A 98,218-nucleotide genomic window follows, 5' to 3' on the forward strand; every position below is an offset into this window, starting at 1 on the left:
GGTCCTGGATGCGGATACCGATGCGGTTCATCTTGTCCGCGTAGGTCGGGCCAATGCCGCGTCCGGTCGTGCCGATCTGGTTATTGCCGCGGGCGCGCTCGTTGGCTTGATCCATGAGGCGGTTGTAGGCGGGGATGATGTGCGCGTTTGCCGAGATCAGCAGGCGCGAGCAGTCCACGCCTCGTGCCGTGATGGTCTCGATTTCATCGAAAAGAACATCGAGGTCAACGACGACGCCGTTACCGATGATCGGGGTGACGCCTTCGGAGAGGATTCCCGCGGGCAGGAGGTGGAGGGCGTACTTCTCGCCATCGATGACGACCGTGTGTCCCGCGTTGTTGCCGCCGTTGAATTTAACGACGTAGTCAGTGTGTTGTCCCAGCTGGTCGGTAGCTTTTCCCTTGCCTTCGTCGCCCCATTGGGCGCCGAGAACGATGACGGCGGGCATGTTTTCTCCGTTATTCAATGCGTTGAGCGGGTATATGAAGTGATCGCGTCAGCGAAGGCGCAACAGGCATAGTTTAGCCGAGGATTGCCGAGGCCGGGTTGAGCGGGCTATCTTGTCGCCAAGCAGGTGCTACCGACCTTGTCGCCGCGTTGTGGACCGTTAACGGTCGGGAGGCAGTATTCCGCATGTCCGCTGATTCCACAATAAAAAGGCCTGCGCGCAGGAAGGACACCCACGCGCAGGCACAAGATCAGTGGCGATATTTCACTTGGCTCCGACGATGACAATGGCGAGCCACGCCGTTGCAGAAGAGAGCGCTGCGAAGAGTTCAATGGCAACAGACCACCCGAACGCTTTCAGAACTTGGAGTGTCGAGGCCGTCGCTGTCTGTTTGTCCGTGGCACGAAGGTATTCAGCAATGTAGGTAGCCGCGACCATTCCGATGAGCAATCCGAAGGGGAAAGCCGCCACAAGTCCCGTCAGCGCAGAGAGGAACCATCCCACGAGGCCACCGAAACCACCCCAGACCAGTGTCGATTTGGGGATTCCTGCTTTGGCGATCTGCCGCGCGGGAATCACATATTTAAGAATCGCAGCAATTCCCAGAAGGACCGCAGCGATCGCGAAAACAGTCCAGGCGATTCCCGTTCCCGTCATCCACGCCCAGACAAAGATTGCTCCGCCAATGAAAGGCGAAGATGGCCAAACTTGAACGACTGCACCGATGATGCCGACGAGAATGACCAAGCCGATGATGATTAGACCGATTAAACTCATGATCGGATCATAACATCCTTGAATCTGAAATTTTTCAGTGAGTAATTATGACGCTACTCAGTCCTGATTTCGGCCTTATTCGGCTTTGATTTGCACCCACAATAAAAGACAAAATAAGGTGCCAGAGCACATCCCTGCAGCAAAGGAGTGAACGATGGGTTTCATTAAACACCGAGATCCCAATAAACATCCCGGTATCCTTACAACGTCGGTCGCTCGCTATTCAGCGATGTACCCGGTCAATGAATCGCCCGAGCACGCTGTGGGACGCTGCCTTGATTTTTGGAATCGTTTCGGCGCACGCGGCGAGACTCCCGGATACAGGGAGGAGCTTGCCCTTCACGGGTGGACGGGCACCGAGATCATTATCGGCTCGGACCTCAAAGAGTTGCTATGGTCTGGAGTTACTGATGATTGGGTGAACTTCATGCCGCGTTTGTTCCCACAAAAGCTCAAGCGCTCGATGCTCGGGATGAACCGAGTGCTGGTTGCCGCGCGACGCGCGTCCGCAGAGGGCGAGTTCTTTACTGAGCTTTACTGCACCCCAAGCGACATCATCGCGCAAAATAGTTCGATTCTGAACGATGTTTTGTATGTAACCCTGCACCAATTCGAAGAGGAATACAGAAACACTGGTTTCTTGCGCGGGGGCGCAACGTATTTCTACGCCGATGACCTTCCGAAAGAGCACTTCTTAGAGACGCAAAACATCTACTGCATCCGCAGGGACGTCAAGCGTCGCCGGAAGGGCAAAATTTAAGAAAACACCCCCAGCCTCAGGCAGGGGGTGTTGTTCCCATTGAGCGCTACTCTCGCTACTTTTCTGCGCGGGCACGACGAAGCGAATCGACCTCATAGAGGGCAATTCCTGTGGCAACTGCCGCGTTGAGCGATTCCACCGCCGAGGCGATCGGGATCGACACGATCTGATCACAGGTCTGACGGACCAAACGAGACAGGCCGCTTCCTTCAGCGCCGGTGACAACAACCAACGGGCCATCGGCAAGCTTGAGATCGCGCAATTCGGTGTCGCCGCCCCCATCGAGGCCGACGACAAAGAAACCGGCACTCTTACAGTCTTCCAGTGCGCGCACAAGGTTCGTCGCGCGTGCAACCGGCACGCGAGCAGCTGCGCCTGCCGACACCTTCCACGCGGTGGTGTTGACGCCTGCACTGCGACGTTCGGGGATAATCACCCCGTCCGCGCCAAAAGCACCAGAACTACGCAAGACAGCGCCCAGGTTATGCGGGTCAGTGACCTGATCAAGGGCTACCAAGAGCGGGATATCCAGCTGTTGCAAAGAGTCCGCAATAAGATCCTCAACGTCGCGGTATTCGTATCCGCGCACTTCAATGGCAACGCCCTGGTGGACCGCACCGTCAGTTGCGACATCTAGGTCGCGGCGCGTGACCTCGTAAACCGGCGCCCCCATTCCCGAGGCCAGGCGGACAACTTCTTCAACGCGGTCGTCCTTCACGTTGTCAAGGACAAAGACACGTTCGATGGGCACTCCCGCGCGCGCGGCCTCGGCAACGGGATTGCGGCCGGCGATCAGCTCGTGGCCCTCGGCGATCTTGATCGAGGACTTGGCTCGAGCACGCGCGATGGCGGCCTCCTGGGCCTCGCGGGCTTCGCGGGCCTTCTTGCGCTTAAAAGCGGGATGGTAGGTGCGGTCCTCGGCCTTGGGCGTCGGGCCTTTACCTTCGAGGCGACGGCGCGAGTGACCGCCAGTGCCGACCTTTGGGCCTTTCTTCGAGCCCGGTTTTCTTACGGCACCGCGACGTCCATCATTTCCAGCCATCGTGTCTCCTTGTTTCGTCGTGAACTGACACAAGCATACGGTGTTCAAGTCACGTAGGGGCCTCAAGGGCGCGTGTGGGCAAATATCACACTAGAGGGATCAGTCCCGCGAGAGCATTGCAGCGATCCGTTCAACCGTCGCACCGCTGCGGATTGTCACCTGGCGATAAAAGTCCTCGCGCATCAGGTACTTGTGGTAGGCGGTCTTGAGGAACGAGGCCTCGTCGAATTTTGCCCAGAACACGGCATGCTTGCCAAAGTGGACGGATTCATCTCCCAGCACCATTGCTTCGATGCGCTCGCGTACGTGGTCCTGCTCTAACCCGCGTGTGTAGAAAAGAACGTCGCGTCGAGCGGCGTCCCCATGCCACCAGTGGGGTAGATCAGACAATTCCATAAGGTATTCCTGCCCAGACAGGAGAGCCAAGCGAATCGGGAAGGAATAGTATCGATCTAGGACAGACTCGACGCTACGAGCCACTTCTTCATGCGTAGCGTCGGCTATAAAAACAAGGTTCCCGCTGTTGATGTATGAGCGTACTTCCACAAAGCCTTCACACGCGATTTGCTCACGCAGTTCGCTCATGACGACCTTGTTCTTACCACCGACGTTGATGCCGCGCAGTAACGCTACATACTCCATCATTCCTACCCGTCTGCACACTACCTGGTCTATCCGATGCTCCAGGTTGCTCCCTCTTTCCCGTCGGCGACCTGAACTCCCGCCTCTGCGAGGCGATCACGAATCTGGTCAGCTGTTGCCCAATCCTTGTCGGCGCGCGCCTGGGCACGTTGCTCGAGGAGAGCGCCAACCAGCACGTCAAGTGCATGCTTTTGCGGGTCATCCCCGGTATTTCCCGAGGCCGACGCACCCGTACCTGCATTTGCCCACTGCGGCGAGGCTGGGTCCAAACCGAGCACATCAAGCATGGAGCGAACCAGGATTTGCTGGCGTTTAATGGCCTGAACATCACCGTCAGCCAGGGCAATATTGCCCAGCTTGAGTTGTTCGTGGATTGCGGCAAGCGCGCCGGCAACATTGAGATCGTCGTTCATTGCCTGAGTGAAGGCTTCGGGGAGTTCTTCGGGACTCAAGAACAGTTCCTCCGGGCTTGCTTCACCTACGGCCTCGATCGAGCGAGTGACAAAAGTGGAGAACTTTTCCCATGCTGCGTTCGCATCCGGGAGGGTATCCGGCCCCCACTCGATGGCACTGCGGTAGTGCACGGTTGAGAGTGCCCAACGCACCGCAGCTGCTGGGAAATCCTCCGTGAGAGTGTCGATCGAGAGCACATTTCCCAAGGACTTCGACATTTTTTCACCCTTGGTGGTGACCCATGCGTTGTGGACCCACAGGCGCGCGAAGTCCCATCCGGCTCCGTGAGACTGAGCCTGCTCGTTTTCGTGGTGAGGGAAGCGCAGATCGATTCCGCCGCCGTGGATATCAAACGCCTCACCCAAGTAGCGGTACGACATTGCCGAGCACTCGAGGTGCCAGCCCGGGCGCCCCTTCCCCCAAGGGGAATCCCACGAGGCCGTGGCTGGTTCTTCGGGCTTTGCGGCCTTCCAGAGCGCGAAGTCGCGCGGATCCTTCTTCCCCGCCTCGGTTGCCGAATCGATCTGCGATTCGTCTTCCGTTGTTCGCATATCTTCAAGGCGCTGGTGAGTGAGCGAACCGTAGTCTTCTTGAGAACTCACACTGAAGTACACGTTTCCCGCGCCATCGCTGTATGCGTGGCCGCGGTCAATGAGCCGCTGAACGAGTGCGATTTGCTCGGGAATATGACCCGTTGCGCGAGGCTCATAAGTAGGTTCCAGAACGCCAAGCTTCTGGTACGCGGCGGTGAACTCGCGTTCGAAACGCTGTGCCCACGCCCACCACGGAACCCCGGCCTGAGCAGACTTATTCAGGATTTTGTCGTCGATATCAGTGACATTGCGAATGTAGGTCACTTCCAGACCTGCGCGCTTGAGCCAGCGAATCAGTGAATCGAAAGCAACGGCCGAGCGCAAGTGGCCGACGTGGGGTGACCCCTGAACAGTCGCACCACACAGGTAGATTCCCACGTGTCCGGGAATCACCGGTTCCAGCGGCTGGAGGCGTGCAGTTTTCGAATCGTACAGATGAAGGCTCATGCTCTCATGGTAAACGGTGCCACCTGCATCTGGAGACCAGTTCAGTTCCCGGGACCGTGTAAACGCAGAGAAATTACCTTCCTGGCTGCACCCGCGTGCGGATCAGTTCCTTGAGAGCATCAACATCGCGAGGCAATGCAACGACCTTCTGTTCGTGCCCCTCAATATCCGCAAAACGCAGCGGAACCGGAGGAACAAAGCCCACGGCCTCGGCAATCGTTTCTTCAAACTTCACAGGAAGCGCGGTCTCCATCACGACGACGGGGCCGTCCAGCTGCCCTGCGACCTGGCGGGCAACCTGCACGCCGTCAGCGGTGTGGGGATCGAGGAGGTAGTGCGATTCCTCCCAGGTGCGGCGGATTTGGGCGAGTCGATCACTATGCGTTGACGAGGCCGCGCAGAAGCCGAAGCGCTCGCGAAGTCCTGCAAATTCTTCGGTTTGCGAGAGATCAAAGTATCCCTGGGTCGCGACCTGGGTGAAGAGCTCACGCGTGCGCGTGGCATCTCGGCCCACGAGGTCGAAGATGAATCGTTCAAAATTCGAGGCCTTTGAAATATCCATCGAGGGTGATGAGGTTGCCAGCGTATCTTCACTTCCGCGGACTCGGTACACGCCAGTCCTGAAGAACTCTTCAAGGACATTATTTTCATTGGTCGCGACCACCAAGGCGCCCAAGGGAAGTCCCATTTGGCGGGCAATATGCGCAGCGCAGATATTGCCGAAGTTGCCGGAGGGAACGCACACGTTCACTCGCGCGTCTTCACCAAGGCCTTCACTCAGGCGCAACCATGTCGCGATGTAGTAGACAACTTGGGCCAACAGGCGTGCCCAGTTGATGGAGTTGACGGCTCCGACATGCCACTGCTGCTTGAATTGCGCGTCGATGTTGACGGCTTTGACGAGGTCTTGACAGTCATCGAAAACGCCGTCAACAGCCACGTTAACGATGTTCTCATCGAGGAGAGAGAACATTTGTGCGCGTTGGAAAGGCGTCATACGACCGGCGGGCGTCAGCATGACAACGCTCAGGCCCTTGCGTCCACGGAGGGCGTACTCGGCGGCGCTTCCCGTATCACCCGAGGTGGCACCGACGATGGTGAGCCAATCTCCGCGACGCTCAAGTTCATACTCGAAAAGCTCGCCGAGCAGCTGCATGGCCATGTCCTTGAATGCGGCTGTGGGGCCGTTGGACAGGTGTGCGAGCCAGAGGTTTTCTTCCTTGCTCAGGCAAGTCACGGGGACAATCTCAGGGTCGGAAAAGACCGGGGTGCGGTAGCCGCGAGCGCAGATGGCTTCAATATCTGGACGGGGAATATCGTCGATAAACAGCTCAAGAACTCGCGCTGCAAGGGCCGCATAACCGCGTTCCTTAAGTACGCTCGCCCATTCACTCAGCTGATCGTTGCTGAGCGAGGGGTAGCTTTCGGGCAGGTACAGGCCACCATCAGGCGCAAGTCCTGCGAGCAGAATGTCGCAGAAGGACGCGGAAGTGGCCTGGGTGTCTCTGGTCGAAATGTAACGCACGGTCTCACCCTACCGTGAGCACAAGCCGGCAGCGGGGTGAATCGATTCATCTGAGACGCTTTGCCTGAGATAAGAAAAACTGTACGCAAATGCCGGCGAGGGCATTTAGGCTACTGGCATGAGTGAAATGCCTTCCCCTTTTCGTGTCGGACACGCAATCGACGTCCATGCCTTTGCTACATCCGTTTCGCCCCATGACGGGAAAACGCTGATGCTTGCCTGCCTGGAATGGCCGGGGGAAACACCTCTTGAAGGACACTCTGATGGGGATGCCGCTGCCCACGCGGCCTGCGACGCGCTTCTCGCTGCAGCTGGCCTCGGAGATCTGGGAACGAACTTCGGAACGGATCGCCCAGAATGGTCGGGTGCCTCTGGGCAAGCGTTCCTCACGGAAGTACGACGCATGCTCTCCGACGCCGGATGGGCGATTGGAAACGTGACCGTCCAAGTAATCGCAAAACGGCCGCGAATGATGAAGCGACTACCCGAAGCCTCAGAAAAGATGAGCCAGATTCTGGGAGCTCCCGTCTCTGTCTCAGCTACAACGACTGACGGCCTCGGTTTCACCGGAAGGGGGGAAGGAATCGCAGCAAGCGCAACAGCGTTGATTTTCCGCGCGTAAGGGCTAGGCTACTGCAGGCTATCGAGCCGTGCCTTCGCCGGGTGAACGAAGAGCGTCAAGATCAAGCCCAAAGCCAAGATCAAAATGATGCCCAGAATTCCCCAGTAGGTGTAGTCGTGGCCAGCCGGCGTCCACCTGCGACCAAGGTTCAAGAACACCGCGTACATCGCGGGGGCCAAGAAGGACACTGCTCGTCCTGTCGTCGCGTAGAGTCCGAAGACCTCGCCTTCACGACCTTCGGGAATCATGCGCCCCAAGAAAGACCGAGATGCAGACTGAGTCGGCCCGACGAAAACGCACAGCACCAAACCAAAAGTCCAGAAGATAATCTTTCCACCGTTGTGGAGGAAGAAGACGCTCATTCCCGCAACCACCATGCAGCTCAGCGACAGCACAATGAGCTGCTTCGGGCCAATGACATCATCCAAGGTGCCCATCGCAATTGTGGCAATTCCTGCAACGATATTTGCAGCGATCGCAAAGATAATCACTTCACCCGAGGTGAAGCCGAAAGCAGTACCCGCCAAGATCGCGCCGAAGGTGAAAACACCAGCGAGCCCGTCACGGAAGACCGCCGAAGCAATCAGGAAGAACAGGGTGTGCGGAGTGTCTTTAGCCAGGGACTTCACCGTGCTTCCCAGCTTGCGGTAGGAATCCCACAGGGTCTCGTGCTCGCCGTGCTTTTCGTCAATGTGCTTGGGCTTAACCGGGTGGAGCATCAAGGGCAAAGAGGACAACAGCATCCACAATGCGGCAATGACCATCGAGACTCGAATATTCAGCCCATTCTCGTGGGTGATCCCAAACCAACCGACCTCGGGGTTAATGAGGCCGACGTACAGAATAAGGAGCAGAACAATTCCACCAACGTAGCCCGAACCCCATCCAAGGCCAGAAATACGGCCCATATTGTCCTTCGTTGACAGATGGTTCAACATCGCGTTGTAGTTCACCGAGGCGAACTCGAAGAAAATATTTCCCACACCGAGCAAACCGATACCTAAGAGCAATCCCCCACGCGGTCCCAAGGGTCCCTGCGGCGCAACGAAGAACATCAGCGCCAGGCAGATCACCACAAGAACCGTGAAGACTGAAAGCGCGACGCCACCTTTCCCACGGCGGTCTGCCCTCTGCCCGGTGATAGGAGCCAGGAGTGCGATGACGATTCCCGCAGCGAAAAGACCCCACGAGAGGTAATCACTTGCAGTTCCCTTGTCGGTGAATGTGCCATCGTGTGTCAGGTACACCGAAAAGACGAAAGTCGTTGCAACCGCGTTGAACGCTGCCGATCCCCAGTCCCACATTGCCCACTCAATGACGGGCTTCGTCAGGATCGATGATTTCTTCTTCGACGAAGTATTCACCGACTGGGGGGTCGTCGTTTCACTCATATTCACTCCTTATGCGCCTACGACCTTAGGCCTACATGTGAACCTAGCACGGCACAGTTCAGAAAAAGAAAAAATAGATGTGATGGTCGTCAAGCTTGAGCGCCCTCAGCCAAGATCGCGCGAGCAAAAACCAGATCAATCGGGGTCGTGATCTTAAGCGCGCGCCCCTCCCCCTGGACGATCCGAACGGGAATCCCCGCGCTCTGAGCTAACCCGGCATCGTCAGTAAGCGCTGTTTCCTCACTGTTTCCCGAGGATGCGGCCTTCCTGTGCAGTTCCCGAATCACCGACCACGGGAATCCCTGAGGAGTTTGGACCGCAACCAATCCACTGCGATCAACGGTCGCATCGACATAGCGCGCACTTGAGGATTCCCCAGCCGAGGCCTCGTCAATGAGGTGGAAACTCTTCAAGGTATCGGCAACTGGAAGTCCGGGAATTACAGCCTTCTCACCGGATTGGAGCGCCTCGATGACTCGCCGAACCAGCTGCGCGGACACCAGGGGGCGCGCAGCATCGTGAATCAGCACCGGCGTATTCTCCCCCACTGCCGAGGCCGTGGTTTCCGATGCAGAAAGGGCACCCTTTCGGGCAGTGGCCTCTTCCCCCAAGATTTCTGCAAGTGCATCCAAACCTGCCGCAACAGAGGCTTGACGCGATAGAGGAGAACCTGGGACAACGCGCGAAATTGCACGTAATTCTGGCGAGGAAAGCGCCTCGTTGAATTCATCAAGGTGATCGGGAGGTGCGGTTATGATCGAAAAATCAACGCCACCCGCGTGGAGATTACGCAGAGCACGCTCAACAAGAGACATACCCTCAAGATCAACTAAGGCTTTAGGGCGATCCGAACCTAGCCGAGTACCCGATCCTGCAGCAGTAATTACCGCAAAAACTCGATCGGAATGAGTCTGTGTCACTCTTCCGAGTCGTCTTCCGGGAGGTCGTCCGCGATAGCAAGGGAGGAGTCATATCCCTCGGCAAGGACCTCATCGAGTCGAGCAGCCGCTGCGGACTTATCGATGCCGCGGGCAAGAGCAAGTTCTGAACTGAGGATCTGGCGCGCCTTCGTCAGCATGCGCTTCTCACCCGTTGAGAGCTTCTTCTGATCATCGCGGCGAGTGAGATCACGAACAACCTCGGCGACCTTCACAATGTCGCCGGTCGCAATTTTCTCTTGGTTCGCCTTGAAACGACGAGACCAGTTCGTCGGTTCCTCGATATAGGGAGCGCGAAGGACCGAGAGAACAGTTTCAAGCCCGTCTTCGTCGACAACGTCACGAACCCCAACAAGGTCAACGTTTTCAGCGGGAACTTGGATGGTGAGATCTCCTTGGCTTACGCGAAGAGTCAGGTAGGTCTTCTCTTCTCCGCGAATCATGCGGGTGGAGATTTCCTCGATCTTGGCGGCGCCGTGGTGAGGGTAAACAACGGTCTGACCGATCTCAAATGACATAGAAGAAACTCCTGCACTCCAGCTGAACTGCGGTTTATATTCTATCAGTTTGTGCCCTTTGTGTGCCCGGGACGAGAACTCGCTTTTTCCTGACGATTCACAGAGCTTTGCAGCCTGATGTCTTCACACGGGAAGGTGGTAGTTTCCACTCCCGCAAGCTGCAATTCCCGCAGCTTCGAATCTAGCTGCAGCCTCAGGCAGCGATTCTCTCAGTTCCCGGTGGTCTTCCCGTTCGCAGATGATATCCGGCCAAGGCACACTGTTTTTGGCTGGCCTGATATGGGTTCCCGTTCACAGCTGGTCCTTGGCCTTGGCGTGCTGTATTTTGCCTGGCCTCGTATGGGTCTTCCCGTTCGCAGCTGCTCCTTGCCCTTTACCTTCAGTCCTTTTTTCGTTTCCTTTGTTTCGCTGTCCACAGAAGATTTTGGGAAAGCTGTCTCAGAACGAGGGACGGGTCGGCCAGCGCACTCCACCGCAGACGAACGATTCTCCAGCCCTCGGCCTCGAGACGACGCTGGCGATCTTGTTCATCTTCAATCACAGAATGAACCTGATCGACGGTATCCCCATATTTCTGGCGGCCATCAAATTCGTACGCAATTTTGTGGCTCGGAAACGCAATATCGACGAAACACTGCCGACCGACAGCAATGACTTCATATTGGGTCTGCATTTGGGGAGCCCTGGCAGATTGAAGAATAAACAGGAGACGCGATTCGCCTGGGGTCTCGCACCCCGCATCGAGCCGAGGAAGCAGCGCCCGAAGCTTGGCGCTGTTGCGAATATTGCGGGCAAGGCGCGCGTGAGTGAGTTGAAGATTCTCTCGAGCTGAACGTTCCCGGGCGCGAGAAACACCTTGCCTGAAACGATTGAAGTTCACGATGGCGGCAAAAATCATGTTGATTTGAGGGAAGAGATCAGCCAACTGCATGCGGCGAGGGGCACGAGTGACGCAACGAATGAGGAGAGACTCTTCATCCAAGAAACGCAGTCCTTCAACGCGCTTAAGACCCGCACGGCCATCGCAATGACGCGGACCGACACTGATCGCAGCCGCGACTACGCGCTGATCGAGAACTACTGCTGGGAAATGCAGAGGGCGAAGGCTCCGATCTTTGCCGTGACACAAATCCGGAGCGAGGTCAAAGTCGTGCGTGTAGCCGTAGATAAAGAGTGACAGACGAGAATCAACCACGAGATAGGGGCGTCGGTGGATTGCCGCCAGAGCTCGTGCGATCAGGACCATGAATTGCGCATTCACCAAGCCTTGATGACAAGCTGATCGAAGGGCAGATGAGGGAAGATAACTTCCTCTGATGATCCGAACAATTTCACCGGATCGGCAGCGATTGGCGAGAACTCGTCGGTTACTTGTAGACGAGTAGAGCATCGCTTGGGACACACTCCGAATAATCGAGGAGATGAGACGTGGCTCAATAACGATTTTCACCGCGCCCTCCTCTTTCGGATCCACACTCGATGAACACTGACCGTCTATAAGTAAGGATGCGTGCTGCGACTTCAACTGGCAGAACAGTTATGCAATCTGTGGATAACTCGGCTCAAACACAACACTGTGGATAAGCGGTTGCACTACTTGAGGCTGGAAACCAAACCAAAGTCCTCGCATCGCAGCTACTCAAATACCCACCCTTAGCTACTCAAATGCCCCCCTTGCGATCGCTACCCTAGCGAGCCCAAATCTCCATTCACCCGGACAAAGTGCGTCTGAATGCAGAGGCAAAGGTACAAATACTGTGAATCGGTGGAGGCTATGACGCACTTTGTCCGGACTGAAGCGTCGTAACAGCATCGGCGCAGGAACTACAAGTATCTTCCGCTTGGCGTCAACAAACAGACCCCCGCAGATATAGCGAAGCCCCGGCGTCGCCTGAAAAGGCAACGCCGGGACTCCGTTCAGATCACTTGCCCTGGTTAGCGACCGCGGCGATCTTCGCCTCGGCCTCAGGATCCAGGTAGGTGCCGCCCTTCTTAACCGGCTTGAGGGTCTCTTCATCAAGCTCGTACACCAGCGGAATACCGGTGGGGATGTTCACGCCGGCGATATCCTCGTCGGAGATCTCATCCAGGTGCTTGACGATGGCGCGCAGGGAGTTGCCGTGCGCTGCAATCATGACGGTCTTGCCGGTCTTGATCGCGGGAACGATGGTCTCATCCCAGTAGGGCAGCAGACGTGCGATGACGTCCTTGAGGCATTCGCTCATGGGAACGGGCTCGCCAGCGTAGCGGGGATCCTGATCCTGCGAGAACTCAGAACCTGCCTCGATGGCGGGCGGAGCCACGTCGAAGGAACGGCGCCACAGCATGAACTGCTCTTCACCGTATTCGTCGCGGATTTCCTTCTTGTTCTTACCCTGGAGCGCACCGTAGTGACGCTCGTTGAGGCGCCAGTTGCGCTCAACGGGGATCCAGTGACGGTCAGCTGCGTCGAGAGCCAGGTTCGCGGTCATGATCGCGCGACGCAGCATCGACGTGAACAGGAGATCCGGAAGAACACCAGACTCCTTGAGGAGCTCACCACCGTGGGTTGCTTCCGCGCGGCCCTTGTCCGACAGCGGAACATCCACCCAACCGGTGAAGAGGTTCTTTGCATTCCATTCGCTCTCGCCGTGGCGGAGCAGCACCAGTTTGTAGGTCATGCTCCTATTCTTTCACCCTTTTTCCATATGTGTCAGGACGTGTGTCATGCATCATCTATTTCACATGCACTCGCAACCAAATCAACCATGATCAGTCCATATCGAGTGCCCGCCCAGCAACCATTCAGCGGCATTCCTTTAAACTTTCCGCATGAGTGACACAACTTCAAAGCGCCACTTTTTCCATACGGCGACCGCATTGACCGCAATGGCCGCACTCTTTTCTCTGAGTGCATGCTCCCAGAGCACGCCTTCCACTTCAACGACGACCGCGGCGACGCAGGCTCCCGAGGCCTCCGCCACGACGGCCACTGCAGTACCGGCTGTCGCAGGTTACAAGCCCGGCGAGATCCCGCCGATTCCTCTCTTCAAGGTTCCCCCGATCGGTGTCTTCGCTTCCAACGCGGACAAGGCCGTTATCGACGCGACCTCAAAGATTTCCTCTGTTCCCGGCGTGACAGTTGCTCCCGCCGTGTGTGACGGCTCCGGCCTCGTTACCAACGGTGGAAACACCGTCCTTGGCGGCGACGGCTCCGGCGTCTCAAACAACGGCGACAAGCAGGTTGTGAACAACGGCGACGGCTCCGGCGTCATCAACGAGGGCCCCGTGAGCATCGTCGTCGACGGTACGGGCGGCGGTGTCTACAACGATTCATCCACCGGTCTGAACATCGTCATAAGCGCCGACGGCTCGGGCACCTACAACTCCAACACCCTGAACATTGTCATCAGCCCCGATGGCTCTGGCACCTACAACAACTCCGAGACGGGCGAAAGCATCGTCATTAGCGCCGACGGCTCGGGCACCTACAGCAACACCAAGACCTCCGTGAACTACAACCTTGATGGCAAGGGGGCCGGCGTCTACACCGACCCGAACCTCAACATCATCAACAATGGCGATGGCACCGCGCAGGTCAACGGACAGCAAGTCAAGGCCGACAAGGCCCCGACTGCCGGCAAGGTCGGCAAGTTCCCCAAGGTCGACAGCCTCAAGCCCGTCGAGAGCTGCGGTACCACCATCACCCTTGAGGACGGTGTCCTCTTCGATTTCGGCAAGTCCGATATTCGTCCCGAGGCAGCCGCAACCCTGAAGAATCTTGCTGAGGTTCTGACCAATGCGAAGGTTCCGCTTGCACACATCTATGGCCACACCGATTCAATCGGTGATGACGCATCGAACCAGACCCTCTCCGAGGAGCGCGCAGCCGCTGTCGTGAGCGAGCTGAAGAAGGATGGCGTCACAGCAACCCTGGATTCTCAGGGCTTCGGCGAGAGCAAGCCTGTTGCTCCGAACACGAACGCCGATGGCTCCGACAACCCGGCAGGCCGCCAGGCAAACCGCCGAGTTGAGATCTTCATTCCCGCTTTCTGATCATTTTCAAGGATTCACGATGACTATTCGTTCACCTCGTTCTCTGGCCGCTTTCGCGGTCACCACGACCGTTGCCCTCGCTATGGGAATCAGCGCTTGCAGCCAGACCAACAATCAGGGCGCCGAGCAGCTGGCCTCCGCGAAGGCAACTCTCCAGAGCGCCGCTGCCGAGGCCTCGACCGCAGCATCGGCCGGCCTGGCCAGCGCGTCTGCGACCGTCTCCGCAGCGCAGGCAACCGCTTCGTCTGCTGCCAATAGCGCAAAGGAAACGGCACAGGGCGTCACCGGAAACACTCAGACGATTGCAGATTCTGACGTTGTTGTCACCGTTCCCGAGGGCGTCGCCCACGTGGTGATTTTGGGTTCGGACGTCAAGCTGACCTCGACCCACGCGATCGAGTCCATCACCATCGGCGGCAGTGACAACACTGTCACCCTCGCTTCCGTGAACCGCGTGAGCATCAGCGGCTCGAGCAACACGGTCACCTACTCCTCGGGCAACCCGAATGTTGCCGATACGGGTGCCGACAACTCGGTCTCCAAGGGCTGACTTTCTTTCGCTCGCTGAGGGGCTGGGATGCGTCTAGCGTCCTGGCCCCTCTCCGTTTGCGCCGGAGTCGGCGTCTTGAAGAAAATCCCCGGGGTGATGGCGTGCATGGAGCTGTCCATTCGCGATAGATTTTCTTCGATTGCCGAGGCCGCGCCGACCATCCGCTTGCGCCCAGAATCTCGCTTCACTTCCAATCGTCCGCGTGACAGAAGAGGACCATCATGAGGATCCACGTAACCTACGCCGGAGGCACCATCGGAATGGTTGATTCTCCCGACGGCTTGCGTCCGGGCGCGGACCTGGCCTCATGGCTCGATGCGCAATTGGACGGTATTGAGCTCTCTGGGCAGGTTTCTCTTTCTCAGCTCTCCCCTTTGGTTGATTCTTCTGAGACGACGCCTATCCATTGGCAGATCATCATCGACGATGTTCGTTCTCACGCCGATAGTGCGGATGCTTTTATCGTTTTGCATGGCACAGACACGATGGCTTACACCTCAGCAGCGCTGTCCTATGCGCTGGCCGATTTTGAGAAGCCGATTGTTTTCACGGGCTCGCAGTATCCACTGGGGGTAGTCGGTACGGATGCATCGGCGAATGTTACCGGTGCTTTGCGCGCTGCTGGAAGTCCGCAGGTTCGAGGTGTCACCCTGTTCTTTGGCCACACGCTCTTGGCAGGCAATCGCGCGACAAAAACTTCGTCATGGGCTTTTGCCGGCTTTGATTCCCCTTCGACTTTGCCGGTAGCGCGAACCGGCGCCCCGTGGCAGTGGTACCACGGCATCGAGGCGGGTGAGGGCTGGGCGAAGCCCGCTCCCTATACTCGTCACGACGTAGCGGTCATCGATATTGTTCCCGGGCTGTCTGCCGAGCGTCTGCGCGCAATGTTGACTCCCGCACCCGAGGCCGTCATTATTCGCGCGTATGGCGTCGGCAATATCCCGGCTTCCGACCCGGGAATTGTCGATGTTCTTGCAGGGCTTCGTGCGCAGGATGTTCCGCTGATCGTGGCTTCCCAGTGTTATCAATCCGAAGTGGTTCTGGGTCATTACGAGGCTGGTAGCGCCTTGGCACGTTTAGGGGCCATCAGTGCTCATGACATGACCTTGGAAGCTCTGTACTCGAAGACAATCTTCTTGCTTTCGCAGGAAATTCGTGGTGATCAGTTCGCGCAGTGGATGAACCGGTCTATTGCCGGAGAGGTCAATCTCCCAACTATTGCCTAGCTGACCTGCACATTTGCGCAATCGATAGACGCTCCGTAAGCAGCTTCAAAAACTGACCACTCAATACAAAACGTATTGGATACACAAGTAAATGCGGGGTGTTTTGTTTTAAAACACCCCGCATAAAGAGCAATTTTCCTCAGGAATACTCAGCGATTCTCTTTTTCGAATTGCTCAATAATTGCCGTCGGAATACGTCCGCGTTCACTCAAAGAAATACCTTTTTCACGAGCCCAGCGCCGCACCTGTGAACTCTTTGATTCAGGGGCAGCAGACTGACCTGCTCGGCGACTATTCAATCGTCCACCAACCCTACGCGCTGCTGAGATCCAAGGGGAGATCACTCGCTCAAACTCTTCGGCATTCTCCTTCGAAAGATCGATCTCGTACGATACACCTTTGAAGGCAAAAGAAATGGTTTGTTCGGCAACTGACCCATCACGGTCGTCGACTAATACAACAACTTTTTTCTGCACAGTTTTCACCTTTCGAAAACTCATTCGCTTGGGAGAGAAATAGCCCCTCTTCAATCAAGCAATGCACATTTAATCAAAAGTTATCACATTCTATGTGGGGACTAATAATCCGCTGAGGGGTCAATTTTGCTGTCTCAATTTCGCTTTTGAGCGTTGAACGGCCTGACCAAAGTCTATAAACTGTCCTTTTGTTAGAGAATCCTCGGTGCTGAACGCAAAACGGAGAAGGGACATGAACCAAGAAAAGCGTGCTCGCGAGATCGAACAGTTTTTCATTACTATTACTAGGGCTTCCGCGGCTCTTGAGGTTGCACTCAAGCGCGATTTCGGACTGTCGCTCGGCGAGTACCGCGTCCTTGATGAGGTCGCATCAACCGGTGAAATCGGAATCCGGATGGGAGAACTTGCCCAATCGGTCATTTTTAGTCCCTCGCGATTGACCCACACCTATCGTCGCCTTGCCAGCCGCAACCTCGTTGTGCGCACGCCCTACGAGTTCGACCGTCGCGGCGGAACAATCACGATTACAGACTCAGGTAAGGAACTCATCGCCAAGGCGCAGCGCGTTGAACGAGCTCTTCTTCGTGACATCATCAGCGATGACATTTCCGACGAAGACCTCAGCGTGATCATTCGCGTGGGTTCAGATGTGAATACACGTTTGGACGAAGTAGAGAAACGTCACTAGTCTCAAGAAATGTGAGTACACCCGGTTTCCCAATCTCTGCACAATCTCCCCGCCTTCGAATGGGGCTCGCGGTTGCGATTACCGCAGTTGCTGCAGGGCTTGTGGGCGCCGGGTGTTCGCATCTTCTCCACATCATTGAGCACTTTGTTTTTGGTCACTTCGATGGCACGCTTCTTCAGGCGATCTCTTCAGTTCCCTGGTGGCACCGCGTCCTTGCTTTAAGCGGAGCGGGCATCCTCGGCGCATTGTCCTGGTACCTCTACGCCCGCATGGGCGGGAAGCCTGTCTCTCTTCCACAAGCAGTCGATGGCCAAAAGATGCCTTTTTGGCTCACACTCTGGCATTCGCTTAATCAGATCCTCATTGTGGGAATGGGGGCCTCCATTGGACGAGAAGTTGCTCCCCGCGAGATTAGCGCGTCCCTTGGTGGGAAGATTTCGGATCTCCTCGGACTAACTCCCCCGCAACGCCGGATCATTGTCGGCTGCGCAGCCGGCGCAGGCCTCGCCGCTGTCTATTCGCTCCCCCTTTCTGGTGCCGTGTTTGCGCTTGAGATTCTTCTTCTCGAAGTCAGCGCAAGCACCATCTGGCCCGCCTTAGTCATTAGCGGCGGTGCGGTTTTGGTCGCACACGGCTGGGTGCGCACCGAGCCTTTCTATTCCCTTCCCGAGGCCGCGCAGCTTGTCCCAACCGCTTCCCTCACCCTGTGGGCCGTTATCGTCGGTCCCCTACTTGGCGTTCTGGGCACCCTTTTCAAGGGCGCGGTGAAGTCCTGTTCTGCCGCGCGACCTACCGGGTGGAAATTGCTCGCATGGATGATCCCCACCTTCACACTGATCGGGGTCATTACCATCTGGGTCCCATCGATTGCCGGGAATGGCCAGTCCACCGCGCAGTTAGCTTTTGACGGCGCGATTCTGGGTGAAGGAGCACGCGCGGCATCTGGCATCGGCCTGGCGCTTCTCGTTTCTTTGTTTATCGATGGGGTGACGAAGCTCGTCGGAACGCTCGCCACGATTCGCTCGGGCGCATGGGGTGGCACGCTAACGCCAGGCCTTGCACTTGGCGGCTCCTGCGGGGCGATCTTCGGCGTCATCTGGTCACACATCTACCCCGGCGACACGACAGCCATTGTGTGTTTCGCATTCATTGGCGCTGTTGTTTTCCTCGGCACATCAATGAGTGCCCCTCTAACCGCGCTCTGCTTGGTGGTTGAATTTACACACCGAGGCGCGACACTCTTGGTTCCAACCACGATCGCGCTCGGACTAGGTGTCGGCGCCTCGCGCCTCTGGACGCAACTTCGCACGCGCCGAGCCGAAGCCTAGGGGATTTCTTGGCGCCGCCTCGTCGGTGAGCACCAAGGCGCGGGGCGCTACCTAACTCCCCCACGGCCTCGTCAATCAATCCAACCCGCAAGCCCGCGCCGGGCGAGGGCCTCCAAAGTTTCGATGGCACCGCGAGAGGCATTTCCCCACGGGATGTAGTTGAACTCTGAGCCGCCTGCCTCCAGGAAAGTTTCCCGGTTGAGTTGGGCAATTTCGTCAACAGTCTCGAGGCAGTCCGCCATAAAACCGGGACAAATGACGTCGAGGCGGTCACTCCCCTGGCGCGCCAAATTCTCGACCGTGTCGATCGTCGCCGGGCCAAGCCACTCGGCATGGCCAAAGACGGATTGGAAAGTCACAAGGAGTTCATCGTTGGACAGATCGAGGCGGGCCCGCAACGCCTCCACGGTTGCCACGCATTCGCTGCGGTAGGGGTCGCCCTGGTCATGCATCTTCTGTGGGATCGAATGGAAGGAGGCAATGAGCCTGTCGCCCGCGGCGAAGTTCGGACGCCCACGCTCGGCCCAGGTGTCTTCGATGGAGCGCGCGAGGGCCTCGATATAGGCGGGTTCGGTTGGGAAAGAACGAATGGTCCGCACTTCAAACTGGTCGCGACGGCTCAGCAGATAGTGAGAAAGAGCATCGGTGACAGTTGCCGTTGTCGAGGCCGCGTACTGGGGATAGGTCGGAATGAGGAGCACGCGGCGGTGTCCCTGCGAGTAGAGCTCGTCGAGGACGGATTCGAGCGAGGGCTGACCGTAACGCATTGCGAGCGCAACGCGAGCCTTGGATGAGAGCGAAGTTGTCAGAGCCTTGGTTTGCGCGATGGATTGCGCCATGAGGGGGGAGCCCTCGGGGGTCCAGATCGACCGGTAATTGGCGGCAATGCGGTGGGGCCGCAGGGGAAGGATCATGCATTCGAGGATCGGCTTCCACATGAGGGGATGCATTTCGATCACTCGGCGATCGCTCAAGAACTCTCGGAGAAAGCGGCGGATATCGCGAGGATGGGGCGAATCGGGCGTTCCTAGATTCACAAGGACGACGACGGGAATCTCCGCTGGGTTTTCTGACGTTTCGTCATGTTCTGTCAACACAATTTAGGGTAACACCCGAGGAACGCGCAGGTAGGGGCGGGCATGAGCGAGAGTACGTGCGGGTAATCACACACCATCGCAGCAGCACAACGTTTGCTTCTCCGAAGCGGATACCGCTAAAGTACTTCCGGTAGCTTTTCTCCACTTCTGTTTGGGAGTGAGGAATGGCCCGGCCGCCTTAGCTCAGTCGGCAGAGCGATTCACTCGTAATGAATAGGTCGTGGGTTCGATTCCCACAGGCGGCTCAGAAAGACCCGAAATGCCAGCGAAATCTCGCTGGCATTTCGGGTCTTCGCATTGAAACTGGACACGTGGCCACGTGGCGGGGCCACGGATCGGCCAGGTAGCGGGGCCACGCTCGGCCAGTCGGCTGAGTGGCGCGGCTACCCGGCGGGGCGTTGCTCGTCACCTCGGTACATCGGACAAAGTGCGTCATTGCTCTCAGACTTTCGGGGCAGGAGTCCAAATCCTTCCCCGTTCTGACGCACTTTGTCCGGGGAGGCCAAACGGAGATGAAGTGGCGATATAAAACTCGGGGACACCAGACACAGAAATGCCCGCGAGCGCGGGGCTCGCGGGCATTGAGCGTCCAAAGATCAGGACAGACGCGTCACGCGGTAGCGCCAGTCGACCGGACCGGTCTCGATTGTCTCGACACGGTAGTGCGATTCGCTTTCCTGCAGGTAGTTGAAGAGAGGAGCCGGCTGGTGCGGCGCCACAACAATCAGCGATGCCCCAAGCGGCAGGTTGTCCATCGCAGCAAACAGCAGTGCGTGGCGAACAACCTTGGGCAGGGAGTGAATAATAAGCTCGTCCTCGCGAACGGCGGGATCTTGCGAAACGACGTGCGCGGTTCCCTGACCGTGATCACCGCAGCCGCAACCACCGTGAGCAGATGCCTCAGCCTTCGGAGCTTCCTGGGCAGCGTGTCCGTGGCCGCCACAACCGCAACCACCGTGTGACTCGGGTGCGGGCGCGGCCTCAGCCTTATGCCCGTGCCCACCGCAGCCGCAGCCTCCGTGCGACTCAGTTGCAGGTGCTGCAGGAGCAGCCTGTTCCTTCTTTCCGTGGCCGCCACAACCGCAACCGCAGCCGCCCTCAGAGGGGGTGGTCGATACGTCAACCAGCTTGAATTGCTGTCCAGTTCCCGGCGCTGCTGCCTCGGGCAAAGTCTCTGCCATTTTGTCCTCTTCCTTGGAATAAAGCTGTAAACCAGCGGGTACTCACGGGAACGCCCGCACACAGACCTTTATTTCAGTTTAAATCCTTGCTAAATAGAGCGCTGAGCGATCCCGTTCACTCGGAACGGAGTGCAAACTCCACCTCGACCTCGACCGAGGCATTCAGCGGCAAGGCTGCAACACCCACAGCCGAACGCGCGTGCTGCGAGCCAAAAACCTCGCCCAGCAGTTCAGACGCGCCATTGACCACAGCAGCTTGCCCATAGAAATTCGGCAAGGAAGCAACAAAGGCAGTCACCTTAACTACCGAAGCCAGACGATCCACACCGCCCGCAACTGCAGCCGCAGCCGCCATCGCGTTCAACGCGCAAATCCGCGCGGCCTCGTAGGCGTCTTCGGGATCCGCACCATCTTCACCAACCGCGCCAATGCAGGCCAACTCGCCGTTTTCCAAGGGAAGCTGGCCGGAGGTGCGCACAACACCGCGATCCTCAATGGCTGGGACGTAGGCGGCAACAGGCTTGGCAACCTCTGGCAGTTCAAGGCCGAGCTCAGCAAGTTTTTCCGAAGGCAGTGTCATTTTTTCCTCACGATTTCATCAGAACTGGGGGGCGTGGAATCTCCACACCCCCCAGCGTAGTCCCGCGCAGCACCTCTGGGTCATCACGCACACTTCGCGGGACAGCTTGTGTACGGGATCAACCCCGCGGTCTGCTCATGCGGCAAGCGCCTGCTGAACCGTCGGCCTCATCGTGAAGAAACGATCAATGACCCGAGTCCATCGGTTTGTCTGCAAGTCCGGAGTCAGCAGAGCCATCGCAGTCGCGTACTTCGAAATACGCGACGGCCGGATCCTATTCGCCCACAGCAGTCGGTCCAGCTCAGACGGAGCAGCGCCAGACTTCGTTTCAATAATGGCGATGTGGGGAGCCTGAAGCTCATGACCCCACGAGTCCCAGTGCAGCTCGGTATCAATCGTCGCGCGCCCCTGACCATCTGCCATGAGAAGCGTCGAACGCGTATAGGTTCCAGAGAGCACGGGGACCAGGGAATGAACCCGACCAACGCCGTCAAAGCACTGAGCGGCCTCGAGCCTTTCGGCCACCCAAAGCCGGCCCTCGCGGCTGAGTTCCATCCGCGCTGCTTGAGCGAAGTCGTAGGCCATGCGCTTCTTGACGGTGTGCCCTCGCGGCCCTCGGGTCTTGACCTCAAGGAAGGCCAGCTCCGAATCGAGGTAGGAGCGCGTGCGGACCTTGTAGCGGCGGCGGCGCTTGTGCGCGGTGTCCATGAAGGAGTGCAGCTCGGGAGTATCGAAGTAGCACGAGGCATAGCGCTGCTCAATCTTCCCCCCGATTTCCAGTACCTGCGTTGCGGGGTTCATGAGCGCGATGAGTTCATCCAAGCGATCCGTCGGCACGACGTACTTGCGATCGACTCGCGTGAGCAGTGCGGCGCGCGCGTTCATGTCATCGAGGCTGATTCGTTCCAGATTCGTCAGGTTATGTAGTTCGTGCGTCATGGTGTCCTCCAGTTCTTTCACGAGGCCGAGGCTGGGGTGGTCGTTTGCGTGGGCTCAGCGCCTGGCCGGGACCCGGTAGCGGACGTCAACCAAGGTGAGATCGTTGACCATGTCGAGTTTGATGACCTTGACTCCGGTCACCTTGACACCCATGCGAGCCTCAAGCGCTTGGCGAAGTTCTTGCTCGTCCGCGATTGCGCGGTCGAATTGGACTTGCTGCGAGCCCGAACGGCCAAGAATCAGCGTCGAATCGCCAACGGCCAAAGTGGCAAGGACCAATGCGACCATTGCATAGGAGTAGATCGCGGTGCTCATGCCAAGGAGCAGGCCAATGGCAAGGGAAGCAAAGTAATAGGCGATTTCGCGCTGGCTGATTTCGTCGGAGCGCAGTCGGATAATCGACAAGACACCGAAGAGGCCAAGTCCTAGGCCTGCGGAAATCGTCGAGTTTGCCATGACGCTAGCGACCGCAAGGACGCCGATGTTGACAACAAAGAATGCGACGACAAGATCGGCGCGTCGGTGGCGGGGGTAGTAGAGGGCTCCAACCAGGATCAACATTGCGAAGAGGTCGATGATGATCGGGAGAACCATCGCTGTGGTGAGTGCGCTCATTTGATGCTCCTCAAGCTTGTTTCGTGCGTGACGTAACTATTGAGCCAGTGGAGTCTATGAATGAGCTATGTGCGAAACTTGACCCAGGCATGCGTTGTTTGGAGGTGTCATGCTCACGGCGTTCTATACGGTGACAACTATTTCTCTTGTTATCGCCTGCGGCTTTGCTGTGTACGGTCGTAACCGTCGCGGACTGGTCTTCGCGCGTGCAGTTGGCTACCTCGCACTGAGTGCCCTGATCAACATGGTGCTGATTGCCGCGCTCCTCTCAATATTCGTCACGGGTTTCGTCATCGTTTCACGCTTTGCGGAAGGACAACCTGCTCTTTCCGCCGCTGCAGAGGGAACAATTTCCACTGCCGGAGGTAAGTTCCGTGGAGGAACTTTCCTACTCATGACCCTGACTTTTATCTTGGCTGCTGCGCTCATTCAGTCGTACATTCACCGCGCAGCGATTAGACGTTTCCCACGTCTTGAAGTGAGTGAAGAAACCTTCCAAGTCGCCGAGTACGTCATCCAATGGATGACACTATTTCTGGCGATTTACCAGTTCTTCTTTAACGGCCTGAGTGATTTGATTGCATCTGAATCCGGTAATGCGAACGCGAGTTATATGTTTACGATCTTGCTCTCTCCGGACAATATCAACCTGATTTTGCAGCCGGTGCTGTTCTCAACATGGGTCATGGTTGTCATCGAGCGCCTACATTTTAGTCACCGTCAAAACCAAAAAGCGCTAGCTCAAAGCCCTACAGAATCGGCTTGACCCGACTGAATCAAAACTTATGCCGCTGCAGGGTTTACGCCCTGTCGACAGAGTTCGTTAGCCCTCCGACTCAACTGCGTTCAAGCTGACCGCCTCGGCTACATTCAAGCGAGCCCTCGGCTGCGTTCAAAGGCCGCGTCAGGTTCTAGCTGGGCACCCTGCGCATACGTGCGCGTGGACAAAGTGCGTCATTGCTCGACCGATTCCGACCATATACGCTCACGAGCCTCTCGTTCAGACACACTTTGTCCGCGGGGTGGGGTGGATCTGCGGGGTGGGTCCACTGGTTTGGGTGGGTCCACGGGAGCGACGCACAAGACGGGAAAACCCGCAGACAAACGAGCAGTGGGGGGATGCGACCGAAGTCGCATCCCCCCACTCTTTCACTCAGCGGCCGCCCTGACGGTTTCCGCCTTGTCCACCAGGAGCACCGCCTTGCCCACCGGGCGCTCCCCCACCGGGACCGCCCTGACTGCCGGTCGATTGACCCGCAGTGACAGAGGTCGAATTGGAATCCACACTCACCGTGTAGCTCTGACCATTCGACACATCCGCAGAGGAGAAGACCACATTCTGGAAGGTCTTTGCTGCCTTGATGTTGGCCAAGACCTTTCCGCTGGAGTCCTTAATGGTCACGGTCGAGTTCGCGTTACCGGAAGCTGAAGCCTGCAGCCATCCCTGTGAAGAGCTGGTCGAAGGCGATTCAGCCATTCCGGAAGAACCGATGGCAAGAAGCGTTCCACCGCTGACCAAGAATTCACCATTCGAATCCAGTGCTCCGTTCCCGCCATCCGTGGGACCGTAAACGATCGTGTTACCGCCGCTAATCTCCACCGAGCCATTGGAGTCGATGCCGTCACCGCCGGCGTTCACCGTGATAGTGCCGCCCGAGATCAGGATCTTCTCACCGGTGTCCTGCATGGAACCACCGCCACCTGGTCCGTTGTTGGTCGTGGTCGTCTTGGTCGCGGTCTTTGCCGCTTCAACTGCTGCAACAGTGGTCGAGCCGGAGCCATTGATACCGTCGTCACTGGAGGTCAGATTGACCTCGCCATTGGAGATGGTGATCAAACCACCTTCAAGGGCTTCGCTGGACTGCTCAACAGTGACCTTCGCACCGTCAAGAACTGCCGCACCCTCAGCGTGGATACCATCATCAGCAGTCGAAGCAACAATCGTTCCCGAGGTCAGTCGGATTGCACCATCGGAGTGCAAACCATCGTCACCGGAGTCAATCGTGACTTCGCCACCGTCTTCAATGAGGAAGACACCGGCCTTAATTCCCTTGGTGGAATTGTTGGAGTCCTTTCCAGATGAAGCGCCGCCACCGGCAATGATCGTCGTATCACCGCCGGTGATGATGACGTCAGTTTCACCCTGGATGCCGTCACCCGTAGAGGTGATTTCGATGGTGCCGCCGGTGATATTGACGTAGCCCTTAGTGGTGTCGCTATCTTGGTCAGACTTCAGGCCGTCCCCTCCTGAAGTAACCTTGATAGTTCCGCCGGCAACGGTCAGCGAGTCCTTGCCACGAAGTGCATCGTCCTTCGAGGTAACCGTGATGTTACCCGACAGAATGTAGAGGTCATCCTTGCTGGTAATGCCGTCGTTGTAGTTGGCATTAACCGTCAGTGAACCGCTACCCGTAATGGTGAGATCTGCATCGGAGTAAATCGCCGCATTGTCTTCAGCGTTTGTATCCGAAGGCGTGCCGTCAGTGACGGTGTTTGAACCATTCAATGACAGAACAACATCATCCGCAGAGACCACATTAATGGCGCTACCCGAAGAGTTCGTGATTGTCGCACCGTCAAGGATCAAGACGACCTGGGCATCGGTCCCGGCCTCGACCTTAACCTGGCCATTGAGCGTTCCAGAAAGCTTGTATACGCCAGCTTGGGTGATCGTCACCGTGGAGCCCTCGATCTTCACTCCTGATGCCGAGGTACTCGCGCTGCTTCCGTTCAAAGTAATGGCCTGAGCCGAAGAAGCATCCCACGCGCTGTCCTCAACGTGGGAGGCTTTCGCGTTCGCAGCTAAGGCCTCGGCAGCGTTCGGGGGAGCAATAACAGTTCCGGATTCCGCGGAAACCGATGAGCTTGAGGCGGCCTTCGCAGTGACGGCCGACGAGGCCGACGCGGTGCCGGAAGTCGAGGAGCAAGCGCTCAGCGCGAGCGCACCGACCGCGGCGACTGCCGACAAACGGGCAAGAGTCGAAGCTGGCGTTTTCATGTGAGGTCCTTTCGTGGATCGTGATGATCCAATTGAGCCAGCCGACTCTATGAATGAGCTGTGCCTAGCTCAGGCCTCACATAAGAAAGAAAACTGCGCCTTTACAGTGCCGAAGAATCAATGAAAGAAGGTTGATTTTCCAGGAAATCCTCGAGGATTCGATTGAGCTGGTCGTACTCGATGAGGAAGCCGTCATGGCCGTGAGGAGAAGACAGGCACGCGTATTGCGCACCGGGAATTCCCTCAGCGACCTTGAGTCCTTCCTTCGCGAAGAACAACCGGTCCGAGTCCACCGAAATCACCAGGGTTCGCGCGGTGATCTGTCGCAGCGCCTCGGTGATCCCCCCGCGATCGCGACCGATGTCGTAGCTCAGCATCGTGCGACACAAGGAGACGTAGGAGCCCGCATCGAAACGACGCACGAGCTTTGCCCCGTGGTAGTCCAAGTAGGACTGGACAGCCAGACGCCCGCCGCTCAACACGTCCTCGCGGTCCTGGGGTGCGCGCCCGAAGCGTGCGTCCAGTTCTTCGGGGGAGCGGTAGGTGGCGTGTGCGATTTGTCGCGCGAGGTTTAGTCCCGCGTGGGGCCCCTCTTCCTGGTCGTAGTAGTCTCCGCCTCGCCAGTTGGGATCCAGTTCAATGGCGCGGATTTGCGTGTGCGCCCAAGCCGCGCGTTCTGCGTTCGTACACGCCGCCGAGGCGACAACAACCAAGCGCTCGCAGCGCAGCGGGAAGCTCACTCCCCACTCGAGCGCGCGGTGTCCACCCAGGGAAGCGCCGATGACCGTGTTCCACGTGGGGATCCCGAGGTAATCCGCCAGCCGCGCCTCGGCCTGAACCTGGTCGCGCGTTGAGATGACGGGGAAACGCGAGCCCCACGGCTGCCCGTCAGGCGCTGCCGAGGCCGGGCCCGTGCTTCCCTGACAACCACCGAGAACGTTGGGAACGACAAGGAAGTAGCGCTCGGGGTCCAGGGGCTTGCCCGGTCCGACGGCCTCTTCCCACCAGCCCGCGGTGAGCTGGCCGGGAGCCGCCGGCCCCGAGATGTGGGCGTCACCCGTGAGTGCGTGCAGCACGAGGATCGCATTCGATCGGTCCTCGTTGAGCGTGCCCAAAGTCTCGTAGGCCAGCGTCACTTCCGGCAGGAATGAACCATTTTCGAGGCGAAGGGGCCCCAAGTGCGCAAACTGACGGAATGCGACGGGGTCATTAGGCGTCCACGCACCGCTGACGGGGATCGGTCCAAGTTCACGTCGGCTCATGGTTTCTTCCTTACTTACCTCGAGATTGCGCGGGCTGGCCAGTGTCAGGCCAGGTGGGCGACGGCCTCGAATCCTTGGACTAGGTCGGCAATGATGTCGTTGACGTTCTCAATGCCAATGGACAGGCGGACGGTTCCGGGTTCAATTCCCGCAGCGCGCAGCTGGGACTCGCTGAGTTGGGAATGCGTGGTGGATGCGGGGTGAATGACTAGGGACTTCGCGTCACCGATATTGGCGACGGTCGGGAGAAGCTTGAGCGAGGTCGCAAATGAGGTTCCAGCCTCCAGGCCTCCCTTGATGACGAAGGAGAGCAGGCCGCCGGCACCGCGAGGGTTGTACTTCTGGTGGAGCTCGTAATAGGGCGAGGACTCGAGGCCCGCGTAGTTCACGGACTCGACCTGCGGGTGCGATTCGAGGAACTTCGCAACTTTCAGCGCGTTGTCAACGTGGCGCTCGACGCGAAGCGAGAGCGTTTGGATGCCCTGCTCGATAAGGAAGGAGTTGAAGGGCGAGGGCGCACAGCCGACATCTCGCAGGCCGATTGCACGTGCGCGAATGATGTAGGAGAGGTTTGCTCCGAGTTTTTCGGCGCCCAAGTCGTGTCCGAAAACGAGGCCCGCGTAGGAGGATTCGGGTTCGTTAAAACCGGGGAAACGCTTGGGGTCCTTCGTGTAGTCGAAGTTACCGGCATCGACGATCACTCCCGAGATCGCGGTGCCATGGCCGCCCAAGTACTTGGTTGCTGAGTGGATGACGATATCGGCACCCCACTCGATGGGCCTGGTCAGGTAGGGGGTCGCGACAGTGTTGTCGACGATCAGGGGAACACCGACAGAGTGTGCGGCCTGCGCAATTTTCTCGATATCGAAGATATCGCCCTTGGGGTTGGGGATGGTTTCACCGTAGAAGGCAACGGTGTTTTCGTCGGCCAGAGACAGCCATTCCTCGACATCGTAGGGATCGCTCACGAAGCGGGCATCGATTCCGAGGCGACGCAGGGTGTTGTTGAGCAGCGATGTTGAACCGCCGTAAAGGGAAGGCGAAGCAACAATGTTATTTCCGGCAGATGCCAGGTTGAGAACCGCAAGGGTAATTGCGGACTGGCCTGAGGATGTCAGGAGCGCGCCAACGCCGCCTTCGAGGGCAGCGATTCGGGCCTCGACGTAATCATTGGTCGGGTTGCCCAGGCGAGTGTAGATGGGGCCAAGCTCTTGCAGGGCGAAACGGGCTGCGGCTCGTTCCGCGGAGTCAAAGGCGAATGAGGTTGTTTGAAGAATCGGGATGGAAGTTGCACCGGTTTGGGGATCGCGGTCCCAACCTGCGTGAATTTGCTTGGTTTCGAATGCCCAAGAGTTCTGGTATTCAGTGTCTGTTGCTTCAATTGCGCCCATTGTTTCTCTCCTTGTGTTCACGTTTTTGATTCTTGTGACGTGAGGAGAGGCGATGGCTGAGGGGGTCGAGCCGCTGCGCTCACGATTCGGCGATTGCGGCAGTTTCCAACGCAAAGACGTACGACCCGGGCGAGTAATCTCTAGCCATCAGTAGGTCTGGTCAAAAGCTGACGCGTGGGTCAGCTACGCATTCGTTGGAACATAGCTTCATTCTATGGCCCAGGCGCGGGCCACGCGCGGCATGTTCATATCGTGGGCGAATGTAACAGGCCGCGCGGCGGTCCTTCTTGTTCACGAATAATTATTTTTAGCTCGCAAACCACCAACACTAAAGTGGGGACTCCCCTTCGGGAGCCCCCACTAATTTTCTGAATGCTCAGCCCTCTGCTTCGAGCGCCTTCTGTTCTTCCGGTGTCAGCTTGGCAATACCAATGCCCGTTGCCGCCCACAGAAGAGCGAAGAAGATGGCGATCCAGTTTGAAATCGCCCACGGCATGTAGGACAGAGTGGCGACGCCCAGTGTTCCAGCCATATAGGCGCCCGCAGACGTCCAGGGCAAGATCGGCTCCCACACGGTCGCAGCATCCTCAATGGTTCGTGACAGGTTCTTCGGGTGCAGGCCACGCTTAATGTACTCGCCACGCAGCATTTCACCCGGGATCAGTAGAGATACCTGACCATTTGAGGTAATGCCGATAACCGCCAAGCCCGTGACGATCGTCGATGCGATCAGTGCAAATGTTGACTTCACGGGAGCCAGCAGTCTCGAAATCAGTACATCCAGTGATCCAGACACAGACACAGTGCCAGCGAAGGCAATCGCACAGAAACAGATCAGAAGGACGCTCATCATCGAGTTCATACCGCCGCGCTCCAACAGGCGCGTCACATCTTTGATGACGGAATCAGCTTGAAAACCAGCTTTACCAACCATATCGACGGTGAAGCCATCCACGGATGCCACAACCGAGTTAGCGAAGGAGACACCCTGGAAGACGACCGCATTGAAGATGGCGGTTGCGCAAGACACCAGCATGACTGGCACGGTTGGGAACTTCATTACCGAGCCAACCAGGACGACTAAGACCGGTACCAGCAGAAACAGGTTCCAATTAAACGCAGAATCGAGGGTCGCCAGGATTGTGTTCACTTTCTCGGGCACAGTGCCACCGGAAGACTGAAGGCCGAAAATCAGGTATACAACTGCGGAGGTGAGGAAGGCCGGAACTGTTGTCCACATGAGGTGACGAATGTGAGTAAACAGGTTGACACCCGTCGCCAGCGAGGCAATGTTGGTCGTATCCGACAGCGGAGAGAGCTTGTCACCAAAGTAAGCACCCGCCACAATCGCGCCAGCCACCATCGGCAGATTCGCGTCCATTCCGACTGCAACGCCCATGAAAGCGACACCAACCGTTCCCGCAGAACCCCAGGACGTACCGGTACACAAAGACACAATGGCCGTGACGACCAGCGCAATAAGAGCCAGGAACTTCGGGTTAATGATCTTTAGGCCGTAGTAGATGAGCATCGGGATCGTACCGCCCGCCATCCAGGTACCGATCAAGGCACCAACAACAATCAGAATGAGAACGGCTGGCATAGTCTTCGCGATCTTTTCGGCGATCGCGCCGATGATCTCATCCCACGTGTAGCCCAAGGCAATGGCAACAATGCCAGCAACCACGGACGATGCGATAAGCAGCGGCTCCACCGGGAGGCTCGCCGCAATGTAGCCGCCGCCCAGAAGGACGATCAGCGTGACCGCGGGAATTGCCGCGACCAGGAGAGATGGAGTGCGGTGAGCCCGCTTCTCCGATGTGGTGATTGACATCGTCAATCCTTTCTTGTTGTTGCGACCACGCGACTGTGCGCGTCTGCTGAGTCCGGTGCAAGTGCCGTAATTGCCTTGCATAAACGCTCAATAGCCCGCATCAGGTCACGCTCAGGAAGCGCGACGTTGATACGGAAAAACCCTTCGTAAGATGCCCCGAAGTCCTCACCAGGGGACACCGCGACCCGGGAGGCGGCCACGGCCTCGTTAAGGGAAGAAGCTGAGGCCAGGTACGCGCGGGCATCTACCCACACCAGGTACGTGCCGTCGGGATCAACGACGCGGGCCTGGGGCAGCGCTCGGCGCAGGTAGTCCACGGCCACGCGCAGGTTCGAGTCGATCCGAGCACGCAGCTCATCCACCCACGCCTCGCCCAGGTTCCACGCGGCAATAGTCGCGGGAATCGCGAAGAAATTCGGATTGTGCAGTCCCATGAGGCGTTTGGCTTCTTCGAGGCGCTCACCGAGTTCACCGCGCACCGCAATCGCCGATGCCTCCAAACCTGCTGTATTGAAGGTTTTTCCGGGGGACATGCACTGAATGAGGCGCCCCGATTCCCACAGGCGAGGCGCGATGGCCGCAAGTGGCTGGTATCGGTTCTTACCCGGTCGCTGGAAATCCGCGTGAATATCGTCGGAGAGCACCAGCACGTCTCCCTCAAGTGCAAGGGAGGCGACCATATCCATTTCACCTTCGCTCCACACGCGCCCCGTTGGGTTGTGCGGGCTGCACCAGAGCAGTAGGTCGGCATTTTGCATCGCGCGGGCGAACAATTCCTCGGGAATCTGCGGCGTCTCGCCCGACAGGTCGAGGGGCACCCGGCGCAGCTCGCATCCGGCGCGCTCCACAACCTCGTTGATCGGCCCGTACGCCGGATCCAGGGTCACCACGCGAGGTGGACGTCCAAGAGACCTCGGCAGGACGATCGAGCACAGGGCGGACACGCATTGGACGATACGCGGGAAGAAGTGCACATCCCTTGGATTGAGTGCCCACCCGTGGCGACGCTCCTGCCAGCGGGCTGCTGCCTCGCGGAAATCATCGAAGACCTCCGTGTAACCGAAAATCCCCTCCGCACACGCATCCTCAATCGCGCGCGACACTTCCGGGCAGGTCGCGAACTCCATGTCCGCAACCGACAGCGATAGCGCATCGTCACCAAGGTGTGCCGCCAGCAAATCCCACTTCGCGCTATGTGTCCCCCAGCGGTTGATCGTTGTGTCAAACATCTAAACCGTCCGTCTGATTCGCACAGTGGTCCAGCGCACCCGCCTGCCTTGCGGCCCCCAGGGCGACGTATTCTGCCGCCTCGGGAAATTCAACGGGCACCTCCAAGAATTCGGGCGCCAAGCTCTGCACTGCCCGCGAGCGCGCTCCCCCACCGACAACGAGCACTTTCTCGATCGGAACACCCAGCTCACGCACGCATTCGAGCGCGAAACGCATGTGGGTCAGCAGGCCCTCGACACCGGCGCGAGCAAGGTGAGCGCGCGTCGAGTTCTTGAGCGTCATTCCTTCCAATCGGGCGGTGGCATCAGGCAGGTTCGGCGTACGTTCGCCTTCGAAATACGGCACGAGGCGCAGCCCTCCCGCGTCGGGAACCGATAGTGCCGCCTCGTCCAGCTCCTCATAGCCGAGGCCACTCATCGCCCCGACCGCATCGAGGATTCGCGAAGCGTTGAGCGTGCACGCGAGGGGAAGCCAGTGCCCACTGGCGTCAGCAAAGCCGGCGACTTGACCGCTGGGGTCTTCGACGGGAGTTTCGCTAACAACGGCAACAACGCCAGAAGTTCCAAGTGAGAGCAGAGCCTGGCCAACACCGAGGCCGACACCGAGCGCAGCCCCAGCATTGTCCCCACACCCTGGGCCGATTGCGATTTCGCCCCATCCTTGCGCTGGATCTCCAAATCCCATGGCCTCAAGGGGCTTGCAGATTTTCGGCAGGATGATTTCCTCTGCTTCTTCCACAGAGATTCGCAGGGCCTGGGCCAAGATTTCGCGTCTGTAGGCCGCGTCAGCCCGGTCCATGTAGCCCGTTCCCGAGGCGTCGGAGCGGTCGGTGCACAATCCTTCCAATCCGACAGCGTCAAAACCGCCGCGGATTTTCCAACTCAGCCAGTCGTGAGGCAGGCAGATTGCCGCAATCTTTCGCGCATTTTCCGGCTCATTGTCTGCGACCCAGCGCAGTTTCGTGACCGTAAAAGAGGCGACGGGAACGAGGCCCGTGGCGCGGGCCCACCAGCGAGCACCGCGCTCACGGTCGCCATCGCCTCGTTCGCAGGTGAGGTCCTCGGCCGCACCGGCGCTTCGGGTATCGTTCCACAAAAGCGCCGGGCGGATGACCTCGCCACGCTCGTCCAAGCAGACCATTCCGTGTTGTTGCCCACCCACGCTGAGCGCACGCACGTCGTCCAAGCCGCCAGCCGCGCGCACGGCCTCGAGGAAAGCATCCCACCACGCCTGGGGGTCAACTTCGCTTCCCTCGGGGTGCGAGGCGCGACCTTCGCGGACGATCCTGCCGGTGACCGGATCGCAGATGACAACTTTGCACGATTGAGTGGAGGAGTCGACTCCAGCGACGAATGGCCTGCTCTCACTCATGGTCTCAGCCGATCAGGTGGCGCATGGCCTGCTGGTAGAGCTCAACGTAGTGGTACTCGCGAGCGCCCTTTGCTTCGGCGTCGAAATCCTCGAAGGCACTGCGGTCAGCAAGGAAGTCGTCAATGCTTTCACCGGGTGCGAGCGTGGGAGTTGCCAGCTCGGCGACAGAGGCTGCTTCCATGAGTTCTTGGGTGAGCGGATCGGCGCGGAATTCGCGTGCCTTCTCCGCTAAACGAAGGTACATCTCCATATTTGCACGCGCGGATTCCCACACGCCTTCCATGCCCTCGGTTCGGCTGGGCTTGTAGTCGAAGTGACGAGGCCCTTCGTAGCGAGGTCCTCCCCCGGGGAAGCCGTTCTCAAGCAGATCGACGGTGAAGAAAGCGCTGGCAAGGTCGCCGTGTCCGAATGCCTTGTCTTGGTCGTACTTCAGACCGGATTGTCCGTTGAGGTCGATGTGGAAGAGTTTTCCGGCGTTGAGCGCCTGAGCCAAGGCGTGCGTGTAGTTCAGGCCGGCCATTTGTTCGTGTCCGGTTTCGGGGTTCAATCCGACGACGTCACCGTTGTCAAGCTGAGCGATCAGGGCCAAAGCGTGACCGACGGTGGGAAGGAAGATATCGCCTCGGGGTTCATTGGGCTTGGGTTCCAGGCCGATGCGGAGGTTGTAGCCGCGGGACTTGATGTAGGCGGCGACGGTATCGAGGCCTTCGCGGTAGCGGTCGAATGCGGCGTTGAGATCCTTGGAAGAGTCGTATTCTGCGCCTTCGCGTCCGCCCCACATGACGAAGGTTGTTGCGCCGAGTTCTGCTGCGAGGTCGACGTTACGCAAGATCTTTCGCAGGCCAAAGCGGCGGATCTCACGGTCATTATTCGTCAATCCGCCATCTTTAAACACCGGGTGGGTGAAGGTATTGGTTGTCACCATTTCGATGACGAGTCCGGCTGCGTCGGCAACTTCCTTGACGTGCATGACTCGCTCATGGCGCTCCGAGTCCGAGGCATCGAAGTCGAAGACATCATTGTCATGGAATGTAATGCCCCAGGCGCCGATTTCTGCGAGTTTTGCCGTGTATTCCCACGGATCGAGGACGGCTCGGGTGCCGGTTCCAAAGGGATCAACCGCGTTCCATCCCACGGTCCACAGGCCGAAAGAGAAGCGATCTTCGGGTCGAGGTGTATGCGCCATAGCATGACCTTCCAGGTTTTAAGCTGTGCAAAAATATGCACGTTTTTGTTATGCCTCATAACATAATCCATAAGATGCGATAGAGTCAAGACATGGCCAACACAGTTCGCACGCAAAGCCCACATTCTGGCGCCACAAACCAAAATCTGCGTGCACACAATCTTTCACTGGCATTGCGCCACATTCTGGCCAATCCCGGCGCAATCAACCGTGCAGGGATCGCTGCTCAAACCGGAATTTCACGCGCAACGATGTCACGTCTGGTCGATGAACTCATCGCCACCGGCCTCGTCGAAGAAAGCGACGATAAACTCTCCACCGGCGGACGAGGCCGACCCACAAGCGTCCTCTCCCCCGCCTCGGGAACCGTCATCGCCCTGGGACTGCAGGTGAATATCTCGGTTCTTGGCGCATACCTTGTCGACCTCAGCGGCAACGTCCTTGCTCGAGAGACACTTGAGGGCGATTTTTCGGGTTCCGATCCGCAGGCAACCCTGCGCAAACTGGCCCGCATGGGCAGACGCGTCCTACGCGAGGGACGTGAAGAAGGCACGACATTCCTGGGCAGCGCGCTTGCTCTCCCCGGCCTCGTCTCTGGCGACACCCTAGTCACCGCGCCAAACCTCGGCTGGAAGAACATCCCCTTCGACGAGCTCACCCACCCCCTCCACGACCTCCACGTCACCCTCATTGCGAACGAGGCCGATTTGGCGGCCTTCGCGGTCGCTCACCCCCGCCCTGGCGTCCCCGAGGGACCCGCATCTTTCATCTATGTCTCCGGAGAAGTTGGCATCGGTGGTGGCCTCGTCATCAACCATCAGCCACTGAGCGGAGCTCACGGCTGGTCTGGCGAAATCGGGCACATTTGCGTTGAACCCCAAGGAAACGTCTGCTCCTGCGGAGCGCGCGGATGCCTGGAAACCATTGCTGGTCTCAAGGCACTGTGCCGGGCAGCAGGTTTGGAAGACGAATCAAGCGCCCGCGAGCTCACCCAGCTTGCCGGACACAGCGCGAAGGCCCAAGATGCTCTTGCCAATGCCGGTCATGCTCTGGGGCAGGCTATAGCCGGCGTCGTCAACACCGTCGATATTTCTCAGGTCTATTTGGGCGGCCTCGTCGCCGAGACTGCCCTCTACTTACTGCCAACGCTGCACGAGGAACTGGAAACTCGCGTCCTCCAAGCTCCCTGGTATGCACCCGCTATCGACATCCTTCCCTCGTCCGAGGACCTTTCCCTGCGCGGCGGGGCGTTCCAGATTCTCGAGAGAATTTTGGACGATCCGATTCACTGGAAAGACGGTGCATTCTAGGTAGGATTCACAGGCGCTACATAGCTGCCCACGAAGCGGCGACAAGACTCCTGTGCTGCAATGAAACTATGTGTGGAATTGTTGGACACGTCGCATGTCAAGCCTCTCAGCGAAGCCGTCAGGTCGTCCTCGATGGCCTCTCACGCCTGGAATACCGCGGATATGACTCTGCAGGAATCGCCTTGGCGCGTCCGGGAGAACTGGACGTTATTAAGGCCGTCGGCAAGCTGGTCAACCTGCGCGAGGCCGTGGATGAGGATTCGCCAGCCGATGCTTACGCCGGGATCGGGCACACCCGTTGGGCGACTCACGGGCGCCCAACGGTTACAAACGCTCACCCCCACGTCAGCCCCGACGGACGCTTCGCGCTTGTCCACAATGGAATCATCGAAAACGCGGACAAACTGCGCACCCGGCTGCGCGCACAAGGCGCGGTTTTTGCCTCGGAAACCGATACGGAAGTGGTCGTGCACCTGCTTGCGCGCGCCTACGATCAGGCAGATGCGGCCTCGTACACGGAAGAAATTGCGGGGCTGAGTGGCACTGACGAGGCCGTCGCGCGACGCTTGGTCGTTGCCATGCGGGAAGTAACCGCCGAGCTCGAGGGAACTTTTACTCTGCTCGCGCTGTCCACCGAATCTCCCAATGTCATCGTTGCAGCGCGCAGGTCTTCGCCGCTGGTTATTGGCCTGGGTGAGGGAGAGAACTTCCTCGGCTCGGATGTCCTTGCTTTTATCGAGCACACGAATCGCGCGGTGGAAATCGGCCAAGATCAACTCGTTGTCGTGAGCGCTTCCGCTGTAACGGTCGTCGGCGCGGATGGGCACCCGGTTCCTCTGAAGGAATACGAGGTTGATTTTTCCGCGGATCGCGCGACCAAGGGCGGATGGCCGACCTTCATGGAGAAGGAAATCCACGAACAACCTCGAGGCGTGGCTGATACTCTTGCCGATCGCATGGACTCGCACGAGCACTTGGCTTTGGACGAGATCCGCATCCCCGAGCACGTCCTGCGCGGGATCGACAAGATCATCATGATTGGCTGCGGAACTGCCTCCTATGCGGGGCAGGTTGCACGTTACGCGATTGAGCACTGGTGCCGTATCCCCGTCGAGGTCGAACTCTCCAGCGAATTCCGCTACCGCGATCCGGTCGTTGGCGAGAAGACCCTGGTTGTCGCGATTTCTCAGAGCGGCGAAACGATGGATACGATCCAGGCGATCCGCCACGCCCGCGAACAGGGGGCGAAGGTCGTCGCAATCGTCAACACTCCCGGTTCGACTATTTCACGCGAGTCCGATGCCGTCATCCTCACCCATGCTGGGCCTGAAATTGCGGTTGCCTCAACGAAGGCTTTCACATCGCAGGTGACGGCGTGCTACATCCTCGGCCTGTATTTGGCGCAGGTTCGCGGGAACAAGTACGCCGACGAAATCGCTGACTACATGGAGAAACTGGCGCGCCTTCCCGAGGCGATTCAGAAGGTTTTGGACAGCGGAGAGAGCGTTCGCCAATTCGCACGCACCATGAAGGATGCGACCTCGGTGATCTACTTGGGGCGGCACGTGGGTTACCCCGTCGCACTTGAGGGTGCGCTCAAGCTCAAGGAAATCTGCTACATCCACGCAGAGGGCTTTGCGGCCGGCGAACTCAAGCACGGGCCGATTGCTCTGGTGGATGAGGGCCAGCCGGTTGTGGTTATTGTGCCAACTCCGCGCCGCCCCGAACTGCACGCAAAGGTCTTGGCAAACATCCAAGAGGTCCGCGCGCGCGGAGCCAGGACCATTGTCATCGCAGAGGAAGGCGATGCATCGGTTGAGGAGTTCGCTGAAGTTGTCTTCCGCGTACCTCCCGTTCCGACACTATATGCGCCGCTGCTGACAATTGTTCCGCTGCAGATTTTTGCGTGCGAGCTTGCGGCGGCGAAGGGGCTGGATGTTGATCAGCCTCGAAACCTCGCCAAGTCAGTCACCGTGGAGTAGGACCAGCTGCGCGGCTGCAACTTCAGCGCGAAGCAGCGGCTGCGACTTCAGCACGAAGCAGACGAACGCCGTTTTCTGCTTTGACGACCTCTCCACCGGACAAAGTGCGTCATAGCTCGAAGGATAGGCGTGAAATAGGTGCGCTATGCCCACACATTGACGCACTTTGTCCGCGGCGGATATTCCGGGCGGATATTCCGGGGGCCAATAATTCAACGAGCGCTTAGGCAAGCACTGTTAGTGAAGCTCGCACGCCTTGTAGACGTGGGTCAGCATCGCGAGGCGCTCCTCCAAGCTTGCGTCTTTGGGCACGCACATCTTCGCACCCAGATAGTTGCATCCACCTTCGATTGCGGCCTGTGCGCAACGCTGAATCTCGGTGTTACTCATGAGCGATGCCGGTTCATCGGTCTGGCCGGGCAGGTGCCCATCAATCCAGGCATAGCCGTACTGAGTTTCTTCCGGACCCGCTCCAGAGAAGATGACGCCATCTAGAACCCCGCGCTTCCCGGCCGCAACAATGTGATCGTAGGCAGCATCGGCACTGCGTTCTTCTAGAACTGAGCGTCCCCAGTTAATCAGGACACCGACCTCAAACTCGGCGGCGATCTGGATTTCTTCGTCGATCGAGAGGAATCCCTTTTCCGGTTTTTGCTCGGTGATAAAGCGGTCGCAATGCTCAATCACGAGCTTCGCACCGTACCAGTCCCATTCGCGTAGAACTTCCAGAGATCGCCTGAACGCGTCCCCTTCCGCGGTCCGAGTGGGTGCCGAGTGCACTTCAATGCGCGTCACCACATGACGATCAGCATGCTCACACAACTTGCCCAGGTCCTCGCGCAGCTGGCGGGTGAAAGCCAGCGCAGCCTCGCGACCGTCCCTATCTGGCGAGGCCAAGCCGAAGGTGGCGTCTTTGCCGACGTTTTGCATGGTGCCGGGGATGGCGGTGATGGTGTTGAAATCCCAGTTCGCGGCGAGTAGGCCGGCAAGAAGTTCGTTGTCCGTGGCGATCTGTCCGGGATAGGGCATTTCGAGGCCACTGATCCACGGTTGCTGTGCGAGAAGTTTGTAATAGTCCTCTTGCAGTTCCGGGGCGGGATGCGAGGCATAGGCTCCGATAATGAATGGGATTGTCATCGTGATCATCCTTCTGTGAATGTCGCCGTCGTTGGAACACGCACCTATAAGTCTGACAGGTCAAGCTGCAAAACGCAGCATATTCATCAGACAAATTTACCCTCAGAGGAGACCCGCATCCAAGTCCTCATCCAGTCTCAATCCAGCTCGTTCAAATATGAAAAACGCTAAACTCACGCACATGGACCGTAATGAGCTGATTCAACGTACTTTTCCCTATCTTTTGAAGCGCTTGGAAGACGCTGGCATCGATGCCACTCCCCAGGTTGATCCGAAAACAAACGGCTACATTCTGACCGTCGACACCATGCACTTCAACGTCGAAAACCTCCTGTCAGATCTGTCGCGCATCGACCCGGTCAAGCATCAAGAGCAAATCGAACGCTGGGTTGCCTTCATGATTGAAACTCTGCGGATGCCCGAGTACTCGATCAGCGATCCCGATGAACTTCGCAAGCGAATCCGCACACGCATCATCCGGAGCGGACAGAGCTCAGATCTCCCCATCACCTACATTCGCCCATTCACCGCCGGATTAGCCACAGCGCTCTACCTGGATTTCCCGAACAGCGTGTCATTGGTGACGGATCAAAGTCTTGCTCGATACCCACTTTCGGTAGACGAACTCTTCCACTACGGCCAGATCAACACCGATAACGAGCCAATCGATACGAAGCAACAGGTGGGCCCGTTCACCGAACTGCTGGGAGAATCACCATTCATCGCCGGCAAGGCGGCAAACATTGGTGCGTTGGTAAGCAATCTCCAAATTAATGCCCCCCACGGATTGTTCTTCGCCATTCCGCAGCGCTCCGTCCTGCTCTATGCGCCCATCGATCCGGAGGACATCTCACGACAGATACTCCAGATGGCCGACTACATGCGCTTCGCGGTCATGGAAGAATTCGGCAATAACAACGGCTACGCGATCAGTCGCGATATCTTCTACTGCTTACCCACCGGAGAATTCGGTCCTATTACCCAGGGCGACAATCCCCAACTTCACGAGCTTTTCAGCAATCCAGAGATCGACTTCGAGACCTTCATGGGGCATGTAGAAAAATACCTGTATCTACCTGAAAGTTTCGTCCAGCGCTTCCTCGCGAAGTGAATAGAACAGAAGCAAGCCACTCGCGCAGCCGGCGACCAGCTGCGCGAGGCTTGTCTCAGTGCGTCTTAAGGTGATGCTCGCCGCCTTTCATCATTCAGTTTGACTTATCGTTTCTCATTCCCTAAAGTTTCCACGTACGCGCGAGTGGCGGAATAGGCAGACGCGCACGGTTCAGGTCCGTGTCCTAGTGATAGGGTGGGGGTTCAACTCCCCCCTCGCGCACGTAGTGAGGACCCAGCGAAAGCTGGGTCCTTTTGTTTTACCTAAAGCGCCCACAGTAACGCACCTGAGATTCCCGAGGCCCCGCACGGGTCATGCCGAGGCCTAGCCCGCCTCATACGCAAAGCAGGCGCAATGCGTACCTTGCTTGACCAAACTGTGAGGCCGGCTGACGCCTCAAGCGCCAACCGGCCTCACAAATCAGTCGTTCAGTCCTGCGAAACTCCGGCAATGAGTTCACGAACCCACGTCCGCGCACGACGGTAATCCTCGTCATCTTGAGGAACAACCGCGCTATTGACCGTCGAACTGGGGTAGGACCCCATGAAGCGCACGTCCGGGGAAACACGGTACAGGCCTCGTAAAGCAGCCTGAATGTGCTCTTGAGTAATGTGTCCAACCATGTCGATCGAGAAGGTATAGGCACCCAGGCCATCACCGCTCGGGCGTGATTCGATTCGTGACAGGTCCACGTCGTGCACCGAGAACTGCTCGAGGAGACGCATGAGCGACCCCGCCTGGTTCACCGGCAGCGCGACTTGAATCGTTGTCTTGTCGTGTCCTGTCGGCGCAGTCAAGGAGCCTTCAATCGGCCTTCTTACGCAGACGAAACGCGTAATGGCACCCGGATTATCCGCAACATCCGTGAAGAGCGATTCCAAGCCGTAGCGCTCAACCGAGGTCGCATTGCACAAGACCGCGTCAAATGCTCCCTCACTCGCACCCAAAGTCTCAGCCGCCGCGGCAGTTGAAGTCGCGGGAACGTGAACGACACCCGGGAAGGTTTCCTCGGCCCAGTTTCGACACTGTGCCCACGCATGCGGGTGCGTCCCGATCTTCCGAATGTCTTCCGCGCGCGTCCCAGGGCGGACAGCCAAGTGGAAAGTAATGGGAACCAACATTTCCGCGCGGATCACGAGCTGCGGGTAGTCCGCGAGCGCGTCGAGCGTCGCGTTGACTCCGCCCTCGATGGAATTTTCGATCGGAACGACCGCCCAATCGGCCTTTCCCTCACGTACCGCTTTCATTGCCAGCGGCGGGGAAGTCAGGGGAATAAGCTCAGCGTTTTCCGGGGCGATCTGACGCAGAGCTTGCTCTGTAAAAGTCCCGAATGGCCCTAGGAATGCGATTCGCAGCTTGCTCACTCGGCGTGCTCCTGCTGCGCGAGGGCCTCGGCTTCACCGGCCTCAGTCTGCTCGCCTGAACGCTTCTTTCCGACGATCTCAATGATCACGGGCAAAACCGAGACAAGGATGATGACACCCAAGATCAAGGTCAGGTTGTCGTGCACGAAAGGAACATTACCCAGCAGCGAGCCAACGAGGATGAATCCCGCACCCCAGATCAAGGCACCCAGGGTATTGAAGATCAAGAACTTCACGTAGGGGTAGCGTGCCATTCCTGCCGCAAGCGGAATGAAGGTACGAACGAAGGGGATGAAACGACCAATGACCAGCGAACGCCCGCCGTAGTCACGGAAGTATCGCTCAGCCTTCTCCAAGTGCTCGGTCTTCAAGACTCGAGCATCCGGCTTGAAGAACTTGCGTCCCCACTTTGCGCCGAGGAAGTAGCCGATCTGTGCGCCGATGAAGGCCGCAACAACAACCATGATGATCAGTGTCGGCAGGTGTAGCCCCAGTCGATCGTGGAGCAAACCCGCAGTGAACAGCAGAGATTCGCCGGGAAGGACCGGGAAGAGAACACCGGATTCGATGAGGACAATGAGCATTGTTCCCCACAAAACCCACGGTCCCATAGCGACCAGCAGGCTTTCGGGGTCCTTGAACCAGTTGATGAAGGTGTCCAGACCTGAGGCATTGACCATGACGGCAGCAAGCATGCAGATTTCCTTAAACTCGGGCACCGTTCACTTAAGAGTGCACGGCATGTTACGAAGTCAACCCTACCGGTCTTTAGAAGACAGATAGGATGTCATCCATGGAGAATTCCGAGGAACTGATCACGTCCGAGGCCACTGACGCCCCGCAGCCCCCTGCGTCCGCGTCCGAGCAGGCCGAAGAAAGCACCCCCGATCACGCTCCCGTACGCCAGTCAAGACTTCCCGAGGCGGTCTTTTTCGCCGATCGGGTTCATTACCGTCGCCGCCGCCGCTCCGACCTTGTCGAGGCCATTTTCTGCCTCCTCGGTATCGCCTTGGCGTGGGGACTGGGTTTCGTCGCCTCCTCAACAACCGAAGGTGTTGCCGAAGACGTCCTACGCGTGACAGTCATTCGCGATCTGCTGCTTATGCCTTTGTCTCTGGTCGAGGGATTGACCATTCTTATCACCCCGATCGCAGTGATCGGCATGCTGCTCTTCCGCCGGCAGGTCTCCACAGCAATCGAAGCACTGACAACAAGCGTGATCGCAGGTGTCGCCTCGTACGCAATCCTGCTTCTCCTGCGCCAACTTCCCGAAACCGCAACCGCCCCGCTCAGCGTCACCTATTCAGAAAACGGGCAAACGGCCTCGTACATTGCAATCAACTTGGTCGCCATCGCGCTCATTGCACTCTTCACTGCGGCAGGCGAGGCCGAGGCCATGCGCACGATTCGCTGGTCATACTGGGCACTCGCCGTCATCATCGTCATTTGGGTCTTGCGCGGCCAGCTCACGCTTCCCTCGGCGGTATTCTCCGTGCTCTTGGGACGCACTTTCGGATCGGCATCGCGCTTTGTCTTGGGATTCCAGGACCGCAGCGCTTCGGGCGGGCAGATCGTACGCGCACTTCTCTCGATTCGGATCACGCCCCAACGCATCATTCGCACAGATCTTCTTCCTGCGGGGGTCAACCTGGAAACATGGCTGGTCACCGAAACAGAACATGGCCATTTCCACGCGGAACCCCACGCATCCGATTCGGCTGAATACACGATTCCGCGTCGTCCCCCCGTTGACGGCAATCGCCACTACCAGGTGTGGGATATCTATGGTGTGCCCTACGAGATCACCATGCTCGACCCGGGGCGCGGAATGACCGGGACACTTTTGGAAGTGTGGAATAACGTCCGTCTTCGCGGCCTTTCCCGTTGGGTCTCCCCCTCTGTGAAGGCTGCTGCCGAGCGTTCCATGCTGACCACCATTTCCGCAAAGCGCGCGGGCGTCCATCTGCCCGAACCCATGGGGCTTGCGCAGGCGGGCGACTCCATCATGACCGTCATGCGTGTGCTTCCACCAACCGCCTCTTTGAAGGATCTTGCCGAGGCAGATGCACTCACCGATGAGATCCTTGACGAGGCCTGGAAGCAGTTGCTCTTCGCGCACGCCCATGCGATCAGTCACCGCCACATCGCCCCTTCTTCCCTGGTTGTGGATGAGTCTTCCCAGGTATGGCTGATCCACTGGGATGAGGGCGAGGTTGCAACGAACGAGCTCAATCAACGCATCGATGTCGCCCAGATGCTCACCCTGCTTGCGATCTATGTCGGAAAGGACCGAGCGCTGGCCTCGGCGCGACGAAATCTCTCCGAAGAAGCTTTGGTCGGCTGCGCGCCGGTACTGCAAAAGGCTGTCCTACCTTCGGAGGTGACTGCAAGCCTTCGACGCAGCGACCTCCTTGACAAACTCCGCGAAGAGATCGTTGCCGATACTCCTCAAGAGTCCGTCCAACCGGCGAATTTGCAACGTTTCGCCCCCAAGACGATGATCACCTTCGCAGTTCTTGCACTCGCGGCCATCATCTTGATGGGTTCCTTGAACTTCTCCGATATCGTCGCAGCCGTCAAGCAGGCCAACCCAATCTGGATTGCCATTGCTTTCGCTTTCGCAGCTGCAACATGGGTTGGCGGCGCAGTTCCTCTGGTCGCTTTCAGCCAAGAGAAGGTCAAGTTCGGCGACTCGATTCTTGCTCAGGTTGCTGCTTCGATTGTCACTCTGGTCGCACCTGCTGGAATTGGCCCCGCCGCACTCAACCTGCGCTTCCTCACCAAGCAGAAGATGAGCACAGCCGCTGCGGTTACAACCGTGACTCTTCAGCAGATTTCACAGTTCCTCGTGACTATTTCACTGCTCGTCACCGTTTTGTTCTTCTCCGGTTCCTCGCTGTCTGTATCGCTGCCTTATGGCGCGATCATTGCCGGCGTCGCAGTTGTCGCCCTTGTGGTGATTATCTGCATTTCGATCCCGAAGGTCCGAAAGTTTATTTGGTCGAAGATCGAACCCACGTGGAAGCAGGTCTATCCGCGCCTCATGTGGGTTGCCGGCCAGCCCCAGCGCATCCTGGCGGTTCTTGCAGGGAACATGCTCATGAACATCGGTTTCGTTGGCGCGTTCTGGGCTTCGCTCAAGGCCATGGGCGGGTCGCTGAATCTTGTGACCCTCTCGATTACCTACTTGGCATCGAACTCCTTGGGTTCGGTCGTGCCCTCCCCCGGTGGAATTGGTCCTGTCGAGGCCGCGCTCACCGGTGGTTTGCAGGTAGCCGGTATCGCCGTGTCGATCGCATTGCCGACCGCAATCATCTACCGCCTCGTGACCTTCTATGGCCGCGCACCCTTCGGTTGGGTTGCACTGAAGATCATGCAGAAGCGGAACCTGATCTGAGGACCTCGCACGGGGTGCGAGGCCGCAGCCGCAGTTAGGCGATCAACTCCAGAGCCGCCTTCACCGCGTCCTCAACGCTCCCCTCGCTGGGATACACCAGCGAGGTATCCGCCATGATCCCAATGATGTTCGGGTACGAGAGTGCTTCTTGAACGCGATCACGAACCGCGTCCACGCCCGTACTGAAATCCACTCGTAAAACAATGGGAAGAGTGGTCGCATGGGCAAGACGCTTCACGTCCTCGCACAGCGGGAGCATGAGCCATGTCAGTCCCGAAGTTGTTCCCAGACCCGATGCGATCGCAGTCGCTAGGCAGATGGAATCCATATCGAGGTGGGTGCGAACGCGACCGGATTCGTCGCGGCTTGAAATCACGGCTTCAAGCAGGGCAATTCGACCCGAGGCATTGAGCGCGCATACCCCGCGAGCGCAGCGCGACAGGGTATGGGACGAGCCCTCATCGCTGTAGTCCAAGCGGAGCAGCATCTTGCCACCATCCAAGCGAGACTCATGGATTCCCGCGATGTCATAGCCACTCATGACGTCGTCCAATTCGAAGGAAGAGTCAGCTAGGCCGCCTCGGTTCATCGAGCCAATGACGAACTTTTCCTTGAGGACTCCAGCGATCGTCAGATCTTCGACAAGATCAGCTGCACCCACGCATCCCTTGACCCCTTCAATGGCGAAGGCCTGGCACAAACGGTCGAGCAGATCCCAGCGGTCTTCCAGTGCCCGAGGGTTACCTCCCGCCGCCAAGTTTCCACGAGCGGGGTCGTCGGCAGCGATCATGAGGAATTTCGCGTTGGGACGGATCCCCATTCCGCGATCACGCATGACAAAACCGATTTGCTCGGGGTGATTGACCCTCATATCGATGATCTGATTGATATCAACACTCATCGTTCGTCTTCTTTCCGCACATCCGCGCAGGCATCCATGCGGGCGGGGACGTCGTCATCGTTAAAACCATAGATTGTTGTTGCGGCCGCATCGACGCGGTCGCGGTCACAGTATCACCAAAATTCGGTGCACTAAAAATTTGCAGCGAGGCCGGGCGGCACTTTCGCGGGGTCGCGCGTCCTTTCGCGCGCCTATTGACGTTCCGATTTGGCCAGATTGTCGCGGATCGCCTGGCCGATGCGTTCAAGCGTGTCGGCCTGAATCCACGTTGAATCCAGTCCGAAGCGAGAACCCATATGCTCACTGTTCTTTCGCAGGCCCAGGATTGCTTCCCACAGGGGGATGAGTTCCTCGTGGTAGGTGTGTCCGTGCCCGCCGGGAGCCGTGCCCGCAACGGGCATATCGACAAGGACCTGAATGTAGGTGGCCAGACGCGTGTAGACCATCTGTGAACTCACGTCCCCGTCGACATGTTCAGAAATCCAGTCGGGCTTGTTCCAGGCAAGCTGCGAATTCCACCAGACCACGGGATCGGAGGGGTGCTGCGCGTAGACGATTCGCGGGAAGTTCCATCGCCCAAGCTCTCGCCCATACACGTCCGCCCACAAATTCTCCGGAACATTGACAAAACGAACGTGACGACCGTTGGCAACAACGGGGGCGACCTGGGGGCTGCCTCGGTGACGCACTTGGGTGAGCTCGGCATGCATGGGGGTGAAGGCGGGGGTTCCGACCCACAGTGCACCGTCGGTCCGGGTCAAAACATCGACGATCCCTGAAAAGACATGCTGCGAGGCGTAGGCGCCCAAGGATTCCCCGCACACGAAGAGCGCGGGTCGTGACTCTTCGGGGAGCTCATCAACCGCTCGGCGAATTGTCTCAAAGAGAATGACCGCTGCTTCCTCTGAGACATCCAGATCTGTCAGGAAGTTAATCGAGGAGGGGACAAAAGAATACTGCATGGACGCCGTCGCACAGTTTCCCAAGGTCAGGTATTCAAATGGTTGAACTTGCCATTCGTCAACCCATCCTGATCCGGTCGATGTTGCGATCAGAATAACTGCACGTTCAAATGCCCCGCTTCGGCGAAGTTCACGTACTACCAGGTCGGCTGCGCTCTGGAGGCTTTGCCCTTCCGCGGGCATCCCCGCGTAGACGCGGATCGGTTCTTGGGCAGCGCATCCGGCGACGGCCTCGATATCTGCACGACTGGGACCACGCCCAAGGAACACTCGCCCCTGCCCGCCAACGGACTCCCAGCTCGAATAGGACGAAGGCGAACCCGAGCGTTCCTTGACCTCGGGCTGCACGATTCCCTTAGCAGTCCGATTGTTCATGCGACGCGCGTGACGGGTGAAGAAGTTAATGCCCAGCTTGATGATGACCTGCGAGGTCAATCCGTAAACGATGACGACGAGGAGCGCCAAAGTAATGGACAGTGCAACAACGTAGTGCAGCCATTGGCTGAAGAAAGCAAGAAGAGCGCGCCCAATCCACTGCAGTCCAGAAGCGATGACAAGAAGGACAAGGGTGAGAAGGAAAGCTCCGGCAGTGCCCAGAAGGTACTGGCCCAAGTTCTCGCCGGACATTCCAACTAGAACATCGGCTCGCCTACGCTCGCGATAGGAGTGGACCAACCAACGGATCAGCCACAGGAAGAAACCAAAGAAGAGAATGACTCTGAATGCGAGCGCCACCGTGGGCGGAGCAGTGATTTGGACTCCCAATCGGGGGACAACAATCGCATACAGGCGTTGTAGGGTCAGGCCAAGGATGTAACCAGCAGCAGTGAGGACACCGGATGCTACCGCGTGCCACTGCCACGAGCGAGCAAGAAGAGAGGGAGAGACGGAGACTCCGTACATGACCAGCGCGCCGATCAGGCCGAGCAATGAAATATTGATGATGTCACCCCCTCTTGTCCTACATGTCTATTGTGCCCGATACGCCGTCCATACAAGAGTGAAGTACGGCAGAATCACAGTGGAATGCGGCGCAAATCCCAGATGCTCATACAGGTACCAACGCAGGTTTGCCTGCATCTTTTCCCTGCCCGCGGGAGTCGAGCGCAAATAGGAGGAGCGCGTTGTCCCCAACTCGAGAATCTCCTCGGGAGTGGTCTCGTCTTCCCAATCGAAACGCTCCAAAACGGGCTGCGACCACTGCGAGTTCAAAAGGGGCGGCCGATCAGGACGATGAACATCTCCCGAGCGCATGATGCGCGTGAGCCTGTGTACCCAAGGAATCGTGACATCGAGCTGATTCCACACGATCATGAGCTTCCCGCCTGGACGTACGATTCGATACATCTCCGCGCTTGCTGCTTCCGCATCCATCCAATGCCACGATTGAGCGAAAACAGCGCGGTCAACGCTGGAATCAGGAAGCCCCGTTGACTCCCCACATGCGTCGACAATTTCCAGATTCGCGTCCTCTCCTAGAAGCTGCCTCATCTGGTCGCGCATTGCCTGGGCTGGTTCGATAGCCGTGACCTTCACTCCGCGAGAAAGGAGTGCGGCGGTCAGTTTGCCCGTCCCCGCTCCCACGTCTGCAATCGTGAGTGTCGAGACCTCGGCCCCTTCCACGATCTTCTCGACTGCCGCGCGCGGGTAGCTTGGACGCACCGCTCCATAGGAGTCAGTCGCAAGACGGAAGGGATTGGTCACGAGTGAAGCCTAGTGGATGATGCCGTGTGATGCCCGAGCCTTGACTCGCTCACCCACCGCGGGGACCCGGCTTCCGAAAGGAATACGCACAATGCGCGGCTCGCCGTCCGCCTCGTTTTCGAGGCGAGCGGGCACTTCATAGTACCCGCGGGCGCGGCGCGATACCCCTCCGGTGATCTCAATCCAGACCTCATCCGCGCCTGCCCTCCCCTCGAGTTCGATGCTCGCAAAACCCAGGAAACGCGCGACTTCTGCATCCCCCGGGTTCGCCCACACGGCCTCGGGAGTGTCGATGCGGCGCAGGCTGCCCTGAATCATCACTCCGATTTGGTCGGCGACGGCGAAGGCCTCGTCTTGGTCGTGAGTGACGTAGATACTCGTAATTCCCTCGCCGGTAATGATCTCGCGCAACTCGACTGAGAGGCTTTCGCGCATGGTGCGGTCAAGTGCGGATAGTGGTTCGTCAAGAAGGAGAAGACGAGGCCGTGGCGCGAGTGCGCGAGCGAGGGCTACTCGCTGCGCCTGTCCTCCCGACAAGGATTCAATGCTGCGCGAAGCAAATCCCTCCAGACCAACGATTGCAAGGACTTCGGCGACTCTGTGCTCGCGTTGATCGCGTGGAAGATGACGCAGGCCGTAAGCGATATTTCCCTCAACATTTCGATGGGGGAAAAGCTGCCCATCTTGGAACATCAGCCCGAAGCCGCGTTGATAGGTGGGGGTGTCCAGAACCGATTCGCCTTCCCACGCGATATCCCCGTCGCTGGGTCGTTCAAGGCCTGCAATCGCGCGCAAGAGCGTGGATTTGCCGCAGCCACTGGGGCCAAGGAGAGCAGTAATTTGTCCGGGTTTTACATCGAAAGACACTTCTTCAAGCGCGCGAAAAGACCCGTAATCGACACTGACTTTCCTGCACGTCAAGGCAACGTTTTTGCTCATACCGTCTCTCCAATCTCAGCGGGACGCAGCCACTCCATGCATGTGATGAGCAGCGCACACACGAGCGCAAGCAGTACACACGAGGCCATTGCGACCCCTTGGTCCAGTGCATCGGGACGCGAAATTAATCGATATATCACGACCGGGAGCGTCACCGAATCGCCCTTGGCCAGGAAGGACGTCGCGCCAAATTCACCCAGCGATGTTGCGATCGCGAAACCTGCAGCAATGCCAAGGCTACGAAGAAGCACGGGGCCATCAATTGTCGCCAGAATGCGTGCTTCACTAGCGCCGAGGCTTGCCGCAGCCTCGCGCAAACGCGGGTTAATGGCACGCAGCGAGGGCGCGATCAAGCGAACAACTAAGGGAAGCGCGACTACTGCTTGCGCACAGGGAACAAGAATCCACGAGCTCCGCAGATCCAGAGGCGGGCGATTCATGGTGATGAGAAAACCAAAACCCACCGTGACTGCAGAGACTCCCAGGGGCAGCATGAAGGCGCTCTCAAGGAGTGAGAGAGCGACGCGCCCCGCTCGTGAACGCGGATGACGAGTCACAAGAAGGACGACGCAAACACCCACGCTCAAAGCAATCATCATTGCAACCAGAGCGACAAGAAGCGAGTGCCCCAGCGCTTGGAGGGGTGAAACGCGCAGTGCGGGAGTGAAGGAGGAATCGGCCAACTTAAGGTAGTGCTCGAAGGTAAAGCGGCCTCGTTGATGGAGGGAACGCCACACAAGCGCAGCAAGGGGAAGCACAACCAGCACAAGGACCACGCCGGCGCTCAAAGCAAGCGTCCACACATCGCCTCGGCGCACGCGATGCCCCAGCTGCGAGGACCTTAAGGCGACTGCTCGAGTACCACGGCGGCGCGCGGCCTCGGCGACAATCAGAGACACAGCGATCACGACAAGCTGGACGATCGATAAGACCGAGGCGCTACGCAGATCCAGGTACTGGGTCGTGAGCATGTAGATCTCGGACTCGACGGTCGTGAGCTTCGAACCGCCCAAAATCAGGACGATTCCAAAGGAAGTCGCGCAATACAGGAAGACCAGGGAAGCTGCCGAGGCGATCGCAGGAAGAAGGGTTGGGAAAGTAATGCTTGTGAATACTCGCAGTGGGCGCGCTCCGAGGCAGGCGGCGACTTGTGCGCGGCGGCCGTCGATTTGCGCCCAAAAACTCCCGACATTGCGTACGACCAGCGAGTAGTTGAAAAAGACCATGGCCGCAATGACCGCTGTCGGCGTCCCATCGAGGTTCAGGAAGCCCAGCCAGCCTTGGGGAGCAAGGAGAGAACGGAAGGCAACACCAACAACGACCGTTGGGAGAACGAAGGGAACGGAGATGAGCGCGCGTAGAGCGCGCTGACCGGGGAAGCGACAGCAGTAGAGCGCGTAGGCACCGGGCAGACCCACGAGCAGTGAAACGCAGGTGCCCAAGAGGGCCATCCAAAGGGTGCGAGCAATGACGCGCCACGTGCGCGGCGCGGAAAGCACTTCGCTCAGGCCCGAGAGATCAAGACCTCCACTAGGCGCCACGAAGCCCTTCGCGATGAGCGTCGCCGCGGGCCACGCGAAGAACAGCGTGAGAAAAGCCAGGGGGACGCCCAGGCCAACGGCCCCGGCGCCCACCCTCGCTACAAGCTGTCGCAGATTTTTCACCCAAGAACCGTTTCTTGCCAGGTCTTGAGCCAGGTTGCGGAGTTCTTCTGAATCTCTTGGGGATCAACGCGTGCGGGCTTTTCAGCCAGCGGACCGAACTTCTCCAGCGCCTCGGGAGCTTTACCCGCGTAGGGGTGCATGTAGGTTGCCTTGGAGATCGCGCTCTGCACCTCGTCGGAGAGAAGGAACTCAATGAACTTCTTCGCGCCCTCGGGGTTCTTTGCGCCCGTGAGGACACCGGCGTATTCAATCTGACGGAAGCAGGTGTCGGTAATGACACCGGTCGAAGACTCGGTTCCCGCGTCGTTGACCGCGTAAGCGGGAGAAGAACCGTAAGACACCATCATCGGGTAGCTACCCTTGCCTTCACCCGCGCTGTAGTCAACATTGAAGGCCTGAGACCAGCCTTCGGTGATCTTCACGCCGTTGTCCTTGAGGGACTTCCAGTAGTTCGCGTAACCATCGGGACCGTACTTCGCAATAGTGGCCAGCATGAATGCCATTCCGGGGGTCGAAGACGCCGGATTCATGGCGACGAGCATGTTCTTGTATTCAGGCTTTGCCAGATCCTCAAAGCTTGCGGGAGGAGTGAGCTGGTGGTCCTTGAACCAGGTCTTGTCGTAATTGACGCACACGTCACCGCGGTCGATGGGGACCAGTCCCGGTTCTCCCGCAAAGTTATCTGCAGAGTTGGGCGAGGTGATCGATGCGTCCGCAATGACGCCTTGACCGACAATGCGCGTCGATACGGTGTTGTCGAGGCCGAATACCGCGTCTCCCAGCGGGGCATCCTTCGTGAGGACGAGTTGGTTGGCTAGCTCGCCACCGTTGCCAATCGCTTGGATCTTGACGGTGACCCCGGTCTGTTCGCGGAACTTGTCGAGGAGTTCCTGCGGGAAATCAAACGAATCGTAGGCAAGAACCGTGACCGTTTGTTCACCGCTTGACGAGGCCGCGCTTCCTTGGCTTGTCGAAGAATCCTTTGCGCTTGATGAGCAAGCTGCAATCGACGTGGCCCCAATGAAAAGAATCGCGCTTGACGCGATGAGACGAGCGCGACGGTGCGCCGAAAAAGTAGACATTGTTTCCTCCGCTCAGGTGGGAGGGCTGGACCGCCTCGGGATGAGGGCAGTCCGGAGATTGCGACTTCCTACGCCGGCATAATCCGGATCAGGTGTAAGGGTCTGCATTCGCACTCTCAGCCCGCTGTGGGCTCCCCTGTCTTACCCGGTCAGCATAGCGCATCGCGACAAGGCAGCGCCCAGAGATCGTGCAGCTCCGGGTAGAAAGACGCCACTGTCACACGGGGAGCGGCGCACGCTGGGCTTACGCGGAAATCGGAGCGCGGCCTCGGCGATCAAGAGCGCGATGACGACGCACAACACCGACCACGGTAATGATGACCATCCACGCAGCCGACATCAGCAATCCCTTCAAACTCTCAGATTCCAGAGCCAGGACCACAACCATAAGCGCGATGAAAATGATAAACAGCCAGGCAGAGAAGACACCACCGGGCAGCTTAAAAGCGGAGTCCTGGTGCTTGTCGGGATACTTGCGCACGTAGAACAGGTAGGCGATAACAACCAAAACCCACACAACCATGAAAAGGGTCGCTGACATCGCGGTCACAACGGTGAAAACACTCAGGATTGAGTCACCGAAAGCCAGAAGAATCGCGGCCGAGAGCAAGAAAACGCAGGAGAGGAACAGGGCGTTCTGCGGGACGTGACGCTTAGAGAGTCGACTGAAGAAGGGAGCTGCATCGCCTTGAAGTGAGAGGGAGAAGAGCATCCTCGAGGTAGAGTAGATTCCCGAATTTGCCGAGGAAGCAGCAGAGGTCAGGACAACAAGGTTCACCAGCGATGCCGCCATTCCCAGGCCGGTCAAGGAAAACATCGTGACGAAAGGCGACTGGGTCTTATCGATCTGATCCCAGGGAGTCACCATCATGATGACGGCCAGTGAGCAAATGTAGAACAGGACCACTCGGACAGGGATCGAGTTGATTGCCTTGGGGAGAGTCGTGTCGGGATCGGCGGTTTCGGCGACCGTTGTTCCCACAAGCTCGATACCGACGAAGGCAAAGATCGCAATTTGGAAACCACCCAGGAAACCGGTAAATCCCGTTGGGAAGAGTCCCCCGTGGCTCCACAGGTTCGATACTGCGGCGGTCGTGCCATTGGAGTCTTGCATTCCGATGGCAACCATAATGACGCCAACGACGATCAGGGCGATGATTGCGACGATCTTGATCATGGCAAACCAGAATTCGGTTTCACCGAAGGCCTTAACCGTCATGGCGTTGAGCGCAAAGAGTAAGAGGGCGGTTGCAACAACGGGGATCCAAGAGGGAAGATCCGGCCACCAGAAATGGACGTAACCGGTGATTGCGACGACATCTGCAATGCCGGTAACAACCCAGCACAGCCAGTAGGTCCAGCCCATGACAAAACCCATGGAAGGGCCAAGGAAGTGGCGGATGATATCGGCGAAGGTCCCGTATTGGCGGTCCGACAGAAGGATCTCGCCCATAGCGCGCATGAACAAGAACAGTGCGCTACCGATGATGAGGTACACCAAGAGAATCGAGGGACCCGCTGTGGCAATGGTCTTACCCGAGCCCATGAAAAGGCCCGTACCGATTGCGCCGCCGATAGCGATGAGCTGAATGTGGCGATTCGTCAGGTTGCGTTGGAGCTGGCGGCCCGAGGCCTCACCACTGTTCTCCTCAGCATGTCCGCTGGTGCTCATGTTGGTCCATTCTTCTAGCTGAGTTTTCCACGCTAGCACGCCTCATCGTGATAGATGGAAGAAAATAACTTGTGTGAGCGAAAAAATGATCTCTATCGCCGATGTTCCTACCGAGCGCGCACGTCGCTATGGACATCAACTTGCCTCGCACATGGGGCGGAAAATTGACGCGCAGTGGGACGATGAATCAGCGCGCGGAACCCTGGCCTTTACTCGCGAGGGTATGCCCAGCGGTGAGTGCGTAATCTCGTGCACCGACCAGCATTTACGTCTTGAACTAGAGACCTCTCCCGAGGCCGTGGAACACCTGGAGTCCGTCGTCGGGATTCACCTAGCCCGCTTTGGGTACCGCGATGGGCTTGAAATCGCATGGGTCAGGACTGACCCTCAGACCGGAGAAGAGGTCGCTGGATCCACACAGGGTCCTTTGACGGCTGAGGATATCGAGCGTCACCGTCGCTCTAAGTAATCCTTTGCGCTATCAACAGCCTGGTCCCACAGGCCGGCCTCATTTTCCCAAAGCTGATAGGCCTCGTCTTCGTCATCACTGAGGGCAGAGATTCCGAATTCTTCAACGTGAAGTGCGACCTTGCCCTTTTCTTCGGATAAAGAGACCTCGACGGTAGTCAGGGATTCCTCGGGGAACTCGTCGCTAGCCAGCGGGTACCAGCGGAAGGTCACAACGTCCATGGGGTCTTCGTCGACCTTCTCGACGAGCCATGTCCCGGCTTCTGGATCGGTGATGTGGTACACGCCGTTATCGTCGCGTTCAACCTCATGGTCACCTAGAGGACCGTCGTTAATCCACCAGCCCGGTTCGGAAACCAGAGCCCACGCGTCTTCGATGGTGGTGTCAACGAGGACCTCAGCTTCAACACTGTCCGTGTTCTGGCCTGGGGTTTCTGATTCGTCATCGCCGAAAAAGTCCATAGCTCAACGTTAGCGAGCCGCGGCCCAACTGCCAAGATCTAGGAAGATTTTGCGGAGGTATTGAGCCAGCTCCGCAGCCGGAAGCGTCTCAGGAGTCAGCGCCACACTGAACATCGGTGGTGGGAACGACGTTTCGCAGGAAGTAGCCTTCGACGGCTGTCGCCACGCATTTGCTGCCACTCTTTGAGTAAGCGGTGTGGTTCCATCCTTCCCACGTCACCAATACGCCCGAGGACAGTTCCTTGGCCAGGTTTTGTGACATGACGTAGGGCGTTGCAGGATCGTGAGTCGTTCCAACGACCATGATCGGAGGCGCGCCTTCAGCACTGATCGGCTGGCGTTTCGCGTGCGAGGTGGGCCATCCCTCAAGACCGGCTGAAGTGAAACCTGCTTCTTCACCAAAGACCAGTAATTCGCTCTTCAGGGTTTCGTAGCCCTTTGTCCACTGATCCGCGTTTCCGACAGGCGAGTAGTCCAGCGAGTTGATCGCGACAATCGCATCCATCGAGTTCGAGGCGTATGAGCCGTCCTTGTTTCGTTCATTGAGGAGATCCGCCACGAAGAGCAACATGGAGCCGTCGTTTGAATTCAGAGCCGAGGTCATGGCCTGCGTCAAAATTGAGTAGGTCTCGGTCGAGTACAGCAGTCCGATAACGGCACTCATCGCCAGATTGCGCGTCAGAGGACGGTTCGCATCTGAGGTCTCAAGCGGCGAATTCTCCAAGCTATCGAAGAAGGCCTTCATCTTTCGCATTCCCGCGTCTGCATCGCCAGTGAGCGGGCAGTTGCGCCCGGCTTGGCAGTCCTCAACCCAGTGGCGGAGAGCGGCCTCGAAACCGCGCATCTGCATGGCCGCGAGGTCATCGCCTTGTACTGCAGGATCGACCGCACCATCAAGGACCATGTGTCCAACGTTTGTTGGGAAAAGTCCTGCGTAGGTTGCACCGAGGAATGTTCCATAGGAGTAACCCAGGTAATTGAACTTGTCCTGTCCCAGCAGCGCGCGGACCATGTCAAAGTCCTTCGCCGCATTGACCGTGTCAACATGCTTATACAGGTTTCCACTTAGATCCTGGCATCCCTTGGCGAGGTCAGCAGAATCTTTCTTTGCCTGTTCAATAAGTTGAGCAGGAGTTGCATTCGGGTCTTTATCGCTGCCTGTACCAGCTGCCTGCTTGTCGCGGTCTTCGTCGCTCAGGCAGCGAACAGGAGTAGATGCACCTACCCCTCGCGGGTCCAGAGCTACGATGTCGAAAGCCCCGACAAGCCCATTTCCTAAGGAACTGTTGACTTGGGAGACAATCGAGGACACGGCTGCCCCACCGGGACCACCGAGATTAAAGAAAAGAGCTTTGCCTTCACTCTGATCGGTGCGGTGGATCGCCAAGGCAAGAGTGATTTGATTCCCGTCAAGGTTTTCCCAGTCCAGAGGCGCGGTCAGCGACGCGCACTGATACTTGTCAATGTCGCGCGGCGCAGCGACGCCGTTGCTGGTGATTTCCGAAACCTCACACTGTCGCCAATTGAGGGGCTGAGAGTAGAACTGGTCCTTCGTCGGCTTCCCGGGAAGAGGATCAGCGCTGTGTGGAACCGTCACCTTGTTCTGATTGTTCGGGCTGACGGCGGCAGCCGCCTCTGCAAAGCTATCGATCGAGCCCTTGAAGTAGTACGCAACACCGAAATTCGATGCGAGCGCAAGCACCACGAGGACGGCGACAATCAAGCGAGAGCGTGAGTTCATGCCCCTACCCTATTAGATGTTTTGACCTGCGGTCGAAGCGAGAGCGTCATCGCTTCCAAAATCAGAGGCACTGACATGTTCGTTGTCAGCCGCTTTCGAGCTTCCTCAATCGCTTGGACGCGGGTCATGGTCTGCTGCGGCGTTGAGCGCGTAGCAAGTTCTTCGATGAGGTCCACGCAGTCATCGTTAATAGGTTCTTGGTCGCTTCCCAGTTGACGCATGAGAACGTCACGGTAAATCCCTAGAAGATCAACAAGCGCTCGATCGAGCGCGTCTTGAATAGCGCGCTTCGAGCGCCGTTTCTGTTCGTCCTCGAGCTCGCGAATGCGTGCACGCTGGTGCGAGGCCGGGGTTTGGCCTTCTTCCATTCCGAGCTGACGCATAAGTTCAGCTTTTTCGCGGGCATTACGTTCTTCAGATTGAGATTCTGCCTGAGCTTTCGCAATGGAATGCAGGTCTTCGGCGGCAAAAACAGCTTCGCCGACGGAACGCACCTGTGCTGGGGCAGTAATGATTGACCGACGACGCTGGCGCATCTGTGGGTCTTTGGCCAGCGCGCGAGCCAAGCCGATATGCGATTGGGCTGCGCGGGCAGCAGAAAGTGCATCCGCGGGTTCAACCCCGTCACGACGAACGAGGAGATCTGCGACTGCGTGCGGATCTGGGATTCGCAACCCCAAGTGGCGGCATCGTGAACGAATCGTTGTGATCATGTCTTCTGCACTGGGCGCACACAGCAGCCACACGGTGCGTTCGGGAGGTTCCTCAACTGCCTTGAGAAGAACATTCGCGGTGCGTTCCATCATGCGGTCCGCATCTTCGATGACGATGACTCGCCAGCGTCCCTGCGAAGGAGCTGTCTGCGCGCGCACAACGATTTGTCGCACTTCATCGATGCGAATCTGGGTTGATTCCGTGCTGAGGATTGTCACGTCCCCATTTGTCCGAGCCAGAGTTGTGACGCATCCCGGGCACTGACCACACCCTGGGACATCCCCCGTGCACTGTAAGGAGGCTGCAAAAGCCATGGCAGCAACGGATCGACCTGAGCCCGGGGGGCCGGTGATAAGCCACGCGTGGGTCATGGAGCGTGCTGCATCGTCAACGGGAATTCCTTGGGACGCGCGGTCGACAATTGCGCGGGCGGCGTCAGCAGCCTGTCGCAATACCGCCAGGGCATGTTCCTGGCCAACCACTTCGTCCCAGACACTCACAGGAGAATGCCGTCCTCTTCCAGAAGAGCCCAGAGCGTGGCCTGAGATTCAACGGGCTTGGCATTTTCTGCGGATTCTTCGGGCAGCCCTTGGAAGGCGGCATCAACGCGTTCTTCAAGGACTCCGCGGATTTCACTGAAGACCTGATCTTCAGTTCCCACACCGTCGATGACAACGATGCGATCTGCTTCAGAGTCTGCAAGCGCTAAGTACTGGTGACGAACGCGCTCATGGAATTCCATGGATTCGCGTTCCATTCGGTCTGGTTCACCGCCGCGACGTCGGGCGGCAACTTCTGGCGGAACATCAATGAGTAGCGTGAGGTTCGGGAGCAGGCTCTCCGTTGCCCACATGGACAGGCTGCGAATTTCGTCAACGCCTAGGCTTCGCGCGGCACCCTGGTATGCCAAAGACGAGTCAATGTAGCGATCAGCAAGCACAATTTCGCCGCGCTCCAAGGCCGGACGAATCAAAGTCGCGACATGGTAGGCACGATCAGCGGCATACAACAACGCCTCGGTGCGGGGATCAACGTCGTCTGGCCCGTTCTGAACCAATTGACGCAGAGTCGTTCCCAGTTCTGTTCCACCGGGTTCACGCGTCACAACGACGTGCTGACCACGTTCTTCAAACCAGCGTCGTACCCGGTCAATCTGGGTACTTTTGCCGGTCCCATCTCCCCCTTCGAAGGTGATGAAGAGTCCGCGCCCCGCCTGTGCACCACTACCCATTGATCTCATGTCTCTATCTTGACAGTGCCCACCGGCATTTGCGTCCATTTTGGACCGGTGGGCGAAAGAATATTTACTTCTTTGCCGAAGTCTTCTTCGTCGTGCGTCGAGTTGTTGTCTTCTTCGCAGTGGTCTTACGGGTGCGCTTGGGAGCTGGGCCCTTTGCACGCTTATCGGCCAGAAGTTCGTAGGCGCGTTCAGCGGTCAGATCCTCGACGGTCTCGGCGCGAGGAACGGTCACATTAGTTTCACCATCGGTGATGTAGGGCCCGAAACGACCGTCCTTGACGGTGACCTTCTTGCCCGACACCGGGTCCTCGCCAAACTCACGCAGCGGGGGCTTTGCTGCCCCGCGGCCTCGTTGCTTGGGCTGAGAGTAGATCTCCAGCGCCTCATCCAAGGTGATCGTCAGAAGCTGGTCCTCGCTGGGAAGGGTGCGCGAATCGCTTCCCTTCTTCAGGTACGGGCCGTAGCGACCGTTTTGCGCGGTAATGACCTCACCGTCAGAGGGATCAACACCGACCTCACGCGGAAGCGAGAGCAGCGCAAGCGCGTCCTCCAGCGTGATGGTCGCCAGATCCATCGACTTAAACAACGAGGCCGTGCGCGGTTTGGCCGCAGCCTTCTTTCGCGTCTTCTTCGCGGGCTTCCCGTCTTCAGAAGCTTCCGCTTCTTCAGTTTCTTCGGGCAGAATTTCCGTCACGTAGGGACCGTAGCGGCCGTTCTTTGCAACCAGCATGTGTCCGCTTGCGGGATCGATTCCCAATTCGCGTCCGTCATCTGCAGCAAGCGCGAAGAGTTCCGTGATCTTCTCTTCGGTCAACTCGTCGGGAGCGACCTCGGGCGGCACATTTGCGCGCGTCCCATCGGCCTTTTCCATATAGGGTCCGTAACGGCCCACTCGCAAGGTGACGCCATTTCCCATGTCAATGGAGTTCACCGCGCGAGCATCGATATCGTCTCCCAGGGATTCAACCAGGAACTTCAGGCCGTCAGCGTCGCCCTTACCGTCTGCACCGAAGTAGAAGGTGCTCAAAAACTCGTGGCGATCTTCGCTTCCCGCAGCGATCTGGTCCAGATCGTTTTCCATCGATGCCGTGAAGTCGTAGTCAACCAGGTTCGACAGGTTTTCTTCCATCAGTCGCGTGACCGAGAAGGCTAGCCAGGTGGGAACCAAGTACTGTCCCCGGTGGGTGACGTAGCCGCGATCACCAATGGTTTGAATCGTTGCCGCATAGGTCGAGGGGCGACCAATTCCGAGCTCTTCCATGGTCTTGACCAAGGTCGCTTCGGTGTAGCGACCCGGGGGCTGAGTCTGGTGTCCCTGCGCCTGCGCTTCTTCAAGCAGTGCAAGTTCCCCTTCGCTCACCTGAGGAAGGGTCTTCTCAGCATCGGTTGTTTCCGCGTCGTAGCGTCCCTTGTCCTGGCCTTCTTGGTAGGCCAACCTGAAGCCGGGGGACGTGATCACCGTTCCCGAGGCGCTGGAGAGCACTGCGTGAGGCTGACCTTCGACCTCAACATCGGTCCGCACGCGGATGGTTGCGGTAAAGCCAAGGGCATCTGCCATCTGCGAAGCGACGGTTCGCTTCCAGATCAAGTCATAAAGTGCAAGCTGCTGACGATTCAAAACCGAGGCGACTTGCGCGGGGGTGCGGAAGTGATCCCCGGCGGGGCGAATGGCCTCGTGAGCTTCTTGCGCCCCCTTAGAGGTAGTGCCGTAGATGCGCGGCTTCTCTGCTACGGCCTCGGCCCCATAAAGTTCCGTAGCCTGCTGGCGGGCAGCCTTGATGGCCTGCGAGGACAGGGCCGTGGAGTCGGTACGCATGTAGGTGATGAAGCCCGACTCGTACAGGGACTGAGCGGTGCGCATCGTTGAGGAAGCGTTCCAGTGGAGCTTGCGTGAGGCTTCCTGCTGCAGCGTCGAAGTGGTGAAGGGTGCTGCCGGGCGACGGCGGTAGGGCTTCTGCTGGACAGAATCAATCGCGGAATCACGCGCGGCCTCGAGCGCTGCGGCGAAGAGCGGCGCGGAATGGGCGTCCAGGTGGAAGGCCTCGTTCTTTGTGGCCTTCGCGGAGAGACGACCGTTTTCATCAAAGTCAGAACCGGTTGCGACGGGACGATCATCGATGTGCGAAACCTTTGCGCCAAAAGACTGGCCCGAAGCTGCAAACTGGGTATCAATCGACCAATACTCTGCGCTCACATGCGCCATGCGGTCGCGCTCGCGATCAACAACCAAGCGTGTTGCGACCGACTGAACGCGGCCCGCGGACAGGGAGGGACGAATCTTGCGCCAGAGCAGCGGCGAGACCTCGTAACCGTAAAGACGGTCAAGGATTCGACGAGTTTCTTGGGCGTCGACGAGGTCGGTGTCGAGCTCGCGAGTATTTTCTAGAGCGCGTTGGATCGCTTCCTTCGTGATTTCGTGGAAGACCATGCGGCGCACGGGAACCTTGGGCTTGAGGACTTGGAGAAGGTGCCACGCGATAGCCTCACCTTCGCGGTCCTCATCAGTTGCCAGGAAGAGTTCGTCGGACTCTTTGAGGAGCTTCTTGAGTTCGGTGACCTTTTTCTTCTTGTCGGGATTGACAACGTAATAAGGGGTGAAGCCGTCCTCGACGTCGACGGCGAAGCGCCCGTAGGGACCCTTCTTCATGTCGGCGGGCAGCTCCGAGGGCTGTGGCAGGTCGCGAATGTGACCGATCGAGGCGGTCACATGGTAGTCGGGTCCCAAGTATCCTTCGATCGTCGCCGCCTTAGCGGGAGACTCCACGATCACCAGCTTGGTCGCTGCCATTGTTTGTCCCTTCCGTTGCTACCTCGTATTTGTAGCACTCTTTGCTGGTCCTCCGATGGCGAACGCCGCCGGAGTACCACTGGGTAGGACCTTACCGCGTTACGGAGCTTTCCGGGAACCGATATGTTTTTCCGCGCGTCTTTTGTGGATAATTTTCGAAGCCTAGGCGGCGTTTTGCGGGCAAGCGTGCACCCATATCCATCGGCGGCAAGCCGATCGGCCAGTAACGACACCGACGCGCACAGGACGTAGAATGGAGGCGTCAGTCCTGATACGCGAACCGCACAGTCCAGTAGGAAGTCTGGGCGATGCCTCGCATCCGTCGCTGCGTCGAGCAGAATCCAGCGTCATCGGGTCCACCGTGGTGTACCTGGAGACGAGTAATGAAGACGGAATCCACACTATATTTCGATGGCCAGTTCTGGGTCGGTGTCATTGAGCGCCACGAGGCCGATCGTGTTCGCGCCGTTCGGATCGTGTTCGGCGCGCAGCCCTCAGACACGGAGTTCTACGAGTTCCTTCTTGCTCACGCAAATGCGCTCTTATCCCGCCTCGACGAGGCCGCTTGGGCTTCCGATATGGCCCAACGCCGGGCGACGCACCACAACCCCAAGCGCGCACAGCGCCAAGCGTCCCGCCTCGCTCGCCGCGCGCTTCCTTCTACTGCATCACAGGCAGCGATTCAAGCAGAACGCGAACGCACGGCGCACGAACGAGCTTCCACGACCAGGCAGGAGAAACGAGAGAAAGCTGAAGAGAAACGCCAACTCGCCCGCCTGAAAGCGAAAGCTCGCCACCGCGGCCACTAAGGACTGCACATTAACCTCTCGGCACGCACGTAAACCCCATGAACTGCGCATGGACGTCGCTGCAGGCCCCGTGTCAGCAGTCCCACATCGCACGGAGTCACTGTCCCCCGCGCATCACGAGCCGACTGGAGACACAGTAACTGCCCCTGTACAATGTTCTGTACATACGTGACGAAGTGAGGAGCCTCCATGAAGACCATGACCTACAGCGAGTCGCGCGCACGTTATGCCGAGGTCCTCGACCAGGTCATCAACGACCGCGAGGAAATCATCATTACCCGCCAGGGCCACGAGAGTGCCGTCATCATGGCGCTCGACGAGTACGAGTCCCTCATGGAGACCGTCTACCTCATGCAGTCCCCCGCAAATGCCCACCACCTGCGCGAATCGATCGCCCGCCACCGTGCTGGTGAGGGTGTCGTCCACGACCTCGTTGAGCTCGACGAGGACTGACCCATGCACATCACGTGGGACGAGGAAGCCTGGAACGACTATGTTTGGTGGCAGTTCGAGGATCGCAAGACCCTCAAGCGCATCAACGCCCTCATCAAGGACATTCAGCGCAACGGGAACGAGGGGATTGGCAAACCTGAACCCCTCCGTTACGAGTTCTCGGGGTACTGGTCGCGCCGGATCGACTCACGTCACCGCCTGATCTACCAGATCAGCGACGACGGTAAAACCCTCTGGATTATCTCCTGCCGCTATCACTACGGCCAGTAGCCCCACGGTTTAAAGCAGCGCGCTGCCCAGGCGGCAGATGTTGTCGATGTAGTGCTTGTACCAGGGAAGGGCTTCCCACTCGTCGATGGTGAGCAAACGAGATCGCGCAATGATGCGCTGATCGTTTTCCAGGAGAAGATCAACAAGATGCGAGTCTTGGGCTAGCAGCATGACTTCGTAGTTCAATCCGAAGGAGCGGTAATCCATGTTGGATGATCCGATTACTGCGAGTTCCCCATCAACCACGACGTACTTCGAGTGCAGCATATTGGGCAAAGCATAGAGGTGAACCTTTACCCCGGCTTTCAAAAGAAAGCCGTAGTAGCTGCGTTGGGCATGCCCCACCAAGAACTGATCGAATTGCTCGGAAACATAGAGATGGACATCAACCCCCGACATCGCTGCACTTGTCAATGCCGTCAGGAGAGATTCATCGGGAATGAAGTACGGGCTGGCGATGGATACATGCGTATGCGCCTGCGAGATCATCGAGACGAACATCCGCAGGTTGGGCTCTGTTGGGTATGCCGGCCCTGAGGGGATGATCTGCATCGGTTTGCCCTGGCTTGGCTCTGCCTGGACAAGGTTAAGATCGTCGACCGTTAGTTCTTCGCCCGAGGCGTAGTACCAGTCCGCCGCGAACACCGCCTCCATCTGGCGAACGATTTCGCCACGTACTTCAACCGACGTGTCGTGGTATTCAATCCCCGCTTTTTGATAGGCGGGAGTGTCATAGTCCGCGGCCACCATATTGTGTGAACCGATGAAACCGAGTTCACCGTCAATCAGTAGGAGTTTGCGGTGGTTCCGTAGGTCTGGCCGTCGAATTTGCCCCTTGAATAGATTGAAGGGAAGCATGATGTGCCATTGGATGCCGGATTCGTTCAAGACTCGACAAAAATCGCGCCAGCCCGGAATTGTTCGCACCCCGTGATGATCCACCAGCAATCGCACGGTCACGCCACGAGCGCAGGCACGGACAAGAGCCTTGTAGAGCGGATCAGTGGATTGATCCCACGAGGTTTGGAAGTACAGGACATTGACGTGGTGTTGCGCCCGATCGACCTCGCGGGCCATTGCCCGGAAGGTCTCGTCTGTGTCATTGAGAAGTTGAACCACTTCTCCGCTGCTGACGGGGAAGGAAGTCTGTTTCCTATTGAGCTGCATCAGCGAAGCTGTCCGCTCAGGCAGAGCGCTACTACCCTCGTCAGTTTCTGTAAATTCTTGGGAGTTTTCACCGCTGTGAGCTTTGTGGGAAGCCTCGCCCAAAATGCCCTTCACCAATTGGTGTGCCTTCTGATCCGAGCGCAGAGACTTTCCCATTGCCCACCAAGATCCGAAGATCAGATAGAGCGGAACGCCAACAACTGGCCATAAGAAAATGAGTAAAAGCCACGCGGTGGACGTGGATGCGCGCCTCCGCTTCGGGACTACGCCCAATGCAATCAGTCGGATCACTAATTCAAATGTGCCGACAAGGAACCACACCCACAGGGGCGGCTGATGGCTCAGTGGCGCGGGTAGTGGCATCGCAGTTACTCCTGATCCGATTCAACTCGAAGGAATCCCCAGCGAATTAAGGTCCGCACCTGCGGGAAGAGTTCTTCTTGAAGCTGCAGTGAATCGCATTCCAACAGGGCTGCAAGCGCCCCGCAAATCTGACCAACGCTGAGCTCCCCATCCGATGCACCAACCAAGGCACTTAAAGCAGTGGTCGAGGCAACCGATTGTCCAAGACCTCCCCCTTGGTGAAGAACCAATGCGGAGGGATCTTGCGCTCCGGGTAGGAAATGCCGTTCTTCCGTCACATCGGAAGCAAAGTACAGGTGAAGCTCACTGAGATCATCTGGAAGCCGCAAGGATACAAGCGCACGCCGAACGTCTTCGCCGGACGGTGATTCTCCCCCTTCAAGCTCATCGCATTCACACACGCCCGGGCGCGGCGTATCGAGCTTTCGCAGGGCGACCATGCCCATGCCAATTTCGACGACTCCTGCCTGGACGAAGTCTTCAAGCCACTGGGCGTATTCGCGTTCGTAGTCTTCGCGCTGGTGCAATTGCTGGCCGGAGTCACGAAGCCACATTTCAACGTAGTGAGCGGGATCAAGCCTGTCGCGCTGCACGATCCATGCGTCAACGGGAAGGTCTTCGACCCACGAGCGCACAACATTTTCCCAGTCGTCAGGGTGCCCCAAGCGTCCGGGAATCTCCCAATTCGCAAGGAGTTGCGTTACGCCGCCGGGCTTAAGGTAGTTCGGGCTTTCCCGGATCACCGTGCGCACCAGATGATCGCGGCTCATTCCACCATCGCGGTATTCCAGAACCCCCGAGGTCCGAAGTGAGTCTGGGGTGATAACAAAGGGCGGGTTCGAAGCGATGAGATCGAATTCTTCGCCTTCGACCGGTTCAAAGAGGGATCCTTGACGAACATCCAATTCGACACCGTTAAGTGCGGCATTGAAGCGCGTGATCTCGCAGGCCCTCGACGACAGGTCGGTCGCAACAACGCGAGTAGCGTGTGTGGCCAAATACAAGGCTTGGATTCCGCATCCGCACCCCAAGTCCAAGGCGGATTCGACAGGAGTTCGAAGCGTCGCCTTCAAGAGCGAGGTCGTTGCCCCACCAATTCCCAGAACATGATCTGGACGAATGGGTTCTCCCGTCACGTCTTCACCAAGGTCCGACAGGATCCACCAGTTTTTGAGGCCACCTTGAAGCTGCGCCGCGTGAGGACGCAGGTCGTAATTTGCTTTGAAAAGTTGCTGACCCGAGGGAGAATCCACATCGAGTGCGGGAAAAATCAAACCCAAGTCGACCGCGCCACGCACCCCGAGAGTAGGCAGAGCCTGCGCAAGAACATCCCCACTTTCCGCGCAGCCCAAGACAAAAAATCGCGTCAACACCGCAGCTGGGGAATCCTTCCGCTGAAGTTCGCGAACGGCAGGAACCCTTTGATTGCGCATGAGCGCAGCGCGCGCCGTCGGGCTGATCATGGTTTCCATCGCGTCAACACTCCACCCGGCGCTACCCAGGTCTGCTGCCAAGCGCGCGATCAGTCCGGGTTCCAATCCCGGCGTCGGACTGGGAAGAGTGTCAATCAGTGATTCCGTCATAGCATTACTTTCTCACGCCTGACCTGCATCTGCGTCGACTTATTCATGCAAGTTCTCACGCACATATTCCCACGTCCTCCCCCACCGCGCAGGCCCTCCCACTCGCCCATTAGAATGCCTGTGTCCCCAAGGAAAAGGATGAGTGGATGTCTGGCGGACTGGTAGCACTTTTGGACGATATTGCGACCCTCGCAAAAGCAACGGCTTCGTCTATTGATGACGTTGCATCAAGCGCGGTGAAGGTATCGGCCAAAGCGGTTGGCGTCGTCATCGACGACACCGCTGTTACTCCGCAGTACGTCTCCGGGCTTTCCCCCAAGCGCGAACTGCCGATTATCGGGAAAATCGCCAAGGCCTCGTTGATCAACAAGCTGGTCGTTATTCTGCCGGTCGCGCTGCTACTCACGTGGTTTGCACCGCAGGTTTTGCCTTTCCTCCTCATTGCGGGCGGCGCTTACCTGTGTTTTGAGGGGGGAGAGAAGGTTCTCGAGGCCCTGCACTGGCTTCCCGAACACGAAGACTCAGCCGAAGATACGGCCCCTCAAAGCGCGGAAGACCTCGAAAAAAGCATCGTTTCTTCAGCCTCGCGCACCGACCTCATTCTCTCCTCGGAGATCATGCTGGTCTCCATGGACGGACTGAACTCCGAGTCCATGTCGATGCGGGTCGCGATCTTGATCGCAGTCGCTTTCTTCATGACCTTCTTTGTCTACGGGATCGTTGCCGTCTTGGTGCGAATGGATGATTTCGGGCTTCGCTTGGCCAAGGGCGCGACGCATCCGGACGACAATCGTCCCGGTCCCGCGGATAATATCGGCCGCGGAATTGTGCGCGTGATGCCCAAGATTTTCAACGCAATCGGCGTTGTTGGAACGGTTGCGATGCTGTGGGTGGGCGGACACCTCGTCATCGAGAACCTCGCGAAGGTGGGCGTCGGAGTCTTCCACAACGTCGTGTCGACGATCGAACACGCGCTCGCTTCGGGCGGCGGTTTCCTTGGCTGGCTTGTTGAGACCGCATGCGCCGCAGTGTTTGGCATTGTGCTCGGCTCGCTGATCACCGGAGTTGTCGTTGGGGTTTCCCTTCTTTTCCGCCGAGGCCGAGGCCACTGAGCCTTCGCCTCCCCGCTTTGCTGGGCGCGTTGAGCGCTGAGTGAACTCGCCCACCTCTACGCCCACACCTAGGGACTTAAGTACTAGGCTTGGGATATCAACCCCTAAGTGTAAGGAGAGCCCGATGAGCGTTTACACCCTTCCCGAACTTCCCTACGATTACGCGGCACTGGAGCCCCACATCTCTGCAAAGATCATGGAGCTGCACCACGATAAGCACCACGCCAACTACGTGGCCGGCGCAAACACCGCACTGGAAAAGCTGGAAGCAGCTCGCGAAGCCGGCGATTTTGCCGCAATCAACCTGTGGGAAAAGAACCTGGCCTTCAACCTGGGTGGCCACACCAACCACTCGATCTTCTGGACGAACATGACCGGTGACGGCGCTTCTCGCCCCGAAGGCAATCTGGCCGACGCCATCAACGAGTTCTTCGGTTCCTTCGAGAAGTTCCAGGCACAGTTCGCTGCCGCGGCCCTCGGACTGCAGGGTTCCGGCTGGGCCGTTCTCGCATGGGACACCCTGGGTAAGCGCCTCGTGACCTACCAGCTGACCGATCAGCAGGGCAACATCCCCGTTGCAACCGTTCCGCTGCTCATGCTGGACATGTGGGAGCACGCTTTCTACCTGGATTACCTCAACGTCAAGGCCGACTACGTCAAGGCCTGGTGGAACGTTGTGAACTGGGAGAACGTCGCACAGCGTTTCGCAGCAGCCCTGTGATCACTGCTCATTAGCCTCAAAGCTTGTGGCCCCCGCCTAAAGGCGGGGGCCACGGCATTCTCCACTGACAAGATTCAGAACCGACAACAGGCGTTATCCCAGACGCCTCTGGAGTTCTCGGTACTGAGCAAGCTTTTGCTGAACATCAGCGATGTAGCTGATCAGCATGACTTCATCAACGCGGTGATTCCGCGCGAAGTTTGCAATCGTCTGAGCGACCTGGTCGTAGGTACCGATGATGATCGAGCGATCGCGTTGTGCCCAGCGCAGTGCGTCTTCCCGATCTTCGGCGCTCATCTGCTCGGGTCGTTGGAATCGCACGGGGCGCCCCAGTCGCAAACACATGCGGAAGCTCAATGCTGGAAGGGCCTGTTCTAGGGCTTCCGCTTCAGTTTCTGCAGCGCTCACCGCAAGCGCGGAAAGGGTCTGTCCTTGGCCCTCACCCAGATTTTCGGGCAGGTGTGCGCGGTAGTGGTCCATAACCTCGGGCTGTTGCTGGCCGCTAAAGAACTGCGCATAGGCATAGTTCATGTTTCGAGTCCCCGCCCAAGCCGCACTCTGGCCCGAAGAACCCAGAAGCCAGAGTTCGGGAAGCTCCTCGGGGCGCGGGTAGACATCAACCGAGGCGTAGGGGTGCCCCTCCGGCAAAGTCCCTCGCATGAAGGCCAAAGTTTCGTCGATTAGGGCATTGATCGATTGCGGATCGATCGTTGTCCCCTGGTTGAGTGCGCGGGCAGAAATCATGTCACCACCGGGGGCACGTCCCATTCCCATGTCGACGCGTCCGGGGAACAAGGTTGCCAGAGTGAAGAACTTTTCTGCCATCTGCAAGCTGCCCTGGTGCATGGCCATCACGCCGCCCGAACCAATGCGAATACGCGAGGTTCGGTCCAAAAGGTGGGTCATCACCAACTCGGGAGCGGAGGACATAAAGACCGGTGTGTTGTGGTGCTCTGCGATCCAGAAGCGATGGAAATCCATCTCTTCTAATCCGCGAGCCAAGGACACCATGTCTTCGAGTGCCTGATGCGGAGTCGAACCGTCAAAAAGCGGAACCTGTTCCAGTGCTGAGAGGCGCATTGTTACCCTTCCGTTTCACAAAATATCCGCTTTTTAAACACGGCTATTCCTGAGGATATTCCGCCAGGAAGGAGCGCGCCGACCGAGCCGATTGCCTGCAAACGTCAGTACAGGTACCAGCTCGAAAAGCAAGCGCTACCCAGCCAGCAAGCTCACACTCACCTCAGCGGAAAGCGGCACCACGCCTCGGCGGCATCGCGGGCATTCCCAAGCCGACCACGCGGCGTCCCTCACCATCAGAGGAACCACCACCGGATCCGCACCCGCAACCACCGCAGGCGGCACCAGCGACGACCTCGCCTCCCAGGTCTTCGGAATCAAAATCAATCCCGACCAACTGCAGCACGCCATCGTCTTCACCATCGCGCTCGGCGGCATTGTGCTGTTGTACAGCGGTTGCCAGCATCAGCTTGATTCGGTTGAGCTGATTGACTTCCGAGGCGCCCGGGTCGTAGTCGACCGCGACAATGTTTGCCTGCGGGTAGCGGTTGCGCAGTGCGCGGAACATGCCCTTTCCAACGATGTGGTTCGGTAGGCATGCAAATGGCTGCGCGCAGATGATGTTCGGGCATCCGTGTTCGATCATGTCGACCATCTCAGCCGTGAGGTACCAACCTTCACCGGCCTGGTTACCGAGGCGCGCGATGTCCTCCGAGCGCGAGATCATCTCTTCGATATCGCGGTGAGGTTCGAACTTCCCATTCGTCTCTTCGAAGGCGCGATGGACCGGAACCTCATACTTCTTGAGGAGCCACAAGGCCATGGGCAAGATCTTGCGCTGTTTGCCGTCGATACCCAGGTTTTCGTAATCCCACTCCGCGGTCGCAACCGAATTGTGGAAGAACTGCATGAGTCCGGGAAGTTCCGCCTCACAGCCCTCGGCCTCGATGACGTCAACCGCGTGGTTATTCGCATCGGGGTGGAACTTCACAAGGATCTCTCCCACCAGCCCAACGCGCGGTTTACGCGGAATATCACGCAATTCCAGGGCATCAAACTCTGCAACACAGCGCTTGATCAGCGTCGAATAGCGCAGGCGCCCCGTCAGGAGACCCGTCGGACCGACGCGTCCCAAGGTCTCAGAGCGATCACTGACGACCCACTCGCGCACGATCTGATCCCAGCGACGGTACAGCTCCATCGCGCTTCCGGGCACGGCCTCGTAAGGACGCACGCGAAGAAGCATCGACTGGATCGCATCGCCGATGACGAAGGACTGAATCGCCTTGTGGATATGGCGAATTCCAATCTTGAAGCCGGGGTTGTCTTCCAGCCCCTGAACGGAAAGCGCAATGACTGGAACCTGAGGATATCCCGCATCGCGCAGGCCTTTACGCAGCAGTGCAGCGTAGTTCGTTGCGCGGCACATTCCGCCGGTCTGCGTGATGCCGACTGCAGTCTTATCGGGATCTGCTCGACCCGACACAAATTCGTCAATGAGCTGACCGATGACGACGATCGCCGGATAGCAGGAGTCGTTGTTGACGTACTTCAGGCCCGTTTCCATGGTCTGACGGCTCGTGTGCTCAAGGACTCGAACATTGAGCCCCGCACGCCTGAAGAGCGGCTCCAGGAAACGGAAGTGGATGGGCGACATCTGCGGGGCAAGAATTTCATATCCCGCATCACGCATCTCTTCGGTGAAGACGGCCCGCGCTTCAATGTGTCCGGCCTTGACCTGCTCGGATTCTTCGCGCGCAGCAACGGATGCGGGATCCTCGTGGACCGCGGTGTCGATCGTTCCCGAGGCCATGGTTCCTCGCTCCGCAACCGCCGCTTCCAGGGAACGCAGGCGAATCTTCGCGGCACCCAGGTTCGATACCTCGTCAATCTTGAGGACCGTGTGCACGTCGCCTCGGCCCTCAAGGATCTCTTGGACCTGGTCGGCGGTGATTGCATCAACGCCACAACCGAAAGAGTTGAGCTGGACCATCTCAAGGTCGGGCTCATCGCCCACGCGAGCGGCGGCCTCGTACAGGCGCGAATGGTAGGACCACTGGTCGCGCACGCGAAGGGGGCGCTCCAGGCGCTGGTCGATGATGGAGTCCTCGGTGAGGACGGCCATTCCCAGGCCAATGATGACCTCGGGGATACCGTGGTTGATTTCGGGATCGAGGTGGTAGGGACGGCCCGCCAAGACAATTCCACGCACTCCGTGTTCGCGCATCCACTCGAGTGCTTCGCGGCCCTTTTCCTTGATTTCAGCCTTGACCGCTGCGTCTTCTTCCCACGCCTTGTCCAGTGCGCGAGTCATTTCTTCGACGCTAATGTCGTAGCCATACTGCGCGAAGGTCCGCACGAGGTGTGCGGGTAGGTAGTCGCGGTTGCCGAAGTTGATGAAGGGACTGATGAACTTCACGCCCGGCTCATTCAGGCGTTCCATGTTGTTGCGGATAACTTCGGGGTAGGTTGCAACGACCGGGCAGTTGAAGTTGTTATCCGCGTCGGTGAGCTTTTGCTCGAAATCAACGCAGGGGTACCAAATCGTTGTGATCCCCTTGTCCAGCAGGGATTCAATGTGTCCGTGGACGAGCTTGGCCGGGTAGCACACGTTTTCGGAGGGGATCGATTCCATTCCCTGTTCGAATAGCTCGTGGTTGCTTCGGCCAGAAATCATGACGCGGAAGCCGAGCTCGGTGAGCATTGTGAACCAGAAGGGGTAGTTTTCGTACATGCCTAGAACTCGCGGAATACCAATGTCTCCGCGGAATGCTTTGGCTTCGGTGAGGCGTCGGTACCCGAAGATCCTCTTGTACTTCCAGTCATAGAGGTTGGGTAGGTCCGACTTGCGTGGGACCTTTTCGAGGCTTGCCCCGCGTTCGCAACGGTTCCCCGATACATGCCTTTCTCCGTTGGAGAAGGTCGAGATCGTCATCTGGCAGTGGTTTTGGCACAGGCGGCAGGTCTTGCGTGTGGTCTCGACTTGGAAGTCTTCGAGGTCTTCCACGCGCGCGAGCGTCGACTCACCTTCGCCACTATCGTGCATGCGGGCCGTAAGCGCCGCACCGTAAGCGCCCATGAGTCCGGCGATATCGGGGCGAACAACCTCGCGGCCGGTGAGCAGCTCGAATGCGCGAAGAACCGAGTCGTTGAGGAAGGTTCCACCCTGGACAACGACGCGTTCGCCCAGATCCGAGGGGTCCTTGAGCTTGATGACCTTGTACAGGGCATTACGCACGACCGAGTAGGACAGACCGGCGCTGATATCGCGCACATCCGCACCTTCTTTTTGCGCCTGCTTGACCGATGAATTCATGAAGACCGTGCAGCGCGTTCCCAAGTCAACGGGGCTGCTCGATTCCATTGCCATCTGCGCGAAGTTTCGCACATCGGTTCCCATGGTCTGCGCGAAGGTTTGCAGGAAGGACCCGCAACCCGAGGAGCAGGCCTCGTTGACGGAAATTGAATCGACTGTGTGATCCTTGATCCGCAGGTATTTCATGTCTTGGCCGCCGATATCGATGACCGAGGTGACACCGGGCTGGATGAATTCCGCGGCGCGATAGTGCGCCATTGTTTCGATTTCGCCCTCGTCCATGGTCAGGGCCGCGGTAACCAGACCTTCGCCGTATCCGGTTGCGCAGGATCGACCAATCACGGTGCCTTCGGGCAGCTCCGAGCGAACGCGGCGGACGATGTTGACGGCCGCAGCGACGGGGTCGCCTTCGTTCGAGACATAGTGGGTGAAGACGATCCGGTCGTCTTCGTCGATGACGACGGCTTTGATGGTGGTTGAACCGGCGTCGATTCCGAGCCAGCAGCGCCCGCGGGCCTGCGAGAGGTCGGCCTTGGGGATGACTTCTTGCGCGTGGCGCTGGACGAATTCTTCTTTTTCTTCCGGGGTTGCGAAGAGGGGGCGCATGCGCGCGGATTCCGCTTCGACGTGTGCGGTGGCGAGGCGGTCGATCAGTTGCTCGAGTGCGTTTCCTTCTTCTTCGCCTCGTTTCTTTGCTTCTTTCGAGGCCAAGAGCGCAGCCCCGATAGCGACGTACAGTTGCGCGTTTTCCGGGGTGATGAAGGATTCTGCCTTGGGGAGCAGGGTCTTGTAGGCCTCGCGAAGTTGAGGGAGGAAGTGCAGCGGGCCGCCGAGGAACATGACGTTTCCGCGGATGGGGCGACCGCAAGCCAGACCTGCAATGGTTTGAGTTGCGACCGCGCTGAAGATCGAGGCCGCGAGGTCCTCGTGCGCGGCGCCTTGGTTGATCAGTGGCTGGATATCCGATTTCGCGAAGACACCGCATCGCGAGGCGATCGGGTAGAGCTGAGTGTGCGCTTCGGCCAGCGCGTTCAGTCCCGAGGCGTCGGTGTGGAGCAGTGTGGCCATCTGGTCGATGAATGCTCCGGTTCCACCCGCGCAGGTTCCGTTCATACGCTGCTCGGGTGTGGGGTGAAGGTAGGTGAGTTTTGCGTCTTCACCGCCCAATTCGATGACGACGTCGACTTCTGGGTGGAGCCGCTGGGTGGATTCCGTTCCGGCGATGACTTCTTGAACGAAGGGGATGCCCATTGCGCGGGCTGTCGTCAGGCCGCCCGAACCGGTGATCGCAGCTTGGACGACCAGTCCCGGGAAGATGTCCTCGATGTCTTCGAGGAGGTGTCCGAGTTCGGCGCGAACATCAGCGTTGTGGCGGCGATAGTCGGAGAAGAGGATGCGGTTGCCGTCCAAGACAACGGCTTTGACCGTCGTTGAGCCCACATCAATACCGAGCTGGCACGGGTGCTCGGGCGTACTTTCGGCGTGTAGACGTGAGCCTTCAATGATCTGCGTATCCATACTGCGAAACTATGACGCAGATTTCTAATTTCCAAACTGTTGAAATTAGACTGATGGCATGAGTGAAACAAGGGAAATAAAGGCAGAAAAACAGCGAAAAGAGCCTTCGGATTCCCTGAAGGAGCCCTCAGAAGTTTCATCAGATGTTGAAACTTCTGAATTGAATAAAGAAACATCTCCTCTTTCAAAAATCCATCGAGGTCCCTCCGCTTCCCGCGGAGAAATCAAAAAACGCATCATCGAAGCTGCGCGCAGCGAGTTCGTTACTCAGGGCTACGACCACACGACGATGCGTTCGGTTGCCCGTAGCGCAGGCTGTGATCCCGCTTTGATCACCTACTACTTCAACACCAAGCAAAAGCTCTTCCGCGCCTGCATGGATCTCCCCCTCGATCCGGCCTCGGAAATCATCGCACTCCTCATGCCAGGACCCAAAGATGCGGCGCGACGCCTCGTGGATTACGTCCTCGATCTGTATGAGCACAAACTGACCTCAGAAACGCTCACCGCCCTCATGCGCGCTCTCACCACCGACACCTCAACATCACAGCGTTTCCGCACCTACATGCGCGGCGATGTTCTTGAACAAGTGAGCCACTTCTTGGCCGCAGATCCCGCCGATGCGCGCCGCCTCGGGGAAATGCTTGAGCTCCTCTTATCAATGCTCTACGGAGTCGTAACAATGCGCTACATCATTGCCTTGGAACCCCTTGCAAGCATGCCACGCCAACGAATCCACGCCACCCTTACCCCATTCATCCAAGAGCGCATCGACGAAATCTTCGTCTCTCTTCTTCCGCAGTAAACTGCCATTTTTCGGCGCGCGCACGCCGCAACTAAGCACTGCTATTGGCACAATTGCACTATGACAACTCACGCCCCCACCGATGAAGAACGCGCTGCCTTTGTTGCCTCGCGACCCAAGCGTCGCTGGTGGCGAACACGCAGGAGCACGGCATCTGGCAGTGTCGGCGGAAGAGTCATGTACTTCGCTCGCAGCGCCAGCGTTATCGACTCGGTCAGCAAGGCGCACTACCTAGAAGACACCGATCTTGCGTTGCGCACCGGATCGACGGTCGCCGTTTTTGACCCACAGGCAGTGCGTAGGCGCTCAATCGCCCTTGCCCTAGCCGGCCTGCGCCCGCTGGACGCGGGCTCGGTGTGGATGCCAGCGCGCAGCCGCAGCGTTCTCATTTCCCCGGACGAGGCTTTAATTCCCTCCCTGACGCTGTCCCAGAACCTTATTGTTCCCTGCGCCGCAATGGGAGAGATCGTCGATCCGGGTGAAATCCGCCGGCGGGCCACGCGGCTTGGCGTTGATCTCGATCGAATCGCGCGCGATGTCAGCGCCACTGACCTCCTGAAGTTCCAGGTCCTTCGCGCACTGATCTACCGTGCCGATTTGGTTGTCGTCAGCGATTTCCCCATCCAGACCGAAGATGCGCCCTCCTTTGAGGATTTCTCCGAGGCGTGCGAACTTCTTCGTGCCAGCGGCGCATGCGTCGTCTTCTTCACCGACAGCCCCGAGGCCGCCGCCTTGGCTCAGCGCGTGCTCATCGTTGCCAATAGCACGATCGTCGCCGACGCTGCCGGCCTTGATGCACACTTCATCCGCATGGCCTGCGATGCCATTAACGAGAATCCCAGTGCCTACCTCGGCCCCATTCCCCGAGCAGGTGAGCCTGTTACTTCTGATGTGCCCGTCCCCGCTTCGGAGGAAGACCCCCTCGCCGACGAGGCGGAGTCACCCACTGAAGATGAAGCCGCTGACGATTCCGAAGCACCCGCAGAGGAAAGTTCGTCCATCAATGTCACGCCCGCGGCCTCGGAAGGTGACGAAACTACCGTTTCCGACACCGCGGGGGACGGGGAAGACGATGCTTCCGCCTCGGCAATGAGCAAAAAGGGCACAGCGACGCCGAATTGGCACCCGCTGACCACGCGCGTCATACGAACAGCGGACTCACCCTTGCCCACTCCCCTGCCCTCGCAGTGGGAAGAGAACCCGGAAACTGCGGAGATCGCGTTAGCTGCAATCGAGCAAGCACGCCGCTTCCATCGCATCGAGCAGGCACGGGCTTCGCTGGGCGATGAGCTCAAGGAGCAGCTCAACGAGGATCTGCCCACTGCTGCAGAAGCAAGCCCGGAAGAACGGGCGCTGATTGAGCATGCGCAAAAGATTTTGGGCGAGCTACCTGGATCGGTCATCCCCGATAGCGAGGATTCAACGGCCGAGGGTGAGTAACTCGCGACTTTGAGTCCTACTCGCGGCTAATTCGTGTCAAAATGAGAGGGTGACTGCACTTCGGTGCCCATCTTCATAGGAAGCGATGCAGGTATGAGCAACGACCATCCCTCATTTGGGCAGACTCCCTCCGGGTCTCAGCCTCCCAGCATTGGCGAGCTTTTTGGCCGCATGACGGGGCAGATCTCTTCGTTGATTCGTGGAGAAATTGCACTGGCAAAGACTCAGGCAATGACGTTCCTGAACTACACAAAGGCAGGAATCGGCACATTGGCCGTTGCTGGCGTTCTTGCACTCTACGGTCTGGGCTGGATGTTCCACAGCATTGAGCTGGCCCTGGCCCTGGTTCTTCCCGCATGGGCAGCGTCCTTGATCGTATGTGGCGGAATCTTCTTCTTCGTCTTGATCCTTGCACTCGCTGGAATTTCACAGCTCAAGAAGTCACGTGCGCATGTTCCCCATCCTCAAGATGGCTTGAAGGAAAGCATGGATGCCTTGAAGAAGGGAGCTCACAAAGATGAGCAATGATCAGCAGGCACAGATTCCCGCCCCCAGCGCCGCAGAAATCGAGGCGCAGCTGCGGGCAACCCGCGAAGAGCTGACGCAGACCGTCGATCAGCTTGTTGGCCAGCTTCAGCCTTCCTACCAGATCGAGCAGGCCAAGAATAAGGCTCGCCTCAAGGTCGAAGAGCTTAAAATCCGCGCCCGTTTGATCACCGAGCAAGCTCGCGAAGGCGATCCTGAAGCTCTCAAGACTCTGGGAATTGTTGCCTGCTCCACGGCTGCAGTTGTCGGTCTTGTCGCATGGCGAGTCGTTTCGCGCATCAAGAGGTCTCGCGCGAACTTCTAGCGCTGAGCGCGTAATTTTGGCTCCACCTAGCACTTCAGGTGGGGATCGGGCATCGTTTTTAGGTATGATGTTCCCACGAAACATTTTGAACACCTAGGGCACCGCTTGTGCGGACCCGACCGACGTAGAGGGGGTCGACGCCATGGGGCGCGGCCGTCAAAAGGCCAAGCAGACGAAAGTCGCACGAAAGCTGAAGTATTTCAGCCCTGACACCGACCTGGATGCACTCCAAAGGGAGCTTGCAGCCGGGCACGAGGCGCATAGCGAAGAGCAGCAGACAGACGAAGATGATCTGTACGCGCGCTACGCGGATTACGCCGAAGATGACCAGTCTGCAGATGATGATCATTGGGATGACGAAGATTACTGGACGTCCCCTTCTTCGCAATCGCGAAAGTAGCCAAACTCTTCCGCTTTAAGACATACGGAAACGCCGTCAGACGGGTTTGTTGTACCCTTCTGACGGCGTTTCTCATGCACACAGGGGTGGAGCCGCTCTGGCGTTTATCAGCCTCCTCGAGGCTTGAAGGAGCATCAGCACACTCTTTTACCCGAATAAAACACTGGTCCCGGTGGCGAATTCTCTCGCCACCGGGACCTGCGTTATAGCGTCAGCTCGCTAGATGGTCAGCCCATCCTGCGACGCGATGCGATTGCCGCACCACCAGCAAGGAGAGCGGCCAAGCCTGCTCCCAAGAGGATTCCGCTGTCTGCACCGGTCTTTGCCAGAGGAGACTTGGGATTCTTCGGCTTATCCGGAGTGCTCGGCGGAACCGCCGGAGGATTCGAGTCTGAGGGTGCGGGAGGCACCGAGGCAGTGGTCGACGTTGAGGGGCTTGGCGCCGTCGAAGTGGACGGCGAAGGCGTGGGCGTCGTGCTCACTGCAGGAGTCGGGGTAGTCGTAGACGGGGTCGGAACCGGAGTGGTCGTCGACGGAGTCGGTGCAGGCGTCGTTGTGGAAGGCGTCGGCACCGGAGTCGTCGTGGACGGAGTGGGCACCGGGGTGGTGGTGCTCGGGGTCGGAACCGGAGTGGTCGTCGACGGAGTCGGAGACGGGGTTGGCGTCGTCGTTGAAGGTGTCGGCGAAGGCGTCGGTGTCGTGGTGGACGGAGTCGGCGAAGGCGTCGGCTTCGGCTTGGTCACGTTCGTCACCGTTGCGGTGTAATCCTTTTCAGGATTGATTGTCAGGGTTGCAGTCTTCTTGTCTGCACCCAAGGTCACACCCTCGGACTGATCAAAGACACCGGAGGTCGCGTTATCCCACAGAACACTTGCATCGGGAAGGTTCTTTTCCTTGATGCTGACCTTTGTTCCAATAGGCAGCTTGTCCGGGTAGGTGTAGGTCTGTCCCTTCTTAACAGTGATCGTTTCAGTCCTGTCAACACCAGGGCCCTTCAGGGTGACCTCGAAAGTGAAGTCTGGGTTCTCGGTCAGCGCTGCGGCAGAATCATCGACCTTCTTTGCAATAGAGAAGACCTGACGTGCTGCGGCGCCTGCATCTGCACCAAGGACGACGTCCTGAGCAGAGACCGTGCGGGTTTCCATATCATTCGCGGTAATAGTCGCGGTGTTCCAGTAGTGTCCGGAAACAACCTCGGGGGTGTGACCGTACAGAACAATGATCGCGAACTTATTTGCGGGAACCTCGGGAAGCTTGATTTCCAGCTTGTTCGCCGAGCAGCTGATAGTCGCGTTCTGACGAATTGCTCCGCCAGACACATCTGGGCCGTTGTAGCCGTTTGCGACCGAGTCGACAAGCTTGAGATTCGCTTCGTTGTTCTTCAACAGCGGTTCAAGATCATCGCAGTTGAAGTCCCACTTCGTGTCTTCGGAGTTGTCAACAACGCTGACGTTCTTCAGACCAGTATCACCACCGGGAACCGTGATACGCCACGCAAGCGTGCGGTTCCTGTTGTACATGTTGAAGAGCCAGCCGTCCTTGCGGAAATCCACGCCGACGCCGATTCCAGGCTGAATATCAACGTCAACCGACTTCGTCTCGGTCAGCTTGAAAGGCTGCTTCTTACCGACCTCGTTCTTGGACAGGGTCAGCTGTGCGGTAGTGATCACCCAACCGTCCCAAGAGGCTGCGCCTTCGGCCGCATCGTTAAAGACGACCTTGACGTTGCCATCCTGGTCCCAGGTGCCACAGCCAATGATTGTGCCCGTCGAAGACTTCACGTCGAAGTTGAAGGGCATGATCGGCTTAGCGGACTGAGTCGAAACCTTGTACTGGAAGTACTCGCCGGCGTGAACCTTCGAGCTGGTAGACCACTTCACCTTGAAACCAACGGTCGCTCCGACAGTGAAACTTGTCTTCGGGGTGCCGTTTTGATCGGTCAGCTCAGGGTCACTGATCGTCACTTTGGACGTGATATTGGTTGTGGGCGCGGGGCAGCTTGCTGCAACCGCGGCGGGGGCATGATCGGAAAGAACCTCAACAGCCCCGATACCACCAACCGCAAGTGTCAGTGCTGCAAGCGCTGACACAGCGCGTTTCGTGCGTAGGTTTGACACAGTCAAAACTCCATAATTCACGAGTGAATAAATACTCTTAAAGAATACAGCACCTGAGCACGAATTTCATAGGCTTTTTTCAGACGAACTGGCTGTGATCAGCATCAATACTATCATCCAGCGAGACCAAAAAATCATCCTCATCAACCACGGCTCCGCCTGTAACCGCATGGATAATAGTTGCCGCGGATTCAATATCGCGGATCGATCGCATCCGTTCCAAGCGCTCACTGCGTGTGACAATCGCCTCAGGAATCTGGACCTGCCCCTTCGGGAGCCACCGCAGTCGATACTCAATAACTGCCCCCTGCGCCCACTGTTCCCATCGCAGTACGTGGGGAGCGCGCTCGACCTGGTGCGCCTCGATCATCATCATCGACTGATTGGCAATGGGGGTCAGCAGCGCATATCCATCAACTACCTGCTCCGAAGCTTCTGCACGCTCACGGTCACGAGCCAGCGCCTCGCGCAATTCATCACTGAGCTCGGGAGCCACAGAACGAAGCTCCCTCTCTGCTGCGGCTTCCCGGCGCGTCTGAGGAGGCGCATCCTGACCAATGAGCTCACGCGAATCGATGACCTCGGGGAAGGCGGAAGACAAGGCCTCGGCAAGCTGGGCGGGACCCAGCCAGCGCGGCGTGTAGACCGCCAAGGACACCGCGGAATCCGGATCGGGTTGAATAATGCGACCACTGCCCGCGATGCGCAACGCACCCGCAAGGCGACGAGCCATCCGCTCCAGCACAAGCAAAACCTGGTACTCAGTACCGAAGGGCAGTCCCTCGGGGAAAGCCTCAGCCCAGCGATCGCTGCCGCGCAATTCCTCGGGAACACGCGCGCCTCGCATCGGCTCGCACTCCAAAACCCACGCGCTGGTCAGATCCGCACCCAAGCCAAGTTCGCCTCGAACATTGACGGGAAGAGACCAGGGGCCGGACAATTCCACTCCCCCGCGCAGGTGCAGGCGTCCGGGAGCCACCCAATGGGCCTCGTCCCAAGCGGAAACGGCAAGCGCCTCAAGCTCATCGTCCTCGACGGAAGCACCCACGCAGAAAAGGTGGTGATCCTGAGCAAGCTCAAGGGGCAGCGGCAAAATCTCCCGCTCGCCCGCCGAAGCGCCCATAGATACGCGTGCCACGTGATCATCGATGCGGATCTCGCCGGTGTCGTTCACGCGCAGAGCGGTATCAAAAGCACGCAGCCCGCCCACTGAAGTCATCGAGGTCTGCGTCAAAGGATGCGAAGCAGTCTGACTCAGCGCGGATTCTCCACCGCCACGCGCGGAATCGTGCGCTTCCCCAGCGGGGACCGCATCCATTCGTTCGCGAAATGACCGGCGACGAGGCGGCAGAGAAGCTTCCTGTCCCACGATTAGCGCTCGATACGGGTACGAGTGAAGCGCAGGTGGGTGCGCGAGGGCGTGGGGCCGCGCTGTCCCTGGTAGTGCGAGCCGAGGCCCTCACTTCCGTAGGGGTGCTCGGCGGGAGACGACAGATCAAAGAAGCACAGCTGGCCGATCTTCATTCCCGGGTAGAGAAGGATCGGCATGGTCGCAGTATTCGACAGCTCCAAGGTCACGTGGCCCGAGAAACCGGGGTCAATGAAGCCAGCGGTGGAGTGGGTGAGAAGGCCAAGGCGTCCAAGCGAAGACTTACCTTCCAAGCGAGCCGCAATGTCGTCGCCCAGGGTGACCAATTCGTAGGTTGCGCCCAGCACGAATTCGCCGGGGTGAAGGACGAAGGGATCATCCGGCCCCACATCGACGCTGTGGGTGAGGTCGGATTGGTCGGCCGCGGGGTCGATTACCGAGTAGCGATGGTTGTCAAAAAGCCGAAAAAGCCGATCCAAGCGCACGTCAATACTTGCGGGTTGAATCAGAGAGCGGTCCAGCGGATCCAGTTGGATTCGTCCACTATCAAGGCTTGCCGAAATATCGCGATCACTGAGCAGCATGGTGCCATTCTCGCACAGTTTCGGCCGCCTATTGTGCCTCGGCGGGCGCGTTGGCTGACCGCTAAGCTACCTCTTGTGCCAACCCCAAATTACGAGATGCTTCGCGCGCCAATCCTCGCGTGGTACGAGCTCCATCGCCGCGAGCTCCCCATGCGTGCAAGCGAGGTCTCACCGTGGGGAACCTTGGTCTTTGAGGTCATGAGCCAGCAAACCCCAATCCCGCGCGTGCAGCCAATTTGGGAGCGGTGGATGAGGCTGTGGCCGAGCCCTGCGGATTTCGCAGCCGCGTCCCCCGCCGAGGCTTTAGTTGAGTGGGCACACCTGGGTTATCCCTCGCGGGCGCTGAGGCTTCGCGAGTGTGCGCAGGTTATTGTGCGCGACTTCGGTGGATCCGTTCCCGATAGCTACGAGGCCTTGTTGGCTTTACCCGGGATCGGTCCCTACACCGCGAGCGCTCTTGCCTCCTTCCAGTTCCACGAGCGCATTCCCGTCCTTGATACGAATATTCGCCGAGTTTTTGCACGCGTGCGTGACGGGGTGGAGTTTGCTCGGCGCAGTGCACCTTCGCGCGCCGAGTTCGCGGCCGCAGTTGACTGGTTGCCCGAAAATGGTGTGGATTGCGCCCGTTGGAATGTGGCAATCATGGAGTTTGGAGCGCTCGTGTGCACGCAGCGCTCCCCCAAGTGCCAGGATTGTCCACTGCGCAAGGACTGCGCATGGGCAAACGCCGGTTTCCCGCCTGCCGAGGTGCGGCCTCGTGGGCAAAGCTGGAAGGGGACGGACCGCCAGGCCCGCGGCCGGGTAATGGCGGCACTGCGGCGCTCTCCCGAGGGAATCTCCATTGACGAGGCCGTGGCCGCGGCACGCTTAGAAGGTGCGGATCCCGAGCAGGCGCCTCGGGTCATCGAAGCACTGATAAGCGATGGCCTGGTTGCCGAAGATTCGACAACCAGGCGCATCACACTTCCTCGGGAGTGAGGAAGAAGGGAGGCCTTGGAGGGGAGGCCTATCCCTTCACGGCTCCAGCCAAGGCGAAGCTTCCTCCCGAGACCTTTTGCATGATCGCGTAGAGGATCAACGCCGGGCTGGAGTAGATCACTGCGAATGCGGCCAGTTTTCCGTAGACGACCGCGCCGTGCGTTCCGAAGAATTGGTAGATGGCGACGGCTGCGGGCTGGATGTCCGGGTCGGTCGTGAGGATGAAGGGGACGAAGAAGTTCCCCCAGGTCGCGGTGAAGATGAAGATGAAGACTACCAAGAGGCCTGGCTTCATCAGCGGTAGGACGATGGTGCGCAGTGCTTTGAGTGCGCTCGCGCCGTCGACCCAGGCCGCTTCTTCGAGAGATACGGGGACGGAGTCCATGAAGTTTTTGAGCATCCACACTGCCATTGGCAGGGAGGTTGCGGTCATGAAGCAGATAATCCCCGGGATTGAATCGATCAAATCCATGCTGACGAAGAGCGAATACACGGGAACCATGAGCGCCGTGATGGGAAGGCAGGTCCCAAAGAGAATCGTGTACATGAATCCGCGCGCGAAACGGCTCTTGTAGCGAGAAAGCGGATAAGCCGCGAGTGCGCCAACGAACACGGTCAAAATTGCCGTGCCGAAGGAGAGAATCGCAGAGTTCCACAGCGGTAACCATGTGCGATCAAATGTCGCAATATCCGAGTAATTCGAGGTCGTGAAGTGCTCAGGAATGCTTAAGGACACCGTGGCGGTCGGATTGAAAGACGCGAAGAGAACCCATGCCAGTGGAACGACAAAGGAGATGCCGATCAGGGCAAGGATCGTGCTCGAAATCAGACGAACGGTCTTTTCTCGCGGATTAGCGACGGAGGGGATTTCTTTGCGCTGCGTAGCCATCAGTCCACCTCCGGCTTGAGAGCGCGAATGTAGACCAGCGCAAAAAGTGCACCCAGAACAATGGTCACGGTTGCAATAGCCGTTCCGTAGCCAATGAGGGAGTTCTTAAAGGCTTCTTGGTAAGCCATGACCGGGAGGGTCGTGGATTGAGTGCCCGGTCCACCGCCTGTCATAACCCAGAGAAGGGTGAAGACGCCCAGGGTCTGAAGGGTCGTCAACAGGAGGTTTGTCGAGATAGAGCCCTTGATCATCGGCAGGGTCACGAAGCAGAATCGCTGCCAGCCCCGTGCGCCGTCGACCTTCGCGGCTTCTTGAATCTCAGGCGGAACTTCGGCCAGCGCAGCGGAGTAGACCATCATCGAGAAAGCTGTTCCGCGCCAGATATTCGCCATGATCACGGAGAACATGGGGAAGGTCAGCAGCCAGGTTGTTCCGCCGAGGCCGATGTAGCTCAGCAGCGTGTTCAGCGTTCCGTCGGTGGAGAAGAAAGCGTAGAGCGCAAAGGCTGCGACGATCTCCGGCATAACCCACGCGATGACAACGACGCCGCCAACCAGGGTGGAGAGAATCTTGGGGGCTTTGCTCATGAGCATGGCAAGGGCTAGTCCCAAGATATTTTGGCCGATCACCGCCGAGGCGACAACGAAGATGATCGTCAGCAGGACCGCTTTCCAGAATGCTCCACTGGACAGCAGATCCGCGTAGTTCTCGAGGCCGACAAATTCAGGATTTGCTGCTTTGTAGCCCGAGAGGGCGGCATTGGTCAAAGACCCATACACCGAATATGCAATGGGACCTACGAGGAACACCGCCATAAGGGCAACTGCTGGAAACAGAAGACCCATTCGGCCCGTTTGGCGGGCGGCGCGAGCAAGTAGTGTCTCGCGTCGCCCGCCAGGGGTCGCAGTGCTCTCGGTCCCCACACGAACCGAGGTGGACATGTTACTTCGCCGCTTCGACGTTCTTTTCGCCGACGATCTTCACCAGGCCATCGTCGTAGGCCTTCGCGGCCTGCTCGGGGGTCTGTTCCTTCGTCACCACGGATTCGGTGGCCGTCTGGATATTTGTGGAGATCTGCGGGTAGTCAGGAGTTGCGGGACGGAAGTGCGTGTACTCAACAATTCCCGCGAAGAACTTGAAGGAGGGGTTCGCTGCGAGGTACTCGGGGTCAGAGACGATGTCCTTACGGACTGCAATCGCAGAGGTTGCGATGGAGTACTGCAGAGAGCCCTTCTTATTCAGCGCGGTCTTGACGAAGTCGGCTGCCAGTGCGGGATCCTTGGTTTGAGATCCAACGGAGAGGACCCAGCCACCGGAGAGAGTGGTGAATCCGGGTGCCTGTCCCTTCTGGGTCGGCATCTTTGCGAGGCCGATGGTTTCTTGCCATTCTGCCCACTTTGTCGAGTCCTGCATCCAGATGTAGGGCAGCCAGGAGCCGTCGATATCGATGGCGAGCTTGCCCTTGGGAAGGAGTTCGGTGGACACACGGGTTCCAACAGCCTTATCCAGTGCGATGTCGTTGGAGGGAGTGAGGCCCTCTGAGTATGCGGTCTGGTAGAAGGTCAGTGCGTCCTTGAAACCTTGGGATCCCGTGACCCACTTGTTGGTGTCGGTGTTGTAGAGGGTGTCCTGGGTGCCGTAGAGCAGCATTTCAAAGCCCTGCATGCTGGTCTGTTCGCCACCTGCACGGCCCGCGTAGATGTTCATGGGGATGACGTCGGGCACCTTTTCCTTGATGGTGCGCGCAGCAGAAAGCAGGTCATCCCAGCTCTTAGGCTGCCAGTCAGTGGGCAGTCCTGCCTGCTCAAAGATCTTCTTGTTGTAGTAGATACCGCGAGTATCGGTGCCGAAGGGAACGCCGTAGATCTTGCCGTCGAGGCCCTTTGCGCCCTGAATCGAGCTTTCGGGGTACTGGCTCCACTCGTCCCAGTTCTTGACGTAGTCGTCGATCGGGGCCAGGTATCCGGCTGCGGCATCGCTCATGACCTGGAAGGTGTCTTCGTAGATGATGTCGGGAGCCTTGGACTTCGACTTATTCATCAGCGCAAGCTTGGTCATGTACTGATCTGCCTCCGCTTCAACGGGCTGAAGATCGATGGTGACGTCCTTGTGAGTGGACTCGAACTCTTCCTTTGCGCGCTTCATGAAGTCTTCAATCTGCGGGAAGGACGAGGTCTTGTAATAGGTGACAACCAGAGACTTTCCTTCTGAGCTTCCAGATGTCGTCTTGTCCTTGGATCCAGAGCAGGCGGTCAGGCCCACAGCTGCGATACCGACTACGGCAACAGCCGCGAGTGCACGTCGTGCCATTGAACTCTCCTTTGATAGTTCTGCGACTTCCTGTAGGTGGGCGGGTGGCCACACTGCCGTTCCCGCTCCCCCTCATGCCCCTTTGACACGGAAGTCCTTATGTGAACTGTATTACTACGTAGAAAGCCAATTCCAGAGTCCATGGATTGCACTTTGGTTACGAAGAGCACAAAAGATGCTGGATGCACCCATCAAGAGCAATGAAATGTATAAACGCAGGTCAACACGTATATGAATGCGCTAACGGGCTACCGAGTTTTCTTTCACGAAACGATCAATCAGCAGCTGAATTTCATGCCAAGTCACCGATCCCGGCATTGACAAAGAACCGTGGAAGGTCCCTGCGAACATATGCATTTCTGCGATGCAACCGGCATCAACGAGGCCTGTCGCCAGAGCGATTCCCTCATCCCGAAGAGGATCGACGGGGTTGACAACGATGAGCGCGGGCGGGAAGCCCTCTTCCCTGAACTCTGCGCTCGGCTTCGGGAATGCCGCCTCGATCAGACGCAGGGGAATTGTTACTTCTGCATCCAAGGGAACACCGAAGTAGTGACGCCAAGCTCCGGCCGCCGCGCGACGCGTCCACACGGGCCCCTCAGCGAAGAACCTGCTTGAGGGGGTTGACAGGGTCGGATCAACACATGGCTCAAGCAAGATGATGCCCCTGATCAGGGATGCAATTCGTTTGTATCGAGCCGCGATTGCCTCATCTTGCGCCATTTGCAGGCCGAGTCCACACAGGCGACTCACCATGGAATAGGCCAGTCCTGCTCCCGCTGAATCCCCCAGGATGAAAGTTGGACGCTCGTGCCCGAAGCGCTCAAGGGCCTCGGCAAGGGCGGAAATACAGTCGTCGACGGGGATCGGGAAGGGAAATTCAGGTGCGAGGCGGTACTCCGGAGAGACAACGATCGCACCGAAACGCGTCGCTAGTTCGTCGTTCTTCGCGTCATCAAAAGCAGCGCGGCCTGCCACGTACCCGCCTCCGTGGATCGAGATGATCAGGGGCGCGTCCTCAGCCAAATCGGCAGGAATGAAGGTGCGTCCGCGCGCGCTCACTTCGACTCTGTTGTCTGCTTCGTGGGGGTTTGCCAAAAGGGCGTCTCCCCCGGCGCGCATGGCGGGCAGGTCCCACGTTGTTTGCTCGGGGGTTTCGGCGATGATCGGTGCGAGTTCGGGACGCAGGTAGATGGGATAGGTACTCATCGTTCCTCACTTGCTCGGTGCGACTCGGGTAAAGAATGCGTCGACAGCGGCATAGAAGGGGGCGGGGGTCGAGTGGCGCACGCAGTGACGTGCGCTGGGAATGAGGAGAGTTTCAACGGCGACGTTCCCCATTGCGTTGATCTCTTCAATCCCACCGGGCCCGATCAGTACGTCGCCGCCATCGCCGGTAATGAGCAGGGTTGGCACCGAAATTGGGGCGAGGATTTCATCGCGGCTTCGGCTTCCGCTGACGACTCCACGGGCAAGGAAGTTGCGGTCGACTTGGGCTTTTCCTTGAGCCCAGCCGCCGGCCTCGGAAGGACTCCACTGGGGGTAGTCCTTGAGGAGGATATCGATTTCACGTCCCATCCACTGCGTGACTTCATCGCAGCGGGCGACGCGATCTTGGGCGGTTGCGCGGAAGTGCTCGCGCTGGGAGGGGGTGAGAAGTGCGGGGTCTTCCAGCACCAGGGCGTCAACGGGGGCGAGGCCTCGTGAAACGATGTCGGCTGCGGTCGCTCCGCCCATTGAGTGGCCGAGCAGGGCGACGAAGGGTGCGGGTGCGGCTTCTTCAATTGTGCAGATTAACGAGGCCGCGCTGCTGATGAGTGCTTCGAAGGGGTCCTCGAGCTGCGAGGGAGTAAAGCGTGGGGAACAGCCGTGTCCGAGAGCGTCGATCAAGACGACTTCATAGTCGTTGGACCATCGAGCGGAGATATCACTGAGGGATGCGGCATTGTCGGTCACGCCGTGAAGAGCGTAGATGCGTCCCTTTGAGGGGGTACCTGAAATATTCGCGGCAAGGCGCGCCGGGGTCATTGCTTCTCCTCCATGAGCATCCGCTCCGTATGCAGGAAGCATACAGGAAGTTTGCTGCTAATCTATGGGTACGCTCCACACACTCAATCATTCTGACCATCACGGAGGATGCCATGGATGAGAGCAAGATCGAAAACGTCATGTCTGAGCTGCTTGGCGAGGGCTACCGAATTGTCAGGGATAACGGCGAGTTGTCCCCAATGATCGAATGGGTCGACTGGGCAGGCGACCCCGACGACGAGGACGACGAAGAACGCGTCGAAGTGAACTTTTCCGACGGAACGATGGAGACCTACCCCATGGGCGTTGAGCTTCGTCAGATCTGGCACGAAGACGCGGAGTAAGAGCGAGCGGCGACGTCGGCCTGCGGTCAGGCCGCTGAACGAGTTACGCCCTGACGCTCCGTCAAGCGAAAGACCTCAGTCGTCGCGGTGCCCATAGCTTGCGGGATCGACGGGCTGTTGATACTTCGGCAGCCCGTCAACTACCAGCAGGTACGACTCCATGACAAGCTCGCGGATGAGTTCGTCGTTAATTCCCGGTCCCGGCATGACAGTGATCCAGTGTTTTTTGTTCATGTGGTAACCCGGAGTGATTGATTCAAAGCTTTCGCACAGTGCGCGAACGTCCTGCGGATCCGCCTTGAGATTGACCATCCGCTTCCCGCGGACGGTTGAGATCATGAACCATTTACCGCATACTCGCGCGACCTCCCACTCCTCATTGAAGGGATAGAGCTCGCTGGCGGGAAGTTCGAGCGCAGCGTCGACGACAGTTTTCCACAGCTGTTCATCATCTAGGTCGGCCTTCATGAGGACCCCCCATTCACTGCGTCTTCCGAGTAACAAAAAGCGGCCCGCAAGGGGCCGCTAGCGGAGCGGGCGACGGGAATCGAACCCGCGCTGTCAGCTTGGGAAGCTGAAGTTCTACCATTGAACTACGCCCGCGAGGCGCCGAGCACGCAGTCGGTGCTACCAACGCAACTCGTTCATCATAGCGGCTCACTTGAGTTCAGTCCAAAGCTTCGGACATAGACTATGAGCTGTGACTTCACCCAACCCGCGCCCCGTTGTTGCCGCCGCGATCTTTGATCGTCTCCCCCATCCGACCGCGCTTTTGTGCGCCTCGCGCTCCTATCCGGAAGATTTACGAGGCCTCTTCGAGCTCCCCGGTGGAAAGGTTGAGGAAGGCGAAGACCCCGTGCGCGGCCTCGTACGCGAAATCGATGAGGAACTGGGGTGCGCGCTGGTGGTCGACCAGCCGGTTCTCTCCCCCGAGGGGAAGTGGTGGCCAATCCTTGCTGGACGCGTCATGGCGGTGTGGGGATGCACGCTTGCAAACCCCGACCAGCGGCTCACTCCCGGGCACTCCCACCTGGAACTGCGGTGGACCCCTCTTGACGAGGTCCTTGATCTTCCGTGGATTCCCGCAGATCTCCCCATCGTTCAAGCTGCGATCGAGCAGTACTCTTCTGCGGCTACCTGTTGAGGGGCATCTTCCACATACCTGATTTTGATTCAGACACTTCTGCTTTTTCTGTCAGAATAGATGTATGCCGAAGATTATTGGGGACTCGCTAGCCGACCATCGAGAGCTCACGCGTAACCGCCTTTTCGATGCGCTCGCCAGCCTGCTCGCTGAGCAGCCTTTCGATTCAATCTCGATGTCCCAAATCGCCACGCGCGCGAAAGTCGGCCGCACTGCGGTCTACAACCACTTCCCCGACAAGGAAGTCCTCCTCCTTGAATTCATGCGTCGTGTCACCCTGCAGTTCTCCCAACGCCTAGAAGAAGCGATCGCACAGGTCAACGATCCCCTGGCCCAGCTGCGCATCTATATCCGCGCACATCTGGAGATGACGACCCGCTACCACCTGAATTCGACTTTTAACCTGCGCACTCAGGTTTCGCGCGAGAACTCCGCGCACCTGCACGATCACGCAACGATCATCTCGACCAGGCTCCTGGAAATCCTCGGCCGATGCATGGAAAGCGGCGCGATCCCGAAACAAAATCCGCACGCACTGATCCCCCTGATCCACTCATGTTTGGCAGGAAATAGGCTCCCCGCCAACCCGCAGCAGCGCGAGGCGACGATCGCCACCGTGCAGGCTTTCATTCTTCGAGGCATCGGTGCGGATATCCCCATTACGTCCACTGCGCAGCGTCCCTCCCCCGTTGGGAACGCCTCACAGGAGGGCGCAGATGAAAGTGCACCAGCTGGAGATACCGCCTACATGCGCTGCCCGGTCAGCGCATAGGCACGTGTGATCTCGCAAACTCCTATAGGATCGTGGAATAAGTGACCGGCACACGCCGTTGAGCTGAACATGACCCGGGGCGTGTGCCCCTCACCGAAAAAAGGAGTACCCACATGAGCACGATCGCGCTCACCTCGGAAAACTTCAACGAGACCATCAACTCTGACAAGATCGTGCTGGTGGATTTCTGGGCAAGCTGGTGCACCCCCTGCCGCCAGTTCGGCCCGATCTTCGAAGCTGCTTCAGAGCGTCACGAAGATGTTATTTTCGCCAAGGTTGATACCGATGCCAACCAGGACATTGCTGCAGCACTGGAGATCGCATCGATCCCGACCCTGATGATCTTCCGCGAAGGTGTCCTGATCTTCCGTAACTCCGGTGCAATCCCCGGAGCAGCCATTGACGACCTGGTTTCCCAGGCACAGGCCCTCAACATGGAAGAGGTCCACGCAGAGGTCGCGAAGCAGGAAGCTCAGAACGACTGACCTCAGTCAGTACTAACTTCGTACGACAGATAAGTGGTGGGGACGGCCAAGCCGTCCCCACCACTTATTGCTTACCTAGGAGCGCATCCGTTCAGGCGGCACCCACGCAGTACGCGCAAGAACCCGGATCGTTCGACATGCTCTAGCCCTGCAACTCAGCAGCAACCAGCTCAGCCAGCTGAATCGCATTCAGGGCTGCGCCCTTGCGCAGGTTATCGCCACTCACCACGAAAACAATTCCGCGGTTATCCGGAACGGCCTGGTCTTGGCGAATACGGCCGACCAAGACATCGTCTTCACCGGCAGCCTCAAGAGGGGTCGGAACGTCGACAACGCGAACTCCGGGGGCACTGTTGAGCGCGGCCACGGCCTCGTCGCGAGAAATCGAAGCGGGGAACTCGGCGTGGACGGTCATCGTGTGTGCGGTCAGGACCGGTACGCGCACGCAGGTCCCGCTGACCAGAAGATTCGGGACGTGCAGAATACGACGCGATTCGTTACGAAGCTTCTGCTCTTCGTCGGTCTCGAAGCTGCCATCATCGACGATCGAGCCGGCCAAGGGCACAACATCGAATGCAATGGGGGCGACGTAAACCTGGGGAGTGCCGAAATCAACGGCATGTCCGTCAGTGGTCAGGCCCTCGAGGTTCTCATCGACGGTGCCGCGAACCTGATCGAGGAGCTCGCGAACACCCTTGAGGCCAGAACCAGACACGGCCTGGTAGGAAGAGACAGTCAGACGCTCGATACCACCAGCAGCTTGCGCAAGCGGCTTAATTGCAGGCATGACGGCCATGGTCGTGCAGTTCGGGTTGGCAATGATGCCCTTGGGGCGATCGGCGACGTCTGCACCGTTGACCTCGGAGACGACCAGCGGGACCTCGGGATCCTTGCGCCATGCGGAGGAGTTGTCGACGACTACGGCTCCGGCCGCGGCAAACTTCGGTGCATACTCGCGCGAGGCCGTGGCACCCGCGGAGAAGATCGCGATGTCGATCCCGGAGAAGTCAGCGGTCGCAACGTCTTCAACGACGACCTCCGTGCCCTTCCACGGGAGTGTCGAACCCGCCGAGCGAGCGGAGGCAAAGAAACGAATCGTTTCAACCGGGAAGTTTCGCTCTTCCAAGATCGTGCGCATCACGCGACCAACCTGGCCCGTCGCACCGACAACAGCAACCGTCAAACCAGCCATTTTCAGCCTCTCTTTGTGTAAATACGCGTTCTCAGCGGCCCGTGCCAGCGTAGACAACGGCCTCGGAAACTTCGGCGTCCATGCCGAAAGCGGAGTGGACAACTGCAACCGCGCGGTCCAGGTCGTCCAATCGAGTAACGATCGACAGGCGGATCTCGGAAGAAGAAATCAGATCGATGTTGATTCCTGCCTCGGAGAGCGCCGCGAACAAGCGCGCGGCCACACCCGGGTTGGTGCGCATACCCGTTCCCACCAGCGAAAGCTTGCCGATGTTCGGGTTGTAACGCACCTCCTTGAAGCCAATCTCATCCTTCGCGGACTCCAGAGCATCCAGAGCAACCTGCGCGTCGGCCTCGGGAATGGTGAAGGTGATGTTCGCGCGGGTCGGATCGGCGACGGGGATGTTCTGGACGATCATGTCAATGTTCGCGCCCGCAGCGGCGATCGTCTGGAAGACCATCGCGGCTCGGCCGGGGTGGTTCGGAACACCGGCGACCGTGATCTTGTCCTGTCCGCGGTCGTGGGCAATTCCAGAGATGATGGGCTGTTCCATCTGTCCTTCTTTCGGGTCGAGGAATGCTGCGTCAGGGACCAATCCCTTGAGCTCCGGCGAGGCCGGGCGGTCTGAAATCCAGGTTCCGTCCTTCTCGGAGAAGGAGGAACGAACGTGCAGGGGAACCTTGTAGCGACGGGCGAATTCGACCGCGCGCAGGTGAAGAATCTTTGCGCCATGCGCCGCGAGTTCCAAGGTCTCTTCCGTTGAGATCGAACGCAGACGGTGTGCCTTGGAGACAATTCGCGGGTCTGCAGAGAAAAGGCCGTCGACATCGGTGTAGATCTCGCAGACGTCAGCGTGGAGGGCGGCAGCGAGGGCGACCGCGGTCGTATCCGAACCGCCTCGGCCAAGGGTCGTCACGTCCTCATCGTCGGAAATTCCCTGGAATCCGGCGACAATTGCGACCTGGCCTTCCGAGATCGCGCGGGCAATGCGCTCGGGAACCATGCCGGTGATCTGTGCGCGGCCGTACGCGGAGGTCGTGTGAATGCCTGCTTGCGCGCCGGTAAAGGCCTGCGCGGGAACTCCCAGCTCATTGATCGCCATGGACAGAAGAGACATGGAAATACGCTCACCGGCGGTGAGAAGGATGTCCATCTCGCGTTCGGGCGCATTGTCTGTAATCTGCGCGGCAGTATCTAGGAGTTCGTCAGTTGTATCGCCCATTGCGGAGACGACAACGACGAGCTTGTGTCCGGCGTTTCGAGTGTCGACGATGCGTTTTGCAACGCGTTTGATCGCTTCGACATCGGCTACGGACGAGCCTCCGTACTTTTGCACGATGAGCGCCACGAGTAGTCCTAACTGTCTGTGTTCTGGTTTCCTTCCCTAATCGTGGCGAAAGTTTGGGGTTACTGCGACTTTTGACCAACACGTGAACGTTTGTGCCCATTTGTAAACGTAACTTACCGCACATACCAAGGCCTACAGGGCATGGGAGAATAGTGTGAGCTCGGCTCCCAAGAAAGGAACGCACGATGTCACACACGGTTTACGGCACTCCCGTTGTTCACGGAGTGTCCTACGCGCCGATCGTATGGACATCACGTCACCCCCTCCCCCCGACAGAGTTCACCGAGCTTCCTCCCAAAGAGCGCGCCGCATGTGCCGCGCATTTGGAAGAGATCTGCCGAAGCGTCGGCGATGACCTCTTCGCCCAGTCCGAACAGGCCTACGGCGATGTCTCCGACGTGCTCATGATGACTGCTTCCCTGGCGACCGATCCCAGCTGGATTGCGGAGGCACAATCGTGGATATATTCCGGGGTTCCTGCTCCTCAGGCGGTTGTTCGCGCGACCGAAAAGTTCACCGAGGTCTTCCGCGCTTCGGGTGGACTCATGCTCGAGCGCGTGGCGGACCTTAAGGACGTGCGCGACCTGATTCTTGCCCACTTAGCTGCTTCCTCAGGTAACGAGGCCAGCGATGCGCGCGTGCATGCGCGGAAGGTGCAGGCGGCCTCGGAAAGCCCCTATATTCTCTGCGCGCGGGATTTGTCGCCTTCCGATACGGCGCATCTCAACCCGGCGCACTGCGTGGGAATCGTGACCCAGCTGGGTGGCCCCACCTCGCACACCTCAATCATCGCTCGCCAGCTGGGGATCCCCTGCATCGTGGCCGCCCGTCGCATCAACGAGATCCGCACGGGCGAGTATGTACTCATGGATGCTTTTGTGGGCTCCCTAACCACCGGCGTTCCCGAAAATGAGGCCCGCGAGGCCGTGGAGCGTGACCGCCGCCGCGCCGAGGCCACCCTCAGGTGGGCACCGCCCGCGCACACCTCAGATGATCATCCCGTGCGTTTGCTGGCAAACATTCACGACCTGGCCAGCGCGAAGGCTGCTGCTCGTTCTCCGCTTGCCGATTCGATCGGGCTTTTCCGTTCAGAAATTGCCTTCCTCAACGCACAAACCGAGCCTTCCATTGAGGAACAGACCGAGTTTTATTCGAGTATTTTCCAAGAGTTCCAGGGGTATTCGGTGTGCGTGCGCACGCTGGATGCAGGCTCCGACAAGCCACTGGCCTATGCGACGATTCCCGGCGAGGAGAACCCGGCTCTTGGCGTTCGCGGGATCCGAACCTCGGGTCCGCATCCGCAGATTCTCCAAAACCAGCTCGAGGCGATTGCTTTTGCGGCGATGCGTCAGCGTGAGACTTCGGTTTCGGTGATGGCACCGATGGTGTCAACGGCTGCCGAGGCCAAGTGGTTTGCCTCGTCGGTTCGCCAGCTCTCCGAGCGTTTCGAGGTCGAGCTGCATGCTGGGGTCATGATTGAGGTCCCCGCGGCGGCGCTAATGATCGATTCAATCATGGAGCACGTGGACTTCGTGTCGATTGGTTCGAATGACCTCACCCAGTACACGATGGCTTCGGACCGCCTCTCACCGGACCTTGCCGAGTATTCCGATCCTTGGCAACCCGCGCCTTTGCGCTTGATTGCGCAGGTTGCGCACGCTGGCCTTACGCACGGGGTGAGCGTGAGTGTGTGTGGCGAGGCCGCGGCTGACCCGCTGCTGGCCTGCGTTCTTGCGGGTATGGGTGTGCCCGCGCTGTCAATGCCGCGCTTGGCTATCCCCTCGGTGGGCGCGCAGCTTGCTCAGGTGAGCCTGGCACAGTGCCGCTTGGCTGCTGCTTCAGTTGTCGAGGCCGCTGACCCGGGCGACGCGCGCTACCGTGCGCGCACTGCGCTCGAAGTGGAGTTCTAAGAGATCGCCGGCAGGATCACCGAGAAAGTCGTCCCGTGTTCACCGGGCTTAGCTTCGCCTTCGCACACGGTATCCACATCCACCCGGCCGCCCAAGGCCTCGGCGATCGAAGAAACGATCGACAGCCCAAGGCCAGACGATCCCTTCCCCTGACGCGAGCGCGAAGTGTCGCCTCGAACGAAACGATCAAAGACGGTAGCGCGCAACTCGGGCGGGATACCCGGGCCGTCATCGGCAACACTCATGCGCACAAACCCCGGTGCCGAGGCCCCGCCGCCGATCACCTGCACGCCAACCTTGACGCGCGTGCCCGCGGGAGTGTGGATTCGCGCGTTATTCACCAGGTTTGCGAACACCTGGCGAAGTGCGGATTCATCGCCCGCAACCGTGCAGGAGACGCAGTCTTCGTCCTCGTCATCGAACTGAGGAAGGTCCAAAACCCACTCGTGATCCGGGCCCGCCGCGTGCGCATCCGAAACCGCGTCAATCGCCAGAGGGATCAGGTCGACCGGATCACTAGCGAGTTCTCGACCCGCATCCAAGCGAGCCAATAGCAGGAGGTCTTCGACCAGACCGGACATGCGGGCAGACTCTGAGGCAATGCGCGCGAGCGCGAGCTCTTCATCCGCGCTTCCCTTCTGCAGAAGCTGCGTGTAGCCCTGAATCGACGCCAAGGGAGTGCGAAGCTCATGCGAGGCATCGGCGACAAACTGGCGCAGGCGCTGCTCAGATTCGGCGCGGGCCTGAAGTGCCGTTTCAACGTTGTCGATCATGGTGTTCAGCGCAAAACCAACATCGCCGACCTCATCACCAGGCTGGGCGATGGAGTAATCAACGCGTTGGAAGTCCTCAACCGTTGGGGTGGCAATCAGGTCCTTGGAACCGATGTTTCTCGCGGTCGCCGCTACCTCACCCAAGGGGAGCATTTCTCTGCGAATCCACTTGCGGCCGATAAAAGTCGCGCCGGCGATCACGACCAGAGCGATAACGCCTTCAAGAGCCACCAACATAATCAGCGTCGAGTTATTGGCTGCCAAAGACAGGCCGACGACCAGTGTCCGTGACTCTGATTGACCGCACATGATCCTGAAAGAACCTAAATTCGGCAAGCTGACATTGTGTCCATGTCCATCACAGCGCAAGGAGAGAATCTGCTGCTGAGCGGCGCTATCGAGCTCCACCACATCAAATTGCTTGACGACACCCGAAACGATCTCATCGTCGTCCTTGATGAGCTGCAACTGTCCTTCTGAAGAACCTGGACCTCGCAAGCCGCGCGGTCCGTGTTCGCTTGGCGAAGCGGAGGAACTTGGGGAATTCGACTGTGATGGACCGTGGTCGTCGTCGTGATCATCCTGGTCGTCCTGTGACCCGGCCGTTGGAGGCGGGGGTGGGGGAACAGGTTGCTGCAAGCTGAGCTCTGCGTTCTTTTCAAGCCTGCTGAGCATGGATTCGAGCGAACTATCGATCTTGGAAGTCATCCACGAATGCATTGCAAGCGCCGAGGCAGCAAGCATGGTGACCAACGCTAAAGCGACGGCTGCGGCAAGAAAACGACTCAGGCGAACAGTGAGAAGACGAGATCGCTTGCGCTTTGGCTGGGGAGCACTGTGCTTGGGAGCGCGCGCCTGTGATTCGGTATTCGAAGCTTGGGGGGCAGAGCTTGTCATTGGCACTCCTAGGAGGCGGGCCTGAGGATATAACCGGCTCCCCTGACCGTGTGAATCATGGGGTCACGCCCAGCGTCGATCTTCTTACGCAAATACGAAATGTAGAGCTCGACGATGTTCGCCTGACCACCGAAATCGTACGACCACACGCGGTCGAGAATCTGCGACTTCGACAAGACAACGTTCGGGTTTTCCATGAAGTACCGCAGCAGCTCGAATTCGGTGTTCGTAAGCGTGATAGCTTCACCACCACGTGCAACATCATGCGAGTCTTCATCCAGTGTCAGGTCACCAACAGTCAGAACACGTTCAGCGGTAACCGAAGCCATTCCAGACCGGCGAAGCAGGGCGTCGATTCGCGCGGTAACTTCATCCAAGTCAAAGGGCTTCGTCACATAGTCATCGGCACCAGCGCGCAGTCCCGCAACACGATCAGCAACCGCGTCACGAGCCGTCAAGAACAGGACCGGAAGATGGGGCTTGCGCTTACGCAGGCGTTCCAAGGTTTCCATCCCGTCAAGGCCGGGCATCTGGATATCCAAGACGACGACATCGGGGTCAAAAGTATCGGCCTTATCCAAGGCTTCCCAGCCATTGGCTGCGGTCTTTGTCTCCCAGCCCTGGTGCCTCAAGGCCGATCCCAAGAGCTCAGCGAGGACGGATTCATCGTCGACGACAAGAATGCGCGCGGGCGTCCCATCGGGGCGGATGAAGTTGGACTCTGTTGTACTCACGTCGAGATCCTTTCACAGTTTCCGTCGACGTTCAGGACATATTGCGTCGGCCTTCCATTGCCCGGCCCAGGGTAATGGAATCCGCGTATTCGAGGTCGCCGCCCACGGGTAGCCCCATGGCCAGACGCGTTGTTGTCACGCCAATAGTGGACAGGGTTCTGGCCAGATACGAGGCCGTCGCTTCCCCTTCGATATTCGGGTTCGTTGCGATGATGATTTCCTGAACGACACCGTCAGAGAGACGCCCCAAGAGCTGGCGGATCCTAAGCTGATCAGGGCCAATTCCGTGGATCGGGTCAATGGCTCCACCGAGCACGTGGTAGCGTCCGCGGAAAACCCGAGAGTTCTCAATTGCTTGAATATCCTTCGGTTCCTGCACGACGCAAATAATGCTGGGATCACGGCGCGGATCGCGGCAAATCGAGCATTCATCGTCTTCGGTGAGGTTCCCACACACCGAGCAGTGCTTGACCTGGTGTCGCACCGCGTTGATCGCCGTCGTCAGGCGCTCGACGTCCTCAGGCTCGGCCTCGAGAAGATGCAAAGCCATGCGTTGCGCGCTCTTTGGCCCAACCCCGGGAAGCTGACCAAGTTCATCAATGAGATCTTGAAGAGCTCCTTCGTACACGCGTCACCACCCTCCCTGGTCGTCAGCCTTCTGTTCAATGATGGTTCCGCCCAGAATATCCAAAACCGCGGGAATCCCGAAGAGATTCGACTCGGACATGTCCTCATCATCGATGCTGGCACTGTCGTCTTCCGCAGCGGACACAGTGGGTGCTTCGAAGGACCCATTTTCTGTTTCCGGCGAGGCCTCTTCCGCGTCACTCTCGTCCGTTTCCTCTCGTGCACTCACTGCAGCAAAGCGCTGCGAGGGCAAGGGAGTTACCTCTGCGAAAGCAGGAACCTGGGGCGCCGATTCCTCTTCTTCGGGGTCAAAACTGGGCGGCTGAATGACCGCCTCGCTCCATCCCTCGGTCGGCTCGAAAGACTCTGATTCGTCTTCGTCGTCTTCAGGCTGGTCGAGTGGACTGTCCTGAGAAGCCGCTGGCTGTGACGTTGGCTGTGACACGTGCTGCGAGGCAGCAGGCGCTTCGAACTCTTCGTCGCCGTCTTCATCGGTTTCTTCGCCGGGATCAAAAGGGGGCGGCTCCTGGGTGCGCCAATCGTAAGACGCGGGCGACTGCGGGTCATAGGGCTGCGTTGCGTCAATCGGCTGAGCTGGAACACGCAATCCCTGCGCGGGCGCGTTTTCCGGAGCGTCCGGAGGCGTTGCAACCTGCCAAACGGGGGCTTCCTGTGGGGCCTCGGCGCGATGCTCAACTTCGCGGCGCTGCCCGCCGCGCTGGGGTGCCGGCTGTTGGCTAGGGCCCTGCGTGGGCGGCGTAGCTGCGCCATGCGCGTTGGCTGAAGGCGTTGAAACCGCCGGGCCACCACCTGCTTGTCCAACCTGTGCACTGACATTCAGGCGAATACCGAGAACGTCATAGATTGTTTCTTCAACGATTTGGGCTTTGCCGCCATTGGTGAAGCTGGCAACCATTCCCTGACTGGGGAAGAGCAGTACCAATTGATCCCCGTCAACGGCGCCCAATTGCCCATTTTGCGAGAGCAAACTCCACACAACCCTGCTGTGGGTCGCGAGGCGTTCAACGACATCGCCCCAACGCTGGCGGATGAGGTCAGCACCTGCTGCTCCTCCAGCAGGGCGGCTCGAGGCCGGCGCGGGAGTAGTG

At 58.5% G+C, this 98,218-nt stretch carries 86 protein-coding genes, 3 tRNA genes, 1 pseudogene and 1 riboswitch (1 of these 91 only partly in view); of the genes and pseudogenes, 31 read left to right on the top strand and 59 right to left on the bottom strand.

Features of this window, described 5'->3' with window-relative positions; genetic code table 11:
* Both ACWNMW_RS03925 and ACWNMW_RS03930 read right to left on the bottom strand, forming a co-directional pair.
* Positions 1-448, bottom strand: partial view of an adenylosuccinate synthase gene (locus ACWNMW_RS03925; RefSeq protein ID WP_449490098.1) — the 5' end (the start) only. It extends 839 nt beyond the left edge of the window; 448 of the gene's 1,287 nt are visible here — the first part of the coding sequence; the start codon lies at positions 446-448; its stop codon lies beyond the left edge, outside the window.
* 264 nt (positions 449-712) lie between these two features.
* Entirely contained in the window at positions 713-1,225 is a 513-nt protein-coding gene (locus tag ACWNMW_RS03930) for a DUF456 domain-containing protein (RefSeq protein WP_449490099.1), read from the bottom strand.
* Positions 1,226-1,379: 154 nt separating this feature from the next.
* Between ACWNMW_RS03930 and ACWNMW_RS03935 the strand changes: the two genes are divergently transcribed.
* Complete coding sequence (locus ACWNMW_RS03935; RefSeq protein WP_449490100.1) at positions 1,380-1,985, top strand: hypothetical protein; 606 nt, start codon at positions 1,380-1,382, stop codon at positions 1,983-1,985.
* A 55-nt stretch (positions 1,986-2,040) separates the two neighbouring features.
* On the opposite strand, the gene rlmB is transcribed toward ACWNMW_RS03935, so the two are convergent.
* The 4 genes from rlmB to thrC form a co-directional block, all read right to left on the bottom strand.
* A complete protein-coding gene (rlmB, locus tag ACWNMW_RS03940; protein WP_449490101.1) occupies positions 2,041-3,027 on the bottom strand; it encodes a 23S rRNA (guanosine(2251)-2'-O)-methyltransferase RlmB in 987 nt (328 codons plus the stop codon).
* Positions 3,028-3,126: 99 nt separating this feature from the next.
* On the bottom strand, positions 3,127-3,669 hold the full coding sequence (locus tag ACWNMW_RS03945; protein ID WP_072456793.1) for a DUF1697 domain-containing protein: 543 nt from the start codon (positions 3,667-3,669) through the stop codon (positions 3,127-3,129).
* Positions 3,670-3,698: 29 nt separating this feature from the next.
* On the bottom strand, positions 3,699-5,162 hold the full coding sequence (gene cysS / locus ACWNMW_RS03950; RefSeq protein ID WP_449490102.1) for a cysteine--tRNA ligase: 1,464 nt from the start codon (positions 5,160-5,162) through the stop codon (positions 3,699-3,701).
* A 73-nt stretch (positions 5,163-5,235) separates the two neighbouring features.
* Positions 5,236-6,687 (bottom strand): threonine synthase, encoded by a 1,452-nt coding sequence (gene thrC / locus ACWNMW_RS03955; RefSeq protein ID WP_449490103.1) that lies wholly within the window; start codon positions 6,685-6,687, stop codon positions 5,236-5,238.
* Between the two features lie 118 nt (positions 6,688-6,805).
* On the opposite strand from thrC, the gene ispF reads away from it, so the two are divergent.
* Complete coding sequence (ispF, locus tag ACWNMW_RS03960) at positions 6,806-7,309, top strand: 2-C-methyl-D-erythritol 2,4-cyclodiphosphate synthase (RefSeq protein ID WP_449490104.1); 504 nt, start codon at positions 6,806-6,808, stop codon at positions 7,307-7,309.
* 8 nt (positions 7,310-7,317) lie between these two features.
* Here ispF and ACWNMW_RS03965 read toward each other — a convergent pair whose 3' ends face one another.
* The 5 genes from ACWNMW_RS03965 to ACWNMW_RS03985 form a co-directional block, all read right to left on the bottom strand.
* Positions 7,318-8,700: an MFS transporter gene (locus tag ACWNMW_RS03965; protein WP_449490105.1), complete on the bottom strand. Its 1,383-nt coding sequence runs from the start codon at positions 8,698-8,700 to the stop codon at positions 7,318-7,320.
* A gap of 89 nt (positions 8,701-8,789) precedes the next feature.
* Entirely contained in the window at positions 8,790-9,620 is an 831-nt protein-coding gene (locus ACWNMW_RS03970) for an IspD/TarI family cytidylyltransferase (protein WP_449490106.1), read from the bottom strand.
* Positions 9,617-10,156 carry a CarD family transcriptional regulator gene (locus ACWNMW_RS03975; protein WP_034500441.1) on the bottom strand — a complete coding sequence of 180 codons (540 nt, stop codon included), beginning with the start codon at positions 10,154-10,156 and terminating at the stop codon, positions 9,617-9,619. The genes ACWNMW_RS03970 and ACWNMW_RS03975 overlap by 4 nt, the downstream gene beginning before the upstream one ends.
* 379 nt (positions 10,157-10,535) lie before the next feature.
* Entirely contained in the window at positions 10,536-11,606 is a 1,071-nt protein-coding gene (locus ACWNMW_RS03980; protein ID WP_449490107.1) for a hypothetical protein, read from the bottom strand.
* A gap of 472 nt (positions 11,607-12,078) precedes the next feature.
* Entirely contained in the window at positions 12,079-12,816 is a 738-nt protein-coding gene (locus ACWNMW_RS03985) for a phosphoglyceromutase (protein ID WP_009408451.1), read from the bottom strand.
* Between the two features lie 151 nt (positions 12,817-12,967).
* Between ACWNMW_RS03985 and ACWNMW_RS03990 the strand changes: the two genes are divergently transcribed.
* From ACWNMW_RS03990 to ACWNMW_RS04000, 3 genes are all read left to right on the top strand, one after another.
* A complete protein-coding gene (locus tag ACWNMW_RS03990; protein ID WP_449490108.1) occupies positions 12,968-14,191 on the top strand; it encodes an OmpA family protein in 1,224 nt (407 codons plus the stop codon).
* A gap of 19 nt (positions 14,192-14,210) precedes the next feature.
* On the top strand, positions 14,211-14,741 hold the full coding sequence (locus ACWNMW_RS03995) for a DUF3060 domain-containing protein (RefSeq protein ID WP_449490109.1): 531 nt from the start codon (positions 14,211-14,213) through the stop codon (positions 14,739-14,741).
* A 221-nt stretch (positions 14,742-14,962) separates the two neighbouring features.
* Complete coding sequence (locus ACWNMW_RS04000) at positions 14,963-15,967, top strand: asparaginase (RefSeq protein WP_295894353.1); 1,005 nt, start codon at positions 14,963-14,965, stop codon at positions 15,965-15,967.
* 149 nt (positions 15,968-16,116) lie between these two features.
* Here the strand turns inward: ACWNMW_RS04000 and ACWNMW_RS04005 are convergent, their stop codons facing one another.
* Entirely contained in the window at positions 16,117-16,443 is a 327-nt protein-coding gene (locus tag ACWNMW_RS04005; protein WP_299062193.1) for a histone-like nucleoid-structuring protein Lsr2, read from the bottom strand.
* A gap of 232 nt (positions 16,444-16,675) precedes the next feature.
* Between ACWNMW_RS04005 and ACWNMW_RS04010 the strand changes: the two genes are divergently transcribed.
* Positions 16,676-17,131 (top strand): MarR family winged helix-turn-helix transcriptional regulator, encoded by a 456-nt coding sequence (locus ACWNMW_RS04010; protein ID WP_295894346.1) that lies wholly within the window; start codon positions 16,676-16,678, stop codon positions 17,129-17,131.
* 11 nt (positions 17,132-17,142) lie between these two features.
* On the top strand, positions 17,143-18,459 hold the full coding sequence (locus ACWNMW_RS04015) for a chloride channel protein (protein ID WP_449490110.1): 1,317 nt from the start codon (positions 17,143-17,145) through the stop codon (positions 18,457-18,459).
* 71 nt (positions 18,460-18,530) lie between these two features.
* Here the strand turns inward: ACWNMW_RS04015 and hemH are convergent, their stop codons facing one another.
* Positions 18,531-19,556, bottom strand: a complete 1,026-nt coding sequence (gene hemH / locus ACWNMW_RS04020; protein WP_449490111.1) for a ferrochelatase — start codon at positions 19,554-19,556, stop codon at positions 18,531-18,533.
* Positions 19,557-19,728: 172 nt separating this feature from the next.
* On the opposite strand from hemH, the gene ACWNMW_RS04025 reads away from it, so the two are divergent.
* A tRNA-Thr gene (locus tag ACWNMW_RS04025) sits at positions 19,729-19,801 on the top strand.
* 351 nt (positions 19,802-20,152) lie between these two features.
* On the opposite strand, the gene ACWNMW_RS04030 is transcribed toward ACWNMW_RS04025, so the two are convergent.
* The 4 genes from ACWNMW_RS04030 to ACWNMW_RS04045 form a co-directional block, all read right to left on the bottom strand.
* Positions 20,153-20,737 (bottom strand): DUF2249 domain-containing protein, encoded by a 585-nt coding sequence (locus tag ACWNMW_RS04030; RefSeq protein WP_449490112.1) that lies wholly within the window; start codon positions 20,735-20,737, stop codon positions 20,153-20,155.
* A 115-nt stretch (positions 20,738-20,852) separates the two neighbouring features.
* Positions 20,853-21,317 (bottom strand): RidA family protein, encoded by a 465-nt coding sequence (locus ACWNMW_RS04035; RefSeq protein WP_034500451.1) that lies wholly within the window; start codon positions 21,315-21,317, stop codon positions 20,853-20,855.
* Between the two features lie 135 nt (positions 21,318-21,452).
* Positions 21,453-22,256 (bottom strand): polyphosphate polymerase domain-containing protein, encoded by an 804-nt coding sequence (locus ACWNMW_RS04040; protein ID WP_449490160.1) that lies wholly within the window; start codon positions 22,254-22,256, stop codon positions 21,453-21,455.
* A gap of 54 nt (positions 22,257-22,310) precedes the next feature.
* On the bottom strand, positions 22,311-22,871 hold the full coding sequence (locus ACWNMW_RS04045; protein ID WP_449490113.1) for a DUF4956 domain-containing protein: 561 nt from the start codon (positions 22,869-22,871) through the stop codon (positions 22,311-22,313).
* A gap of 109 nt (positions 22,872-22,980) precedes the next feature.
* Here ACWNMW_RS04045 and ACWNMW_RS04050 point away from each other — a divergent pair, with 109 nt between their 5' ends.
* Positions 22,981-23,637, top strand: a complete 657-nt coding sequence (locus tag ACWNMW_RS04050; RefSeq protein ID WP_449490114.1) for an SA1002 family membrane protein — start codon at positions 22,981-22,983, stop codon at positions 23,635-23,637.
* Between the two features lie 387 nt (positions 23,638-24,024).
* Here ACWNMW_RS04050 and ACWNMW_RS04055 read toward each other — a convergent pair whose 3' ends face one another.
* The 7 genes from ACWNMW_RS04055 to xylA form a co-directional block, all read right to left on the bottom strand.
* The gene (locus tag ACWNMW_RS04055) at positions 24,025-25,869 is read right to left on the bottom strand and encodes a carbohydrate-binding domain-containing protein (RefSeq protein WP_449490115.1); all 1,845 of its coding nucleotides are present in this window, start codon (positions 25,867-25,869) and stop codon (positions 24,025-24,027) included.
* 101 nt (positions 25,870-25,970) lie between these two features.
* A complete protein-coding gene (metX, locus tag ACWNMW_RS04060; RefSeq protein WP_299059379.1) occupies positions 25,971-27,131 on the bottom strand; it encodes a homoserine O-acetyltransferase MetX in 1,161 nt (386 codons plus the stop codon).
* 44 nt (positions 27,132-27,175) lie between these two features.
* Positions 27,176-28,522 (bottom strand): O-acetylhomoserine aminocarboxypropyltransferase/cysteine synthase family protein, encoded by a 1,347-nt coding sequence (locus ACWNMW_RS04065; protein WP_449490116.1) that lies wholly within the window; start codon positions 28,520-28,522, stop codon positions 27,176-27,178.
* Positions 28,523-28,898: 376 nt separating this feature from the next.
* Positions 28,899-30,356: a Na+/H+ antiporter NhaC gene (gene nhaC, locus ACWNMW_RS04070; RefSeq protein WP_449490117.1), complete on the bottom strand. Its 1,458-nt coding sequence runs from the start codon at positions 30,354-30,356 to the stop codon at positions 28,899-28,901.
* Positions 30,357-30,358: 2 nt separating this feature from the next.
* Positions 30,359-31,585 carry a MalY/PatB family protein gene (locus ACWNMW_RS04075; RefSeq protein ID WP_449490118.1) on the bottom strand — a complete coding sequence of 409 codons (1,227 nt, stop codon included), beginning with the start codon at positions 31,583-31,585 and terminating at the stop codon, positions 30,359-30,361.
* Entirely contained in the window at positions 31,578-32,957 is a 1,380-nt protein-coding gene (locus ACWNMW_RS04080) for a xylulokinase (protein ID WP_449490119.1), read from the bottom strand. Before ACWNMW_RS04080 ends, ACWNMW_RS04075 begins: the two co-directional genes overlap by 8 nt.
* 4 nt (positions 32,958-32,961) lie before the next feature.
* Entirely contained in the window at positions 32,962-34,143 is a 1,182-nt protein-coding gene (gene xylA, locus ACWNMW_RS04085; protein WP_299059397.1) for a xylose isomerase, read from the bottom strand.
* Positions 34,144-34,235: 92 nt separating this feature from the next.
* On the opposite strand from xylA, the gene ACWNMW_RS04090 reads away from it, so the two are divergent.
* Both ACWNMW_RS04090 and glmS read left to right on the top strand, forming a co-directional pair.
* Positions 34,236-35,453: an ROK family transcriptional regulator gene (locus tag ACWNMW_RS04090; protein WP_449490120.1), complete on the top strand. Its 1,218-nt coding sequence runs from the start codon at positions 34,236-34,238 to the stop codon at positions 35,451-35,453.
* Between the two features lie 68 nt (positions 35,454-35,521).
* On the top strand, positions 35,522-37,435 hold the full coding sequence (glmS, locus tag ACWNMW_RS04095) for a glutamine--fructose-6-phosphate transaminase (isomerizing) (protein ID WP_449490121.1): 1,914 nt from the start codon (positions 35,522-35,524) through the stop codon (positions 37,433-37,435).
* Between the two features lie 237 nt (positions 37,436-37,672).
* Here the strand turns inward: glmS and ACWNMW_RS04100 are convergent, their stop codons facing one another.
* A complete protein-coding gene (locus tag ACWNMW_RS04100) occupies positions 37,673-38,572 on the bottom strand; it encodes a DUF4862 family protein (RefSeq protein WP_449490122.1) in 900 nt (299 codons plus the stop codon).
* A gap of 181 nt (positions 38,573-38,753) precedes the next feature.
* Between ACWNMW_RS04100 and ACWNMW_RS04105 the strand changes: the two genes are divergently transcribed.
* Both ACWNMW_RS04105 and ACWNMW_RS04110 read left to right on the top strand, forming a co-directional pair.
* The gene (locus tag ACWNMW_RS04105) at positions 38,754-39,683 is read left to right on the top strand and encodes a hypothetical protein (protein ID WP_449490123.1); all 930 of its coding nucleotides are present in this window, start codon (positions 38,754-38,756) and stop codon (positions 39,681-39,683) included.
* Between the two features lie 138 nt (positions 39,684-39,821).
* Positions 39,822-39,905, top strand: a tRNA-Leu gene (locus ACWNMW_RS04110).
* A 206-nt stretch (positions 39,906-40,111) separates the two neighbouring features.
* Here ACWNMW_RS04110 and pheA read toward each other — a convergent pair.
* Positions 40,112-41,047 carry a prephenate dehydratase gene (gene pheA, locus ACWNMW_RS04115; RefSeq protein WP_449490124.1) on the bottom strand — a complete coding sequence of 312 codons (936 nt, stop codon included), beginning with the start codon at positions 41,045-41,047 and terminating at the stop codon, positions 40,112-40,114.
* Complete coding sequence (locus ACWNMW_RS04120) at positions 41,044-41,742, bottom strand: DedA family protein (RefSeq protein ID WP_449490125.1); 699 nt, start codon at positions 41,740-41,742, stop codon at positions 41,044-41,046. Before ACWNMW_RS04120 ends, pheA begins: the two co-directional genes overlap by 4 nt.
* Before the next feature lie 98 nt (positions 41,743-41,840).
* On the opposite strand from ACWNMW_RS04120, the gene ACWNMW_RS04125 reads away from it, so the two are divergent.
* Positions 41,841-44,444 carry a lysylphosphatidylglycerol synthase transmembrane domain-containing protein gene (locus ACWNMW_RS04125; RefSeq protein WP_449490126.1) on the top strand — a complete coding sequence of 868 codons (2,604 nt, stop codon included), beginning with the start codon at positions 41,841-41,843 and terminating at the stop codon, positions 44,442-44,444.
* 34 nt (positions 44,445-44,478) lie between these two features.
* Here the strand turns inward: ACWNMW_RS04125 and ACWNMW_RS04130 are convergent, their stop codons facing one another.
* The 7 genes from ACWNMW_RS04130 to ACWNMW_RS04160 form a co-directional block, all read right to left on the bottom strand.
* The gene (locus ACWNMW_RS04130) at positions 44,479-45,345 is read right to left on the bottom strand and encodes a Cgl0159 family (beta/alpha)8-fold protein (protein ID WP_449490127.1); all 867 of its coding nucleotides are present in this window, start codon (positions 45,343-45,345) and stop codon (positions 44,479-44,481) included.
* 191 nt (positions 45,346-45,536) lie between these two features.
* Positions 45,537-47,249, bottom strand: a complete 1,713-nt coding sequence (locus tag ACWNMW_RS04135; protein WP_449490161.1) for an alpha/beta-hydrolase family protein — start codon at positions 47,247-47,249, stop codon at positions 45,537-45,539.
* Between the two features lie 27 nt (positions 47,250-47,276).
* Complete coding sequence (locus ACWNMW_RS04140) at positions 47,277-48,011, bottom strand: class I SAM-dependent methyltransferase (protein WP_449490128.1); 735 nt, start codon at positions 48,009-48,011, stop codon at positions 47,277-47,279.
* A gap of 9 nt (positions 48,012-48,020) precedes the next feature.
* Positions 48,021-48,950 carry an ABC transporter ATP-binding protein gene (locus tag ACWNMW_RS04145; RefSeq protein ID WP_449490129.1) on the bottom strand — a complete coding sequence of 310 codons (930 nt, stop codon included), beginning with the start codon at positions 48,948-48,950 and terminating at the stop codon, positions 48,021-48,023.
* Complete coding sequence (locus ACWNMW_RS04150) at positions 48,947-50,614, bottom strand: ABC transporter permease (protein WP_449490130.1); 1,668 nt, start codon at positions 50,612-50,614, stop codon at positions 48,947-48,949. The genes ACWNMW_RS04145 and ACWNMW_RS04150 overlap by 4 nt, the downstream gene beginning before the upstream one ends.
* Positions 50,611-51,696: a thiamine ABC transporter substrate-binding protein gene (locus ACWNMW_RS04155; protein WP_449490131.1), complete on the bottom strand. Its 1,086-nt coding sequence runs from the start codon at positions 51,694-51,696 to the stop codon at positions 50,611-50,613. The genes ACWNMW_RS04150 and ACWNMW_RS04155 overlap by 4 nt, the downstream gene beginning before the upstream one ends.
* Positions 51,697-51,744: 48 nt before the next feature.
* A riboswitch (TPP riboswitch) is annotated at positions 51,745-51,844 on the bottom strand.
* A gap of 96 nt (positions 51,845-51,940) precedes the next feature.
* Positions 51,941-53,368: an amino acid permease gene (locus ACWNMW_RS04160; RefSeq protein ID WP_299059443.1), complete on the bottom strand. Its 1,428-nt coding sequence runs from the start codon at positions 53,366-53,368 to the stop codon at positions 51,941-51,943.
* A 73-nt stretch (positions 53,369-53,441) separates the two neighbouring features.
* Between ACWNMW_RS04160 and ACWNMW_RS04165 the strand changes: the two genes are divergently transcribed.
* Positions 53,442-53,837, top strand: coding sequence for a DUF2218 domain-containing protein (locus tag ACWNMW_RS04165; protein WP_314212859.1), 396 nt, complete (start codon positions 53,442-53,444; stop codon positions 53,835-53,837).
* Here ACWNMW_RS04165 and ACWNMW_RS04170 read toward each other — a convergent pair.
* The 5 genes from ACWNMW_RS04170 to topA form a co-directional block, all read right to left on the bottom strand.
* Positions 53,819-54,298, bottom strand: a complete 480-nt coding sequence (locus tag ACWNMW_RS04170) for an SRPBCC family protein (RefSeq protein ID WP_034500481.1) — start codon at positions 54,296-54,298, stop codon at positions 53,819-53,821. The genes ACWNMW_RS04165 and ACWNMW_RS04170 overlap by 19 nt on opposite strands.
* A gap of 88 nt (positions 54,299-54,386) precedes the next feature.
* Positions 54,387-56,039 carry an alpha/beta hydrolase gene (locus ACWNMW_RS04175; protein WP_449490132.1) on the bottom strand — a complete coding sequence of 551 codons (1,653 nt, stop codon included), beginning with the start codon at positions 56,037-56,039 and terminating at the stop codon, positions 54,387-54,389.
* On the bottom strand, positions 56,036-57,253 hold the full coding sequence (locus ACWNMW_RS04180; RefSeq protein WP_449490133.1) for a DNA polymerase III subunit delta': 1,218 nt from the start codon (positions 57,251-57,253) through the stop codon (positions 56,036-56,038). Before ACWNMW_RS04180 ends, ACWNMW_RS04175 begins: the two co-directional genes overlap by 4 nt.
* Positions 57,250-57,984 (bottom strand): dTMP kinase, encoded by a 735-nt coding sequence (tmk, locus tag ACWNMW_RS04185; RefSeq protein WP_295894948.1) that lies wholly within the window; start codon positions 57,982-57,984, stop codon positions 57,250-57,252. Before tmk ends, ACWNMW_RS04180 begins: the two co-directional genes overlap by 4 nt.
* A gap of 73 nt (positions 57,985-58,057) precedes the next feature.
* The gene (gene topA / locus ACWNMW_RS04190) at positions 58,058-60,781 is read right to left on the bottom strand and encodes a type I DNA topoisomerase (RefSeq protein WP_449490134.1); all 2,724 of its coding nucleotides are present in this window, start codon (positions 60,779-60,781) and stop codon (positions 58,058-58,060) included.
* A gap of 383 nt (positions 60,782-61,164) precedes the next feature.
* On the opposite strand from topA, the gene ACWNMW_RS04195 reads away from it, so the two are divergent.
* The 3 genes from ACWNMW_RS04195 to ACWNMW_RS04205 all read left to right on the top strand — a co-directional run bounded on the left by ACWNMW_RS04195 (position 61,165) and on the right by ACWNMW_RS04205 (position 62,313).
* On the top strand, positions 61,165-61,590 hold the full coding sequence (locus tag ACWNMW_RS04195; RefSeq protein ID WP_449490135.1) for a YjdF family protein: 426 nt from the start codon (positions 61,165-61,167) through the stop codon (positions 61,588-61,590).
* A 189-nt stretch (positions 61,591-61,779) separates the two neighbouring features.
* Positions 61,780-62,043, top strand: coding sequence for a type II toxin-antitoxin system Phd/YefM family antitoxin (locus tag ACWNMW_RS04200; RefSeq protein WP_449490136.1), 264 nt, complete (start codon positions 61,780-61,782; stop codon positions 62,041-62,043).
* Positions 62,044-62,046: 3 nt separating this feature from the next.
* A complete protein-coding gene (locus ACWNMW_RS04205) occupies positions 62,047-62,313 on the top strand; it encodes a Txe/YoeB family addiction module toxin (RefSeq protein WP_009408398.1) in 267 nt (88 codons plus the stop codon).
* A gap of 9 nt (positions 62,314-62,322) precedes the next feature.
* Here the strand turns inward: ACWNMW_RS04205 and cls are convergent, their stop codons facing one another.
* Together cls and ACWNMW_RS04215 are read right to left on the bottom strand one after the other, a co-directional pair.
* Positions 62,323-63,843, bottom strand: a complete 1,521-nt coding sequence (gene cls, locus ACWNMW_RS04210) for a cardiolipin synthase (RefSeq protein ID WP_449490137.1) — start codon at positions 63,841-63,843, stop codon at positions 62,323-62,325.
* Between the two features lie 5 nt (positions 63,844-63,848).
* Entirely contained in the window at positions 63,849-65,426 is a 1,578-nt protein-coding gene (locus ACWNMW_RS04215) for a DUF7059 domain-containing protein (protein WP_449490138.1), read from the bottom strand.
* 146 nt (positions 65,427-65,572) lie between these two features.
* On the opposite strand from ACWNMW_RS04215, the gene ACWNMW_RS04220 reads away from it, so the two are divergent.
* On the top strand, positions 65,573-66,538 hold the full coding sequence (locus tag ACWNMW_RS04220; RefSeq protein WP_449490139.1) for a DUF808 domain-containing protein: 966 nt from the start codon (positions 65,573-65,575) through the stop codon (positions 66,536-66,538).
* A 124-nt stretch (positions 66,539-66,662) separates the two neighbouring features.
* Positions 66,663-67,259 (top strand): superoxide dismutase, encoded by a 597-nt coding sequence (locus ACWNMW_RS04225; protein ID WP_009408394.1) that lies wholly within the window; start codon positions 66,663-66,665, stop codon positions 67,257-67,259.
* A 93-nt stretch (positions 67,260-67,352) separates the two neighbouring features.
* Here ACWNMW_RS04225 and ACWNMW_RS04230 read toward each other — a convergent pair whose 3' ends face one another.
* Entirely contained in the window at positions 67,353-68,339 is a 987-nt protein-coding gene (locus tag ACWNMW_RS04230; RefSeq protein ID WP_449490140.1) for an MsnO8 family LLM class oxidoreductase, read from the bottom strand.
* A gap of 163 nt (positions 68,340-68,502) precedes the next feature.
* A complete protein-coding gene (locus tag ACWNMW_RS04235) occupies positions 68,503-73,113 on the bottom strand; it encodes an acyl-CoA dehydratase activase-related protein (RefSeq protein ID WP_449490141.1) in 4,611 nt (1,536 codons plus the stop codon).
* 58 nt (positions 73,114-73,171) lie between these two features.
* Here ACWNMW_RS04235 and ACWNMW_RS04240 point away from each other — a divergent pair, with 58 nt between their 5' ends.
* From ACWNMW_RS04240 to ACWNMW_RS04260, 5 genes are all read left to right on the top strand, one after another.
* Positions 73,172-73,918 (top strand): TetR/AcrR family transcriptional regulator, encoded by a 747-nt coding sequence (locus ACWNMW_RS04240; RefSeq protein ID WP_449490142.1) that lies wholly within the window; start codon positions 73,172-73,174, stop codon positions 73,916-73,918.
* A gap of 60 nt (positions 73,919-73,978) precedes the next feature.
* A complete protein-coding gene (locus ACWNMW_RS04245) occupies positions 73,979-75,358 on the top strand; it encodes a hypothetical protein (RefSeq protein WP_449490143.1) in 1,380 nt (459 codons plus the stop codon).
* A gap of 93 nt (positions 75,359-75,451) precedes the next feature.
* Complete coding sequence (locus ACWNMW_RS04250) at positions 75,452-75,886, top strand: phage holin family protein (protein ID WP_449490144.1); 435 nt, start codon at positions 75,452-75,454, stop codon at positions 75,884-75,886.
* Positions 75,876-76,208, top strand: coding sequence for a DUF3618 domain-containing protein (locus ACWNMW_RS04255; protein WP_449490145.1), 333 nt, complete (start codon positions 75,876-75,878; stop codon positions 76,206-76,208). The genes ACWNMW_RS04250 and ACWNMW_RS04255 overlap by 11 nt, the downstream gene beginning before the upstream one ends.
* 142 nt (positions 76,209-76,350) lie before the next feature.
* Positions 76,351-76,608, top strand: coding sequence for a DUF3073 domain-containing protein (locus ACWNMW_RS04260; RefSeq protein WP_034500508.1), 258 nt, complete (start codon positions 76,351-76,353; stop codon positions 76,606-76,608).
* 227 nt (positions 76,609-76,835) lie between these two features.
* On the opposite strand, the gene ACWNMW_RS04265 is transcribed toward ACWNMW_RS04260, so the two are convergent.
* The 3 genes from ACWNMW_RS04265 to dcd form a co-directional block, all read right to left on the bottom strand.
* Positions 76,836-78,725: an Ig-like domain-containing protein gene (locus ACWNMW_RS04265; protein WP_449490146.1), complete on the bottom strand. Its 1,890-nt coding sequence runs from the start codon at positions 78,723-78,725 to the stop codon at positions 76,836-76,838.
* A 79-nt stretch (positions 78,726-78,804) separates the two neighbouring features.
* Positions 78,805-80,094 carry a hypothetical protein gene (locus ACWNMW_RS04270; RefSeq protein ID WP_449490147.1) on the bottom strand — a complete coding sequence of 430 codons (1,290 nt, stop codon included), beginning with the start codon at positions 80,092-80,094 and terminating at the stop codon, positions 78,805-78,807.
* A 2-nt stretch (positions 80,095-80,096) separates the two neighbouring features.
* Positions 80,097-80,678: a dCTP deaminase gene (gene dcd, locus ACWNMW_RS04275; protein WP_034500512.1), complete on the bottom strand. Its 582-nt coding sequence runs from the start codon at positions 80,676-80,678 to the stop codon at positions 80,097-80,099.
* A gap of 150 nt (positions 80,679-80,828) precedes the next feature.
* On the opposite strand from dcd, the gene ACWNMW_RS04280 reads away from it, so the two are divergent.
* A complete protein-coding gene (locus ACWNMW_RS04280) occupies positions 80,829-81,656 on the top strand; it encodes an A/G-specific adenine glycosylase (RefSeq protein ID WP_449490162.1) in 828 nt (275 codons plus the stop codon).
* A gap of 28 nt (positions 81,657-81,684) precedes the next feature.
* On the opposite strand, the gene ACWNMW_RS04285 is transcribed toward ACWNMW_RS04280, so the two are convergent.
* From ACWNMW_RS04285 to ACWNMW_RS04305, 5 genes are all read right to left on the bottom strand, one after another.
* Positions 81,685-82,545, bottom strand: a complete 861-nt coding sequence (locus ACWNMW_RS04285; RefSeq protein WP_034500515.1) for a carbohydrate ABC transporter permease — start codon at positions 82,543-82,545, stop codon at positions 81,685-81,687.
* A complete protein-coding gene (locus tag ACWNMW_RS04290) occupies positions 82,545-83,390 on the bottom strand; it encodes a carbohydrate ABC transporter permease (RefSeq protein ID WP_081940736.1) in 846 nt (281 codons plus the stop codon). Before ACWNMW_RS04290 ends, ACWNMW_RS04285 begins: the two co-directional genes overlap by 1 nt.
* 97 nt (positions 83,391-83,487) lie before the next feature.
* Positions 83,488-84,855 (bottom strand): extracellular solute-binding protein, encoded by a 1,368-nt coding sequence (locus ACWNMW_RS04295; RefSeq protein WP_449490148.1) that lies wholly within the window; start codon positions 84,853-84,855, stop codon positions 83,488-83,490.
* Between the two features lie 240 nt (positions 84,856-85,095).
* Positions 85,096-86,064: an alpha/beta hydrolase fold domain-containing protein gene (locus tag ACWNMW_RS04300; RefSeq protein WP_314212877.1), complete on the bottom strand. Its 969-nt coding sequence runs from the start codon at positions 86,062-86,064 to the stop codon at positions 85,096-85,098.
* 6 nt (positions 86,065-86,070) lie between these two features.
* Positions 86,071-86,925, bottom strand: a complete 855-nt coding sequence (locus tag ACWNMW_RS04305) for an alpha/beta hydrolase (RefSeq protein ID WP_449490149.1) — start codon at positions 86,923-86,925, stop codon at positions 86,071-86,073.
* Between the two features lie 71 nt (positions 86,926-86,996).
* Between ACWNMW_RS04305 and ACWNMW_RS04310 the strand changes: the two genes are divergently transcribed.
* Positions 86,997-87,227 carry a hypothetical protein gene (locus ACWNMW_RS04310; RefSeq protein ID WP_449490150.1) on the top strand — a complete coding sequence of 77 codons (231 nt, stop codon included), beginning with the start codon at positions 86,997-86,999 and terminating at the stop codon, positions 87,225-87,227.
* 75 nt (positions 87,228-87,302) lie between these two features.
* Here the strand turns inward: ACWNMW_RS04310 and ACWNMW_RS04315 are convergent, their stop codons facing one another.
* Both ACWNMW_RS04315 and ACWNMW_RS04320 read right to left on the bottom strand, forming a co-directional pair.
* Positions 87,303-87,695, bottom strand: coding sequence for an MmcQ/YjbR family DNA-binding protein (locus tag ACWNMW_RS04315; protein ID WP_449490151.1), 393 nt, complete (start codon positions 87,693-87,695; stop codon positions 87,303-87,305).
* A gap of 64 nt (positions 87,696-87,759) precedes the next feature.
* Positions 87,760-87,830 (bottom strand) — tRNA-Gly (locus ACWNMW_RS04320).
* A 97-nt stretch (positions 87,831-87,927) separates the two neighbouring features.
* Here ACWNMW_RS04320 and ACWNMW_RS04325 point away from each other — a divergent pair.
* The 3 genes from ACWNMW_RS04325 to trxA all read left to right on the top strand — a co-directional run bounded on the left by ACWNMW_RS04325 (position 87,928) and on the right by trxA (position 89,628).
* Positions 87,928-88,371 (top strand): (deoxy)nucleoside triphosphate pyrophosphohydrolase, encoded by a 444-nt coding sequence (locus tag ACWNMW_RS04325; RefSeq protein ID WP_449490152.1) that lies wholly within the window; start codon positions 87,928-87,930, stop codon positions 88,369-88,371.
* 64 nt (positions 88,372-88,435) lie between these two features.
* Positions 88,436-89,143: a TetR/AcrR family transcriptional regulator gene (locus ACWNMW_RS04330; protein WP_449490153.1), complete on the top strand. Its 708-nt coding sequence runs from the start codon at positions 88,436-88,438 to the stop codon at positions 89,141-89,143.
* Between the two features lie 83 nt (positions 89,144-89,226).
* A complete protein-coding gene (trxA, locus tag ACWNMW_RS04335) occupies positions 89,227-89,628 on the top strand; it encodes a thioredoxin (protein WP_449490154.1) in 402 nt (133 codons plus the stop codon).
* Between the two features lie 142 nt (positions 89,629-89,770).
* Here the strand turns inward: trxA and ACWNMW_RS04340 are convergent, their stop codons facing one another.
* The gene (locus tag ACWNMW_RS04340) at positions 89,771-90,820 is read right to left on the bottom strand and encodes an aspartate-semialdehyde dehydrogenase (protein WP_449490155.1); all 1,050 of its coding nucleotides are present in this window, start codon (positions 90,818-90,820) and stop codon (positions 89,771-89,773) included.
* A gap of 31 nt (positions 90,821-90,851) precedes the next feature.
* Entirely contained in the window at positions 90,852-92,168 is a 1,317-nt protein-coding gene (locus ACWNMW_RS04345; protein WP_299059544.1) for an aspartate kinase, read from the bottom strand.
* Positions 92,169-92,353: 185 nt separating this feature from the next.
* Between ACWNMW_RS04345 and ACWNMW_RS04350 the strand changes: the two genes are divergently transcribed.
* Positions 92,354-94,078: a phosphoenolpyruvate--protein phosphotransferase gene (locus tag ACWNMW_RS04350; protein ID WP_449490156.1), complete on the top strand. Its 1,725-nt coding sequence runs from the start codon at positions 92,354-92,356 to the stop codon at positions 94,076-94,078.
* Here ACWNMW_RS04350 and ACWNMW_RS04355 read toward each other — a convergent pair.
* The 4 genes and pseudogenes from ACWNMW_RS04355 to ACWNMW_RS04370 form a co-directional block, all read right to left on the bottom strand.
* Positions 94,075-95,748: a sensor histidine kinase gene (locus ACWNMW_RS04355; protein WP_449490157.1), complete on the bottom strand. Its 1,674-nt coding sequence runs from the start codon at positions 95,746-95,748 to the stop codon at positions 94,075-94,077. The genes ACWNMW_RS04350 and ACWNMW_RS04355 overlap by 4 nt on opposite strands.
* Before the next feature lie 8 nt (positions 95,749-95,756).
* The gene (locus ACWNMW_RS04360) at positions 95,757-96,482 is read right to left on the bottom strand and encodes a response regulator transcription factor (RefSeq protein WP_072456957.1); all 726 of its coding nucleotides are present in this window, start codon (positions 96,480-96,482) and stop codon (positions 95,757-95,759) included.
* A 31-nt stretch (positions 96,483-96,513) separates the two neighbouring features.
* Positions 96,514-97,110, bottom strand: a complete 597-nt coding sequence (recR, locus tag ACWNMW_RS04365) for a recombination mediator RecR (protein ID WP_072456959.1) — start codon at positions 97,108-97,110, stop codon at positions 96,514-96,516.
* A gap of 3 nt (positions 97,111-97,113) precedes the next feature.
* Positions 97,114-98,218: pseudogene (locus ACWNMW_RS04370) on the bottom strand (DNA polymerase III subunit gamma/tau); the annotation flags it as partial.

It is taken from the genome of Actinomyces sp. Marseille-QA0893, assembly GCF_976954355.1.

Coding starts and splice junctions, on each gene's coding strand:
- ACWNMW_RS03930 (WP_449490099.1), bottom strand. CDS start 1,225: ATGAGTTTAATCGGTCTAATCATCATCGGCTTGGTCATTCTCGTCGGC.
- ACWNMW_RS03935 (WP_449490100.1), top strand. CDS start 1,380: ATGGGTTTCATTAAACACCGAGATCCCAATAAACATCCCGGTATCCTT.
- rlmB (WP_449490101.1), bottom strand. CDS start 3,027: ATGGCTGGAAATGATGGACGTCGCGGTGCCGTAAGAAAACCGGGCTCG.
- ACWNMW_RS03945 (WP_072456793.1), bottom strand. CDS start 3,669: ATGGAGTATGTAGCGTTACTGCGCGGCATCAACGTCGGTGGTAAGAAC.
- cysS (WP_449490102.1), bottom strand. CDS start 5,162: ATGAGCCTTCATCTGTACGATTCGAAAACTGCACGCCTCCAGCCGCTG.
- ispF (WP_449490104.1), top strand. CDS start 6,806: ATGAGTGAAATGCCTTCCCCTTTTCGTGTCGGACACGCAATCGACGTC.
- ACWNMW_RS03965 (WP_449490105.1), bottom strand. CDS start 8,700: ATGAGTGAAACGACGACCCCCCAGTCGGTGAATACTTCGTCGAAGAAG.
- ACWNMW_RS03975 (WP_034500441.1), bottom strand. CDS start 10,156: ATGTCATTTGAGATCGGTCAGACCGTTGTTTACCCTCACCACGGCGCC.
- ACWNMW_RS03985 (WP_009408451.1), bottom strand. CDS start 12,816: ATGACCTACAAACTGGTGCTGCTCCGCCACGGCGAGAGCGAATGGAAT.
- ACWNMW_RS03990 (WP_449490108.1), top strand. CDS start 12,968: ATGAGTGACACAACTTCAAAGCGCCACTTTTTCCATACGGCGACCGCA.
- ACWNMW_RS03995 (WP_449490109.1), top strand. CDS start 14,211: ATGACTATTCGTTCACCTCGTTCTCTGGCCGCTTTCGCGGTCACCACG.
- ACWNMW_RS04000 (WP_295894353.1), top strand. CDS start 14,963: ATGAGGATCCACGTAACCTACGCCGGAGGCACCATCGGAATGGTTGAT.
- ACWNMW_RS04010 (WP_295894346.1), top strand. CDS start 16,676: ATGAACCAAGAAAAGCGTGCTCGCGAGATCGAACAGTTTTTCATTACT.
- ACWNMW_RS04030 (WP_449490112.1), bottom strand. CDS start 20,737: ATGGCAGAGACTTTGCCCGAGGCAGCAGCGCCGGGAACTGGACAGCAA.
- ACWNMW_RS04035 (WP_034500451.1), bottom strand. CDS start 21,317: ATGACACTGCCTTCGGAAAAACTTGCTGAGCTCGGCCTTGAACTGCCA.
- ACWNMW_RS04040 (WP_449490160.1), bottom strand. CDS start 22,256: ATGACGCACGAACTACATAACCTGACGAATCTGGAACGAATCAGCCTC.
- ACWNMW_RS04045 (WP_449490113.1), bottom strand. CDS start 22,871: ATGAGCGCACTCACCACAGCGATGGTTCTCCCGATCATCATCGACCTC.
- ACWNMW_RS04050 (WP_449490114.1), top strand. CDS start 22,981: ATGCTCACGGCGTTCTATACGGTGACAACTATTTCTCTTGTTATCGCC.
- ACWNMW_RS04055 (WP_449490115.1), bottom strand. CDS start 25,869: ATGAAAACGCCAGCTTCGACTCTTGCCCGTTTGTCGGCAGTCGCCGCG.
- metX (WP_299059379.1), bottom strand. CDS start 27,131: ATGAGCCGACGTGAACTTGGACCGATCCCCGTCAGCGGTGCGTGGACG.
- ACWNMW_RS04065 (WP_449490116.1), bottom strand. CDS start 28,522: ATGGGCGCAATTGAAGCAACAGACACTGAATACCAGAACTCTTGGGCA.
- nhaC (WP_449490117.1), bottom strand. CDS start 30,356: ATGTCAATCACCACATCGGAGAAGCGGGCTCACCGCACTCCATCTCTC.
- ACWNMW_RS04075 (WP_449490118.1), bottom strand. CDS start 31,585: ATGTTTGACACAACGATCAACCGCTGGGGGACACATAGCGCGAAGTGG.
- ACWNMW_RS04080 (WP_449490119.1), bottom strand. CDS start 32,957: ATGAGTGAGAGCAGGCCATTCGTCGCTGGAGTCGACTCCTCCACTCAA.
- xylA (WP_299059397.1), bottom strand. CDS start 34,143: ATGGCGCATACACCTCGACCCGAAGATCGCTTCTCTTTCGGCCTGTGG.
- ACWNMW_RS04090 (WP_449490120.1), top strand. CDS start 34,236: ATGGCCAACACAGTTCGCACGCAAAGCCCACATTCTGGCGCCACAAAC.
- glmS (WP_449490121.1), top strand. CDS start 35,522: ATGTGTGGAATTGTTGGACACGTCGCATGTCAAGCCTCTCAGCGAAGC.
- ACWNMW_RS04100 (WP_449490122.1), bottom strand. CDS start 38,572: ATGACAATCCCATTCATTATCGGAGCCTATGCCTCGCATCCCGCCCCG.
- ACWNMW_RS04105 (WP_449490123.1), top strand. CDS start 38,754: ATGGACCGTAATGAGCTGATTCAACGTACTTTTCCCTATCTTTTGAAG.
- ACWNMW_RS04120 (WP_449490125.1), bottom strand. CDS start 41,742: ATGCTTGCTGCCGTCATGGTCAATGCCTCAGGTCTGGACACCTTCATC.
- ACWNMW_RS04125 (WP_449490126.1), top strand. CDS start 41,841: ATGGAGAATTCCGAGGAACTGATCACGTCCGAGGCCACTGACGCCCCG.
- ACWNMW_RS04130 (WP_449490127.1), bottom strand. CDS start 45,345: ATGAGTGTTGATATCAATCAGATCATCGATATGAGGGTCAATCACCCC.
- ACWNMW_RS04145 (WP_449490129.1), bottom strand. CDS start 48,950: ATGAGCAAAAACGTTGCCTTGACGTGCAGGAAAGTCAGTGTCGATTAC.
- ACWNMW_RS04155 (WP_449490131.1), bottom strand. CDS start 51,696: ATGTCTACTTTTTCGGCGCACCGTCGCGCTCGTCTCATCGCGTCAAGC.
- ACWNMW_RS04160 (WP_299059443.1), bottom strand. CDS start 53,368: ATGAGCACCAGCGGACATGCTGAGGAGAACAGTGGTGAGGCCTCGGGC.
- ACWNMW_RS04170 (WP_034500481.1), bottom strand. CDS start 54,298: ATGGACTTTTTCGGCGATGACGAATCAGAAACCCCAGGCCAGAACACG.
- ACWNMW_RS04175 (WP_449490132.1), bottom strand. CDS start 56,039: ATGAACTCACGCTCTCGCTTGATTGTCGCCGTCCTCGTGGTGCTTGCG.
- tmk (WP_295894948.1), bottom strand. CDS start 57,984: ATGGGTAGTGGTGCACAGGCGGGGCGCGGACTCTTCATCACCTTCGAA.
- topA (WP_449490134.1), bottom strand. CDS start 60,781: ATGGCAGCGACCAAGCTGGTGATCGTGGAGTCTCCCGCTAAGGCGGCG.
- ACWNMW_RS04195 (WP_449490135.1), top strand. CDS start 61,165: ATGAAGACGGAATCCACACTATATTTCGATGGCCAGTTCTGGGTCGGT.
- ACWNMW_RS04200 (WP_449490136.1), top strand. CDS start 61,780: ATGAAGACCATGACCTACAGCGAGTCGCGCGCACGTTATGCCGAGGTC.
- ACWNMW_RS04205 (WP_009408398.1), top strand. CDS start 62,047: ATGCACATCACGTGGGACGAGGAAGCCTGGAACGACTATGTTTGGTGG.
- cls (WP_449490137.1), bottom strand. CDS start 63,843: ATGCCACTACCCGCGCCACTGAGCCATCAGCCGCCCCTGTGGGTGTGG.
- ACWNMW_RS04215 (WP_449490138.1), bottom strand. CDS start 65,426: ATGACGGAATCACTGATTGACACTCTTCCCAGTCCGACGCCGGGATTG.
- ACWNMW_RS04220 (WP_449490139.1), top strand. CDS start 65,573: ATGTCTGGCGGACTGGTAGCACTTTTGGACGATATTGCGACCCTCGCA.
- ACWNMW_RS04225 (WP_009408394.1), top strand. CDS start 66,663: ATGAGCGTTTACACCCTTCCCGAACTTCCCTACGATTACGCGGCACTG.
- ACWNMW_RS04230 (WP_449490140.1), bottom strand. CDS start 68,339: ATGCGCCTCTCAGCACTGGAACAGGTTCCGCTTTTTGACGGTTCGACT.
- ACWNMW_RS04235 (WP_449490141.1), bottom strand. CDS start 73,113: ATGGATACGCAGATCATTGAAGGCTCACGTCTACACGCCGAAAGTACG.
- ACWNMW_RS04240 (WP_449490142.1), top strand. CDS start 73,172: ATGAGTGAAACAAGGGAAATAAAGGCAGAAAAACAGCGAAAAGAGCCT.
- ACWNMW_RS04245 (WP_449490143.1), top strand. CDS start 73,979: ATGACAACTCACGCCCCCACCGATGAAGAACGCGCTGCCTTTGTTGCC.
- ACWNMW_RS04250 (WP_449490144.1), top strand. CDS start 75,452: ATGAGCAACGACCATCCCTCATTTGGGCAGACTCCCTCCGGGTCTCAG.
- ACWNMW_RS04255 (WP_449490145.1), top strand. CDS start 75,876: ATGAGCAATGATCAGCAGGCACAGATTCCCGCCCCCAGCGCCGCAGAA.
- ACWNMW_RS04260 (WP_034500508.1), top strand. CDS start 76,351: ATGGGGCGCGGCCGTCAAAAGGCCAAGCAGACGAAAGTCGCACGAAAG.
- dcd (WP_034500512.1), bottom strand. CDS start 80,678: ATGCTGCTCAGTGATCGCGATATTTCGGCAAGCCTTGATAGTGGACGA.
- ACWNMW_RS04280 (WP_449490162.1), top strand. CDS start 80,829: ATGCGTGCAAGCGAGGTCTCACCGTGGGGAACCTTGGTCTTTGAGGTC.
- ACWNMW_RS04285 (WP_034500515.1), bottom strand. CDS start 82,545: ATGGCTACGCAGCGCAAAGAAATCCCCTCCGTCGCTAATCCGCGAGAA.
- ACWNMW_RS04290 (WP_081940736.1), bottom strand. CDS start 83,390: ATGGGTCTTCTGTTTCCAGCAGTTGCCCTTATGGCGGTGTTCCTCGTA.
- ACWNMW_RS04295 (WP_449490148.1), bottom strand. CDS start 84,855: ATGGCACGACGTGCACTCGCGGCTGTTGCCGTAGTCGGTATCGCAGCT.
- ACWNMW_RS04300 (WP_314212877.1), bottom strand. CDS start 86,064: ATGAGTACCTATCCCATCTACCTGCGTCCCGAACTCGCACCGATCATC.
- ACWNMW_RS04305 (WP_449490149.1), bottom strand. CDS start 86,925: ATGCTTCCTGCATACGGAGCGGATGCTCATGGAGGAGAAGCAATGACC.
- ACWNMW_RS04310 (WP_449490150.1), top strand. CDS start 86,997: ATGGATGAGAGCAAGATCGAAAACGTCATGTCTGAGCTGCTTGGCGAG.
- ACWNMW_RS04315 (WP_449490151.1), bottom strand. CDS start 87,695: ATGAAGGCCGACCTAGATGATGAACAGCTGTGGAAAACTGTCGTCGAC.
- ACWNMW_RS04330 (WP_449490153.1), top strand. CDS start 88,436: ATGCCGAAGATTATTGGGGACTCGCTAGCCGACCATCGAGAGCTCACG.
- ACWNMW_RS04340 (WP_449490155.1), bottom strand. CDS start 90,820: ATGGCTGGTTTGACGGTTGCTGTTGTCGGTGCGACGGGCCAGGTTGGT.
- ACWNMW_RS04350 (WP_449490156.1), top strand. CDS start 92,354: ATGTCACACACGGTTTACGGCACTCCCGTTGTTCACGGAGTGTCCTAC.
- ACWNMW_RS04355 (WP_449490157.1), bottom strand. CDS start 95,748: ATGACAAGCTCTGCCCCCCAAGCTTCGAATACCGAATCACAGGCGCGC.